This window comes from Methanomassiliicoccales archaeon (assembly GCA_038740345.1).
In the GTDB taxonomy this organism is placed as follows: Archaea; Thermoplasmatota; Thermoplasmata; order Methanomassiliicoccales; family UBA472; genus JAJRAN01.
In genome coordinates this window covers 1-82845 of the sequence record JAVYMA010000006.1, presented here as the reverse complement: position 1 = coordinate 82845, position 82845 = coordinate 1, and the positions used below count along the sequence as shown (strand labels likewise).

General features: G+C 50.7%; 89 protein-coding genes and 1 tRNA gene. 48 read left to right on the top strand and 42 right to left on the bottom strand.

Annotated features, from left to right (window positions below; translation table 11 throughout):
- Nucleotides 1-1838, bottom strand: a 1838-nt coding sequence (locus QW520_03475; protein MEM0448866.1) for a DEAD/DEAH box helicase, incomplete at its 3' end; no start/stop codon positions are given.
- Nucleotides 1839-2044: 206 nt separating this feature from the next.
- Between QW520_03475 and acsB the strand changes: the two genes are divergently transcribed.
- Genes acsB through acsC form a run of 3 tightly spaced genes read left to right on the top strand, consistent with a single transcriptional unit; the run spans nt 2045 to nt 6596 of the window.
- A complete protein-coding gene (acsB, locus tag QW520_03470) occupies nt 2045-4288 on the top strand; it encodes an acetyl-CoA decarbonylase/synthase complex subunit alpha/beta (protein MEM0448865.1) in 2244 nt (747 codons plus the stop codon).
- On the top strand, nt 4285-5271 hold the full coding sequence (gene cdhD / locus QW520_03465; protein MEM0448864.1) for a CO dehydrogenase/acetyl-CoA synthase subunit delta: 987 nt from the start codon (nt 4285-4287) through the stop codon (nt 5269-5271). Before acsB ends, cdhD begins: the two co-directional genes overlap by 4 nt.
- Nucleotides 5268-6596, top strand: a complete 1329-nt coding sequence (gene acsC, locus QW520_03460) for an acetyl-CoA decarbonylase/synthase complex subunit gamma (protein ID MEM0448863.1) — start codon at nt 5268-5270, stop codon at nt 6594-6596. The genes cdhD and acsC overlap by 4 nt, the downstream gene beginning before the upstream one ends.
- A gap of 113 nt (nt 6597-6709) precedes the next feature.
- On the opposite strand, the gene QW520_03455 is transcribed toward acsC, so the two are convergent.
- The 4 genes from QW520_03455 to QW520_03440 form a co-directional block, all read right to left on the bottom strand.
- Nucleotides 6710-7483: an AAA family ATPase gene (locus QW520_03455; protein MEM0448862.1), complete on the bottom strand. Its 774-nt coding sequence runs from the start codon at nt 7481-7483 to the stop codon at nt 6710-6712.
- Entirely contained in the window at nt 7480-8532 is a 1053-nt protein-coding gene (locus QW520_03450; GenBank protein ID MEM0448861.1) for a hypothetical protein, read from the bottom strand. Before QW520_03450 ends, QW520_03455 begins: the two co-directional genes overlap by 4 nt.
- Nucleotides 8533-8601: 69 nt before the next feature.
- Nucleotides 8602-8736, bottom strand: coding sequence for a hypothetical protein (locus QW520_03445; protein ID MEM0448860.1), 135 nt, complete (start codon nt 8734-8736; stop codon nt 8602-8604).
- Between the two features lie 219 nt (nt 8737-8955).
- The gene (locus tag QW520_03440; GenBank protein MEM0448859.1) at nt 8956-10812 is read right to left on the bottom strand and encodes an ASKHA domain-containing protein; all 1857 of its coding nucleotides are present in this window, start codon (nt 10810-10812) and stop codon (nt 8956-8958) included.
- Nucleotides 10813-10936: 124 nt separating this feature from the next.
- Between QW520_03440 and QW520_03435 the strand changes: the two genes are divergently transcribed.
- Nucleotides 10937-11866: a cation diffusion facilitator family transporter gene (locus QW520_03435; GenBank protein ID MEM0448858.1), complete on the top strand. Its 930-nt coding sequence runs from the start codon at nt 10937-10939 to the stop codon at nt 11864-11866.
- 696 nt (nt 11867-12562) lie between these two features.
- Here the strand turns inward: QW520_03435 and QW520_03430 are convergent.
- Nucleotides 12563-13015: a DUF3795 domain-containing protein gene (locus QW520_03430; protein ID MEM0448857.1), complete on the bottom strand. Its 453-nt coding sequence runs from the start codon at nt 13013-13015 to the stop codon at nt 12563-12565.
- 161 nt (nt 13016-13176) lie between these two features.
- On the opposite strand from QW520_03430, the gene QW520_03425 reads away from it, so the two are divergent.
- Complete coding sequence (locus QW520_03425; GenBank protein MEM0448856.1) at nt 13177-13647, top strand: hypothetical protein; 471 nt, start codon at nt 13177-13179, stop codon at nt 13645-13647.
- On the opposite strand, the gene purH is transcribed toward QW520_03425, so the two are convergent.
- On the bottom strand, nt 13641-15242 hold the full coding sequence (gene purH / locus QW520_03420) for a bifunctional phosphoribosylaminoimidazolecarboxamide formyltransferase/IMP cyclohydrolase (protein ID MEM0448855.1): 1602 nt from the start codon (nt 15240-15242) through the stop codon (nt 13641-13643). The genes QW520_03425 and purH overlap by 7 nt on opposite strands.
- 115 nt (nt 15243-15357) lie before the next feature.
- Between purH and QW520_03415 the strand changes: the two genes are divergently transcribed.
- Nucleotides 15358-16161 (top strand): dihydropteroate synthase, encoded by an 804-nt coding sequence (locus QW520_03415; protein ID MEM0448854.1) that lies wholly within the window; start codon nt 15358-15360, stop codon nt 16159-16161.
- Between the two features lie 315 nt (nt 16162-16476).
- Nucleotides 16477-17142 carry a VIT1/CCC1 transporter family protein gene (locus QW520_03410; protein MEM0448853.1) on the top strand — a complete coding sequence of 222 codons (666 nt, stop codon included), beginning with the start codon at nt 16477-16479 and terminating at the stop codon, nt 17140-17142.
- 329 nt (nt 17143-17471) lie between these two features.
- On the opposite strand, the gene QW520_03405 is transcribed toward QW520_03410, so the two are convergent.
- From QW520_03405 to QW520_03355, 11 genes are all read right to left on the bottom strand, one after another.
- Nucleotides 17472-18116 (bottom strand): iron-sulfur cluster assembly scaffold protein, encoded by a 645-nt coding sequence (locus QW520_03405; GenBank protein ID MEM0448852.1) that lies wholly within the window; start codon nt 18114-18116, stop codon nt 17472-17474.
- Nucleotides 18113-19285 carry a cysteine desulfurase family protein gene (locus QW520_03400; GenBank protein ID MEM0448851.1) on the bottom strand — a complete coding sequence of 391 codons (1173 nt, stop codon included), beginning with the start codon at nt 19283-19285 and terminating at the stop codon, nt 18113-18115. Before QW520_03400 ends, QW520_03405 begins: the two co-directional genes overlap by 4 nt.
- Before the next feature lie 10 nt (nt 19286-19295).
- Nucleotides 19296-19715 (bottom strand): DsrE/DsrF/DrsH-like family protein, encoded by a 420-nt coding sequence (locus tag QW520_03395; protein ID MEM0448850.1) that lies wholly within the window; start codon nt 19713-19715, stop codon nt 19296-19298.
- A gap of 4 nt (nt 19716-19719) precedes the next feature.
- Nucleotides 19720-19944 carry a sulfurtransferase TusA family protein gene (locus QW520_03390; protein ID MEM0448849.1) on the bottom strand — a complete coding sequence of 75 codons (225 nt, stop codon included), beginning with the start codon at nt 19942-19944 and terminating at the stop codon, nt 19720-19722.
- Between the two features lie 89 nt (nt 19945-20033).
- The gene (locus QW520_03385) at nt 20034-21167 is read right to left on the bottom strand and encodes a hypothetical protein (protein ID MEM0448848.1); all 1134 of its coding nucleotides are present in this window, start codon (nt 21165-21167) and stop codon (nt 20034-20036) included.
- A 59-nt stretch (nt 21168-21226) separates the two neighbouring features.
- A complete protein-coding gene (locus QW520_03380; protein MEM0448847.1) occupies nt 21227-22369 on the bottom strand; it encodes a hypothetical protein in 1143 nt (380 codons plus the stop codon).
- 143 nt (nt 22370-22512) lie between these two features.
- Nucleotides 22513-23424, bottom strand: coding sequence for a methylenetetrahydrofolate reductase (locus QW520_03375; GenBank protein MEM0448846.1), 912 nt, complete (start codon nt 23422-23424; stop codon nt 22513-22515).
- Nucleotides 23421-24125, bottom strand: a complete 705-nt coding sequence (locus QW520_03370; GenBank protein ID MEM0448845.1) for a methylenetetrahydrofolate reductase C-terminal domain-containing protein — start codon at nt 24123-24125, stop codon at nt 23421-23423. Before QW520_03370 ends, QW520_03375 begins: the two co-directional genes overlap by 4 nt.
- Nucleotides 24122-24523: a hydrogenase iron-sulfur subunit gene (locus tag QW520_03365; protein ID MEM0448844.1), complete on the bottom strand. Its 402-nt coding sequence runs from the start codon at nt 24521-24523 to the stop codon at nt 24122-24124. The genes QW520_03370 and QW520_03365 overlap by 4 nt, the downstream gene beginning before the upstream one ends.
- Complete coding sequence (locus QW520_03360) at nt 24520-26106, bottom strand: 4Fe-4S binding protein (GenBank protein ID MEM0448843.1); 1587 nt, start codon at nt 26104-26106, stop codon at nt 24520-24522. Before QW520_03360 ends, QW520_03365 begins: the two co-directional genes overlap by 4 nt.
- Nucleotides 26103-27209, bottom strand: a complete 1107-nt coding sequence (locus QW520_03355; GenBank protein ID MEM0448842.1) for an FAD-dependent oxidoreductase — start codon at nt 27207-27209, stop codon at nt 26103-26105. The genes QW520_03360 and QW520_03355 overlap by 4 nt, the downstream gene beginning before the upstream one ends.
- Before the next feature lie 122 nt (nt 27210-27331).
- Here QW520_03355 and QW520_03350 point away from each other — a divergent pair, with 122 nt between their 5' ends.
- Nucleotides 27332-28168, top strand: a complete 837-nt coding sequence (locus tag QW520_03350; protein ID MEM0448841.1) for a polysaccharide deacetylase family protein — start codon at nt 27332-27334, stop codon at nt 28166-28168.
- A gap of 372 nt (nt 28169-28540) precedes the next feature.
- Here the strand turns inward: QW520_03350 and QW520_03345 are convergent, their stop codons facing one another.
- Entirely contained in the window at nt 28541-30214 is a 1674-nt protein-coding gene (locus QW520_03345; protein MEM0448840.1) for a formate--tetrahydrofolate ligase, read from the bottom strand.
- A gap of 193 nt (nt 30215-30407) precedes the next feature.
- Here QW520_03345 and QW520_03340 point away from each other — a divergent pair, with 193 nt between their 5' ends.
- The 9 genes from QW520_03340 (at nt 30408) to QW520_03300 (ending at nt 38994) form a co-directional block, all read left to right on the top strand.
- Nucleotides 30408-31310 carry a tetrahydrofolate dehydrogenase/cyclohydrolase catalytic domain-containing protein gene (locus tag QW520_03340; GenBank protein MEM0448839.1) on the top strand — a complete coding sequence of 301 codons (903 nt, stop codon included), beginning with the start codon at nt 30408-30410 and terminating at the stop codon, nt 31308-31310.
- 98 nt (nt 31311-31408) lie between these two features.
- Nucleotides 31409-32122: an ABC transporter ATP-binding protein gene (locus tag QW520_03335; GenBank protein MEM0448838.1), complete on the top strand. Its 714-nt coding sequence runs from the start codon at nt 31409-31411 to the stop codon at nt 32120-32122.
- Nucleotides 32119-32541: an ABC transporter permease gene (locus tag QW520_03330; GenBank protein ID MEM0448837.1), complete on the top strand. Its 423-nt coding sequence runs from the start codon at nt 32119-32121 to the stop codon at nt 32539-32541. The genes QW520_03335 and QW520_03330 overlap by 4 nt, the downstream gene beginning before the upstream one ends.
- Before the next feature lie 111 nt (nt 32542-32652).
- The gene (locus tag QW520_03325) at nt 32653-33408 is read left to right on the top strand and encodes an ABC transporter permease (protein MEM0448836.1); all 756 of its coding nucleotides are present in this window, start codon (nt 32653-32655) and stop codon (nt 33406-33408) included.
- A gap of 97 nt (nt 33409-33505) precedes the next feature.
- Nucleotides 33506-34177 (top strand): RNA 2'-phosphotransferase, encoded by a 672-nt coding sequence (locus QW520_03320; GenBank protein ID MEM0448835.1) that lies wholly within the window; start codon nt 33506-33508, stop codon nt 34175-34177.
- A 78-nt stretch (nt 34178-34255) separates the two neighbouring features.
- Nucleotides 34256-35134, top strand: a complete 879-nt coding sequence (locus tag QW520_03315) for a DUF2797 domain-containing protein (protein ID MEM0448834.1) — start codon at nt 34256-34258, stop codon at nt 35132-35134.
- 39 nt (nt 35135-35173) lie between these two features.
- The gene (locus QW520_03310; protein ID MEM0448833.1) at nt 35174-36121 is read left to right on the top strand and encodes a DUF1743 domain-containing protein; all 948 of its coding nucleotides are present in this window, start codon (nt 35174-35176) and stop codon (nt 36119-36121) included.
- Nucleotides 36122-36255: 134 nt separating this feature from the next.
- On the top strand, nt 36256-37038 hold the full coding sequence (gene uppS, locus QW520_03305; GenBank protein MEM0448832.1) for a polyprenyl diphosphate synthase: 783 nt from the start codon (nt 36256-36258) through the stop codon (nt 37036-37038).
- A gap of 231 nt (nt 37039-37269) precedes the next feature.
- The gene (locus QW520_03300; protein MEM0448831.1) at nt 37270-38994 is read left to right on the top strand and encodes a TIGR04190 family B12-binding domain/radical SAM domain protein; all 1725 of its coding nucleotides are present in this window, start codon (nt 37270-37272) and stop codon (nt 38992-38994) included.
- Between the two features lie 168 nt (nt 38995-39162).
- Here QW520_03300 and QW520_03295 read toward each other — a convergent pair whose 3' ends face one another.
- Complete coding sequence (locus QW520_03295; GenBank protein MEM0448830.1) at nt 39163-39315, bottom strand: thioredoxin family protein; 153 nt, start codon at nt 39313-39315, stop codon at nt 39163-39165.
- Between the two features lie 266 nt (nt 39316-39581).
- On the opposite strand from QW520_03295, the gene QW520_03290 reads away from it, so the two are divergent.
- Nucleotides 39582-39860 carry a hypothetical protein gene (locus QW520_03290; GenBank protein MEM0448829.1) on the top strand — a complete coding sequence of 93 codons (279 nt, stop codon included), beginning with the start codon at nt 39582-39584 and terminating at the stop codon, nt 39858-39860.
- Between the two features lie 65 nt (nt 39861-39925).
- On the opposite strand, the gene proC is transcribed toward QW520_03290, so the two are convergent.
- Complete coding sequence (gene proC / locus QW520_03285) at nt 39926-40732, bottom strand: pyrroline-5-carboxylate reductase (GenBank protein ID MEM0448828.1); 807 nt, start codon at nt 40730-40732, stop codon at nt 39926-39928.
- A 223-nt stretch (nt 40733-40955) separates the two neighbouring features.
- Nucleotides 40956-41477 carry a type 1 glutamine amidotransferase domain-containing protein gene (locus tag QW520_03280; GenBank protein ID MEM0448827.1) on the bottom strand — a complete coding sequence of 174 codons (522 nt, stop codon included), beginning with the start codon at nt 41475-41477 and terminating at the stop codon, nt 40956-40958.
- A 248-nt stretch (nt 41478-41725) separates the two neighbouring features.
- On the opposite strand from QW520_03280, the gene QW520_03275 reads away from it, so the two are divergent.
- The 14 genes from QW520_03275 (at nt 41726) to QW520_03210 (ending at nt 54067) form a co-directional block, all read left to right on the top strand.
- A complete protein-coding gene (locus QW520_03275) occupies nt 41726-42085 on the top strand; it encodes an NADH-quinone oxidoreductase subunit A (protein ID MEM0448826.1) in 360 nt (119 codons plus the stop codon).
- The gene (gene nuoB / locus QW520_03270; GenBank protein ID MEM0448825.1) at nt 42076-42639 is read left to right on the top strand and encodes an NADH-quinone oxidoreductase subunit NuoB; all 564 of its coding nucleotides are present in this window, start codon (nt 42076-42078) and stop codon (nt 42637-42639) included. Before QW520_03275 ends, nuoB begins: the two co-directional genes overlap by 10 nt.
- A 9-nt stretch (nt 42640-42648) precedes the next feature.
- Nucleotides 42649-43134 carry an NADH-quinone oxidoreductase subunit C gene (locus QW520_03265; protein MEM0448824.1) on the top strand — a complete coding sequence of 162 codons (486 nt, stop codon included), beginning with the start codon at nt 42649-42651 and terminating at the stop codon, nt 43132-43134.
- Between the two features lies 1 nt (nt 43135).
- Nucleotides 43136-44221 carry an NADH-quinone oxidoreductase subunit D gene (locus tag QW520_03260; protein ID MEM0448823.1) on the top strand — a complete coding sequence of 362 codons (1086 nt, stop codon included), beginning with the start codon at nt 43136-43138 and terminating at the stop codon, nt 44219-44221.
- Between the two features lie 5 nt (nt 44222-44226).
- Nucleotides 44227-45312: an NADH-quinone oxidoreductase subunit NuoH gene (nuoH, locus tag QW520_03255; protein MEM0448822.1), complete on the top strand. Its 1086-nt coding sequence runs from the start codon at nt 44227-44229 to the stop codon at nt 45310-45312.
- A complete protein-coding gene (locus QW520_03250) occupies nt 45312-46049 on the top strand; it encodes a 4Fe-4S binding protein (protein ID MEM0448821.1) in 738 nt (245 codons plus the stop codon). Before nuoH ends, QW520_03250 begins: the two co-directional genes overlap by 1 nt.
- Nucleotides 46049-46324: an NADH-quinone oxidoreductase subunit J gene (locus tag QW520_03245; GenBank protein ID MEM0448820.1), complete on the top strand. Its 276-nt coding sequence runs from the start codon at nt 46049-46051 to the stop codon at nt 46322-46324. The genes QW520_03250 and QW520_03245 overlap by 1 nt, the downstream gene beginning before the upstream one ends.
- The gene (locus QW520_03240) at nt 46314-46550 is read left to right on the top strand and encodes an NADH-quinone oxidoreductase subunit J (protein MEM0448819.1); all 237 of its coding nucleotides are present in this window, start codon (nt 46314-46316) and stop codon (nt 46548-46550) included. Before QW520_03245 ends, QW520_03240 begins: the two co-directional genes overlap by 11 nt.
- Nucleotides 46547-46849 (top strand): NADH-quinone oxidoreductase subunit NuoK, encoded by a 303-nt coding sequence (gene nuoK / locus QW520_03235; GenBank protein MEM0448818.1) that lies wholly within the window; start codon nt 46547-46549, stop codon nt 46847-46849. Before QW520_03240 ends, nuoK begins: the two co-directional genes overlap by 4 nt.
- Nucleotide 46850: 1 nt before the next feature.
- Nucleotides 46851-48854: a proton-conducting transporter membrane subunit gene (locus QW520_03230; GenBank protein ID MEM0448817.1), complete on the top strand. Its 2004-nt coding sequence runs from the start codon at nt 46851-46853 to the stop codon at nt 48852-48854.
- A gap of 4 nt (nt 48855-48858) precedes the next feature.
- Nucleotides 48859-50379 carry a NuoM family protein gene (locus tag QW520_03225; GenBank protein MEM0448816.1) on the top strand — a complete coding sequence of 507 codons (1521 nt, stop codon included), beginning with the start codon at nt 48859-48861 and terminating at the stop codon, nt 50377-50379.
- A gap of 5 nt (nt 50380-50384) precedes the next feature.
- Nucleotides 50385-51902 carry an NADH-quinone oxidoreductase subunit N gene (locus QW520_03220; protein ID MEM0448815.1) on the top strand — a complete coding sequence of 506 codons (1518 nt, stop codon included), beginning with the start codon at nt 50385-50387 and terminating at the stop codon, nt 51900-51902.
- A gap of 112 nt (nt 51903-52014) precedes the next feature.
- On the top strand, nt 52015-52974 hold the full coding sequence (locus QW520_03215; protein ID MEM0448814.1) for a polyprenyl synthetase family protein: 960 nt from the start codon (nt 52015-52017) through the stop codon (nt 52972-52974).
- A gap of 7 nt (nt 52975-52981) precedes the next feature.
- Nucleotides 52982-54067 carry an NAD(P)/FAD-dependent oxidoreductase gene (locus tag QW520_03210; GenBank protein MEM0448813.1) on the top strand — a complete coding sequence of 362 codons (1086 nt, stop codon included), beginning with the start codon at nt 52982-52984 and terminating at the stop codon, nt 54065-54067.
- Here QW520_03210 and QW520_03205 read toward each other — a convergent pair.
- Nucleotides 54053-54541: a nucleic acid-binding protein gene (locus QW520_03205; protein MEM0448812.1), complete on the bottom strand. Its 489-nt coding sequence runs from the start codon at nt 54539-54541 to the stop codon at nt 54053-54055. The genes QW520_03210 and QW520_03205 overlap by 15 nt on opposite strands.
- A gap of 113 nt (nt 54542-54654) precedes the next feature.
- On the opposite strand from QW520_03205, the gene QW520_03200 reads away from it, so the two are divergent.
- The 3 genes from QW520_03200 (at nt 54655) to QW520_03190 (ending at nt 56115) form a co-directional block, all read left to right on the top strand.
- A complete protein-coding gene (locus tag QW520_03200; protein MEM0448811.1) occupies nt 54655-55278 on the top strand; it encodes a methyltransferase in 624 nt (207 codons plus the stop codon).
- A gap of 56 nt (nt 55279-55334) precedes the next feature.
- Nucleotides 55335-55478, top strand: coding sequence for a hypothetical protein (locus tag QW520_03195; GenBank protein ID MEM0448810.1), 144 nt, complete (start codon nt 55335-55337; stop codon nt 55476-55478).
- Nucleotides 55479-55836: 358 nt separating this feature from the next.
- Nucleotides 55837-56115, top strand: coding sequence for a hypothetical protein (locus tag QW520_03190; protein MEM0448809.1), 279 nt, complete (start codon nt 55837-55839; stop codon nt 56113-56115).
- Here the strand turns inward: QW520_03190 and QW520_03185 are convergent.
- The 5 genes from QW520_03185 to QW520_03165 form a co-directional block, all read right to left on the bottom strand.
- On the bottom strand, nt 56097-56744 hold the full coding sequence (locus QW520_03185) for a 7-cyano-7-deazaguanine synthase (GenBank protein MEM0448808.1): 648 nt from the start codon (nt 56742-56744) through the stop codon (nt 56097-56099). The two genes, QW520_03190 and QW520_03185, sit on opposite strands and share 19 nt — an antisense overlap.
- A 62-nt stretch (nt 56745-56806) precedes the next feature.
- A complete protein-coding gene (locus QW520_03180) occupies nt 56807-56989 on the bottom strand; it encodes a hypothetical protein (GenBank protein MEM0448807.1) in 183 nt (60 codons plus the stop codon).
- A 78-nt stretch (nt 56990-57067) separates the two neighbouring features.
- Nucleotides 57068-57628, bottom strand: coding sequence for an exosome complex RNA-binding protein Csl4 (locus QW520_03175; protein ID MEM0448806.1), 561 nt, complete (start codon nt 57626-57628; stop codon nt 57068-57070).
- Nucleotides 57629-57633: 5 nt separating this feature from the next.
- Nucleotides 57634-58233, bottom strand: a complete 600-nt coding sequence (locus QW520_03170) for an METTL5 family protein (GenBank protein ID MEM0448805.1) — start codon at nt 58231-58233, stop codon at nt 57634-57636.
- Nucleotides 58234-58600: 367 nt separating this feature from the next.
- Nucleotides 58601-59221, bottom strand: a complete 621-nt coding sequence (locus tag QW520_03165; GenBank protein ID MEM0448804.1) for a CBS domain-containing protein — start codon at nt 59219-59221, stop codon at nt 58601-58603.
- Nucleotides 59222-59636: 415 nt separating this feature from the next.
- Here QW520_03165 and QW520_03160 point away from each other — a divergent pair, with 415 nt between their 5' ends.
- From QW520_03160 to QW520_03150, 3 genes are read left to right on the top strand one after another with little or no spacing between them, the layout of a single operon-like run.
- A complete protein-coding gene (locus QW520_03160; protein ID MEM0448803.1) occupies nt 59637-60881 on the top strand; it encodes a hypothetical protein in 1245 nt (414 codons plus the stop codon).
- Entirely contained in the window at nt 60882-62420 is a 1539-nt protein-coding gene (locus QW520_03155; protein ID MEM0448802.1) for a glutamate synthase-related protein, read from the top strand.
- Nucleotides 62420-63262 (top strand): hypothetical protein, encoded by an 843-nt coding sequence (locus tag QW520_03150; GenBank protein ID MEM0448801.1) that lies wholly within the window; start codon nt 62420-62422, stop codon nt 63260-63262. Before QW520_03155 ends, QW520_03150 begins: the two co-directional genes overlap by 1 nt.
- On the opposite strand, the gene QW520_03145 is transcribed toward QW520_03150, so the two are convergent.
- Together QW520_03145 and QW520_03140 are read right to left on the bottom strand one after the other, a co-directional pair.
- A complete protein-coding gene (locus QW520_03145; GenBank protein ID MEM0448800.1) occupies nt 63263-63688 on the bottom strand; it encodes an Lrp/AsnC family transcriptional regulator in 426 nt (141 codons plus the stop codon). It abuts the gene before it with no gap.
- A gap of 142 nt (nt 63689-63830) precedes the next feature.
- Complete coding sequence (locus QW520_03140; GenBank protein MEM0448799.1) at nt 63831-64457, bottom strand: hypothetical protein; 627 nt, start codon at nt 64455-64457, stop codon at nt 63831-63833.
- A 297-nt stretch (nt 64458-64754) separates the two neighbouring features.
- Between QW520_03140 and trmY the strand changes: the two genes are divergently transcribed.
- Complete coding sequence (trmY, locus tag QW520_03135) at nt 64755-65309, top strand: tRNA (pseudouridine(54)-N(1))-methyltransferase TrmY (GenBank protein MEM0448798.1); 555 nt, start codon at nt 64755-64757, stop codon at nt 65307-65309.
- Between the two features lie 44 nt (nt 65310-65353).
- Nucleotides 65354-65884 (top strand): hypothetical protein, encoded by a 531-nt coding sequence (locus tag QW520_03130; protein MEM0448797.1) that lies wholly within the window; start codon nt 65354-65356, stop codon nt 65882-65884.
- Between the two features lie 501 nt (nt 65885-66385).
- Here the strand turns inward: QW520_03130 and QW520_03125 are convergent.
- The 6 genes from QW520_03125 to QW520_03100 form a co-directional block, all read right to left on the bottom strand.
- Complete coding sequence (locus tag QW520_03125) at nt 66386-67501, bottom strand: aminopeptidase (GenBank protein ID MEM0448796.1); 1116 nt, start codon at nt 67499-67501, stop codon at nt 66386-66388.
- A gap of 456 nt (nt 67502-67957) precedes the next feature.
- Nucleotides 67958-68030: transfer RNA gene (locus QW520_03120), tRNA-Val, on the bottom strand.
- A gap of 222 nt (nt 68031-68252) precedes the next feature.
- On the bottom strand, nt 68253-69002 hold the full coding sequence (locus QW520_03115; protein MEM0448795.1) for an RAD55 family ATPase: 750 nt from the start codon (nt 69000-69002) through the stop codon (nt 68253-68255).
- A 46-nt stretch (nt 69003-69048) separates the two neighbouring features.
- Nucleotides 69049-70578 (bottom strand): ATPase domain-containing protein, encoded by a 1530-nt coding sequence (locus QW520_03110; protein ID MEM0448794.1) that lies wholly within the window; start codon nt 70576-70578, stop codon nt 69049-69051.
- An 8-nt stretch (nt 70579-70586) separates the two neighbouring features.
- Nucleotides 70587-71300: an ATPase domain-containing protein gene (locus QW520_03105; GenBank protein MEM0448793.1), complete on the bottom strand. Its 714-nt coding sequence runs from the start codon at nt 71298-71300 to the stop codon at nt 70587-70589.
- Nucleotides 71301-71405: 105 nt separating this feature from the next.
- Nucleotides 71406-72110 (bottom strand): anaerobic ribonucleoside-triphosphate reductase activating protein, encoded by a 705-nt coding sequence (locus QW520_03100; protein MEM0448792.1) that lies wholly within the window; start codon nt 72108-72110, stop codon nt 71406-71408.
- Nucleotides 72111-72549: 439 nt separating this feature from the next.
- On the opposite strand from QW520_03100, the gene QW520_03095 reads away from it, so the two are divergent.
- Together QW520_03095 and QW520_03090 are read left to right on the top strand one after the other, a co-directional pair.
- A complete protein-coding gene (locus QW520_03095) occupies nt 72550-73014 on the top strand; it encodes a hydrogenase iron-sulfur subunit (GenBank protein MEM0448791.1) in 465 nt (154 codons plus the stop codon).
- On the top strand, nt 72998-74134 hold the full coding sequence (locus tag QW520_03090; protein MEM0448790.1) for a (Fe-S)-binding protein: 1137 nt from the start codon (nt 72998-73000) through the stop codon (nt 74132-74134). The genes QW520_03095 and QW520_03090 overlap by 17 nt, the downstream gene beginning before the upstream one ends.
- Nucleotides 74135-74257: 123 nt before the next feature.
- Here the strand turns inward: QW520_03090 and QW520_03085 are convergent, their stop codons facing one another.
- Nucleotides 74258-74440, bottom strand: a complete 183-nt coding sequence (locus tag QW520_03085; protein MEM0448789.1) for a hypothetical protein — start codon at nt 74438-74440, stop codon at nt 74258-74260.
- A 212-nt stretch (nt 74441-74652) separates the two neighbouring features.
- On the opposite strand from QW520_03085, the gene QW520_03080 reads away from it, so the two are divergent.
- A complete protein-coding gene (locus QW520_03080) occupies nt 74653-75135 on the top strand; it encodes a 4Fe-4S dicluster domain-containing protein (protein ID MEM0448788.1) in 483 nt (160 codons plus the stop codon).
- 2 nt (nt 75136-75137) lie between these two features.
- Nucleotides 75138-75965, top strand: coding sequence for a CoB--CoM heterodisulfide reductase iron-sulfur subunit B family protein (locus tag QW520_03075; GenBank protein ID MEM0448787.1), 828 nt, complete (start codon nt 75138-75140; stop codon nt 75963-75965).
- On the opposite strand, the gene nadC is transcribed toward QW520_03075, so the two are convergent.
- From nadC to QW520_03060, 3 genes are read right to left on the bottom strand one after another with little or no spacing between them, the layout of a single operon-like run.
- Nucleotides 75966-76808, bottom strand: coding sequence for a carboxylating nicotinate-nucleotide diphosphorylase (gene nadC / locus QW520_03070; protein MEM0448786.1), 843 nt, complete (start codon nt 76806-76808; stop codon nt 75966-75968).
- Between the two features lie 58 nt (nt 76809-76866).
- Nucleotides 76867-78159: an MBL fold metallo-hydrolase gene (locus tag QW520_03065; protein ID MEM0448785.1), complete on the bottom strand. Its 1293-nt coding sequence runs from the start codon at nt 78157-78159 to the stop codon at nt 76867-76869.
- 21 nt (nt 78160-78180) lie between these two features.
- A complete protein-coding gene (locus tag QW520_03060) occupies nt 78181-78600 on the bottom strand; it encodes a secondary thiamine-phosphate synthase enzyme YjbQ (protein ID MEM0448784.1) in 420 nt (139 codons plus the stop codon).
- 235 nt (nt 78601-78835) lie between these two features.
- On the opposite strand from QW520_03060, the gene QW520_03055 reads away from it, so the two are divergent.
- The 4 genes from QW520_03055 (at nt 78836) to pcn (ending at nt 81762) form a co-directional block, all read left to right on the top strand.
- Nucleotides 78836-79198, top strand: coding sequence for a helix-turn-helix transcriptional regulator (locus QW520_03055; GenBank protein MEM0448783.1), 363 nt, complete (start codon nt 78836-78838; stop codon nt 79196-79198).
- Nucleotides 79199-79605: 407 nt separating this feature from the next.
- Nucleotides 79606-80571 (top strand): hypothetical protein, encoded by a 966-nt coding sequence (locus QW520_03050; protein ID MEM0448782.1) that lies wholly within the window; start codon nt 79606-79608, stop codon nt 80569-80571.
- Nucleotides 80572-80643: 72 nt separating this feature from the next.
- Nucleotides 80644-80958 carry a transcription factor S gene (locus tag QW520_03045; GenBank protein ID MEM0448781.1) on the top strand — a complete coding sequence of 105 codons (315 nt, stop codon included), beginning with the start codon at nt 80644-80646 and terminating at the stop codon, nt 80956-80958.
- Between the two features lie 66 nt (nt 80959-81024).
- The gene (pcn, locus tag QW520_03040; GenBank protein ID MEM0448780.1) at nt 81025-81762 is read left to right on the top strand and encodes a proliferating cell nuclear antigen (pcna); all 738 of its coding nucleotides are present in this window, start codon (nt 81025-81027) and stop codon (nt 81760-81762) included.
- A 2-nt stretch (nt 81763-81764) separates the two neighbouring features.
- On the opposite strand, the gene QW520_03035 is transcribed toward pcn, so the two are convergent.
- Both QW520_03035 and QW520_03030 read right to left on the bottom strand, forming a co-directional pair.
- A complete protein-coding gene (locus tag QW520_03035; GenBank protein ID MEM0448779.1) occupies nt 81765-82541 on the bottom strand; it encodes an HD domain-containing protein in 777 nt (258 codons plus the stop codon).
- Between the two features lie 64 nt (nt 82542-82605).
- Nucleotides 82606-82845 (bottom strand): hypothetical protein (locus tag QW520_03030; GenBank protein MEM0448778.1); only part of this gene is annotated, 240 nt, incomplete at its 5' end.

Sequence of the window (82845 nt, the reverse complement as noted above, 5' to 3'; positions counted from 1 at the left end):
ATACTCGGTTTATCCTCCTCCCTTCCAGTCCACCCTGTCTCGCCAGAATACCCTCCATGCTTAAGAGAAATCAGATAAGTCTCCCCTGGCACTAATCGATAAGAATCGATTTTGGTCCATTCATCTTCAACGTAATCCCATCGCCATGCAACGGCTCCCGATTCAAGGAATTCTCTTAATTTATTTATTGGTATAGTGCAAATCGAATCCGATTTGACCCCAATCAATTCTTTAGGCGGTCCGTCTTCATCATTAAAATCCCACCAGAATACCTGAACATCTTTGTCCTCTGTGTTTCTTACAAATCTGCTTACATCAATATCCCTACCGTTTAGGTCCGGTGTAGTATCAAAAAGTTCATAAATGTCCTTTTTTCGAATGATGTGGTTAGGCTTATAAGAATCAACGGCCTTTAAATTAAACAAAGATTTAGGTGAAGCATCGGTCAGAGTTTTCAGAACTTCCCTCGCTTTATCTAAAGCGACGGAATCATATGGAAGAAAGGCTCCACTCTTTAAATCCGATGTATCAACATCAATCCACCTGAATAGAGAATCTATACATTCTCCATTTCTGTTTAGTCTCCCGAGTCTTTGTACAATGCTAGTCCAGGGGGCCAGTTCTGTAATTAACGCATCGCTGCTTAAATCCACCCCGGCCTCAACTACTTGCGTAGAAACTATAATCCACCCAACGCCATCGTTCACACATGAGGTGTGAAATCCTTCAGCGTGATTAGGTTGAGATGTCAACTGCTGAACCCGACTCAATTTCAAATCTTTGTCTTTATTTATAAAACGTGAATGAAGTAAAACAAGCTCGGGAATATATTTTGGACGATTTTCTTCAATGACTTTTCTTTTTTTCTTTGACTTGGTTTCACTGGTTTTTTCTAAACCATAAATCTTGCTTAACTCAGCATATAATGACTGAGCCCTTTCCACTGTATTTACAATAACTAAAATCCTTGGCGATGGGTTACCGTTATTTCGCAATAATTGATATGTATGATCTATTTCCCTACTTAGATTGGTAATGTAGGCTTCATTATCCTTTTTCTTGGCGGATTTAAGTTGCAGTGATATCGCTTCTACTGTTTTTTTCGCTTCAAATCTCTTTTTTACCTCATCAATTATATCCTCATCTCTTAGCGTAAAGATTTTGTCTGGCGATGGTGGTAAAGGACGATCAGGACTTACCAGCCAATCAGGCTCTACCGTGGCACTCATCCAAACTGTATCACAGCTTCCAATAGTTCCAATCTTGGACCTCAGCCCATCCAATTGAATTGAGGTGACCAGACCATCTCCCATCAATTGGACTTCGTCGAGAACCCAAAGACAATCGTTATTAAGAATGCCGAAGTCAATCGGCCACCTAGTCCTCTTAATCCCATACCCTCGATTTAAAGCACGAGAGAGAAGCATATCTTGTGTTCCAATTATTATTGCATCCTCATCATGGAAAGATTCCCATAAACCATAATCCTCTCCACCCATTAGCACGTTTACTCTTATTCTATTACTAGGACCGTTCTCACATTGATAAAGCCCAAGAGAAGTGAGCACTGAAATACATTCATCCCTTACCTGCTGGACGAGCACTCGCATCGGAAGACAATAAATCAACCTAGAAGGTGTTGCACTTCGTATGTCTTCAGAGGCAAAGCGTCTCCTATAAATCCAAGCCAAAAGGATCGCTAGTGTCTTTCCAGCTCCAGTAGGAAGACAGATCACTTCTGGAAATCCTGTTTCTGCAATTCTTTTCTGGTAAGGGAAAGGTTTGAAGGTCTTTGATTTGTGTTTTATAGCCCTTTCAAAAAATTCTTCGAATTCCAATCTCTCCCACCTTTTCACTAACTAAATCTGAATTTTTAGTTTTTATTTATTGCTAATAACTCTGAGAAAATAATAATGTTACTTGATATGATAATAATATTAATCATACAAAATAAAAATTAGAATTGATGTGATTCGCTACATCTAACCTATGCCAAGCCAAATCACGCAAGTTTTTATAAATGCATATTCTTCGAAGGCCGTCAATGGCTGAGGAGACAGATAAGGAACATGCAGAATCATACATAGCTAGGAAGGACCTAGCAAACAGTCATAAATTGATATGCTCTAATGAAAGCTTAGAAGCTGAGGAGCGGATATCCAGGGAGAAGATCTTCCGCATGGCCGTGGCGGGCGCACAGGCTATCTTATCCATAGCAGAAAGAAGGTTAGAAAGTGCGTTGAAAGAGCACGGGGATGATTTTAGAATAGAGTTCCCGGATACCGCCTACCATCTACCCTCCATACTCGCGTGGGAGGGTGAGGAAGTAAGCAAGCTAGGACAGCTATCCACAGTTCTAACACACGCCCGAACGCTGATAAAACAGGGAACGAGTTACGAAGCTGCCCTCAGCGCGGGCGAAGCTACCATGATAGCAGCCGAGATTATAGAGGCACTAAAGTATTCATCGGTTGAAGGTCAAAGAGCGCCTCTTGAATCGCAAGGCTTCATTCCTGATAGAACGTTACGAGAGCTTGGCGTGGCCCTGGTAGACGATACAATACCTGGGTGCGCTGTCATTATGGGCAGCTCCAGAGAGTCAAAGAAGTTGGCAAAGCTGGTGCGCGAGCTGCAATCGAAGGGGATACTCATACTCGCCACTAAAGAGATCATCCATCAGCTTCAGGATGAGGCAGTGAAGATAGGCCCAGAGGTGCGTCTCTTCCCTCTGGGAGATCTTACCCAAGCGGTTCATGCCATCAATTTCGCCATCAGAGTGGCCTTGACCTTCGGGAACGTACAGAGCGGCGATAGAGAGAGGTTGGCAGCTTACCTGCAGATGCGCCCTAAGGTCTTTGTGATCCATCTAGGACGCTTTGATGATCTAACAGCTGCGATATGCTTCGCCGCTCTTTTTAACGGATGGCCGATAATCACGGACCAGGATATCGAACCTATACCAGATCGCCTGATCCCCCGGACTGACTACGATAGGATAGTGCAGACAGGCGTCGAGCTTCGTGGGATGAAGGTCAAAGCGGGCCTGCTAGACATACCTGTGGCATATGGCTCTTCCTTCGAGGGTGAGATCGTTCGTCGCCCGGACACCTATGTAGAAGCAGGAGGAGCGTCCAGGACTCCGGCATTCGAATTGCTCCGAGCTCGGCTTGAGGATGAAGTGGTTGACGGACGAATAACTCTTATGGGAAAGGACGTGGACGAGTTGCCAGAGGGGAGCTCTATCCCTCTCGCGATATTGGTAGACGTTTATGGAAAAAGGATGGAGGAGGATTTCGAGCCTGTTCTGGAAAGAAGGATACATCAATTCATAAACTATGCTGAGGGGGCATGGCACACCGGCCAGAGGGATGCCATTTGGGTAAGGCTTTCCAAGAGCGCGGTGAAGCGTGGTCTTAGGTTGAAGCATTTCGGCGATATACTGGTGGCCAAGATCAAGGCGGAGTTCGCCAACATCGTCTCTAGGGTCCAGGTCACGATCGTCACTGATGAGGCCGAGGTTCAAAGCTTGTTGCCAATGGCGAAAGAGAGGTACAAGTCAAGGGATGAACGTTTGGGAGGGCTCACGGACGAGGCGGTGCAGGAGTTCTACAGCTGCTCCCTATGTCAGAGCTTTGCCCCGGATCACGTTTGCATAATTACCCCAGAGCGTCTGGGTCTTTGCGGCGCCCTCAACTGGCTGGATGCGAAGGCGGCCAAGGAGATAGCCCCCCGAGGGCCGAATCAGCCTGTCCCGAAAGGCGAGGTCATCGACCCTGTCAAAGGCCAGTGGAGCGGGGTGAATGAGATGATATGCCAGCTTTCGCATGGACGCCTGCAAAGGTTCAATGCCTACACCATCATGGAGGATCCCATGACCGCCTGCGGCTGCTTCGAGGTCATCGTGGCTATGACCGCGGATGCCCAGGCCGTGATCCTAGTGGACCGTGATTTCACAGGCATGACGCCTATAGGGATGAAATTCTCCACCCTCGCCGGTCATATAGGTGGGGGCAGACAGACTCCGGGCTTCATCGGCATAGGGCGAAAATACATACTATCGAAAAAGTTCATAGCCGCGGACGGTGGTCTGCTGCGCGTGGCGTGGATGCCGAAGGGCTTGAAGGAACGCCTGAAAGAGGGAATTATGCAAAGGGCTAAAGAGCTAGGTGAGCCTGACCTTTTGGAGAAGATCGCAGATGAGACCATAACCGACAGCGCCTCCGGCCTGGCCGAGTGGATGGCGAAAGTCAGGCATCCCGCCCTTAAGATGTCTCCGCTGCTGTCTTGAATGCTTCAGGTTCAGAGGATGGTGATGAAGTGGTAGATGTGCCGTTGCCCAAAGAGAAGTGGTCGGGTAAGATAGGAGTGGTGGTCCTAGGCGCCACACCTGAGGAGGGGGGAACGCGTTCAGCTAGCCTTCGCATAGGCGGGTCCACGGGCATGCCTTTCCTTTCCTATGAAGGGGTCAGCCCCAATAGGCCCCTCATTGCGGGGGAGGTTCTCGATGTGCCTTCCGACCTGCCAGAGCAAGTACGCCAGGAATTCGGAGCCTGCGTGGAGGATCCTGCAGAATGGGCGAGATGCTGGGTCGAGGAGCATGATGCGGACCTCATCTGCCTCAAGCTACTTTCCACGAACCCAGACGAAGGCGATACTAGTCCAGAGGAGGCGGCTCGCACCGTCCAAAGGGTATTGGCGGCGGTTAAGGTCCCATTGATCGTCTATGGCTGCGGAAACGAGGAAAAGGATGCCAAGGTCATGCAGGCAGTGAGCAGTGCCGCTCCGAAGGAGAGACTCCTTTTAGGGCATGCGGAGGAAGCGGCCTATAAGAGCATCGCTGCCGCCGCTATGGCTAACGATCACGCTATCATCTCCTTCGCCAACCTTGATGTGAACTTGAGCAAGCAGATCAACATCTTATTGACTGATTTCGGGGTCCGTAAGGACCGCATAGTCCTCGATCCATTGTTCGCCGCATTGGGGATGGGGCTGGAATATTCCTATTCAGTCATGGAACGCATCCGTTTGGCAGCTTTGATGAGCGATGCCATGCTGCAGGTGCCCATGGTCTGTGATACCACTTCCGCCTGGAAGGCCAAGGAGGCCAGCGAGGAGATAGAGGGTCACGAAGGGCTGGAGGAGAGGGCGGTATGGTGGGAGGTGGCAACGGCTCTCGCCGCGCTCATAGCGGGAGGTGATATGCTCATCATGCGCTCGCCCCGCTCCGCGGCCATAGTAAGGAGAGCGATCGACGAGCTTAGGGGGTCATGAGCATGCCGACAGCCATCGAAATCTTCAAGCACCTTCCCAAGAAGAACTGCGGCAAGTGCCACTACCCCACATGCCTGGCGTTTGCCATGCAGTTAGCCAACTCCAAGGCCAAGCTGGAGGATTGTCCTTTCATCTCGGAGAAATCCAGGGAGGAGCTGGCTGCGTCCTCCGCTCCTCCGATTAGATTGGTAAAGTTTGGGTCCGGTTCAAAGATCGTGGAGATAGGAGATGAGACGGAGCTATACCGCCATGAGAGGAAGTTCGTGCACCCAACCGCAATGGCTGTTAAGGTGTCGGATGAGTTGTCGAAAGAGGACATATTGGAACGCGCGAAATGGATCGCTTCATTCCGTTATGAACGCGTTGGCCAGTCCCTTAGCTTCGAAGCGCTAGCGATAAGCAATGACTCGAGAGACATGCACAAGTTCTCCCAGGCTGTGGAGCTCGTCGCCTCGGCTATGGACATGCCACTGATTCTGATCGCGGATTCTCCAGATTGTATGCGCGCTGCAGCGGCCAAAGTGGCTTCCCACAGGCCCTTGCTTTACGGCGCATCTGAACAGAACTTGAAAGAGATGGCTTCCCTGGCCAAGGAGATCTCCTGCCCTCTGGTGCTCAAGGCCAGGGGGTTAGGAGCGATGGCCGAGCTGGTGTGGCAAGCTAGGTCGCTAGGTGTTGAGGACCTGGTCATGGACCTTCGGACTGAAGGCTTGAAGGAACAGCTGGAGCTGAGCCACGCCGCGCGCAAGCATGCTGTGAGGAGGACCTTCCGCGGTCTAGGATATCCCATGCTGATAGAGGCAGGCCAGGGAGAGGGGGCTGTGCTGAGAGGAATGCTGGCCATATTGAAATACGGCAGCATAGTGATATTCGACGATCTGAGCGACGCTCAAGCCCTGACCCTCATGGTGCTGAGGCAGAACATCTTCACCGATCCTCAGGTCCCCATACAAGTCAAGCCTGGCCTGTACGCGGTGAACGGCGCTGATGAGAGCTCTCCCATCCTCTTCACCACCAATTTCTCGCTCACCTATTTCACCGTTCTGGCCGACATCGAGAAATCGAGAGTGCCGGCCTGGCTACTGGTGGTGGAGGCGGAAGGGCTCAGCGTACTCACCGCCTACTCCGCCGGAAAGCTGACACCTGAATCCGTGGCCAAGGCGCTGGAATCCTCAGGCGCCAAAGAAAAGAGCAAAACTGACATCCTTGTGATGCCGGGTATGATATCACGCATGAGTGGGAAGTTGCAAGAGCTTACAGGGATGAGGGTTATAGTGGGACCGAAGGAATCCTCAGGCATACCTAAGTTTCTGAAATCTTTGTAACAAGATATGCGATCACTTTGTGAGATGAGGGCGGATCAATCATTTCGAGCCCTAGGGATGTCCAATCTGATCCGCGATCCAATCATGCTCCTGTAAGTTTCTGGCAATAGATCCTAATGGCCGATGTTGATGAAACGCAGGACGGAGTCGAGCATCGATCGCACGGCATGGAAAGCAGGGTCCGAGCCACTGAGATCCCACACGGACTTGCCCTCTAGCGATATGTCATAAATTTGCTGAGAGAAAGGTATCATGAACGTGGCATCCGTGCTTACCCTCTGTACAGTCTCTTCCACCGAGGAATGTATCTGGCCCCTGATTCCGTTGATCGCTAGCGCTATACTCTTTACCTCCAGCTCCATTTCCTTAGCCAAGCCTAGGAGCCTTGAAGCCGTCCTCACGCCGATGGTTGTAGCGTCGCTTACCAGCAATAAGAGATCCATGTGCGAAGTGGTCCGTCTAGAGAGGTGCTCCATGCCCGCCTCATTGTCTATCACCACGTATTCATAGGAATCCATGGCGTTATCCAGCAGGGTGCGCAGCATGTTGTTTATGTAGCAATAGCAGCCCCTTCCCTCTGGCCTTCCCATGGATAATAGATCGAATCCTTTTCCCTCTACCATTGCCAGGCGCATCTGTTGTCCTAAATATTCCTGCTTGCTCACTCCTGTAGGCAAAGAGTCAATTTGGCGCATGAAATCCTCGCGCAGCTGACCCAAGGTGCGCTCCACCCTGACGCCAAGCATCTCTCCCAGGTTGGAGTTAGGGTCGGCGTCCACGGCCATCACTATCCTCCCCGTTCGCTCATGCAGCGCCCTTATAATCAAAGCCGCCAAGGTGGTCTTGCCCACTCCCCCCTTTCCGGCCACGGCGATACGATAGCTCATTCTCCACCCAATCCGTATTTAGTACGAATCATCTCTGAAGTGTCCACCAGCATGTGCAGGGCGCGCTCCGCCAACCCCTCGTTCAGGGACCCCAAGCCACATTGAGGAGTAAGTAGAGAGCGCTGTAATATGAGTTCCAAGGGAATCCCCTTGGCCACGAGCGCGCCCATCTCCCTCTCCAGCCTTTCCAGCAATCGGACTGGCGTTTCTGAGTTCAGATGCTCCTCATCGTTAGGAACTATGCCCCAAGCGAGGGCGCCACCTCTCTCAAGAAATCGGCTCATCTCCTCCGGATACAGTGATACGGTGAATCCGTAGCTATAGGCATCAAAGGACAGCACATCAATGCCAGTCGACAGCACCATAGGCCAATCGGTGTTGCCACAGCAGTGCACTCCTTTGATGCTCTTCACCCCCTCGAACACCTCGTCTATCCATTTGATTACGCTCTCCTTGGAAATGGCGGCGAAGGGCGTGCCTATGAGGGAGAGCGAGGGCTCGTCCATGAACATCAAGGTGGTAGGGAATTTGGAGCGCAGAAGGTACTCCTGCTCCCTCATCATCATGTTGAGGTTCTTGCGCACTATCTCCGCATAGGCCTCATCATAGATCACGCTCTTGCCCTCCTGATCCACGATCTGCAGGCCTAGGGAGATAGGGCCGGTCACTTGACCTTTGAGCACCAAGGTGGTGGAGGGGAGCTCCCATTCCTCCAGCAATTCGTAGAGGCCATGGAATGAGGTTCGAGGGTGATCGAAATAATGGTAATCCTCACCTAGAACAGCCTCGTAGAATCTTTCTGGGTCGTAAGAGCGCAGATCCACCGTGAGGCGCTTGGCCTTAGCATCTATTCGAATGCCAGGAAGATGCGTGGAATACTGAGCGTACATGTTCTCCTCGAATCCCATGGAGGGCAGCTGAGGCCAGAAGGGTATGCGCTTGAGATGCCGCATCATCAAGTCCACGGCCTGCCTCGGTCGGAGATGGGGCAGGGAGCCGATGCAGGCTGGCAGGCAGTTCCAGTCCATGGCCTTGACTATCATCTGCATGAGAATAAAGCTTTCTTGAAAAAAATCGGGCATCAACCCTAGGTCATGACCATCTCAGAGAATTACGCTCTAAGGCGCGAAGAAGAGCTCAAATTGCAGTGGTTCTGCAAGGCTATGCTCCTCTAGAACGTCCTCGTGAAATAGGTCGAATATGTCCTGCAGAGGTATCGACAGGCACACCTCGGCAAGGTACTGATAGTCCACTTTGAGACAAGGCTATATGATTCTATTCGAGGCATGAGGTAAATAATCGATCGATTTGGCGTAGCTTCCCTTCATATGATCCTTTTATCATGCATCGATTTAGTAGCAATGACGCTATTCCTCTCACCTGCATGACCTCACCAATTCGCCTCGCAATGTGATGCATACTAAAAGGCCAAGATTATAAAACGTTCATGAGTCGAATCTCATGTATGACTCTCAATGGCGAGACTTCTTCGCTTCCATTTGCATCCTTTTCTTAACGCTGGGGAATCTTTCCAAATCCGTATGAGGAAGGAAAGAGGCGGAAGAGAACTCATCGAAGAACTTCTGCATGGTGCTAAGCTCCAAATAGGTCATGTCCTGATGCACCCTCAATGCCTGCGCCCTTCTCTCCTTGGATAGGAGGGTCTCCACCGCTCCCGCCAATGCAGCATTGCCGATGAAGGAGAAGCGCTCCCTGGGAAGGTCAGGCAGCAAACCAATGGTGATGGCGTTCTCGAGGTCCAGGTAATTGCCGAAGCCCCCCGCGACGTAAACCTTTTCCAAATCCTCAAAACTCTTATTCACCGAGGATAACAGGACGCTGCAGCCGGCGTAGATAGCCGCCTTGGTCCGTATGATATTAGCTAAGTCTGAGTCGGATATGACTATCTCCCTGCTCCCGTGATCGGATTGCTGCAGCACGTAAACGTTCCCCTCGTCCATCCTCCTCGTCCTCTTTTCGTCCACGTACTGAATCCTTCCCTTTCTGTCCACAAGGCCGCGCAGCAGCATCTGTGCCACGAGATCGATCAACCCTGAGCCGCATATCCCTAACGCCTTCGTCCCACCGATGACTTCAAAACTTACTTCCAGGCTAGGAGAGATGGAGACTTTCTCGATCGCGCCTTCAATAGCTCTCATGCCCGCCGCCACCTCTCCACCCTCAAAGGCGGGACCGGCCGAAGTGGAGCAGGCCACGAGGAACTCCCGGTCGCCCACTACTACCTCTCCATTCGTTCCCACGTCTATCAAAAGAGAAAGTTCGTCCCTCTCGTGCATACCGGAGCTGAGCACATCCGCGACCACGTCTCCCCCGACGAAGCTAGCCCTACCTGGCACGAAGTAGATTGGCGCCTCAGGCTTGACCTTGAGATCTAAGTCCTTGCCGCGGAACATGGGAGGGATGTTCGTGACGGGCACATACGGCTCACGGCGGATATTACTAGGGTCTAATCCCAGGAAGAGGTGGACCATGGTGGTGTTGCCGGCAACGGATAGGGCAGATATGTCTGCGCTCCCCAAGGACCTTGAGGCCTCCTCCAGCAGACCGTTCACCGTCTCGATTATGAGATCTTGCAGCTCTGGCAAACCTCCTTCCTCGGCGTAAGCGATGCGCGATATCACATCGTCGCCTGCTCTTGACTGCCGATTTCTATCTGCGACCGTGATCAGGGATTCGCCCGTGGCTAGGTCCAAGAGGCTGAGTACCACAGTCGTGGTGCCGATGTCCAAAGCCCCGCCGATGCTCCTCTCCTTACCCCCTTCCACCGCCACCACCCATCCTCCAACATCCTCAGAAGCGGTCAGCACTTGGATTTCATCATGCTCTCGCAAAATCTTAGGAAGGCGCTGGAGAACTGAGAGGGGAAAATCGAGGAACTGGCTTCTCCCCAGTGCTCGCGCCAGCCTCTCCAGGTCAGCTAGGCTTTCCCATAGCGTGGGAGGAACCAACTTGACCGAATGAGCCTCAACTAACGGCGATAATGAACCCAAGGAGTGCGCCTCATAGTTGACTAAAATCCTGTGGCCTCTTCCCCTTGTTTCCTCTGGAATGAAGACCACTACATCCGACACTACATGGCTCTGGCAGGCTAAAACCTGGCTGTTTCCTTCCTGATTCTTGCTTAACGTTTTTTCTTGCAGGAGTGCCTTTTCCGCATCCACCTGCACCCTGCACTTCTTGCATGTGCCCCTGCCACCGCAGGACGAACTTATCTCTATGCCCGCCGAGGCTGCTGCCTCCAGAATAGTGGTGCCTCTGTCCACCTCAATCTCCTTACCTTCGGGCTCGAACCTTATCTTGAATTTCATCCTCGACTGTGATGAGGCTGTCAATACTTAATCGTCTTGTCCATGCTCGATTATGCATTACAATCTAGAGATGTCTTTTAGTCAAGTGCAAATTTCATTTAATGCTAGAAGAAATGCGCTCTTGATGGATTGGCATGAGAGTCATGCGCACTCCCTTAATCGCGGTGGGACCAAAGCCTTGGCCATGGCCTTGACAGTGACACTATCCTTCGCCATACTGGAAGTGGTGGGGGGATGGCTAAGCGGTTCTCTTGCCCTTATGAGCGATTCAGGCCACATGTTCACTGATTCGTTGGCCTTAGCGCTGTCGCTTTGGGCCGCCCGACTAGCCCTCAGGCCAAGCGATGAGAGAAGGACCTATGGCTTGCTGAGGGCAGAGATATTGATGGCTTTGGTGAATGGTGTCCTGCTTGCAGGAGTCTCACTTTTCATTCTCTACGAGTCTTATCTTCGCCTCCAGGAACCTCCAAAAATTGAAAGCGGACTAATGCTAGCAGTCGCTATCGTAGGAGCCATGGCTAATATCGTGAGCGTCTTTATTCTAAGGAGTAGTGCGCACCACAACCTGAATGTGAAGGCGGCCTTAATGCATGTACTGGGGGACCTTATGTCCTCAGTAGGGGTCATAATCGCGGCACTGCTGATATTCTTTTACGGATTGTATGTCGCCGATCCATTGTTTTCCATTGCTATAGCCTTGATCATACTCTATGGGTCATATCGCATCATCTCGCAAAGCGTCTATATCCTGTTGGAGTTCGTTCCCAAAAGCATTGACCTGATAGAAGTTAAGGAAAAGCTTTTGCAGGTTAAAGGGGTCTTAGGCGTGCATGATCTCCATGCTTGGACCATAGCTTCGGGAGTCTATGCCCTGAGTGCTCACATCCAGGTCGAGGATCAACCATTATCCGCCGTCTCCAATATCATGAAGGAATGCGAACGCGTTCTAAAAGAGAGATTCAATATTTCGCATACCACCTTGCAGCTCGAGTCTGTGTCCTGTGGCGATCAGGTTTGCTTCTTCAACAAGGCTTATGATGAAACTGGTGAGTGAAAATGTAATTACAAGTACTTACAATACCAAATGCAATTCCAGTAGCCTATTTTATCTCATCTTTTTATTAGTTCGATTGGTGAAGCAGGCAAGAAGCCCGCTAATGCCGCCTACGGCCCATCGCTCTCTTCCCGCAGGCAACCCGAGCAGATAAACCATTTAGAGACTGACGGGCCGTAAATTTACTTTTTAACAATGTAAAGAAAGGGAATTGCAATTAAAATAATAATTATTCATATATTATTGCTCGAAGTCTTTTTGGAATCTAATTATTTCAATATAATCAAAAAAAGCCTTTGTTCATTCTCGCCAACTTCATTTGGTTCTGCCCTTAGAGTTATGTTTCGATTGAATGATTCCAATCAATAAGCTGGGGATGCGTTAGACTTACCCCTATTTTGAGTTTTATTTGACATGCTTCATGTTTGGGAGAACCTTTGTTCAGGGAACCTCTCTGAAACCTCACATCTGAGAAATTGCTCCCTACAACCATAGCACCCTACCTTTAGAATATGTATCAATATCTACTCGTGGCCTTGAGAACACGAAAGTTCCACCTGACGTTCGTTTCTTTCTAACCAAGCAAAGGAGTCAACGCTGTTTCGCTACAAAAAAAGGATTATTCATAATGGTAGTTAAATCGGTATTAAAACAATATGCCATCGCTATTTCATCCTCTCGGTTTCCTTTTGTACTTCAACGACACCTCCTTCGCATCATCCAATAATTGAACCCTCTGCTCACTCGCTCCTCTTGCTCTTCTGCCCACGTCTCCTTCCCAACATCTTGATAACGGAAGGCGTCTATGATCAAGAAAGGATATGATTTGGCCACCTCGTTCCATTTGTCACAAGGATGATCTTCGCATTCCATGCACACGAAAAGCCCTCTCTCCCTGGCGCATGCCCTCACTTTGCATTCTGAAAAGCCACCACCATCCCTGCATGTGCATTTCATATCCGCTAATTCATTCAGAACGCGCAGGAAAATATCGTGACTCGCCCTCAGCTCCTCCGATTTCCGATTCAAGCGCCCGTATCCTTCATCCTCCATCATGTTCAAGAGTTCTCTGGCCTTGAGAGGTAGAAGTGAGTTCTCTACGCATAATCGACAATAGAGGCCACAATAGGCTATGTTATCATCTGACATGCGAATGGATACGAAATGTAAAATTAAGTCATTTATGCTGCATCCATGTAATTCGCTTTGTTGTAATTACTGTATATTTTTCCAATTAGTTTCGTATATATCGAACTTATGAAATCGATGATACTACGCCCGAAAGGCGCTAGACATCGAAGGTGGATGGGATGGAAGGAAGCGTTAAGGCTCAGACATGTTCGTACGATATCGGCTTGCGTGACGGTGAAAACGAAGAGCTCACGTTCTTCGAGGACGCATCATCCAGGAGCTCCGAATCTGAAGTCTCTGCCATGAGAACCTTGTATGAGTATTGCGCATCTGTAGCGCGGGTGAAATTCGGTCGGGGAAAAGGCGTCAAGTCTTTCCAGGTTATTTTCCCAGGAGTTTCCTCTAGACCTACGTTACAGATGAATTCTGACGGGTGCCTGAAGCTGCTATTCGGCAATCTTCGAGATGACGAGACGAGCTACATCTGCCGTGACGCTTTGGCCAAGAGGCTGAGACAGACCTCATTGGCTGATTCGATACCTCAGGCCCTGCGATCTCAAACAGTTAGTATCGATTCAGGGAAATGGGCGGTGGAGTCGCAGAACCTCATCCAGGCCTTGGAGTACATGCGCTCCAAAGGCCCTCAATGACGGAATATGCGCACGCCGGTGAAAACCATGGCCATGCCGTGCTCGTCCGCAGCCTGGATGACCTCATTGTCTCGTATCGAACCTCCAGGCTGGATGACCGCAGTGACTCCTGCTTTGGCAGCCTCGTCTATTCCATCGCGGAAGGGGAAGAAGGCGTCTGAGGCCATGACCGAACCGCGTGCATTCTCCTTAGCTTTATGAGCTGCTATCATGCTCGAGTCTACCCTGGACATCTGGCCGGCGCCTATCCCTACCACGCGTTCCCCCTTGGCCAGTATGATGGCATTGGACCACACGTGCTTGCACACCTTCCAGGCGAAGAGCATCCCCTTCATTTCATCATCCGTGGGGGAGCGCTTGGTGACCACTTTCAGCGCTCTAGGATCAAGGGGCACGTCATCATAGGTCTGAACCAACAATCCTCCTTTGACCTTTCTCATCTTATATTCTGGATATTCTTCATGGATAATGGGCTGTCCTGTGCGCAATAGACGCACGTTCTTCTTTTTCTTTAATATCGACAGAGCTTCAATCGAATAGTCGGGAGCGATCACGCAATCCACGAAATGCGAGGAGATCTGCTCTGCCGTGGCCACGTCCACCTCGCGATTCAAGCCTATTACACAGCCGAAAGCAGCTACGGGATCTACGTTATAGGCGGTGACGAACGCGTCATTTAGCGTATCTGAGGAGGCCACACCGCAAGGGTTGGTGTGTTTTATCACCACAGCGGTGGGCCTATCCGGGAATTCCCTTAACAGCTCCAACGCGGCCTCCAGATCAAGGATGTTGTTATAAGATATCTCCTTTCCATGCAGCTTCTCGCATCTCCCCACAGTGACCCCTTTTGATAGGGGATCGATATAGAAGGCCGCCTTCTGCTGCGGATTCTCCCCGTATCTAAGGTCATAAGCCTTCTCCACACCCAACACAAAGTTGGCAGGGAACAGGTCTGTTGGATACACGCTCGTTAGATATCTATAGATCATGGCATCATAGACCGCTGTAGTCCTGAAAGCTTCCATAGCCAAGGCCCTAAGTGTATCTTTGCTCAGCTCACCGTTTCTGCTTCGCATCTCCTCTAAGATGGATGCATATCTCAACGGATCGGTCACGACCGCCACGGCATCATGGTTCTTGGCCGCCGCCCTGATCAACGATGGCCCTCCTATGTCGATGTTCTCGATTATCTCATCCAAGGAAGAGCCCTTGAGTACCGTTTCCTTGAATGGATATAGGTTCACCACCACCATGTCTATCTTTTTGATGCCAGAGGAGCGCAACTGCTCCATATGCTCGCTGGAATCTCTCCTAGCCAATATGCCCGCGTGCACTTTTGGATGCAGGGTCTTCACCCTACCATCAAGCATCTCGGGCCATCCCGTCAGCTGCGAGATGCTGGTTACTCGTATACCATTTCTCTCCAATAATGCAGCAGTCCCGCCTGTGGAAAGGATCTCTACGCCAAACTCGATCAGGCCGTTAGCGAACTCAACCAGACCCTCTTTGTCGGAGACGCTCATCAAAGCTCTCTCGATTCGAACCAGCCCAAAGCCCCCCTGATTGATGAGCATACAGTAGAAGTATGCCATCATGATATCGTTTCTAAGGACATAAACTTGACCTTGCAGCGTTTTTCTGATTGGATTGACATTTTTTCTTTAGATTCGGCAATGGGGGCCTAGACCCAAGCAGAAAAATGTTAAATGGATGAGCGCGCTTGATTCGCTCGATTTCATGTATATAATCTCGGAAAGAATCAACGGTCTCTTCAGCTCTGTTTCCAGGGCCATAGATCGACGTGACGCCAAATGGATACAAGAGCATGCTCTAAAACAAGTGCAGTGCGGGGCCCAGGCTCTGGATATCAACACCGGTCCTGGTCGGGAGGATGGGCCGGCGGCGATGGAGTGGTTGGTTCGCACGGTCCAAGAGGTCACAGAGGTTCCATTATGCATCGATTCCCCCGGCATCAAGACATTGACTGCGGGAGTGAAAGCGGCCAAGAACAAGATCATAATCAATTCCACTACCGCCGAAAAGGCTAAGATGGAGAAGCTTTTCCCTCTGGCCAGGGAGCACGATGCGGACATCATCTGCCTGTGCATGGATGAGAAAGGGGTGCCTAATTCCACTGAGGCCAGGTTGGAAATGGCCATGCTCATGGTCACCACCGCCATGGAATATGAGATAACGCCTGACCGCCTCTTCCTTGACCCTTTGGTCATGCCCACCAAGGCGGCTCAGGATCAAGTTCCAAGAGTGATAGAGGCAATACGCATGTTCCAATCCCTCAACGAGCCCCCGGTGAGAACTGTGGTCGGTCTGAGCAATGTGTCGAACGGTGCGAAGCACAGGCCCTTACTCAACAGGACTTATTTAGCCATGCTCATGGGGGCTGGCCTTTCCGCAGCCATATTGGATCCAGAGGACAAGGAGCTAATGGCCACTATCAAGGCGGCTCAGATACTGCTCAATCAAAAGCTATATGCGGATGATTTCCTTAGGGCATAAGTGTCAGAATACTTCTGCTGATGAAAGGGTGTTGCTCTGACGATATCGACGGGTAACATCCCTATCCTGCTTCCATTCAAACTTAGATTTTTAAGCCTCGAGAATTGTGATATAGAATGCTCGACTCAATTTTATCTAGTCCTCCTATCATTAAGTATGGGTATGAGGGGATTCCATGTTAATTTGACAAAGGAAGAAACAGATGGAAATAATGGAGACAAGAAACGTCTTTAAATGCACGCTAAGGTAGCTGAGCTGAGTTAACAAGCTGTTCCATCAGTAGAGAATAATAGGACGCAAGACCTAGATGTAAGCGTGAAGCTCGAGACCATCCTGCCTGAACAGTACCTTTACCCTTCGGAGAGGCTATCCGAGATACTCTTCGGCCTGGTCATGATGTTGACAGTCACCAGCGTAAGCAGCATAGGGATGAAGGAGGGTGATGGTTCTACTCATTTCTTACTCCTGGCCGCGCTGGGCACAAATACCGCATGGGGAATAGTGGACGCCGCCATCTACATCATAACCAACGTCTTCGAAAGAGGCCGGATGTCGCGCATGGCCAGCGAGATAACTGATCTTAAAAAGCGAGAAGCGATCGCTCAGATCGAGGATGAGTTGGAAGGCACTGTAGTGAGCGTCCTGGACCCCAAGGACAAGAGAAAGATCGCCACCATGGTCTACAACGCCGTATACCTTGCCCGCCCTCCACCTGTGCGCATTCTGCGCGAAGATGTGGTGGGGGCCTTCTGGGTCTTTTTGCTGGTCTTCGTGAGCGTGCTGCCTCCCGCCCTTCCCTTCCTTCTCTGGTCCGAGGTTATCACCGCCACATTGGCTTCGCACACCATCGCCATATTCATGCTCTTCGTCGTGGGGTTCTGGTACGGGAGCTATATTGAGGCCGATAGGTTGCGCTTCGCTCTGGGAATGACCTCTCTAGGCCTTCTCATCGTTATCGTCACCGTCCTTTTAGGAGGTTGAGAGGGGATAGTAATCAAAAAGAAGTGGTTGGGTAACAAGATTTTTGCTCATCAGAAGGACGAGAGACATTTCACGTTAGCAGTCCTGCACATTTATCCCAACAAGGTCAGGTGTACAGGAATGTGCAGAAGACCGCAGGCTGATGATTCAATTTAAAGAAAGCATACGCAAATCAGAGCTGATTGGATGAAGACCTATGCACCATGACCTTTCGCGTTGTAAGCGACGAACTTTATATCACCTAATGACACGGATCCAGCCAAGCCAGGACCAGCTCTAGACCAAGCTTAGAGCGGACTTCGACCTTCTGATGATGGATGGGGATCAGCCTAAGCCTGAGCCTCTTTGAAGTGCAGCTCCACCTTCTTCACGTCCCATAAGGTCTCGATGCGCTCCTTGATCTCGTCGCGGATATTTGCCGCGAATATGTGATTCTCGGGCAGATCCACCCATATGCTGACCGTTCCTTCTTCTATTTTGACATCCGTTATGAGGTTGCCGCGAACGATGTCCAGTCCTGTCAAGGGATTCATCACGCTCTTCAACCGTCTCTTGATCTCATCTACCGTGGTAGGCTTCTTCTCCTTCACCAGTCCGTGCCTCTCCTCGTAATTGGTTATGGCTTCCCGTAGCCCCTCCACCGCCAGCACGGAGCAGTGCGCCTTTATCTTGGGCAGACCGCCTAGAGCCTCGGAGGCATCCTTCCAGGTAATCTTCTTCGCCTCCTCGATGGTCTTTCCCTTCGCCAGCTCCGTTATAATCGAGCCGGTGGCGATGTTGCTGGCGCATCCGTACGACTCGAACTTGATGTCCGTAATCCTATGGTCTGCCTCGTTCACCTTCAGGTACACGGCCACCATGTCCCCGCAGGCCGGGCTGCCTACGATGGCCTTACCATCCGCGTCCTCGATCTTGCCTACGTTCTTAGGGTTCTTGAAATGCTCCAGCACCTTCTCTCCATACGGGAATCTCATGCGCTCCCCTCCTTCCTCAATGGGCTGATCTCTCGCAGCCTCGCCACTATTTCCTTCATAGCCTCCACCACCTTATCGGCCTGCTCCATGGTGTTATAGCGGCCAAGGGAATAGCGGATGGAACCGTGCGCCCTTTCATGGTCCCCGCCTATACCCATTATCACGTGGCTGGCTTCCAATGAGCGGGAGAAGCAGGCCGAGCCCGTTGAGACCTCGATTCCTTTCATGTCCAAATGCAGTGTTATGGACTCGCCCTCCACGAAATGGAAGGTGATGTTGGCATTCTGCGGCACCCTCTTCTCCCTATGGCCGTTCAAGGTGGTGGAAGGCACCTCTGACAGCAAGCGGTCTATCAGCCTATCGCGAATGACTCTCAACCTCTCATTCTCCTCCTGGGTGACCAGTTCTGCCGCTCGGGCGAAGCCCACGGCCCCAGGGATGTTCTCCAACCCTGCACGTAGATTATTCTCCTGGAAACCCCCATCCATCCATTTGCCCAAAGGCGTGCCCTTGCGCACGTACAGCGCTCCTATGCCTTTGGGCCCGTGAATGGTATGCGCTGAGAAAGTCATGAGGTCCACGGGCAGCTTGGACAGGTCATGAGGTAAGCGTCTGAAGGTGTGAGTGGCATCAGTGTGGAAGAGCGTACCCTTCTCATGACATATGCTGCCTATGGTCTTTATATCTTGGACCGTGCCGATCTCCTGATTAGAATGCTGCACCGAGACCAATATCGTCTCACTGGTGATGGCCTTCTCCAACTCGTTCATATCCACCAGGCCATGGCCATCCACAGGTAGGTAGGTCACCTTCAACCCTTGCCTCTCCAAGGCGCGGGCACTGTTGAGCACGGGGAAATCCTCGATCTTGGTGGTCACGAGGTGCTTTCCCTTCTTTCCCGCCAAGGACAAGGCGATGCCCTTCAGCGCCAGGTTGGACGATTCCGTGTCCCCTGAGGTGAGAACGATCTCCTCGGGGAAAGCATTAATCTGTTTGGCCAGCCTTTGCCTAGCATCCTCCAATGCCTCTTTGGCCTCTATTCCCATGGAATGACCGAACTCAGAGGTGGCCACGGCATAGGAGTCGAAGAAGTACGGCCGCATGGCCTCCAGCACTCTCTCATCCATCCTGGTGGAGGCAGCATTGTCCATGTAGATTATCTCGGGCATGATAGGCACCTCAGATGAACAAGGTGATCTCGGACTTCCTGGCCTCCTCGACGTATGTGCCCACGGCCCCGAAGTCGTCAATCCACTCCAGCCGCAAGTCCTCTTTCTTGATGCCCATGATCTCCATGGTCATCTCGCAGGCGATTATCTTGCCGCCCAGCTCCTTGAAGTCCTTCATCAGCTTCTCCATGCTGGCCACATTCGCTTTCCTCATCTTCGACCTTACCATCGCCTTGCCGAGGCCGAGCATGTTCATTTTCGATAGTTTCCCCTTTTCCAAACCATCCTTCTTCAATCTCTGCAATCCCCAAAAGGTGAAATAAAGGGATGCCTCCATCCCCATGGAGAGAGCGCCATTCCCGATGATGAGCGCGCTCATTACCTTGTCCATATCCCCGCTGTGCACAATTATCGTGGCCTTACCAGGCAATTCATCACCTCTTCCTTATGCGTATGGTCCAGACGTTCCCTTGCTCTTTGATCTCCAGCAGCTCATCCCCCGAGGCCTCCACGGCCATGGGTATCTCCTTTTTGGACGCGGGATGAGTCCCCACCACCTGGATGATATCGCCTTTTGCCGCCTTTCTCAGCGCCTTCCTCACTTCCACCAGGGGGACAGGACATGTCTGACCTTTGCAATCTATATCAATCTGCGCCATTCACTGAGCACCTATTGGATGGGTAGTTTAGCGTGCTTTGCTTATTTATCTTTCCAGTGAAGGTAAGTAGGGAGAAGAAGGGTCTGACTTTATTCCATATATTTTAGGGCATCGTGATCGAGTAGGAATTTGATCCGAGGTCCTATGACGTAGACGGGCCATCGGCCGAAAAAATTGTGCTCGAAGACGTCGAACAAGTGAGCTGAGTAAAAGGCAGTCTTGAGATCGCTCATTCTCTCAGTTGAGAGGGGCGCATGCCCCCTGTCAACAGGATTCATTCTCTCCAGTGGCATCAGCACCTTTTGGCGCACTATGCTTTGTCTTTGCTCCAGGAATTTCTGGGCCGTGCTATGGCTAGCGACCGTCTGGAACTGACGCATTATTAGCAGTTGGATCGAGAGCATGACGATGATGCCGAACAGGGCTTCGCCTTGCCTTGCCGTCAGCCCTTGGTAGACCAGCTTGAGGGAGATGCCAGTGAAAAGGATGGCACCTATAGCAAGTAAACCTACCACGGCGGCCATCAAGCTCAGGCTGGAAAGGAAGAGGAAAGAGGCTAGCCTGCCTGAGGATCGCATCTTGGCCATCGTCGCCTTCAAATCCTTGGCCCTTCGTAGTACCCCTCTCTCTAATGGCCTTAGCCAGAGAATGAGGCCGAAGTAACCCAATATGATAACGATCTGGAATATCACCACTGCAGCCGACTCCATGGCATAGGCCCCTGCGATGATTACATAATATAAGGCAAAAGCCAGGCCAGTCCCGAAAAGGAGGAAGAAGGCATGGGCCAGGGGATAGAGCCCTCCCAAAAGCAACACTGCGGCCACCTCGACGGCCAGTCTCTTCTTGCACTTGAGAAGATATGAGACGGGGCGCTTCACCTCACCCCTAAGCTTGGGGATCTCCATCCTCTCCTTCCTCCTGCTAGTAGGTAAAAAGAGAATCAGGAAGTTGAAGGAATAAAGCAGGAAAGCGCATACCAGCCAGAGAAGCAAACCCTCCTCTGTGAGCATGATGATCAATACACCTATGAACCAAAACAGGGCGACGAGTCCCCATCCGGCTTTTGCAATAGGCTGTGAGGCTTTCAACTTGTGTAGACGAGCTTGGTCTCTCTCTACCTCTCCTTTCACCAAATCCTCAAAGCTCTCCGTGCCCTCCATGGCTTCGCCCTCCCTCTCTTCAAATTCCTTCCCTCCCTCCAGAATGTCTTTATCCTTCAACGTCCACCACCTCGGCGAAGCCCAAAGTAAAAAGAATATGGAAGTAGGAGACGAAATCATCAAATAACCCTCCCAGGAGCTCCACCGACACCTTCGGCCCGAGTAACGGCATCAAGGACTTGCTTGCTCATCAAGAACCTCATGTCCGGTGCTATCAGGTATACGGGGGCCAGGCCGAACAAGTCATGCTTCACGAACTCGAAGATGACGATGCGGCGATAATCTGAAAGGATACTCTTCAACTTCGCCTGGTCAATCTTGCCTGCGTCATGGCGCTGCCTGACTTCATCCAAGGGCGCCAACACATCCTCCTCTAGCCTCCTCACTCTGCTAGCCGCCACGCCTTCCCCTAAATAAATGCTCATCACTGAGAGGAGGAAGCGCCAGATGAAATACATCATCAAGAAGAAAAGGACCAGCGCTAAAGAATTGGAATAGTTGTTCGAGGCGAGGAAATTCCAGACGCTGCTCCTGGTGGCACCAGGCAATAGGAAACCAAGCACCACGACGATGCCACTGACCACCACCAAAAAGACCGCTGCTAAATACGCGATCACCAAGACCACCCTCCCCCGCTGCGGAGAAACAGTTAATCTGCCCTTCCAGTTCTCAGGCATGCGGAACGTGCCGTGAGCATAGGGGCGATAGATGAGAAGCAAGAATCGCAAGAGTATGATTGCGGCGCCCTGCACGATGATGATCAACGACAGTTGCAGAGGCAACGCTCTTTCCATCAACCCGAAATAAAATGCACCAACGATGTTGACACTGAAGAGTAATGTGACAGAGAAGAGCGAGAGGGTGTTCCCATATAGGAAAGCATCTAACCAAACCTCTGTTATGAGCGTTTTGCGTCCTTTAGCTATGGCCTTCGCTGCCCCCTTTAAATCTTTTTTACCGCGGTATCTCTCCTGCCTAAGGAATCCAGCCTCTTTCTTACTCGTCGGGAGAAAGAGGATAAGCCAGGCCAGGGAAACAAGCAGGTAGGAACAGAACACCCAGAGCATGAAACCGTTGGGGAGAAGGATAATGAGAACCAAGGAAACCGAGAATAGGAGGAACGACAGCCACCATCCCACCCCTCTCCACTTTCTAGTCCTTCTGATGCTGCCCAGTACTGCTCTCTCTCGCTCCAGTCTCCTGCTTATCTCCTCTCTGAGAACCTCCAATTCATGAACTGGCCACCCTCCCTCCTCTTCCAAGAAGCTCTACTCCCCTCGATAAATTCGCTATATTATCTCAGTTGCACGATTTACAGGTCATAGAAGTATAACTAAACTCGCTAAGAAAATTCACATCCTAATTTTCGGCTATGGCGCAAATGCTAGTTGCATTCGCGCAAGGATTAGGAAATTGAGGATAGACCGGCTCGCCGCACGATTTCTGGCACCTTCTCCTCCCACGCTGGCGCCATTATGTGCACGCCTCTTATCCCTTCGATGTCCCTAAGATGCTGTATCTGCTCCACGCACATTTGAATGCCTTCTTCCTTGGGATCGCTGGCCCTTCTTAGACGATCTATTATCGAATCGGGCACGCACATGCCTGATACTTTATTCTTCATGTACAGGGCGGTCTTGTGCGATTTGAGCGGCATGACTCCCGCCAGGATATGCACCTTCTGGTGCAGGCCTTTCTCCCGCACCAATGACATCCAGCGCTCGAAGCGCTGCATATCGTAGATACTCTGGGTCTGGATGAAGTCAGCTCCTGCCTTGATTTTCTTCGCCAGCCTGATCACGCGATATTCAAAGGGGTCGGCGAAAGGATTGGCTGCAGCACCTAGAAACAGCTTAGGGGCGACCTCCAGCTCGTCTCCGCTCCAGAGCTTGCCCTCATCCCGCATCCGTCGCAGAACCATAAGCAGCTGGATCGAGTCCAGATCGTATACATTCTTGGCCTCCTTCATGCTGCCGAAGGTCTGGTGGTCACCGCTCAAGCACAATATGTTGCGCACGCCAAGGGCGCTCGCTCCCAGGACGTCGCCCTGCAAGGCGATGCGGTTGCGATCGCGGCAGGTCATCTGCACCACAGGCTCTAGGCCATCCTGCAGCAGCACCACGGCGCAAGCTATGGACGACATGCGCGACATGGCCGTCTGGTTATCGGTGAGGTTGAAGGCATCGGCGCATCCCTTCATTTGCCTGGCATGCGTCCTTATCCTCTCTGCACTGGCCGATCTTGGAGGGCCTATCTCCGCCGTCACCGCGAATCTTCCTGACTCCAATGCTTGCTCCAGGTTGCTGCCTGACCTCAAGGCCTCTCCCCCTTCATCTTCCTTTGCTCCTCGCTGATGACCGCTGTTGGGATCACCGTCCTGCGCGGCCCCCCATCCCTGGCTGTCAACCAGCTCTTGGGAGGTATGGGCTCCTCGAGCAGGTCCGACCTGCCCATTGCCTCCAGGCTGCGCACGATCTGATCCCAGGCGCACGGCACTTCAGGAGAGATCTCGCACCTGCCATTCTGGGAGCCCCCGCAAGGACCATTTAGCAGGCTCTTGGCACAACGGGCGATGGGACATATGCCACCGGTTAGGTGGAGGAGACAATCACCGCAACCGCCGCATTTCTCCACGAAGACTCCAGGCATATCAGGCGCGCCCATGTGACTGGTGTTCAAACCTGGCAACACCCTGATCCTAGGATAGAGCACCTGCACGGTTTGCGCCCCAACCCCACAGGCCAGGGAGAGCACGGCATCTTTGCCTTTTACCAATGGCCCCATGGCCTCCACCCACTCTCGCTCGCACTGCCTCTCCACCGTGATCTCTTCCACCTTCCAGGGGTGATTAGCAAGGCTGGCACGAAGGCGCAAGGCCTCGGCCAGGATGGATACTTCCTTCTCTCCCCCCGCATGGCACACCGCCACACAGGAACGGCATCCCGCGACAAGGATGCGCTCATGGCCCGAAAGCATCCTGAAGATCTCTTCCAGAGGCTTCTGCTCCCCTACGATCATCCTCTTACCCCCAACGGGCTCTCCCCTATCTCCTTAGCTCGTTCGAGCATGAGTTCGGCCACCTCCTTCGCTTTCCACGATTGGTCCGAGGAGAGATGGAACATCTCTAGCCTCTCTTTCCCCAAGCCCACTTGCTCAAGGATGCGCTTGGCCTGTTCCACCCTCTTGGCTGCTTCTATGTTGCCATATAAATGATGGCAATTGCCCTCCAGGCATCCCGCCACGAAAACTGCGTCCGCTCCTTCTCGGAAAGCCCTAAGGATGTGCATCACGTCCAGCCTCCCTAAACATGGCAATGAGATGAGAGCGACCTCCGTGGGCAACTCTAGCTTGCGTTCTCCTGCCAGACGAAAAGCTGATGCGCCGCCGTGCTCGCACACGAAGCCTATTATCCTCATCCTAAGCACCTCAAGAGCGCCCTGGTTTGGGCGTATATCTGCTCTTCAGTGTCCATATGCATCGCTATGGCGCGGCTGGGACAGAGAGGTGCGCAGGCTCCGCAACCCTGGCATAACTCTGGAATGACTTCGGCCTTGCCTCCCTCCCCTATGCGCGGAGCGGAATAAGGGCAGATGCGCACACAGCTCAGGCAGGCCGAGCATTTTTCCTTGTCAACCTGCGCCAGCGCCCCCTCGCGCCGGGCATTCCCTTTAAGCAGCTCCGCCGCTCGCGCTGCGGCTGCAGCCGCCTCTCTCTCCAGGTCTTCGAATAACATATTGCCTAGGCGGTATCGACACGCCAATATCCCAGCCCTGACCGTCTCACCTGGTCTGAGCCTAGAATCCATCCGTAGGATGTCACCCTTGTCATCCAGGGGAAGTTTGAATATCCTAGCGAGTTCTTCCGCCTCCGCATTGGTGATGCTGTCCCTGAGCACCAAATCTGCCTTCAAGCGGATTGGCCCTAATAGCGAATCCTGGAAGCTAATCTCATATGGCCCCGAGCCCTGCCAATGCACCTCCCCTTGAAGTCTATAGAACGTAACCCCCAGGCATTGGGCCTGGCGCTGCAACGCCTCCATCTTTCCCATCGCCCTTAATTCCCTTCCTAAGAGCGAGATGCTCAGGTTCGACGCGTTCGCCTTGGCCTTCAGGGCGAATAGCGTGGCGCGCGGAGAGATGCAGGAACAATCCGTGCCGGAACTCCTGCCTCCGGGCAAGACCACGATCGAAATGTGATTAGAATTCGCCATCCTACTCTCCTGAACTGGTCTCCCCTCTAGGTCCCTGAGCTCCAAGCAAGGTTCTGGAGCTAGGATGATAGCCCCGTAGCGGGCTCGGGAAATGCCTTCCGCGCTTTCCATCTCCAGCTCAAAATCTCCTGGTACACCCTCACAGCGGATGACTCTCTTGCCCCACAGTACTTTAACCTTAGCTTCCAACTCTTTTAATGTGCTATGACCTCTTTTCATCTCCTTCTCATCAGCAAAGATATAGGAGGGGGGGGTGCTGATCTGATTCTTCGGGACGATCACTTCCACTTCCAAGCCTTGAGCTACCAGTTCTCGCGAAGCCAAGGTGGCGGTAAGACCACTCCCTATGACGGCCACCCTGCGCAAAGTTCTTCCCTCTAGGAAAGTGGGCGGCGGATTCCAGGCCCTCATCTTTTCCACCGCGGCGGCCATCATGGCCTTGGCCTTTCTTAACGCCGCCTCCGGCGGATGGATGTAGGCAGCCAATTCCCTAACGTTCGCAATTTCGAGACCGTATGGACTCAAGCCTGATCCTTCCATCAGCTTGGCGAATTCTGCTCTAAATCCTGAATCGTGACAACCAACCAACACCACTCTGTTAGCCTTGGAGTTTTTCAGTAAAGCACGCGCCTGCTCCCTGCCCTCGCTCTTGCACAATCGAGGGATGAGAAAGGCAGCAGCGACTCCCTTTAGCCCTGCCGCATATTCAACCAGCTCTTGCACCTGGAAGGGGGGTCGCTCTCCTCCTGCCCATGAGCACACCATAACATATACACACTCATCGCTCATGAGCGACCCTCCAGAAGAGCTATTGCCCTGCTAGCCGCGGCTGCTCCATCCTCCGCGCTGGCCACGATATCCTTGGGGCCCGCGCAGGAACCCGCGACGAAAACACCAGCTCTGCTCGAGCACCACCTGTCGTATGTGCTCGTGGAGATGAAACCGAACGCATCAAGTTCAATCCCCAACGCTGCGCTCAATTTTCTTGCGTTCGTTACTGGCCGAAGCCCCGTAGCAAGGACCACCAGATCAAAAGAACGCTCTTCGACGATACTCTCATCCTCTCGGACGAAGCGGACCAATGGCCTACCGTCCTCGCCCCTAAGGATCTCCGAAGGCCTCGATCTTATGAGTTCCACATTCTCCTGAAGGGAAGCCCATAGCCTGATGTTCTCCCTAGGGTCCTGCAGCCTGAGGTCCATATAAAAGAAGGTTACACTGCAAGCGGGAACCCTGGTTTTGACGGCTTGTGCCAGCTTGAAAGAGGATTTACAGCAATAGCTAGAACAGTAGGAGGCGCGCAGTCTGTCATCCCGCGAACCTACGCATTGGACGAAGGCCAGGCTGCTGGGCTCCTTTGCGGTGGATGGAACAAGGATCCTGCCTGAGCTTGCCAATCCCTTCTCCATCTCTAAAGAGGTGATGACATCCGCTACTTCACCATATCCCAGCCTCCTGTCCGATTGGGGATGGAAAGGAATAGCTCCGACGGAGCATATGACTGCCCCCACTTTGAGCTCTAACAACTGGGATGACTTGGTAAGGCGGAGAATGAAATCCCCTGGCCTTCCCTCGAGCGCCATAACCTCCGCATCCTTAATTATCTCCACCCCAGGCGAGTCTCTGACCAGTTTTATCTTGTCCCTTGCCAGGCACACATCGCATCGCACGCATCGCTCCACGCCCTTACAGCTCAGCTGCGCGCAGAGCCCGCCCAATTCATGCTCCTTCTCGATTATGATGGAGGGTACTCCCCTCTCCCCGAGGCTCAGTGCAGCGCACAAGCCAGCTATTCCAGATCCTATAATAGCCACTCTTCGAACATTTTCAGTTGTACTATCCTGAAGCGGTTTGATCTCACACTCTTTGGAGGTTTGCTCATCCAGGCTCATCACCGGCGACTCTATTGCGAGACTCGATTCTTTATATATAGCTTCTCAGCCTTCAACCATTCCTACAGAAACCGCTCACCGCTGGACAAAAGATTATTGACCTTTCCTTCGATTAGAGTATCATGAGGGTAGCGGCCTTCACCTTGGATGTGGACAGGGACGTGAACCTCCCTGCACCAGGCAAGAAGGAGGCGTGCTCCAAATGCCCCGAGAGAGATAGGTTAGAGGCGAGATTCTCCTCCTCGGCCAAAGGCCTTTGTCTGGCCGTGGACTTGCTTTCAGAGTTGGGCATAAGGGCCACCTTCTTCCTGGAAGGCGAGACCCTTATCCACTTGGCCAGAGAGATGGATGTAAGGAAACTGCTCTCCCGCCATGAAGTGGCATGTCATGGGGTGTGCCATGAAGATATAACTGGTGAATCCACAGGTCTACCGCTCACAGGCTGGGAAATCTCAGAAATGCTGGACCGCTCCAAGGAGATTGTTAAAGAAGTATTCTCCCTCGAGCCTCAAGGCTTCCGTGCTCCATACCAACATATCGACCAAAGGACGCTCTATCTACTTCATAAGAAAGGTTTCGCTTATGATTCCTCTTTCACCAGGCCTATCGATGATGAGGGGAGCATCAGACCTTTTAAGGTGGCGGGGGAGCTGCTGGAGATACCTCTTGCGAGCGCCATGGACTTGGCCGGGAGAAAGATTGTCTCATATCTCTGGCCCATGCACGAAGGGAGAAGGGCACCGGAGGACTACCGCCGCTTGGCGGCCTCAGTACACCATGGCGTATTGGTCCTAGCCACCCATAGCTGGCATTTGGTAGAAACTTATAATCGCGGTATATTGGATGAAGCCTCGACAAAGGCTAACCTCCACAACCTGCGCCGAGTCCTACAGGGAGTGAGGGAGGAGGGCATGGAGTTCTTGACTATGCAGGAGATAGCCGAGGCCTGGAAAAGATGAAGAAATGGTAAGCTCGATTTAAGAATTGAGATGCATCTTAGCGCCCTTTCAGGGATGCAAGTAAGGCGAGGAGGGATTTTTAGAAGATTAGGCAGTGGAATTTCGTGCTGCCAAACAACGGTCGCAGAGAATCTCAAGCTCAGATAAAATATAGAATTGGATTCTGGGCGACAAGCGTTCAAAAATCAATGAGGACTTAAACGCTTCATTTAAAATATGCATTAACACCTCAATCTAGTTTAACGAGAGAGGACACGTTTCCTTGCAGCTTGAGCGAATTCCTATATTGACGTTTTTCGTCGCAGCTTTCGAAAGAGATGAGGAGAAAAAAGGCCAGGCCTAGAGCGTACATTGCCTTTTATTCAATCATGCTTAATTCAGACCCACGATCCTGCCGTCGTCGAACACATCCATGTCCAAAGCGTTAGGCCTGGCAGGCAGACCCGGTATCAACATGATGTCCCCGCAAATGGCCACCACGAAGCCTGCCCCGGCGGATACCTGCACCTCCTTCACAGTCAGAGTCCAGCCCATGGGAGCGCCTTTGATCTTGGGGTCGTCGGTAACTGAATGCTGGGTCTTAGCTATGCACACCGGCAGCCCTCCGTAGCCGTTCTTCTCTATCCATTCCAGGTCTTTCTCAGCCTCAGCGTGGAATTTGATCTCCCCCGCGCCATACATCTCCCTGGCCACCGTCTCGATCTTCTTGCGGATGGGCATGTTCAAGTCGTACAAGAATTTGAAGGAGTTCTGATCCTTCTCGATGGCCTCCAATACTTGATGGGCCAATTGCACGCCGCCCTCTCCGCCCTGATCGAAGACGAAAGAGACGGCAGAGCGCACACCAAGACGACGGCAATGCTGCATCACCAGCTCCACTTCCTCTACCGTATCGGTCTGGAAATGATTGATGGCCACCACCACTGGAACGCCATACTTGCGCACGTTGAGCACATGCCTCTCTAGATTGGCCAGGCCTCTTTCCAGGGCCTCTAGGTTCTTGACCTCACATTTCTCCAAGGGGCATCCTCCATGCATCTTGAGAGCCCTAATCGAGGCTACTAGCACCGCGCAGTCCGGCCTCAGACCACCCACGCGGCAGACTATGTTAAAGAATTTTTCTGCACCTAGATCAGTCCCGAAACCTGCCTCTGTGACCACGTAATCCGCCAATTTGAGGGCGTATTTGGTGGCTAACAACGAATTATTGCCATGCGCGATGTTGGCGAAGGGGAAGCCATGTATGAACATGGGCTCACCTTCCAGTGTCTGGACGATGTTGGGCTTGATAGCCTCGCGCAAAAGCAGAGCCATAGCCCCTATGCATCCCAGTTGCTTGGCATACACCGGTTTCTTATCATAGGTATAGGCCACGATCATGCGCCCCAGCCGCTCCTTGAGGTCTTGCATAGATGTGGACAAGGCCAAGATGGCGCTTATCTCAGAAGCAGCGGTAATAATGAAACCTGATTCATGCGGCACGCCTCCTTCCCCTCTTCCCCCCAAACCCACGATTATCTGCCTCAGCTCCCGGCAGTTCATGTCTATGGCCTTCTTCCAGATGATGCGGGTAGGATCGATATTCAGCTCATTCTTGCGGTTAACATGGTTCTCGATTATGGCTGATAACAGATTATGGGCCGCCCCCACCGCATGGATGTCACCTGTGAAGTGAAGGTCTATCTCCCACATGGGATATACTTGTGACCTGCCTCCTCCCGTGGCTCCGCCTTTGGTTCCGAATACCGGGCCTAAGGAAGGCTGGCGCAAGGCGCCGATAACCCGGCGGTTCAATTTCCCCAAACCCTGAACAAGGCCTATGGTGGTTACGGTCTTGCCTTCCCCCGCGGGAGTAGGGGTGACGGCCGTGGTGACGATGAGCTTTCCATTGGGCCTATCCTCAAAGCGGCGCAGAACTTCCAAGGGTATCTTGGCGGCATATTTCCCGTAGCGCTGCAGATCATCCGGGGATAGGCCTATCTTGCTGGCCACTTCCTCGATAGGCAGACACTTGGCGGCCTGAGCGATCTCGATGTTTGTCTTCACGGAGGCACCTCAACAAAGGTCAAAGCGGATAACGGTATCAGACGACCCTATAAATATCAATTCTAAAGCAGCCTTTGGAGAGATATGCTAGAGGAATGATTAGTTGCTATGCATTGAGGTACACAGGTATCACCGATAGAGAACCAATAAAGTAATAGCTCCTCATTCATCTTTATACTCAAGAGGAGATGGGATGCCTGCACAGGTTATCGATTGCGGCAGGATAGCGGCACAGATTAAGGCAGAGCTGAAGGAGAGAGTTATGCGACTTCACTTGTCAGGGAATACGCCGGGCTTAGGCGTGGTGCTGGTGGGTGAGGATCCAGCCTCCAAGGTATACGTGAGCATGAAGACCAAGGAATGCCGGGAATTGGGCATAAACAGCAAACAGCTGAATCTCCCTGAGACGGTGTCCGAGGAAGAGTTGCTGCGAAATCTGGATTACCTGCAGGCCGATCCTAAGATCCATGGCGTCCTGGTGCAGATGCCACTACCGCGCCATATCGCCGAGGCCAAGGTCATGGAGCGCATCGAGCCGGATAAGGATGTTGACGGTTTCAACCCCATAAACGTGGGCAAGATGCTGCTGGGGTCTCCAGGCATGCTCCCCTGTACCCCACAAGGCATAAAGGAGCTTTTGCTGCGCAGCGGCAACTCGCCTGAAGGGAAGCATGTGGTGATTGTGGGGCGCAGCAACATTGTGGGCAAGCCCATGGCCGCGATGCTCATGCAGAAGGGGGTCGGGGCCAACGCTACCGTTACCGTGTGCCATTCCGCCACCAAGGACCTCTCTTATTTCACCAGACAGGCCGATGTGCTCATAGTGGCCATGGGAAGGCCCAAGGCCATAGGGGCAGATATGGTCAAGGAGGGGGCAGTGGTGGTGGACGTGGGGATGAATCGAGTGGATGACCCTAAGTCCGAGAAAGGATATCGTCTGGTGGGGGATGTGGATTTCGAAGCGGTCAGCAAGAAGGCCAAGGCCATAACTCCTGTGCCTGGAGGCGTTGGTCTGTTGACCCGGGCCATGCTCATGGTCAATACCGTGCGCGCGGCCGAGATGGCGGTAGAAAAGGCCAAGGGACGAAGACGTTAAGCGTGGAACGCAGCTTGATGAAAAGCATAATTTTATGAAGCGCCACCGTGTCTACCCGCCGCATCAGGGTTCCTGAGAACCTTCGAAGAGGCGATCGCATGGTTGCTGTTGAGGTCGTCAATCTAAGAAAGAAATACGGTGAGCTTGAGGCGCTCAAAGGCATAAGCTTCAGCGTTAACGAGGGGGAGGTGTTCGGCCTTATCGGGCCTAACGGGGCAGGTAAAACCACGGCCCTAAGGGTATTGGCGACCTTATTGGAAGTAACCTCGGGCGAGGTGCGCATCTGCGGCTATGATTTAGTTAAGCAGGCGGATGAGGTGCGCAAGATAATTTCTTATCTCCCCGAGGATGCGGGAGCATACAAGAACATGAAGGGCATCGAATACCTTCGCTTCATATGCGATTTCTTTGGCGATAAGGACAAGCAGCAGATGCTGCAGAGAGGAATAGAGATCGCCCGCTTGGGGGAAAGGTTGAACGATCGCATAGATACATATTCCAAAGGCATGCAGCGCAGGCTGCTGGTAGCTAGAGCGCTGATGATAAAGCCCAAATTAGCCATCCTGGACGAGCTCACGTCAGGGTTGGATGTCATAAATGCTCAGACCATTCGCCGCACTGTTAAAGAAGCGGCCAGGCAAGGCACGACCGTGCTGCTGTCTTCGCACAACATGCTCGAGGTGGAGCTCATGTGCGACCGCATAGCGTTGATTGATGATGGCAGGATAGTAGCCACGGGTACGCCTTCCGAGCTGAAGGCCAATTATGCCGCCGATAATATCGAGGATGTGTTCGTGAAGGTGGTGGGATGAGCAGCCTGTGGAATATAATCAAGAAAGAGGTCAAGGAGCTTTTAACTCCTGCGACACTGGTCCCCATCATAATCTTTGCCGTCATATTCGGCATGCTGGGGAATGCCTTCGGTGGGGCTACGGAGGAGATATCCAAGCCTCCCAAGATCGCCATCATAGACCGTGACGGGTCTTATATTTCCCAGGCTGTGTACTCCGACTTCGCATCGAGGTCAGAAGTCATATACAACGGCACCGATGTGGAGGAGGCAGTAGCGCAGTTGCAAGCCCAGAATGGCGTGGCCCTTTTTGTCATCCAACCCGATTTTGCTAGAAATATAAGCGAGAATAAATCGGGTGTGATTAAGATCTATTGGATCATGAAGGGCGCAGGAATAATGGATACCATGACCTCAGCTTCGGCAGATGTCCTCCTGTAGACCGTCACCCGCGACCTATCCAGGGCCCTGATAGACTCGCGCCTCACAGACAACTCCAACGTTATCCTGAATCCGATAAACGCGACGCATAGCACGGTCTTCAAGGGAAAGATGATGGAGGGCGTGAGCCCAGCCCAGATAAGCACAGTGATGAGCGGGCAAGGGCTCATCGTCCCGTTGATCGTGGTCATGGTGATAATTTACGCCGGCAGCATGGTGGTCACGTCCATGGGCAATGAGAAGGAGAACAAGACCTTGGAGACCCTGCTCACCCTGCCTGTAAGGAGGACCTACATAGTCTTCGGCAAGCTCGCCGGCGCGGCCATCGTAGGTCTGGTGCTGGCAGGTATCTACATGATGGGCTTAGGATATTACATGACCTCCTTGACCATGGGATCATCCTTGGATTTGAGCTCGTACGGCATCTACCTGGACTTGGTGGACTATCTGCTAGTGGGCATATCCCTCTTCCTAGCGCTCCTTTCCGCTCTAGCCTTGTGCATGATATTAGGGATATTCACCAAGAACTACAAGGCTGCTCAATCCATGACCCTTCCCATCACCATGCTAGCGCTCATCCCCATGTTCATACTGATGTTCAGCGATTTCGACACCCTTCCCCTGGTAGCGAAGATACTGGTCTTCGCCATTCCCTTTTCTCAACCTATAATCGCCATCAATTCCCTCATGTTTGGGGAGGTGGGAATAGTGTTGCTGGGCATAGCATATGAGGTGATATTCGCCTTAGCCGCCATGTTCGTGGCCGTATCTCTCTTCAAGAAGGATATCCTTCTCACTGGCCGAGTCAAACGACCACAAACCAAGGGCCAAAGGAGCAGGAGCATTTGGACCATGAGGAGGAGATGAAGCAAAGGCCGCATCCCAGTCCCGACGCTGCTGTATGTGATACCCGGCCTACCGCAGGACGGCAAACATTTAAAACGAACAGGCTATTTCACCGCGAATGTTGCGTGAATGCGCTGAGCATGGATATTTCCGCGGCGACCTATGCCCTGTATGTGGCGAAGCTGGAAGATTCCTGATGAATGATCAGGAATTGGAGCAGATAGGCCGAACCATGGCTGGGGCCTTGAGACATTTCCCAGAGAAGTTCGGGCTGACCATGGATTCTCAAGGATTCGTCAGTCTGAGGGACTTCATCGCCGCGCTGAAGAGGCAGAGAGAGCGCTACCACTGGGTAAGACCTCATCACATCATTGCTATAGTCGAGACTGACCCTAAGGGAAGGTACCAGATCAGCAACGACATGATCCGCGCCACCTACGGCCACTCCCTTCCCCTGGAACTGAATCTGCCTACCGATAACATCCCCGATTTGCTCTACTATCCCACCACCCCAGAAGAGGCGGATATCCTTCTAGAAACTGGGCTCAAGCCTTCGGACCGCAAGCTGGTGCATCTTTCCAGAACCTATAACGATGCACTCAATGCGGGATTGGTGAGGACCGATAGCCCGGTGATCCTTGAGATAGACTCCAAGAAGGCCGTCCAAGACGGTATAGTCATTCAGAGGGCAGGAAGGACAGTCTTCTTGACTCAAGAGGTCCCTCCTAACTACATTAGGAGGGCGGAGAGGCCTGAGGAACAGACAGAAGAAATAATAGAGCGGGATTGAGGCTTTTAACCAAGACTCCTTTGAGGATTCGATGCCCCTTCCGATAGATTGAATATCACCCAAGTTGAAGAAGGACCGATGTTCGTCCGTGGCGATCGCCTGCTCAAAGGAGGTTTTGAGTGTTGGCACTCCTTGCACGCCCTGGCATACTATTGGGAAGGGTTCAGGCCGAGGCTTGCCGTGTATGATGTGGAGACAGAATCGATGCAGGATCTGGAACTGGTAAAGGAGCTCTCTCGGTTTGAGATGAGCGTGGAGGAGGAGCGCTTCTGCATTGGGCGCTTCCAAGAAGGAAGATATGTGCCCTGCCCTGACCGTGCCAGGTTAGATGGTCCATTTGCTCAATGCAGGTCCTGCGCCAGCACATGGATACCAATACAAGAATGCATATTCGAGCCTAAGTGTGCCGGTGATATGTGCGACTCCCCCCTCTGCCGCAAGGAGCATGTAGTCTATGCCACCTTTTTCGGCGATGTGGTCAAGATAGGTATGACCGCAGGCTCCAGGCTAGTGGAGAGGTCGATAGAGCAAGGGGCTGATGCCGTGGCCAAGCTGGTAAGGTTACCCAATCGAATGGAGGCGAGGAAGGCAGAGAAGCATATCTCAGCCCTGTTGGGATTGCCGCAGAGGGTTAGGGCAGAGACAATGGCCAATGAGGTCCTAAAGAGTCCTCGTCCCTATGAGCTGCGAGCGAAGCATCAAGAGATATTGTCCCGCCTAGATGGGATTTATGCGCTGCTGGAGGACTCTCTTATCCTTCTCGATGGCTATCCTGGATTGGAGGAGCTGAGGGAGGTGGAGTGCGCTCCAGCAAAGGTCCCTCCCACTGGCCCTCACTCGGGCCGCCTCATCTGCATTAAAGGTCGATATTTATTTTACGAATCGCGGGAGAAGGAGACGCTCATGCTCCCCCTAGCTGATGTCTCCTCAAGACACCTGGAGCTGGGCCACAATTAATAAGACTCGATATCTCAATCTGGGCGGGTCGGGATCTCCATGAGCCAAATCCTTAGACCTGAGGATGTCAGCCTGAAGTTCGGTAAGCTCTTCTGCCGCGGGATATACACCATGGTCGACGAAGAAGCAGGTATAGCCAGAATCGTAGAAGAGTGTTCCGCCAAAGGCCCTGTGGAATGGGATTTCATGAATCGCAAGAGAGCGGGCGGGGCCATAACTGACATCCGCCTTGACGGCACCACGTTGATAATGGACGCCGTTATCGGGGAGAGGGAGGTGCGCTTCGGACCGGCTTCCAAGGACCTCGGAGGGCAAGGGCTGAAAGGAGTGACTGTGGAAGGGGAAGTAGTGAAGACCACGTGGGTGGGACTTGCAGGAGCCAGCGTAGGCATCGGCGCGTGCCTTCCTCAAGCACCGGGGGTGATTGAGACGTTGTACCCCGAGGATGCGAAAGTAGGTGGGGCGAACAAGATTGAGGTCACCATCTCCACCCCTAAGATGATAAGGGCCATATTCGCCGTGGATGACACAGACACCAAGGAGAAGGGAGCCTCTTGGGTGTTGATGCTGAAGGCTGCCCGAGAGGCACCTGTGGGACATATGCTGGAGCACCGCATCGTGCAACTCAACCCCAACGTCAAAGAAAAGACCACTCAATGCGTGGCAGTGGGTGTTTCGTTCGCGGTCAGGGAGAGAGATTTCGAAATCCTTAGAGAGCATTTCATCACTTATTTGAAAAAGGGCACACTCTCAGAGAATACGGTTCTCGCGGTCATGAAAGGGCTGCGCGTCCCCCAAGTGGTGGAGGAATATGGATTGAGGGCTAAGCGTGAAGTCCTAACCCTGCATGACGCTCATCGCGCGGCGAGAGAGGGTGGAGTGGAACTGGTAGAAATAACTGGGCCGAGAGGGGCCATAGGGGCGGTCGCTGGTATCGGATGCCACGATATGGGCGTTAGGGCCGCGGGGCTACCTGAGGACCTTTAAGGCACCCAACGCCTGATGCACGATCTAGCCCATTCATCCTCCAAAATGCAGGGCAGCAGGAAAAATAGATATCAGGGGCCGAGATTGATGAGGATGAACGTAAAGGATTAAGATGCATTTGGGGGGCTTACACCATGAAGAATGAGATTACTAGGGTGATCGCCAACACTGCCTATCAGACCTATGAGAAGCGATTGCTCAAGGAGGTCCAGGAAGCCCCCATACCCAAGCACATCGCCATAATCATGGATGGAAATCGCCGCTTCGCTCGCGAGTTCGGCCTGCGCCCCGAAGAGGGACACGCTAAAGGCAAGGATAAGCTGGAAGAGGTCATGGAGTGGTGCTTGGAGTTGGGTATCAAGATCCTCACTGTCTATGCCTTCAGCACCGAGAACCTGAAGCGGGAGAAGGAGGAAGTGGATTATCTGATGCGCATGTTCGAGGAGAATTTCTACAAGCTAGGCGATGATGAGCGCATCCATAAGCACGGGATCAAGCTTACCGTGCTGGGACAGAGAGAGCTCCTTCCCCCTAAGGTGCAAGAGGCCATACGGTATGCCGAGGGCAAGACCGCGGGCTATAGCAATTACTTCTACAACATCGCCATCGCATATGGCAGTCGCCAGGAGATCATCAACGCCGTGAAGCGCATCGCCCAGGACGTCAAGGAGGGAAAATTGTCCCTGGACGATATAAGTGAGGACACTGTCTCCAAATATCTATATACGGCGGATTTCCCCGACCCTGATCTCATGTTGCGCACCTCGGGGGAGGAGCGCGTTTCCAATTTCCTTCTTTGGCAGATGGCATATTCCGAGCTGTACTTCACGGATGTATACTGGCCGGGCTTCAGGCATGTGGACTTCTTAAGGGCTATCCGCTCCTATCAGCTGAGGCAGCGCCGCTTTGGCAAGTGACTCTTGACTTGTTACTCAGTAGCTCCTTTTGGCATTCCGGTGCTTACTTCTATCCGCATTTCGAAGCTTGGCCCCTCTTTCCTATTGCTGTGCAGGTACAGGCAAACTCCGTAAGATAAGCGTACTGAGATGAGGATAGATGAATATCTATGAAAAGAAGAGACTAAGCAGAGTTAGGCATGATTATAATAATGCAACCTCCCTTTCCGCTCGTTCCTGAGGTGAGCTAACGTGGCGGAACAGGACCTTGTGCTTGTGCATGCGCCGAGTGTGTACGATTTCCGAAAGGAATTCCTGTTCTATGGGCCCGTCTCGGACTTGGTCCCGTCAACACCGGTGTTCGAGATGTATCCTTTCGGCTTCATGACCATCGCCGCACACCTTCACCGTCTGGGATATAAGGTACGCATAGTGAACCTAGCCAGCATGATGTTGAACGATCCTGATCTGGACGTGGAAGCCTTCCTGGGACGGATCAAGTCCAAGGTATTTGGCCTCGACCTGCATTGGCTTCCGCACGCTCATGGAGCGCTGGCTATAGCTGAGATCATAAGGCGCCTGCACCCTGGCTCTAAAATCCTCTTCGGTGGATATTCGAGCACCTATTATCATCAGGAATTGATACTATATCCCCAGGTGGATCTAATACTAAAGGGTGATTCCACCGAGGCGCCAGTGGCAGAATTGCTGGAAGCTCTTGAAGAAGGCGATGAGCTCAATAAGGTAAGAAATCTCACGTGGAAGGATGAGAGGGGTGTGCATTCTAACCCTATTAGCTACGTTCCTGAAGATTTGGATTATCTGGATATAGACTATGGATGGATGATCCGATCAGTCATTAGGCACCGCGACCTCGAAGGCCACAAACCGTTCAAGGACTGGGACCGTTATCCCCTGACCGCTGCCTTCACCGTGCGAGGTTGTGCGCAGAAGTGTCTGGTTTGCGGTGGCTGTAATGCGGCCATGCGAGGTTTCCTATGCCGACAGCGACCGGCATTTCGTTCGCCCGAGCAGGTGGCCCAGGACATAAAGCATATAGAGGACTACCTCAAAGCGCCTACGTTCGTCGTAGGAGATGTCAGGGCTGGAGGGATGAAGTATGCCGAAAAGTTCTTCTCTGAAGTCAAGAAGTTGCGGATTGAAAATCCAGTGGTGTTGGAATTATTCACGCCTGCGGATAAATGGTTCTTCGAGAGAGCGTCATCCTCCTTCCAACGCTACTCGATAGAGTTCTCGCCGGATTCGCACGATGAAAGGGTTCGTTACGCCTTGGGCAGGAGATTCGACACCCCATCCCTGGAGAAGAGCGTGCAGCTGGCCTTGGAGAACGGATGCGAGCGCTTCGATATTTTCTTCATGATCGGCTTGCCCCAGCAGAATAGGGACAGTGCCTTGGATTCTGCGCGTTATGCGAAACGATTGCACGAGATCACCTCCCACGATATGCGGCTCTTGGTCTTCGAATCCCCTCTCGCCCCCTTCTTAGATCCTGGCAGCTACGCCTTCGAACATCCTGATGAGGTGGGATACAGACTCTTCGCGCGCACCCTGGAAGAGCATCGCATGCGCTTGGCCTCGCCCTCATGGAAGCACGTGCTATCCTACGAGACGGTGTGGATGACGAGAGATGAGATCGTGGAGACTTCCTATGACGCCGCAGACGCCCTGAACCTCGCCCGTCATGAGTGCGGCCTCATCGATAAGGAGGAGTTAAAATGCCGCATGGAGCGCACGGACCAAGCACGCCAGATGATGCGAGATATCGATCGGGCATTATCATCTGGCGACGAAAGTTTTAGAGCTAAGATGCTAGAGGAGCTGCGCGAAAGAGGGAGGGAGCTGATGGAGTCCACCATCTGCCGCAAGAGAGATCTAGAATGGCAGAGCCCTGGCATAGTGAGGAGCGTTCCTAGGGCTGTGATGGGTTTGATCAAAGAGAAGAAAAGGAAGAGGTAGCTGGTATTCTTCGCCAGCGCTACTTTTACCTCCGCTGACGTTGTTTTCCTCGCTCAGCCTTCCCTTTATCTCTTCCACGCTTGGCATCCTCCCTGCCACCTCAAGTACACCATGTGTGAATGGCGCAGGCTGGGCCATCACCCTATGCTCCCGCACGAGGATGGTATCTTAGATCTTGATCACCTCGGCATCCACACCAGACTCTTCTACGGCGGTGTGGGCGGCGACTTCCATCAGCCTACACTTAGCGCAGCCCAAAGGGAAAATTTTCACTTTGCTCGGCAGTGGTGAGATTTCGATCCACAGCCTAATCTTAGGCATCGATTTAGGTCATTGAATTAGCGATATTTCGCGAGGTGATAATCGTAACGAAAAGGGAATAAGTCCTGAGATGAAAATGGAATGAGAGCGAAGATGAATGGAAAGGCCTTCTTGATTTTGTCTTTCAGCATTCTGATGGCGGCTGTGACATTCGTATTATTGATCCTCTCCTAAGAGCACGGTTCGAATCTTGCGCTAATCGGTTCGGAACTTGAGCCACAAAGAAGATGGCACTCCGGGTGAGATACTCAATGGAGGTGAAACAAATGACCTCTAAAGTGATGAAAATGGCCATCCTAGGAACGGTGGCGCTGGCCGCCTTCTCCCTGCTCGCCCTTCCAGCATTGGCCGCTGGTGCGGGTCTGGGTGACTGTGATCAGACAAAACAGAAGGATATGCTGCAGGACGGTTCCTGTGGAGATTGCTCAGGTGACAGAGACTCGACAAGGCTTAACATAAGAGACAGAGATCGTGATGGCAGCTGCGAGGGCTCTATGTACTCCTTCGCCTACTGCCATTGCAGGCAGGTGGAAAAGCAGGGTTGAATTTCTATTCTCACTCTGCGCATGCCTGCTCAAACCCCTTTCAGCCGACTCTTTTCCTCAGCCCTCTAACCTTTTTCTCCTAACTCCAAGCTCCGTCTGGCCGCCGCCTCCACTGCGTCGATGAAAGCCCCTCTGACCCCCGCTTCCTCCAACACCCGCAAGCCTTCAATGGTGGTGCCTGCAGGCGAAGCCACCATATCCTTGGCTGCTCCGGGATGGATATTGGTTTCGAGTATGGTCTTGGCGGCCCCTAGAACGGTTTGGGCTGCGAGCTTTACAGCCACATCCCTAGGAAGCCCGGCCAGGACACCTCCGTCAGCCATGGCTTCGATGACCAGATAAATGAAAGCGGGACCGCTGCCTGATAGTCCCGTGACCGCATCGAGAAGCTTCTCCTCCACTGAAAAGGCTATGCCTACGGATTGGAGTATGCGCAGCACAATTTCCCTATCCTCAGCCTTGGAGTGCTTGCCTTGGGAGAAGGCCGATGCGGAAGCACCTACCATGCAGGGCTGATTAGGCATTACTCTGACCACTCTAACCCCCGCGTTGAGGCGGGATTCGATATAGCCTAAACGGATTCCAGCTGCTATGCTTATGACAAGATGCTCGGGGGTAAGATAGGGCTTAAGCTCCTCCAACACTGTTGGCATCTGCTGCGGCTTGACCGCCAGGATGAGCACCTGCGTAAAGCGCGCGACCTCGACATTGTCATCTGTCACCCTAACCCCAAGGCTCCTGGCGATGTATTCCCTACGTTCCTTTATGACCTCTCCTGCCAATATTTCCTCTTTAGAGCTTACTCCTGCGGAGATTATTCCCTTCATCAGAGCCTCTGCCATGTTTCCTGCGCCAATGAACCCTACCCTCATGAGTGTCCGCCTGCCAGGAACTCCCTGGCAAGGTGAGCTATCTCAAAGAGGGTATTTAAAAAAATGGAATGCGTCTTTTAGGCAGTGTCGAGATAGTGGAGCTGTAAATGTGAAAAATGCTGGACATCATCTCTTTATTCTTATTAGCTCTGGTTATAAAATCTAATGGCCCTTAGACTGCACTTTAGCAGTCCTTCTCTCACCACCTTCTGGCCTATTAAAGTCATCGCAGAGCCGTGAGTACGGCCCTCATGAAGTCAGGAAGATCCTTGGGATAGCGAGAGGTTATAAGATTGTCATCGACCACCACTGGTTCGTCCTTAAAGCGCGCCCCCGCGTTCATCACATCGTCCTTGATGGACATGAAGCAGGTCACCTTCTTCCCTTTCAAGACGTTCGCAGAAATGAGCACCGAGGGTCCATGGCATATGGCAGCCACTATCTTTCCTTCTCTAAACATACGACGTACCAACTCATTCACCGCGGCGTGGCGACGCAACCGATCTGGAGCAAAGCCTCCCGGGATTATGATAGCATCAAGATCATCCGCGCTGACTTCCTCTACATTTCTGTCTATCTGCACTTCATAACCATGCTTGCTTAGGTATGATTGTTTTCTCTTTGGGCCCAGTACGATGACCTCATGACCCTCCTCTTTCAAGCGATAAAAAGGATACCAAAGCTCAACATCCTCATAATCGTCCTCGGCTAGAATAGCCACGCGCTTCACATGCTCCATATTCATCTTGATAGAAAGGAAGTCAAAGTGTGATAACTATTTTATCATGAGAGATTCGCTGTGCCCGTTGCTTCGGGCGTCAGGATATGAAACGCCGTTAAATCTGGAGCCGTATTTTTTAGAGTTTTGCTTTAGATCTTTGATCTTGATTAATATCATGAAAAACCGTGAAGAGTTGATGAAATTGTCTTGCTTTTAAGACCAGCCAGCACATTGATTAAAGGTTTAAATATTGCTACAATATTGCCCCTCTAATGCTCCTAGATGATTACTTTCCGGTGGCCGTCTTTGCGCTGATAGCCATCTTGTTCCCTGCGCTCGCTTTCTGGGTCTCCAGGTTCTTCCGACCGAACCGCTATCTGCCCCAGAAACGTATGACATACGAGTGCGGTGAGCAACCTATCGGTCATGGACAAATTCAGTTCCATGTACAGTTCTATCTGTATGCTATTATTTTCGTGATTTTTGATATCGTGACCGTTTTCCTCATGATTTGGGCCTTGGCGTTCTCTGAGCTATCGGATGCGTCTCGCTGGTACATGGTCATATTCCTCGGGACCCTCTTGGTTGGGGTCACTTATGCACTGAAAAAGGAGAAGATACTATGGATTTGAGGTTAGCTCCCCATGCGGTCGCGATGACCTCAGCTGAATTCATGGCCTGGTCGACGGATTTGATGGAGCAGTTGATGAGGTACACCGGAGTCAAGAAGGCCGTGGATAAGATCACCGCTCCCATCTGGAGCTGGGCCATAAGGAATGCTACCGTGCCGCTGCACTTCGGCATTGCCTGCTGCGCCCTGGAGATGGCCGCCGCTTCAGGGCCGCGCTTCGATGCTGAGAGGCTGGGCATGATATATCGTTCCTCTCCGCGACAATGCGAAGTGCTTTTAGTCAATGGATGGATAACAGCCAAGCTCAGACCGGACCTGAGGAGGTTGTATGAGCAAATGGCCGAGCCCAGATGGGTAGTGGCCATGGGAGAGTGCGCCATATCAGGAGGTCCATGGTACGACTCCCATAATACAGTCCAAGGTGTTGACACCTTCATACCCGTTGATGTTTACATACCTGGCTGCCCTCCCAGGCCAGAAGCTATGATAGACGGTTTCATGAAATTGCACAAGCTGATCAACAAACAGATGAGGGGTACCTTCCTGGAAGGCTGAGGTGCTAAAATGAGGCAAAGGAGCGGATTGGCCCCAGGGGGCAAGACCGGAGAGATACTTGCACAGGAGATCTCGCAGAGATTTCCTCAAGGCGTAACTATCACCAAAGCCACGCGCAACCGTCTGTATGCGCAGGTAGATAAGGATGTGATCCTTAAACTGGCTACTTTTATGAAGGAAAATCAGGACTTCGAGCATGTTACCTGCGTCACGGGTGTGGATTGGCTGGCAGAGAACAAGATGCAGGTGGTTTACCACATAACCTCATACGCCAACAACGTCACGGCGGAATTGGTGGTTGACCTACCGCGGGATAAGCCTGAGATCGACTCTATCTCTTCCCTCTGGGGAGGCGCTAATTGGCATGAGCGTGAGACCTGGGACATGTTCGGCATTGTCTTCAAAGGCCATCCCAAGTTAGAGCGATTATTAAATCCCGAGGGCACCCAGGTCTTCCCATTCAGAAAGGATTTCGTTTCAGGAAGGAGGGTCTGAGATGGCCGAGATGTGGCTGAACATGGGTCCGCAGCACCCTATGACTCATGGGTTATGGAACCTTAGGGTCAAGGTAGATGGGGAGACCATGACCGAGGCTGAGCCAGTTATAGGGTACCTGCATCGAGGATGGGAAAAGCTCACCGAGAATAGGAGGTTCCCACAGATCATTCCCATGGCGGACAGACTCTGTTATGGTGCTTCCATGAGCTGGAGCCATCTTTATTGCCTAACCATGGAGAATCTCTTAGAGGTCGAGGTTCCAGAGCGCGCTAAATGGATACGCACCATCGTCTTGGAGGCGCAAAGGATAGGAAGCCACTTGATGTGGCTCGCGGCGTTGGGCACAGACCTTGGTTCTTACACTGTCTTTCTCTACGCCGTGAGAGAGAGGGAGCTATTCCTGGACCTCATGCAGAATCTTTGTGGCGCCAGAATGACGTATAATTATCCCCGCATCGGCGGCGTTCGCAACGACGTCCCCGCTAACTTTGAGCGCGATTTCACGCGGGTCCTCAACCACTTCGAGAAGCGCATTTGCGACCTCGAGGCTCTATGCGACCAGAGCACCGTGTTCCGCATGAGGATGGAGGACGTGGGATACTTAGATCCAGAAAAGGCCAAGAACCTAGGGGTCACGGGGCCAAACCTAAGGGGTAGCGGTGTGGATTATGATGTTCGCCGCGACGACCCCTATGAGATGTATGACCAGATTGAGTGGAACGTCTGCGTGGAGAAGGGATGCGATGCTTACGCGCGCTATCGTGTAAGGATGGATGAGATGCGCGAATCCTGCAATATCATCCGCCAATGCATAAAGAAAATGCCCAAAGGACCCATACGCGTCAAGCCTCCACGCTATGCTCCTAAAGGAAAGACAGCATGGGCCCATGTGGAGGATCCGCGTGGAGAAGGGTTCATGTACGTGATTGGCAACGGTGATGACCGACCTTATCGACTAAAAGTCAGGAGCCCCATCTTCGTGACCGTTTCAGCAGCGCCGGCGATGCTAATCGGATATAAGATCGCGGATGTGCCCGCCATTATGGGCTCGGTGGACATGTGCCTCGGGGAGACGGATAGGTGATTTGAATGGAAGCCAATGGCCTATATGAGTTCGTGTATGGTATTGCCCTGTGGCTGATGCAGGTTTTGGCCTGGCCCTTCAACAACCTCCTCGGATGGCATGGGTTCGCAGGGTGGCTGGTCTCTCCCGGAGTGGTGCATTTCTTGACCACGCTGCTGGCGGCGTTGATAGTCTTCATCGTAGGCTTCCTTATCTCCATCACCTTTATCTGGCAAGAAAGGAAGATGCTAGGGAGGTTGATGGATAGGAGGGGGACGCAAGTCGGTGTTTTGGGTCTTTTCCAGAATTTTGCTGATGGACTAAAGACTTTCATCAAGGAACACATCATCCCTGAGGAAGTGGATAAACAACTTTTCGACCTCGCTCCTGTTTTGTTAATAGCTATCTCCTGCCTTATGATCGGACTCATACCTCTCGGACCGGCTTTCTACATGGCCAATCTGCCTGCGGGACTGCTTCTGGTGTTTGCGGTATTCTCTTTAGCGCCATTCGCGATATTGATTGCAGGATGGGCTTCGAATAACAAATATACTGTAATTGGAGGTATGAGGGCGGCTGCCCAGCTAATAGCGTATGAAGTGCCGATTTTGCTGTCAGTGGCCTCGGTGGTGGTGCTAGCAGGGAGCCTTAACTTCTTCGATATAGTATCTGCTCAGCAGGCCACGATGTGGTATGTCATCCCCCTCTTCATCGGTTTCCTGGTCTTTTTCATATCCGCAATCGCAGAGGTAGAAAGGATACCTTTTGACCTTCCTGAAGCCGAAGCGGAGTTAGTCGAGGGATGGATGACGGAATATGGTGGCTTCCGTTGGGGCCTAATCATGTTGTCAGAGTATGTGAGAGGATTCGCCGCCAGCGGACTTATAGTCCTTCTATTCCTCGGAGGCTGGTCCGGTCCTAGCTTCCTATGGTCTGAGATTTGGACTGTTCTCAAGATGTTCCTGGTTTTCGGCCTGTTCATATGGATTCGAGGCGCACTTATGCGTATTACCACCAAGCAGATCCTGAGCATTGGTTGGACCAAACTCATGCCTCTGGCGCTGATTAACCTGGGCATTGCTATTGCCTTGAAGATAGGGGGTTGGTTCTGATGGCCGAGCCCAAGGCAACGAAGAAGAGACTAAAGCCAGTGGGGTTGTTGCTGCGACCCATGGCTGTGGTGGCGCGTGAGACTATCCGCACTACCATCAATAAGCCGAATACCATTCAGTATCCTTGGGAGCGCCTAATCATACCTGATGGATACCGCGGACGACCTGGCTTGGTTCTAGACAAGTGCATCGGATGCCATATGTGCGAGAAAATCTGCCCCACCACCTGCATTGAGATGGTGGAAATTGAGCTTCCAGGAAAGGGAAAGGTGGAAAGGCCGCAGGTCAATCTGGGCCGATGTATGATGTGTGGCTATTGCGCCGAGGTGTGCCCCAAGAACGCCATGCTTGTCACTCCTGAGTATGAATTGGCCGAGTATTCTCGCCAGGACCTTATTTACGATCCTTTCCGATTACAGTACGAGGATAGGCCAGGTCTTCATGTGGATGTGATCGAGGCCACTCCTTCCATGGTCAAGCAAGGTTTGTATGGGGTGGATAAGAAGACGGGCAAAGAAATCCGGGACTATCCCGAGGTCAATGATGCCAAATGCATAGGTTGCTCCAAGTGCGAGAAGGTGTGCCCCGCAGAAGCGGTGCAAATGTATGAGAAGGGCAAGACTGACAAGGGCAAGCCCATCAAGAGGCCGAAGTTTGACATTGAAAAGTGCGTGGGCTGCGAGCAATGCTTGGAGAATTGCCCCAAGGACGCTATCTCCATGAAGGAGGTGAGGTGATGACCGTAGATTGGGAACTGTTATTCTTCTTCATATTCGCTGGCTATACCATAGGATCGGCATTGTTAGTGGTCTTCGCCAAAGAAATCGTGAGGAACGTTACTTGGTTAGTCTTCACCTTCATCGGTGTAGCGATCCTCTTCATTTTCCTTGGAGCGGAATATATCGCTATCATTCAGATTTTAGTATACGTCGGTGCTGTTTGCGTATTGATATTGTTCGGAGTGATGCTTACCAAGCGTCGCTTGACAGGAGGTGGCCAGTGTGAATTCTGAACGCATCAGAACGGCTTCGGCCATTGTCTCTGTCACCGCGCTTACCTTTGTGATATTGGGCAGCTTGCTTACCATGAGTTGGGAAGGCGAGCCGATCCAGTTCACTAGTCAGAATCTGGGAGAAGCACTCTTCAGCTCCTATGGTCCTACTCTTATCATATTGGGGGTTCTCATGTTCGCGGCCATGTTGGGTGGTGTTTATATCGGCCAGGAGGAGAGGGAATGATCCCCCAAGAGTATTTCATGGTGGTGGCAGCGTTCCTCTTTGCCATCGGTGCTTTCGGGGTACTGACAAGAAAGAATGCCATCGTGGTGCTGATGTGCATCGAGCTTATGCTGAATGCCGCTAATATCAACTTCGTAACCCTTGCGGTCTATAATCAAGATATATCGGGTCAGGTTTTCGCGCTCTTCTCCATAGCCATAGCCGCAGCGGAGGCGGCCATTGGTTTGGCCATATTCCTGAACCTGCAGAAGACGCACGACACGATCGATCTGACTGAAATCCGAGCGCTGAGGTGGTAAGATGGCCTTCGTCGATTATACTTGGCTCATACCTCTGTTGCCGATAATTGGATTGCTTCTCGCCGCGGCCTTGGGAAAGAGGACCCCTGAGGGAGGCGGATACTTCGTAGTGGGAGCGGTTGCCGCTGCATGTGCCGTGGCCCTTCTCGTGGCCTATGAATTCTTCACTGGTGATGGCACGCCTGTGTATGCCTCTCGTGTGTGGATCGACCTAGGCACTATAGGCAGCACTCACTATCAATTCGAGTTCGGTTATTATGTCGACTACTTGACTGCACTGATGCTGATAATAGTAAGCATACTGTGCACATTGATCGTGATATATTCTCTCGGCTACATGCATGAGGAAGGGGAGAGGAAGAGACGGTATTACGTGGAAATTGCCTTGTTCATCACCGGCATGTTGGGCATGGTGATATCTTCCAACTACCTCACGGCCTTCATATTCTGGGAGATAATGGGCCTATGCTCCTATCTACTCATAGGGTTCTGGTATTACAAGCCTTCAGCGGCCCGAGCTGCCAAGAAAGCTTTCCTGGTCACCAGGATAGGAGACATCTCCTTCATGCTGGGCATAGTGGCATTATTCGGAGCTTATGGAACGCTGAATTTTCATGATCTTTTCAACCCCAGCTTCTTCGAGCATCATGAGATTGACAAGGGCCTATTGACCTTTGCCATGCTCTGCCTATTTGGCGCAGCGGTAGGGAAGAGCGCCCAGTTCCCCCTGCACGATTGGTTGCCTGATGCCATGGAAGGCCCGACTACGGTCTCAGCCTTGATTCATGCGGCTACCATGGTGAAGGCGGGTGTGTTTTTAGTAGCAAGGTCCTTCCCCCTCATGGTCCACACCGGTGACGTGTTCATTGTGGTCGCCGTAATTGGTGGCTTCACCGCCTTCTTTGCCGCCACACAGGCCTTGAACAACTTTAACATCAAGAGAGTTCTAGCCTATTCTACCCTCTCTCAATTGGGATACATGTTCCTAGCTTTAGGATGCGGCGGCTATGTCATTGCCAATGCCGGCGTGGACGAGCATTTGCTGGAGATGGGTAACACGGGTTACATGGCAGGCATCTTCCACCTCATGAATCATGCCTTCTTCAAGGCACTTCTCTTCCTTGGTGCCGGAGCGGTAATACATGCGGTGCACACAGAGGATATGAGAAAGATGGGGGGCTTGTCAAAGAAGCTTAAGATCACTTCCTTGGTCATGCTCATCGGTGCATTAGCCATATCCGGCATACCTCCCTTCAGCGGCTTCTGGTCCAAGGATCTGGTCCTAGAATCCACCATCATCGCCGCGGAGGTCAATCCATGGTTTTGGATATTATTCATCGGAGGCAGCATCACCGCCTTCATGACCGCTTTCTATATGTTCCGTCTGTGGTTCATGACCTTCAAGGGTGAGGAAGGCGAAAGCACCCATCACGCCCATGAGGCTCCACCAGTCATGATAGGACCGTTGCTGGTGCTCGCAGTGGCAGCCATTATCTCTGGTCTGTTCCTGCTCTTCCCAGGCGGAGGTCTGCCCTCAGTTATATTCACCGTCTCCCCCGAAGGGCATGCCATAGCTGGTGAAGATCTCGGCCTCGGATGGGTGGAGAAGCTCTTCACCGCCTGGCCTACATATTTGTCTTTAGCCTTAGCGGTATTAGGAATAGGAATCGCCTATCTAGCCTATGGCAAGAGAACACTCAGCCTCGCCTGGTTCAACTCCAGAGAGAATAAGAAAGTGTATGATTTACTACAGCGCCGCTATTATTTCCCGGAGATGTACGACGCCTTCGGAGAGAAGGTGATCTATGGCCTTGCACTGGTGATAGACTTCTTCGATCGTAAGGTGATTGACGGGGTGGTGAATTTCTTCGCCTGGTTAGCCGTTCAGGGCTCTCAGGGGTTAAGAAGAATCCAAACTGGAGTGGTACAGACTTATGTGGCCGTGGTGATAGCAGCGGTCTCTGTGCTACTGGTGATACTATACCTTATCGCAGGAGTGAGGTGATCTCATGAGCGAACTTTACGACATATTAAGCGGAATCAACGTCCTGACATTGTTGCTACTTGTTCCTCTCCTGGGGAGCGTGATCACCTTCCTATCTGGGAAAGGCCTTAAAGCTGCTCGCATTGTGCCTATCATATTCTCAGGCGTAACTTTAATCCTGGCCACATTGGTCTTGCTAGGATTCAATTTCGGAATGACGGGAATGAACGTCTTCCAATACGAAGAGCAGTACAATTGGATACAGAGCATTGGCATAACCTATCATCTCGGAGTCGATGGCATAGGCGTTCCTATGGTCTGGCTGACATCTTTGCTGTGCTTCCTGGCCATTTTATTCTCCTGGGATGTCAGCAACCGCACTAAGGAATACATGGGATTGATGCTAGTTCTAGAGGTAGGAGTGCTAGGTGTTTTCATGGCCCTCGACTACTTCCTCTTCTACATATTCTGGGAAGTGGTGCTCATCCCCATGTTCTTCCTCATAGCCATATGGGGAGGGCCGAGGAGAGAATATGCGGCCATAAAGTTCTTCATATACACCCATATAGCTTCGCTCGTCATGCTGTTGGCCATCTTCGCCATGTACTTCGTGGCGGGGGGGACCAGCTTTGATATGATCTTCATTCAGCAGGCAGGGGCAAGCTTCGGGCTTGACTTCCAGGTGATGGTATTCCTGGCCCTATTCTTCGGGTTTGGGGTCAAGATGCCCATTGTTCCCTTCCACACTTGGCTGCCGGATGCGCACGTAGAGGCGCCCACGGCAGGATCGGTGCTACTAGCAGGGCTACTGTTGAAGATGGGGTCATATGGTCTAGTGCGTGTGGCCATACCCACCTTGCCTCAAGGAGCTCAGGAGCTGCAGTGGCTGTTGATATTCATAGCAGTGTTATCGATACTCTACGGGGCATTCGCTTCTCTAGCCCAGAGAGACCTGAAGAAGATGGTTGCCTTCTCTTCCATAAGCCACATGGGAATGGTGCTTTTAGGATTCGCCACCTTCTCCGCGGTCGGCATAGCTGCAGGAGTGTTCCAGATGTTCGCCCATGGTCTTATCACGGCTGTCCTGTTCATGGTCTGCGGGGTGGTGCAGCATATCGCGGGTACGAGAGAGATACCCAAGTTAGGAGGGTTGGCACAGAAGATGCCTTGGTACGCCACTTTCGTGATGATCGGATTCATGGCTTCGCTGGGATTGCCAGGCCTAGTGGGGTTTGCGGCAGAGATGCCCATCTTCTTCTCCTACGCTAATCTAGGGGGCGAATTCAACTGGTTGATAGTGCTCCCCATAGCTTCTGTGGCTATCACGGCGGCTTATTATATCTGGGCCATGCAAAGGGTGCTATTCGGCCCCCTGACGGACAAGATAGATACACACCATTTGCACGATGTATCTTGGTATGAGGCGGCACCCTTGGCAGCGTTATGCGCCTTAATAATATTCTTTGGCCTGCAGCCTGGTTTCATATATGATTTCATAAGACCAGTGGCGGAGGCTCTTTCCGCCCTTTTGCCTTTAGGAGGCTGAGCTAGATGGCAGACTATACTGCAATACTACCCCTGGTAGCGCTGGCCGGTTTGGGGCTACTCGCTCCGGCGGTCCGCATATTGAGCAAGAGCGACAAGATTACAGCCATCTGGGCTTTGGCTGGTATCCTCATATCTGGCTTTTTCGTAGTGCAGTTCTACCTGAACCACGCGCCTGGAACGGCCATTGGTTATATCGGAGTAGTAGAGCTCAACTACTTCTCGGCTCTTTTCATGCTGCTGTTCCTTTCAGTGGCAGGCTACGTCGTACTAGCCTCACTACGCTTCGTGGACGGGGAGAAGCATACCGGAGAGTATTACGCATTAATAATGCTGGCAACGACGGGCATGATGATAGTGGCCATGTCCTTGGATCTGATAACGCTTTTTGTAGGCATTGAGCTCACCAGCTTATCATCTTACGCCCTGGTAGCATTCAGGAAGCAGAGCAAGCGGGGGGCCGAAGCTGCAACAAAGTATTTCATATTCGGGGCCGTGGCCTCAGGAATCTCTCTGTTCGGCATATCCCTGCTATATGGCATAAGCACACAATTCCTGTACCTTTTGACCCCAGGCACCAGCCCACTGACCTTTGAGAACATCGGAATTGCAGTTGCCGCCGCTGTGGGCACACCAGCCCAAGGGATGCTCTTCTTAGCTACCATCATGATTCTGGCTGGCTTCGGCTTCAAGATCGCCCTCGTGCCCTTCCACATGTGGGCACCAGACGTATATGAAGGCGCTCCTACCACCATCACGGCGATGCTGGCTGCTGGCAGCAAGAAGATGGGGTTCGTGGCCCTTTTCAAGGTGTTCCTGCTAGGACTCATCGCCACCAAGTCAGATTGGAGCCTTCTTATAGGCCTGATAGCCATCATAACCATGACCTTGGGGAATGTCATCGCCGTGAGCCAGACCAATATAAAGAGAATGCTGGCCTACTCATCTATCGCGCAAGCCGGGTATGTGCTCATCGCCTTGCCGATTGCTACGGTTAACGATCCCAACACTGCCGCTTACGGGCTGGGGGCAGGCATATTCCACATGCTAACCCACGCTTTCATGAAAGGTGGGGCTTTCATAATCGTGGCTACACTCAGCATGGCGGCTCTAGGTGAGAGCATCGCCGACTATAAAGGATTGGCCAAGAGGGCTCCGTTGATGGCCTTCGCCCTCATGCTCATGCTGTTCTCCCTTGCAGGGATCCCGCCACTGGCTGGTTTCGCCTCAAAGTTCGTTCTGTTCTCCAGCGCCATCGATGCCTGGCAGTTATCAGACGCTAACAATTGGATGATATGGTTGGCTATCGCAGGCATACTCAACTCCGCCCTATCACTCTACTATTATGCGAGAGTGGTTAAGTACATGTACGTGGAGAAAGGGCCCGACACCAAGCTCAAGATCTCCAAAGTTATGGCAGCGGCAGTGGGAATATGCTTCGTGGCGGTAGTGCTAATCGGCATATATCCCGACCCTTTCATCCAGGTCTGTCTCGATGCGGCCCATGCTTTCTTGGGTCTGTGAGCCTGGAGGAAACTTTTTCCCACCCTTCTATTTAAGAACGGATAGCTGGCCATTTATGGTAAAGGCTTTGCCAAGAATTAAGTAGCGCTGTTTGATTAGGTTGGTGATATCTTTGAGCTGGGACGCCCCAATTCGAAAGGAGATGGACCTCGTAGAGGAGGAGATACGCAGAGCGGTGGCTTCAGAGCAGGAACTGCTCACAGACATCTGCATGCATGTGATAGGGGCAGGGGGAAAGCGCATACGGCCAGGCTTAGCCATACTCTCCTACAAGGCAGTGGGAGGCGTCGATCCTAAGAAGATTGTGGGCATCGCTGCGGCCTTCGAGCTTATACATTCGGCTACCCTCATTCACGATGACATTAATGATCATGGAGAGACCCGAAGAGGCAGGATCGCTGCCTACAAAAAATTCGGAGTACAAAAGTCATTGATCGCTGGAGACTTCCTCTTCGTGCGCTCATTTCGACTCGGTGGGCAGTGGAGCCAGAAGGTCGTGGAGGCCATATCGGATGCCTGCACTGCTACTGCAGAAAGCGAGATTCTTCAGGATTCCTACGAAAATGATCCTAGCACTCCGTTAGAGACGTATTATAAAATAATCTCAGGAAAGACCGCCATGCCTATGTGGGCTGCCTCCCGTGTTGGAGCTATCTTGGGTGAGGGGACGGAAGACCAGGTAGAGGCCATGGGTAACTATGGGCTTGCCGTGGGCATGGCATTCCAGATTGTAGATGATATACTGGATGTGATTGGTGACGAAAGAGTATTGGGAAAGCCGCATGGTGCTGATTTCTATGATGGAAAGCCTACCTTACCACTTATGGAGGCTATGAAAGACGAGGAATTGGGTCAGCAGATAGTGGAGCTCTTCGTCAAAAAGAACAAGACACAAAAAGATGTGGAGAGAGCGCTGGAAATGGTCAAGAAGACTAAAGGGGTAGAGAGAGCTAGGAAAGCAGCAAGGGATTTTGCCGACCGAGCGCTTTGCTACCTGGACAATCTTGACGGCTCTCCCTACCGAAAGAGCATGTCGGAGCTGGTTGAGGCCGTCCTGGATAGAGAGGCCTAGTGATAGGATGCTGCCGAGCAAAGTCGAGGTCTTGGTGATAGGAGCAGGTCCGGCGGGAAGCACGGCTGCCGAGCACGCTGCACTGGCAGGCGCTGATGTACTATTATTAGACAAACGGCTGGTGATAGGGGAGCCAGTGCGTTGCGGGGAATTCATGCCGCATACGGATGAGATAAGAAGGATTTTTCCCCAAGCAGAGAACGTAGAGGATTTGCTGGCAATGCCTTCGTATCTGCATTCGCTAGAGACGGAAAGCATACGCATCTACTCGCCTAAGATGCGCTCTTATGAGATACCTTTTCATGGATACACCACTGACCGAGACCGCTTTGATCAATACCTCTGCCAGAAAGCTCGCAAAGCCGGAGCCAAGGTGTTGACGGGAGTGAGATGTTTTGGCGTGAAGGGAGACGTAGTTCATACAAACATGGGAGAGGTTCGAGCTAAGGTGATTATAGGAGCAGACGGTCCTCTGTCAGTGGTAGCCAAGTCCTTGGGAATGGAGCGCTCCTGGGACCTTTGCCCCGCAGCCTCTACTTTCGCCCAAGGCGATTTCGACCCTGTGCCAGAGATGTTCTTCGGGAATGTGGCTCCAGGTGGATATGCTTGGATTATCCCTAAGAAAGGCGGTGCCAATGTAGGGTTGGGGTATTCGAAGCGTTATGCCAAAGGAAACTTGAGCTATTATTGGAGTGAGTTCCTAAGACAAAGGCCAATGAAAATAGGAAGGCTTCACGGAAAAACAGTGCCGATGTCTGGGCCGATAAGCCAGACAGTAAAGGGGAACGCGCTTGTGGTGGGCGATGCAGCGGGTCAGGTGATGGCTGTCAATGGAGGGGGCATCCCCATAGCATTGATCTGCGGCAGGATAGCTGGCAAGGTGGCAGCGGCAAATGTGAAGGGAAAGATGGAGTTGATGGAGTATGAGAAAGAGTGGAGAAGGCAGGTAGGTGGCCCTTTGAAAACCGCTCTTAGAACGAAGCGCCTAGCTATGCTCATGTTCGGCTCATCCTGGAGATTAGAACAGTCCATGCGATTTCTAGGGTGCAAGGGCATGGGAAGGGCTATTCGCTGCCAGTCAGTCCCTTTTTGACAGACTTGATCGTATCCTGGAGCCGCAGATGGGACATTCTGAGCATGGATTTTCGAAGATCTTCCCACAACCTAAACAACGCCATCTCCACCTTCTGATGTTCTTAATTCCCTTCAGCCCGACGGGGCGATAGGGGATGCCTAGATATGCTGCTAGGTTCTGTAAGGAATAGTCGTCGGTGAGGAGGATGGCCTCAAGGTCAATAGCCAAGGCAAGTACTTCCACGTCGGTAGGTGAAAGTCGGCTGATGTCCCCCGTGCGCGAGGCTGCATCTTTGACCTTCTGCTTGCTGGAGACGCTGGGCTCTGATACTTCCAATAAATCACCCCAAAGCTCAGCCCTGCGGTCTCCATATCTCTCTAGCTCACGAATTACGCCAGGTGTAGTATGCACTTTTGTTTCGTAGGGCAGGTCCTGCATGGAAAATAATGCAGAAGTGTCGAGCACTAATCTCTCTTTATTTTCCACATCCATCTACAGCTTCAAAAGCCTGCATACATATATTGTGTTGCTTACAACTTGATACTTCTAACGATTTGCAGACGATTCCGCTTGGCTTTTATATGCGAAAGATAAGCCGCAGAATCATGGAAGATGCGATGGCGCATTATGGCCAATGGGCAGCTGTAGCCCTATTCGCCCTGGCATATGTGATATTCATCGCCTTCATACCATTTTATAAAAAAGTGGAGAACAGGCCCGCCAGTGTTTATGTCGCTTTCGTTGTGGCTTTCGCTTTCGAGATGTTTGGCATTCCGTTGAGCATGTACATCGTGGCTTGGTCCATAGGATACAGTCTTCCAGAAGGTATTCTTTGGGGCCATACCTTGGTGAAAGTGTTAGGTCAGCTGGGGACTTTCATTGGTTTCATACTTGGTGTGATCGGTGGCGCATTGGTCATCCTGGGATGGAAAGAGATATATGCTGAATATTGGGGAAAGAAGGAAGGAGAAAGAGGATTGGTGACTAAAGGCGTGTACCGCTTCATCCGCCATCCTCAGTATACTGGTTTCTTACTAATCACAATGGGAATGCTGATAGAATGGGCTACCATACCCTTGCTCGTGCTTTGGCCCATCCTAGCCTATATGTATTACAAACTGGCAAAAAAGGAAGAAGAGTGGATGGAAAAGGAGTTCGGTGAAGCGTATCGTCGCTATCGCTCCTTAACTCCTATGTTCATTCCCATTCCCTTTCATAAAAATGAGTGAGGTTTTAAAGCGATTTAAAGCGACAAAGAAACTCTATTCAAAAGAAATTAACCATATTGGAAATCATCAAGCGCGAGATGCCCTTGAAGAAATTCATTGATGGAAAGAAAAAGAGCGGAATAAAAATCAGGCTGAGTCTGAGCTTGGCCGAGACCGCTCTGGATGCCAGGAGATTAAGTACGTGTGACAACATGAGATAATTCGTGATTTGACCTTCAATCGTCGCTGTTTCCTATCTTTGTAATACTAGTAGAGACGAACAGATTCACCATGATGAAGCTTAATTTTCGTGCGATACCCCTGCATACCAGATGTGAATGTCTCGTTTCCTTTCAACATCTACAATATTGGACGCTTTGATGATGGGTGCTTTAGCTGCGATTGATTCACGTTGAAATATTCTTTCATTCTACTGCTTAAGAGATTAGTGACATACGATGCATGTTATCTTATCTGCTCAAAATTCAGCTTGGATAATGCCGAACTTAACTATCCTTTCACCAAACGAATTCAACTGGATGTTAAAGGCTAAATATATTAAATCGGTTGCACCACAAAATGCATCGTATAAAAGTGGATCAAGACGTGCTTGACTATATCAGGAGCACGAAGAAAGATTATAGAGTATCCACGGATTGCTCTGGTCCAGTAATATTACCCACGGATTTGAAACCTCCAAAGGATTCGGATTTGCGCATCAGGGTGGGAGAGAACACACTATACATCTCCATCGTTCAAGCTAGATACATCGATAGGGTATCTATGGACATGATGTATGATCCCAGCCGAAAACTAGGTTGCTATCTTTATGACGAATCTTATGATGGTGATGAATGAGAATGCGAGATCTCTTGAGCTAAATCCGCAGATCTCTTAGCCAATTGTATTATGTCCACCCTCTCCTCCTGAGCCGCTAGATCTTGTAGCTTGCACATCGTAACAGGGTGCTTCGGCACCATCCTGCATATCGATGGCTTCTTGACTGAGATCTCGTAGGTGCCGATTTGCTTGGCCATATTTTCGATCTCTATCTTATCTAGACCGATCAGCGGACGAAGAATAGGAAATCCTAGCCCAAAAGACTCTGCTCTTAAATTATAAAGAGTTTGGGATGCGACTTGCCCCAAGGACTCGCCTGTTACTACTGATTCGGCCCCTAGCTTGAGAGCCAGGTTCTTGGCCACATGAAGCATTGTGCGCTTGCACAATACACATATGTATGGTTTCTCACAGGCTAAGCTTAAACTCTCCAAAGAGGTATAGTGAGGAGCGACGAATAAAGGCATTTTTCTTCCACATACGATCTCCAGGCGCTCTCTGATCTGCATCACCTTTTCCAGCTCAGTCTCATCAGAGTAAGGCCGAGTGTCCATGTGCAACAGAACGACTTCCGCTCCCTGCTTTGCCATAGACCAGGCTGCCACTGGAGAATCAATTCCACCTGACAGGAGGCATACTGTTCTCAACGTAGACCGTCCCAGCCTGTTGAAGGATGTAAGATTAAAGCATTATTGGCGGAGCATAGGCTTTAATTATTAAACCTAAAGCTATCTGTCATCATCCCTGAACCTGGATAGGGAAGATAGTCTTCCTCTTCTTCCTCGGATTCAATGATGATATTGAAAAGCATGTTAACAATCTCGCGCATCTGTTTAAGTTCACTCTTCAGCTCGGCGATTTCTTTGGAAAGGTCCTCGTTGCTCTTTACCATCTTCCCGCCTCTTGTCAATTTCCCTTTTGCGATATAGATTTTCTCATGCCATTTCCATTAATAGCGAAGATTGAAGCTTTAAAACTCAACGTCTCCATAATCGTCCGCGATCTTACGGGTCTCTATGCGTTCGCAATTCACGCAATATAAGCCTTTATCCTTGCGGATCAGCGGTGCCCGGCATCTCCTACACAGAGCTTTCACTACTCCTAGGTGCGGCCCTGCTGTCGTTAGCTGAACAGAAGGCTTGACCTGGATGACTTTGGCCCTTATGATATCACTAGGGCGAATTTCCTTGCTAGCATCCTGAACGTAATCCGAGGATAGCTTGGAGATGTGAATGGTTGCAGAGGTCTCTCCCGCTATCTCCCTCTCTCTTCCCTCTATCGCCACAACATCGCAAATGACCATGCAGTTGCGTACATCTGTTACACTGCAGAATACCGTGTCACCTGGCTTGAGTTCTGCGACGGGATTGAAAGGCTTAACCCTGGCCACCTTTTCCTTATTATCCAATTCCAGTTCTCCTGCTATAGAGGCATATACTTTTCCTTCCTCCTCATAAGTGCCCTCTGCAGGAAGATATTCCTCCGCCTCCGCCACCTCCTCTCCAGGTAGAACAGATCTTTTAGCCATCATTTTATTCACCGCGTCTGGATGCGGAGCAACAACACACTGACATCCTTCCTTTCTCTCTTATGGAACGCGAAGGTATGAGGGATTCCTAATTTATACCTTTTTAGTATCCTAACCTCTGCCCCAGCCGACTGAATCATCCTTAAAAGGAATTCCTGGGTAATAGCATTATGCAATGAATATGCGACTTGCGCCACCTCCATAGCCTTATCGAGGAATGGTCGGTCAGCATGACGGTTCTGCGCGCCAAAGGGAGGGTTCATTACTACTGTATCAGTGTTTCCTTGGAAATTCTGAATATCTGACAGAATTAGCTCCACATTCACTCCCATCTTTTGCACGTTCAGTTTGGCCAATTCTAGGGCAGATGGATCCCTTTCCACCCCTTTCACGGATCTGGCCCCCAACAAGGCGGCGGCTATGGCTAGCATCCCTGTACCGCAGCCTAAATCGATCACGTTTTTATCGTAAATATCTCCTAAGGAGTAAGCAGTGAAGAGCATGTCCGCAGCAATGATAGCTGGCGTGTGGTACTGCTCTGAGGTAGGATTAGGTGCCTGGAAAGGCTGCACCGCTTCCAGCAGTATTTCCAGCTCCTTTTTCTTCATTTTTTGCCTCTTCTCCGAGATTTTCAATATCAGCTCATATGAAAAACTCTTCTAATATCTGATGCTTAGAACATTGCGATGAGAGGCGTGCACTGAGCTGCTTAGGGTACTTTTTTGGTGTCACATAAAATGTTATAGGCTGCGTTTTAGGTATTAGAAGTCAACAGCCATAGAAGAAGGCCAATCTGACGAATACTTGTGCTGACGTGAAAAAATTTCACTCGTTCCGATGCCGCCGAGGCAAGGAGGATGCTTCTAGCCAAGCAGGTCCCTAATTATTAAAGAAAATAAATTATATTATTTTTCATTTCTTTTACCTCATCGTAGCTTCCTGCAGCTTATTCTAGATTGCACTGATTCGCGGCTTTTATTGATTAATGCCAAGGTTAAGGAAATCGGCGCTAGTTAGTATGCCTACAATCTGACCTTTCTTGGAGACTAAGACCGCTTCCTCTCTTTGCAGATGGACCGATGCAAGTTCTATTGGTGTTTCCTCGGATAGGATGGGGAATGGATCGGTCATCACTTCCTCCACCTTAGTTTGCATGACCGCATCATAGGTCTTGCGATTGTTCCTAGTCTCCTCGATGGTATAGTCACGTATGCGATCGTCAGTGATACCTCCCACCACCTTGTCCCCGTCCATGACCGGCAACTGTGTGAATCGTCCCCTCATCATCTTATCCACGCATTCCGCCAGGGTCTGATCCGGCCTAACAGTTATCACTCCCCTCGTAGCCAAATCGCCTACGGTCAGCTGTGCCCCCATCTTCATCCCTTCAATTTTTCGCCGCCGCAGGGCCTCCTCGAAAGCAGCCAATATCTTTCGCACATTGCTATAAGAGGGATCTATGGAACCTCTTTCAATCTTGGCTATCAGAGATTGGCTTACTCCTGCCAAAGCAGCGAGTTCTCTCTGGGAAAGGTTTAGCCGCTTTCGCATCTGCCTTATCTTGTCCAGATCCGGCAGTTGAGGGATTAAGGTCATCCTCTGAGTCGTCAAGGGATTCGCCTAAGTTAAAATGACGGTAGCACATTAAAAAGAATTGCTAAGTCATGGAGAGGGTGGAGCATATAAATTTTTGATTAATAGCCTATGATAGATTGCCTTTCGAGGATATGATATTGAATAAAGCGCAAAGACAAAAGCATAAAAGCGAAAGCTGACTTCTAATACCTGTCTAATTAATCGTTGAATGTATACGAATTGTAATAATTCTCATACGATATGCATAATAAATTTACGATTTTAGAAAAAAAATATCTAAAAAGGAATCAAATGGATAGAAATGCTTATTAGGTGGATGATAGGATTGGCCTCAGTCTTGGCGACTTTGCAACCCGTAGCGGGATTGAGCTAAACGTGGCTCCTCCTCCAAGCAGTAACAAGATAATAGGAAGTCATGAAGGATATGTTGGAACCTGAAAACATTGCAAACATCCCTTCGCATATCGATGCTGAGCTCCTTGACAGTGTTGATGTCGAAAGATTTGGGGCATCCCGACCTCCAGGATTATCATACCAAATGGGTGGTTGTGGTATTGCTGGTTGCATCGACCTCACGGGGGGACGTATCTCTGGAGGAGTGATTGCCCGCATGTTGGAGACCATGGGGGAAAGGGAAAATGGTCTAGGAGCGGGATATGCCTGCTATGGCCTATTTCCAGAACACCGCGACGATTATTGCATGCAGTTCTTCTTCGATCATGAGACGGCCAAAGCAGAAGTGGAAGAGCTGTTGAAGGGCCTAGGGACTATCACCAAGGATGAGAAGGTCTTCACTCAAAGGGTGAAAAGCATGAAACCTCCTTTTCCCTTGGTATGGCGCTATTTCTTCCGCCCCAATAACAAATTGGAATGGAGAGGTAGGTCTGATCTCTCCAACGACGATTTCATTGTGCAGTTAGTGATGCACATAAATTCGGAGCTGGAAGGCGCCTTATGCGTGTCCAGCGGTAAGGATATGGCCGTGTTCAAAGGTAATGGATACTCATACGAGATATCCAAATTCTACGATTTGGATAGATATTCTGGCCAGATGTGGATATCCCATTCAAGGTTCCCGACCAATTCGCCTGCTTGGTGGGGTGGTGCACATCCCTTGAGCATTTTGGATTGGGCAGTATGCCACAACGGGGAGATCACTTCCTATGGAGTGAACCGCAAATTCGTGGAAATGGCTGGTTATCGCTGCTCGGTGCTCACCGATACGGAGGTTGTGACCTATATCTGGGATCTCTTGGTGCGCAAGCACCGTCTCCCTATAACCGCTGCCGCTTTCGCCATGGCCCCGTGGTATCACGATGATATCAATCGTTTGGATGCAGAGAGTGCTCGCCTCGCTAGATGGCTGAGGATAACATATAAGGAGGCGCTTCTGAACGGGCCTTTCTCCATCATTGTGGGCAAAAGACAACCAGAGGTCACAATGATCACCTTGGCAGATCGTAAGAAACTTAGACCGCTGCTCTGCGGCCTCTCCCCAGATAGAAAAGTTGCTTATGCAGCCAGCGAGGAATGCGCCGTTCGTGTTGTTTCACCAAATGCTGAGACTTGGACACCAAATGCAGGCAGTCCTATGGTCGCGATGGCAGGAAGAGGGGTTTTGCGGACTGGAAATGAACTCCCCTTTCAAGGAGGGGTATAAATGGCTCAAACCGAGGCAGTAAAACGAAGGATGGAATTGGAAGCGCCAGAGCGTTTTATGCCAGTAATAGATGCCTCCTTGTGCAAGCGGTGCAGGAAATGCGTGAATGAGTGTTCCTACCGCGCACTCGACTTTGTGGATGGAAACGTGAGACCTGCAGGGGGTTGCGTGGCTTGTGGACGTTGCATCAACGTTTGTCCTGCACACTGCATTGAGATACGTCAAATACCATCTCAGTTCCCTCCTCACGCCAATTTCAACGAGAGGGTCAGGAGGGCTATCATGTCACAGGCCTCCACGGGAGGGGTGCTTCTTACCTCGTGTGGCACGGACATAGCTTATCCAGTCATGTTCGATGAGATGGTGTTGGATGCGGCACAGGTAACGAACCCCGCCATAGATCCTTTGAGAGAGGTGGTAGAGACCAGGACCTATGTGGGAGGAAGAAAAGGTAGGTTGAGGGTAAACGAAAAAGGCCCCCCTTACTTAGACGAGGACCCAGGACCCATCATCGCCATGGATATGCCCATAATGATCGGCCATATCTCTCTAGGCTCAGTCTCCTACAACGCCCAAAAAGCCCTTTTCATGGCTGCCAAAGAATTGAATATCCTCGCCGGCTCGGGGGAAGGTGGACTTCACCGAGACTTCCTGCCTTATGCTAAGAATGTGGTTAGTGAAATAGCCTCGGGACGTTTTGGCGTTACCGGTGATTATTTAAAGAGCACTGCCGCGGTCGAGATCAAGATCGGACAGGGAGCAAAACCTGGCCATGGAGGGCATCTTCCCGGAGAGAAGGTCAGTGCCATGATCTCCCAGACAAGGATGATTCCTTTGGGAACAGACGCCATCTCTCCATATCCACATCATGACATCTATTCCATCGAGGATCTTCAGCAGTTGATCTCAGTGGTCAAGGAATCAGTGGAATATAAAGTTCCAGTGGGGGTTAAAATCGCAGCTGTCCACAACGTGGGAGCGATCGCCTCCGGAATCGTGAGGGCAGGAGCGGACTTCATCACTATCGATGGCTTCCGAGGAGGTACTGGCTCCACTCCTCGCATAATACGTGACCATGTCGGGCTGCCCATCGAGGTAGCCATCTCCGTTGTGGACCAACGCCTCACCAAAGAGGGGCTGCGCAATAGAGTGACAGTCTTTGCGGGCGGGAGCATCCGTTCTTCAGCAGATATGATTAAGGCCATTGCCCTTGGGGCCGATGCCGTGATGGTATGCACAGCGGCCCTGGTGGCCATGGGCTGCCGTGTCTGTCAACAATGCCATCGTGGGATGTGCTCCTGGGGGATCGCCACACAGAGAGAAGAGCTGGCCTCTAGATTAAATCCAGAAGTGGCTTCTGCACGTGTGGTTAGGCTATTCCGCTCCTGGAATGAGGAATTGAAGGAGATTTTGGGCGCGATGGGAATCGATTCGGTTGAGAGCTTGGTGGGGAATCGCGATAGATTGCGCTACTTCGGTCCTAATTCTAAAATAGCGGAGATAATGGGAGTTAAGCATGTAGGGGAGGGTTGGGGCTGATGGATGCGGATGCCTGGGATAGTATAACTCAGGGAAAGAGATTGGAGGTCAAGCCTGTTGTGGAGCGATTGGATGACAAGGTAATCATTCACGCTGATGCTAAGGACGATGCCGGAAAGCTGATGCATTATAAGACGCTCAATGAATTGATACGCCGGGAGATCGAGGCGGGCACCAAGCATATAATACTACAAGGAGTGATGGGACAGCGCTACATCGCCTCTACGGTCAAGAACAAAGATCTGTATATCGAGATTCATGGAACGCCTGGTAACAATCTCGGTGCCTTCTTGGACGGGGCGACTATAGAAGTATTCGGTAATGCGCAGGACATGACTGGCAATACGATGAATTCAGGCCGCATTATAATTCATGGCAATGCTTGGGACGTCACTGGTTTAGCAGCAAGAGGCGGGTCCATATTGATCAAGGGCCATACAGGATACCGTGTGGGCATACATATGAAAGAGTATCAGGGGATTCGACCTTGTATCGTAATAGGCGAGACCGCCAAGGATTACCTGGGAGAATATATGGCGGGAGGGGTGATAGTGGTCCTCAATTTTAGTGGTAAAGCCCACTCCCCTGTAGGCCAACAGATAGGCGCTGGCATCCATGGGGGCAAGATCTTCGTACGAGGGCGAGTAGAGGAGCATCAATTGGGGCCTGGAGCAAATTTAAGCTCTCTTAAGGAAGATGATATACCTGAGCTATTCTCATATATAGAACAGTTTGAGAAGGCATTCCACCTCGACGCCCCCAAGGATTGGGAGGAATACGTGAAGATAACGCCTACTTCCTCCAGACCATTTCACGGCCATTACGATCCCACTCCTATTTGATCATAGACCGGGGAAGCGCATCACGCTGTCGAGCACCAAGCGCAGGTCTAAATCCTTCAGCCCGAGAGGAATCAGTTCATGCTCGATGATCTCTTGCAGCGAGTTGCCATCAGAGGCGCGAAGGCGGATCATGATGCGCCTATGACCGCTTATCTGCAGCACCTCTAGCACACCAGGGATCTCCGAGAGATGATGCAATTCATTGACGCTAGCATCATCATCGAGGTTGGCGAAGATGATGGCATCGACCCCCATGCCTATTCGACCATAATCTACCAAGGTGACATATCCCATTATGATATTCTCGCGTTCAAGTCTAGAAATACGATCGCGAATCGTGGAAGGCGAACGGTGAAGACGCTGTGCCATCTCATTATGGGTCATTTTTCCTTCTGTCATTAACAACTTCAATATTTTTTTATTCATTTCATCGACGTTCATCCTTGACCGCTCTTGCATAATTTTGAATGCTATATCATTTTGTCGTATTCTCAACCAGAAATAAAAAGGCCTAGCGTATGCTCAAACAAATGAGAAGGAAGATCATAACCGTGACCTCATCCTGTTACTAGAGGATCTGGATACTTATTGTCTTTTTCAGGAAGGCGCAACCCTCACAAGGAATGTTGACCACACATTTCTCCCCACTAGAAAGTTTTCTTAGGGCACAGATTATAGCTTTGTCGAGAGGCCTGAAGGGATTAGAACGACCGTTGGCTTTCAGAAGTGCTGATTCTGACTCTGAGAGCTCCGAAGAGCAACCGCAACTACTTTCTACGAATTTAGAACATCTCGCTGCCTCATTTGGCGTGCAGAAATCGCATCTGGTTCCTACGAGGGACATGGGGCCGAAAAGATTAGCCAGTGGATCGAAGATGTATATGGAGTGCTCTTTGCCCAAGGAGATGTAGACCGCATGCGGATGACTTGGAACGATGTATTCCATGCGCGTCCCCCTCACCTTTTCTTCCCTGGCCACCTCCCAGAATTCGCGCAAGTGATTGTTCAACTGGTAAACCAGCTGATGATAATTCAGTTTCATAGCTTCTGCCAAGGACTGCTTCGTTACAGGGCCTTCCAATCCCTTTCGATACAGAGCTTTTAATATCTCTTTCCTAAGGGGATGGTTGACGATGTTGGAATAGGTCTCGGGATCTATGCAGCCTATCTCGATCACGCAGCCCTTGTTGGCCATGATTGATTGATGTAAAACTCTAATATTTAAGCATGTCATGAATTCTCTCTCACCTTCATCATGAGGGAACCGAGGTAATCACTAAACATAATCTGTTAAATTTTAATTTTAATTAATTAAAAAAACTAATTATTATTCTGATTGTAGAAAAATGATATCTCTTCATTTCTCTTCGCTCATGATTGTATGAATCTGTTCTATTCTCATTTTGCTTTAGGAAGATTAGGCATAGGTAGGCAGGATTCGACCAGCCGTAGGGATTAAAGAGTCAAAGTGTGAATAGTCCGACGATGCTCCATGAGAGAATTTGTACTCTATTCCCGCACTGGAAGGACTGATGGTAGATTTACCAGCCTATATCAAGGGGGAAGGTTGGATGTGGTTTTCCAATGCCTTCTCATGTCCCTCTACATCTCTTACGCGCTGCGACATGACGTTATATTCCATGCTATTCTCAACGGCCCCCCTGACCCGCCTAAGGAGTTGGTAGTGGAAGGATCGAGGCTTAAGAACGCACCCCCCGACGAAAGGTCATGGGAGGTGTTATTGCGAGGTGTACTTTCAGGCAAGCAGCATCCAGGGGTGGAGGTGCGTCGCAATAGCCTTCAATCACTGATAAGGGATAGAGAAGACGTTTTCGTGCTAGAGAAAGATGGTGAGGACATAAGGCAGGTCGAGTTAGGCCATGCCCCAATGTTCGTCATCGGGGATCAGATAGGCCTACCAAAGAAGGAAGAGGAATATGTCTTAAGGTATGGAAAAAGAGTGTCTTTAGGCCATAGGGAATATACGGCCGCGCAATGTGTTTGCATAATCAACTACATCTTAGATTTAAGAGAGGTTGGATTGTGATTCCTTCTCATTTCAATCCTGATGCATAATCTGGAGGTGATATCGTGGTTAGGCCGAGGAGGACTTTGATAATCGAATGCATTCCGCAGAATGAGGGCAAGGATGAGGGGTTGTTGCTGTACCATTTCTTGCGTATGCGCATGCCCCGCAGCGTCGATTATAAGGTGATGAGGGGCAAGAATGATCTTATGTCTTTTCTTGAGAAGGAGGGGAAGAGATATAGCCTCGTTCATTTCTCCTCTCATGGCCATAAAGAAGGCTATTTCTCACTTGCTAGGGGTTTCATGATACCTGAGGAATTTCCCCCAGGATGCTTCAAAGGCTCAGAAGTGACCTTCTCCTCCTGTGAGGTCGGCCGGGCGGGATTCATGGACGAACTGCAAACTCGCACGCAAATGAGTGTCGCCGTGGCGCCACTGAACAAAATCGAATACATCGATGCCGCCGCTTTCTTCGTGAATTACTATTATTTCCGATGCCACAAGCGCTACTCAGCCCGCAGTTCATATGCCAAAGCTATGAGTAGTCTTAAACAAAGTATCAAAGGAGGTTTTCGCTTCTTCGAGTGGCGCTGAGACTAATTAAATCGCATTTTCTTGCGTTCCGTTTGTTAACATTTTTCCTCCTCGCCCTCAATCATTACACAATGGTGAAAAATAGGCTAACTTTGACAATGTAAAAAAATCTGTCGAGGGATTGGAAACTCGCGATTCGAGACCTACCTTGAAGATTGCTGTCTTTACAGCTCTGACCTGAAACTGCATCTCAGTTAAATGCCGAAAAACAATTGAACGTTGGGAAGGGGCTGAATATTTACATTTCAAACATTAACCAACTACAATATTAGCCCTGATACGTGGGCGCAAATAGAATAAAAGATCTAGCTCAAGCTAGAACTGCTCATAACCGCTCTGACCGTATGCCTTGGACACCCGCCTCATTTGCGCCTCTTTCGGCTCCAGGTGAGAAGCATCACTGTGAGCCCCATAGCCATGAAAAAGAAAGCTATCAGATAGCCTTGAACAGTGGAGTCCATGGTAGGAAATCACTCTTCGATTTAAATTTGATGCGTTTCTTCATTTAAGAGCTTCCGGATTCAAGCATTTTAGCTCTTCGAGCACGAAAACGCCATCCTTCCTCACCAAAACATCATCGAAATACAACTCCCCCCCACCCCATTCTTTTGTTTGTATCAAAACCAAATCCCAATGGACGGCGGAGCGGTTTCCGTTGAAGGCTTCATCATAGGAATTTCCAGGGGTCAGATGGATGGAGCCGGCAATCTTCTCATCAAAAAGGGTGTCGAGCATAGGTCGGGTGATGTAAGGATTCAAGCCGATAGCGAACTCGCCGATGTAGCGAGCGCCCTCATCGGTGTCCAACACCGCATTCATAGAAGCGGTATCTGACGACCTAGCCTCCACTATCTTGCCTTCCTTGAAAGTGAACTCGACGTTTTCATACACTTTGCCCAGATACACAGAACGGGTGTTATAGCGAATAGTGCCGTTGACGGAGTCTTTGATGGGTGCCGTGTAAACCTCTCCATCGGGAATGTTCCTTTCCCCATCGCATTTAATCACGGGTATGCCTTTTATAGAGAAGCGCAGATCCGTGCCCTGGCCCACCAGCCTAACTTCATCAGTTTTTGACATGAGCTCTATCAAAGAGTCCATGGCTTTGGACATCTTATCATAGTCCAGGGTACAGGTATCGAAGAAGAAATCCTCAAAAGCCTCGGTGGACATTTGAGCCAGCTGTGCCATGGAAGGAGTGGGCCATCGGGTCACCACCCATTTTGTCTTAGGTACGCGATATTGTGTGTGTACAGGTTCCTGCCAATGTTTTAGAAATAGTTGCATTTTCTCCTTGGGGATGTCAGAATTCTCGGTGATGTTGGCCGCTCCCCTCATGCCGATATATGCCTGGGCTTTCTTCATCTTGAAAAGCTCCACCTCTCCAAGGAGCTTGAGATCCTCCTCCCTACCGCCCATTATCAGTTGCCTAATCAGGCGTGGAGACTTCTGAGAGACCAAAGGAATGCCGCCCGCGGCCCGTGTCCTTTTCACCATAGTCTCCAGCATCTCCACGGGTATATCGAAAGCCTCGATGTAGACCACCTCATCCCTCATCAGCTTTACTGAATGATTGATAAGGGTATCAGCAAATCTCACAAATCTCGGATCTTGCATACTTGCGCCATGCCTCGATAAGCCTTAATTCTTACCCTATTAAGCTGCGATGCAAGGCTCTCTTTGTCTACTATTTTTAGACCAGTGTAAATCTGCAGAAGCCCCGCCTTGATGATGCAGTTGATGTCAGAGCCACGTGGAATAGTGAGTGAACAGATTGTTGGAAGATTAATTAATATGACAATTCCAATCTTATCATTATAGCGATGACCAAAACCGTATTCTACCTCTTCGCGTCTGCTTACTCGAATGCAGACATCTATATTGAAGGAGGGCAAAAAGAAATATAAGAACGGCCCTCACCGAGTTAAACAAATTCATTTTATGAGATGAAGGAGGATGCGGACAAGGTTGCACTATTATTGCCTCTGCAAAAATAAGTCTGCATTTTTCTAAAGCCAAAGGAGCTTATTCCGAATTGATTTTAAAAAGCCATTATCTGGATAATATTATAAGTGGGCTCAGCCGGATTCGAACCGGCGACCTTCTGCGTGTGAGGCAAACGTCATAACCGCTAGACCATGAGCCCTGATGGTAGCGTGAAAAACGAGCATGTGATATTAATCTTTAATGGTAAGCTCGGATTTGATGGTAGGAGCAGTTGCCCTCAAGATTTGATATGCTCTTCTAAAACTTAGTGGAGAGTGAAAGTGACTATAAAGGATCTTATCTTATCCTTCGGTCACATGGCTCATCATAAGTAAGGCTCATGGCCTTCAGGCCCTCATAAAAAGTGAGTTTTTCCCTTTTCCTACTCGGTGATGACTTGTGTGGCTTTGAAAGTTCCCTCACTAAAGAGGAGAGAGAAATAGCCAGTCTTATGATTGGTGGAGCGCATCTTCACGGCTCGAATTCTCCTCTGAATGTCCGTCTCCCCCAGCTCATGGAGCTTGAGAGAAATAACCCCATCCGCCAAGTATCCCTCGTCGTATTTATTCTGGAACATCTGCTCCGGGGCTGTCTCGGATATCAGGAAGGAGGTTATGCCCAAGTTCCGTAGCCATTCGAACAAATAGAACAGCTCCGTGCGTCGATTTTCACCTAGCTGCGCTGCCATCTCCAATACGTCTAGGGAGTCGACGACTAAGATGTCATAGCCCAAGGAGTGCTTGAGGGACTCCGCATACATCTTGAAAACCTGAAGCCAAGTTCCCTTGGCGCTGAGCTGGGTTAGCGACTTCCTTATCAGCCCGAGGTCAAGGATGTGTACATACTCCTTGGCCTCCTCTTTATCCATGCCCATGGTATGCATTTGCTGTAGTAGGTTCTCCCTAGATTGCTCTAGGGTCATATACACGCTCTTTATCCTATTATTCAGGGCGTTATGGTAGATGATGCTGTAGCAAAGCGAGGACTTCATGGTCCCCGGAGTGCCAGTTATCAGCACCACCTGTCCCTTTGGTATGCCTCCCTGCAGCACCTCGTCAAAGTTCTGAATAAAGGTGCGAATGCGCTCGATGGGCAGGTTTTCCTCCTCCGCTCTCCTCTCATATACCCACAAAAGATAATATCCTTTTCTATCGGCGGTGCAGAATTTTGATTACCAGCTAATTGCCGCGATCTACCAGGGGAAGGGAGAACTTGAATTCTTTTCCGGTGTGATAGAAAGCATAGTAGCGAGTGTCGTTTTGCAACCCTCGCATCTTGACGCAGCGGAGCCATCGATGCACCTTGGCATCCTCGAATTCCTTCAACAACATCTCAATCACCCCATCAGCCAGATAGGTTTCTCCCTGGGCTGAGCATTCTAGCGCGTTCAGGGGCTTTTCTGCTATCACCATAACCGTGATGCCCAATGACTTGAACCAGTCGAATAGGTCCATCATATTGGTGCGGTCGAATTCAAACTGGGCCATGCTCTTGAACGACTCCAATGAGTCGAGGACGAAGAGATCGAACGGCATTTCCTGATAAACATTCTTGACATAGCGCATGAGTATCTCACGCCAATCTCCCTTCTCTCCTACCATAGCCTTTCTAAGATCCACCATATCCACCACAATCATCCTGTCCTGAACAGGGGCGCGGGGCATGCCCATGCGTTCCATTTGACGTATTAAAGATTCCCGTTTCTGCTCCAATGAGAAGTACATTCCCCTTCTACCGTCCTTCAGGGCGGCATTGTACATGATATAATAGGTTAGGGTGGATTTCATGCTGCCAGGTCCTCCACTTACAATTACCACATGCCCTAACGGTATGCCTCCACCCAATATCTGATCAAGCCTCTGGTCGTGTGTCGAAAATACCTTCATGTCGAGGTCGTTTGGGGAGCACTTCCCCCTTTCCACTTCCTGGGCTATTTGGCATATGGCTTTCTGCACTAAAATGGGGTCAGCACTCGATTCTCGTTCTGCCAGAATCTTAGTCTGGAATTCCTTTTCACCTTCCTCCTCCCCTACACCGACTGAGAGGCTAGAGGCGGCGTTGATCAGTCCCTGCAGTGTTCTCAGCCTCTCCATCCTCTCCTCGATCTCTCGATCCAGCATCTCCCTCTGTAGCCGGCGTTCCTCCGTGATTTTCGCCCAATAGCTTTCGCTCATCTCCTTTAGGCGCCTAGCTTCTTGGATTAGGCCTGCATGCTCCTGGCCTGCAAGATGTGACGTTAATTCCTCAATGCGCCGCGACATTTCCTCCAAGGCCGTCTCCTTCTCTTTCAGCAAGCGCTCTCGCTCGCGCACCACGGCATCCTCTTGCTCGAAGCGTCTTAGCGCCTCCTCCAATGCTTTGGTGTCATTCTCAAGCTGTTCTACGGATGCCAGGATCGCCTTTTCCCTCTCCTCCAATTCTTTGGCCTTGTTCTCCAGCGCCTTCTCCCACTCCTCCAAATTCCGACGTTTGAGTTGATTCTCGGGGGATTCCGGATAGGAGATCGAAGATGGGTAGTCCTTAGTTGAGCGCTCGACCGTCTGCTTCAGCGGTTGCTCTAGCGAAGTCACGCTGGCGATTGCTCGAGGTAGCTCCGGTGCCTGGGGATATGAGGCATCTTTTTGCAATGGTTCGCCACACCGAAAGCATTGGGTGTCCTTTGGCCTAACACCCGAACCGCAGCGAGGACATTCGAAGCGCTTTGCCATCTAAATCCTCACTCTGAGATTACTTTTGTCACCTGGAACTTTCCATTGCTAAACAATAGGGAATAATAAGAGGGGTCATGATTCGTCTCTCGCATTTTCACGCATCTAATTCGCCTCTGCGTCTCTACATCCCTCACCACCTGCATTTTCAAGGTGATTATCCCATCTGACAGATATCCTTCGTCAAATCGGCCATCCAGCAAGCGCTCCCCCGAGGCTTCTGATATGAGAAAGATGGTAGCTTCAAGGTCTCTCATCCATTCGAAGAGGTAGAAGAGATCAGTACGTCTATTGGCGATTTCCGCCATCGTCTCCAGGACATCCAGCGAGTCGATGGCCAAGATGTCGAACTTGAGGTTTTCTTTTAGGTTGGAGAGATACCCTTTGAAGACCTGCATCCATGAGCCTCCAGTCGATACCTCCCGCAGCTTCTTACGTATAATGCTGAGATCCAGCACATGCAGGCGATCCTTGACCTTGTCCGTCCTCATGCCCATCTTTTCCATTTGACGCAGCAGGGATTCTCGGGACTGCTCTAAGGTCACATACACCGCAGTCATACCGTTGTCTAGCACATTATGATACATGAGATAATATGTTATCGAGGACTTCATGGTCCCCGGCGTACCCGCTACCAATACTATATGGTTGCCCGGTATCCCACCTTCAAGAATCCGGTCGAAGCCCTCAATATAGGTCTTCAATCTCTTATCAACGTTCAAATCCAATCCTCCAATAAAGCCAGTCGGCAATACGCTTTGCGCGGAGAAAAAAATCAATGGCTGCCTACAAAAAGATATTGTCCTGAGTGCTCAATACGATAATCTTCAGGGTCCGCCTCGTATCACGATCTTCCGAACATAGGGTTTGCAGCGCTCAACTATCAGCTTGACTTGGGAATCGTCCAACGGCTTTAGGATACGAAGGTTGGGATCTATGGTATTGCGCGGCACGAAGTGCTGCAGCACATACTTTTTAGCGGTTCCGATATAAGCGGCCATGGCCTCATAGTCCTCCGGTTTTAAAAGAAGCGGTACCATGGTAGTGCGAAATTCGTAATCCACACCTGACTCCATTATAATGTCCACGGAGCGTTTTAATTTCGAAACATCCACCTTTACGTCTACTAGATGCTCATAGCGAGAGTCTAAGGGCGCCTTTATATCCATGGCTACGAAATCCAACAGGCCCGCCTGGATCAAATCCTGTAGCAAATCTGGATTCGAGCCGTTGGTGTCCAACTTGACGCCCAACCCGAGAGATCTCAAGGTGCGAATCAACTCAGTCAGGTCTTTGTGTATGGTTGGCTCCCCTCCCGTGACTACGACGCCATCCAAGAAATCCAGGTTCTCGCGAATGAATTCCTTCACCAATTCCAGAGGGACCTCCTCTAGCTTCTCTGGCTCCAGCACTAATTCCCTATTATGACAAAAAGGACAGCGGAAGTTGCAACCTGGAAGATATAACACAGCGGCGACTCGACCATCCCAATCGAGTAGGGAGGTGCGGTTGAAACCCGCAATTTTTAGCATCCTCAACTGCTAACATCTGCTTCCCTATAACCATAACTGCCGATTTTGCGCTTCTCTCCGATTGGGAAGATGCTACCTCGAGCATTTTGTATTCATTGCCATTTAATAGACCTTAATGAAAATTAGAAGCCTGCAAGGCAACAAGGAGATGAGCATTGCCAAGTCGAGGGTTAAAGAAAGTCAAGGGGTAAAGATAGTCATCCTTCCTTAGAACTACATTGGTTGTGCATTTGAGATGCTCATTGATACCATTGGGAATAAAGAGTAGATGTAGAGCATATGTTCGATTATAACCATTTCATAACACTGCTTAGGATGTAAAAGAAGAAGAGAGGTGGACGATTATTTCTGTGACTGATTATTGACGCTAAGCGATTGAGCTTTCAAGCGAACTTTTTTCAAGCGGTGAGACTGTCGGTGGTCCAGCAGGGGCGGATGAATGGAGAATTCACCTTTACCATCTCACAACTTCCAAGACAGGGAGGGTTCTTGGAATCCTAAGGTGGTGGCATTCTGCTGCAATTGGTGCGCCTATGCAGGAGCGGATTTAGCCGGAATGACGAGGAGACAATGCTCCACAAACGTGAGGATTGTGCGAGTGATGTGCTCCGGACGTGTTTCGCCTGGAATGATCCTGCGAGCCTTAATCTCAGGTGCGGATGGAGTCATGGTGCTGGGCTGCCATCCAGGTGACTGTCATTATCGAGGAGGTAATTTTCATGCCCAGAATAGAGTGACCATGGTCAAAGAGCTTTTAGCTCTGGCAGGAATCGAACCGTCGAGAGTGCTGCTACGCTGGGTTTCTGCCTCGGAAGGAGATCTCTTTGTTCAAACTGTCAACGATTTCGTGGCGAATTTACATCGATTAGGACCTTTGGGAGGGAGCGATGGATCTGCTGTCTAAACTGGAACAGAATGGTGCGAGAAAATGTGTGGCATGTGGTCGATGCACCTTCGCTTGTCCTGCATCGCAGATAGGGGGGGAGTTCTCTCCCCGCGGATTAGTAGAGAGGATGATATTGGAAGATAAGATTCCACCCGAGAAAGAGATTTGGCTCTGCATGACGTGCAAACAGTGCACACAAATATGCCAGTTCGGCGTGTCCTTCCATGAGTTGGTAAGAGAGGTTCGACCGACGCTTCTTACATCTCTACCCCCTGAAGAGAATCACGGTGGCATCCCTCGGGTCCTGGAAAGGCTTTCAGCTGTGCGCAAAATTAGGCCAAGCAGGCAGCGATGGATAACGTCCGGCATAGATATCGACCAAAGCTCAGATACCCTTTTTTATGTCGGATGCACACCGTACTTCGATGTCATATTCCGCTACCTTCGCCAGGACCTCTTGGAGATGCCTCGTTCCGCGATTAGATTGCTGAACGCCTGCGGTATCGCACCCCGAGTACTGATGCATGAGAGGTGCTGTGGCCATGACTCCTATTGGCTAGGGGATGTGGAAACCTTCCAGAGGCTGGCCTTTCTTAATGTCGAGGCCTTGGAAAGATCAGGAGTGAGGGAGATCTTGACTTTCTGCCCTGAGTGTATGATAACTTGGAAGCAACTTTATCCCAAGATGGTCGGGAAGCTGAGTTTTGATGTGAGATCTGTCACTGAGGTGGTGGCAAAGGCAATTGAAGAAGGAATTCTCAGACTTGAGCGCAACGAGGAGGTGTACACTTTTCAGGACCCTTGCCGACTGGGTAGGCATTCAGGCGTGTATGAACCTCCCCGCCAGCTTATCCGCAGCATCGGAAGGCTGGTGGAGATGCCTCGTTCCAGGGAGATGGCCGCTTGTTGCGGCAACTCGTCCTTTGTGAATTGCAATGCGATGACTAGACAGTGGCAGTTGCAGAGGGGTAAGGAAGCGCTGGCTTCAGGGGCGGATAGGCTCCTTACAGCTTGTCCTAAATGCCTTATTCATCTGACCTGTGGTCTCGCTGAGGGATGGGTGTCGATGGAGAGAAGAAGTATAAGGATAGACGATCTCTATGTTATTGCTGCTTCCAGATTAAGCAAGAAGGCTTAATCCACGCTTTTTAGAGTCAAGATTTCAATCAAACCGGCATATGGGAATGGATAGGATAACGCTAAAAAGAAATTTGCAGCATAGGAAGGGGTTTCGACCATCCTCAGAATTCAAGTAGACCCGCTAATCCTCCTCTTCCAGCTTTATCATCTGTTTCTTGGCCTTGATATGGCCTCCTGGGCCTCCGCGCTCATCGATCGCTTTCTGCAAGCATTCCTCCTTTTCGCATATGAAGGCGGCAAAAGCGAACTGCTTTGCCTGCTGGCCGCAGAATTGGCATTTCTCCGTCTCTATCCAATCTGTCATGCTCGACTGATGATATCATCTGTGATATGATATTTGTGGGAGAAACTTTTCGTAAGTTTCGGGCTGAGAGTTCATAACTAATCCAAAACTGGGAGTGAAAATCATCACGCAGAATCTTCGCCGAATATGATCCTTCAGGTTTAGCGTTCTTGTATCAATAAGCAGGAAATTGACATGCAAAATGACATAAGCCCCAGACAAGATGAAAGGTCGTGAAAAAGTCTTCATATGATACAGCTTTAGAAAGGGAATTACATGATTCATTATCTCACATAAACTTACGTAAGTGCCATCAATGTGGCCATTGCACGGGTGTATGCCCTTCCGCACGGTATGGTGGCATTAGACCACGGGAGATCATGGAACGGGCTTCCAAAGGGACCATGGACCTTAGGTTAGAGCAAGATATCTGGAAATGCCTGATGTGCAACTCCTGCTCAGAGCGTTGTCAGGTCGGTGCTGACCCCGCACATGTAATCACTTTACTGCGGAACGCAGCTGCCATTCGTGGCAATAGGCCTCCACATTTTGAGGAGGAAATGAAGCTATTTGTAAAGACCGGGATGTCCTTTCCTCGGACGGGGTTGACTAAAAAGCTGAGAAGCGAGTTCTCTCTACCCGAGCTGGAGGTGGATGAGAAGGTGATGGAAGAACTCAAGATCCTTCTCTCTTTAAGCAGATTAGGGAGGTTCTGATTTTGCCTTCCTACTTTCTATATGCTGGATGCCTTATATCCTCAAGACTTCCCTTCCTCGAGGCATCCTCAAGGTTCGTCCTTGATCGAATGGGAATCGATTATCTATCTTTTCCCAGAGCTACCTGCTGCGTAGAGCCAATTGGCCTACGCTCACTCGGTTATGATGCTTGGCTGATGTTTGTTGGCAGGATGCTCTCAATCGCCTCGACTGAAAGGAGGGATGTCATCTCCCTGTGCAACGGATGCTTCCTTTCATTCAAGGAGGCAATCCATCACCTAGAGCGAAAAGACGTCAGAGAGAGGATAAATAGAAATTTGGCGCAAATCGGACTGGAGTATCGGGGAGGGGTAGAAGTGAAGCATATCGCAGAGGTCTTAAAGGACCAGGGGGAGTCTGCTATCAATGCTTTGGTCAAAAGGCCTCTGAAGGAGTTGAGACTCGCTTGCCATCCCGGATGCCATTTGGTACGGCCTAGTAAATTGCTGCGTGTAGAGTCCTACTTTTCTCCTATGCTCCTAGGTAAATTCGCTGAGTGGATTGGAGCTCAAGTGGTCTATAATGAGCTTTGGCCTCGCTGTTGTGGAGGTGGCCTAGCTGGAATAGAGGATCGTATCTCTGAAGCCATTTTACGCGAGAATACAGAGCTTTTCAAGGCTTCAGGGGCCAACTGCATATTAACGCCTTGCCCCTTCTGCTTCCTGCAATTTGACCTGCGGCAGAAGCAGGGAATCCCTGTTCTTTTTCTGCCCGAAATGATCGCACTGGCCTTCGGGGCCTCAGCTGAGCAGATAGGGTTGAGGTATCATCGCACCAAGCTGGATTTCTAATCAGGCCTGCTGTTGTTGCGGCGGCTTGACCGAGGTTACCTCAAGATTGAAATGCATAGCCCTAGCTGAATGCGTTATCCACCCCAATGAAAGTATGTCAGCGTGCTTAGCATAGTGCGGCGCGGTCTCAGGGGATAGGCCTCCGGACACCTCCACCAAGGCCTTCTCGTTGAGCCTTTTCACGGCCAAATAAGCCACTTCTACCTGTTCAGGGCGCATATTATCCAGCATGATTATGTCTGCCCCTGCTTTGGCCGCTTCCACCGCCTGCTCTACCGTCTCTACCTCTACCTCCACTTTCTTGCTAAAGGATACGCTCTTGGACTTGGAGATGGCCTGAGTTATGGAACCGACCACACGCAGATGGTTGTCCTTTATGAGTATGGCATCATCTAAACGGAAGCGATGCGGATCCCCTCCGCCCATGGCCACAGCCTTCTTCTCATAATAACGGAAACCGGGTGTGGTCTTCCTGGTCGCAGCTATCTTTATGTGGGGATTGTATTTGCGACATTCCCGCAAAATGTTGTTCGTAGCTGTGGCCACGCCGCTCATCCTCATCAGGAAATTGAGCGCAAGGCGCTCTGCCAGCAGGATTTTCTTTAGCGGCCCCTCCACCACCAACACGTCCTCACCCTTGGCCACCCTCTCCCCATCCCGCGCCATGGGGAAGGTATTCACCCCAACTTCCCTGAAGACCTCGATGGCCTCTTCCAGGCCTGCCAGGAGGCAATCCTCATTGGCCTTGATGCGGGCAGAACCAATCTCATCCCCGATAAGGGTCTCGCTGGTAATGTCCCCGAACCCTATATCTTCCTCGAGGTACTCGCTGATCCTGCTCATTAGGTTGAAAATAAGGTACGGTGAATATAAACATACTCATCCTCAGGAGGGGTGGAAGTTAGATCTCGATCACTTGGTCTGTCTTGGGGAGGATGACGTTGAACTCCTTCTCCAGCTCCTTGGCTAGGAGTTGGGGCTGGTCCGAGTGCATCAATATCACGTTCTCTGGCTCGCATCCACGAATGAACCTTAAGAGCTGCTCATGATCGGCGTGCGCGGAGAGGTCGAACTGTTCCACCTGGCACTTGACCTTTATCCTCCTTGTCTCGACTGGCCCTAATATCTCCTCAGGGCTCCGGTTGCGCGACTCTTCTGTCAGGACCTCTATCTCGCCGGTTTCCTTCAGTAGCCTACCATTCGACTCAGGAACCTGATATCCAGTCATGAGGACGGCAGTTTTGGTATCGTTCTGGAAAGCCTCTATATACTCTAGCACTGGCCCGCCGTCCAGCATGCCTCCGGTGGTGACTATGACGTCCGCATCCTTCTTGACCTTCCTTCGATCGGATGAGACACGAACGGCGCGGAAGCGGTTGAACGCTTTCTTGAAATCTTTGACGTTCAGATGAGCTGCGGCATCAAGGTAGATGCGATTGACATGCTTGCCCATCCCATCTACCCACATGTTAAGCTTCAGGTCCTTGAGGAGGAGCATGACCTCTTGCGTACGGCCTACGGCAAAGCAGGGTATGATAGCCTTCCCACCATTATCCACTACTTCTTTGACCTTCTCGATGAAACGGTGCTCTTCCTTGAGTCGTGAATTGAGATGGTTGCGACCTGCATAGGTTGCCTCAATGAATAGGTTGTCGCACTTAACTGGATTTGCTCCCTTGACGAGGCGTGTAGATATGGTATGGAGATCTCCCGTGAACAAGGATGTCCTGACCCCATTAATCTCGAACATAGCTGCACCTGGGATGTGCCCAGCCCGGTGTAGTTTAACCTCGAACCCTCCCCAATCCAGGGATTGACCGAAGTCCTCAAGGATAAACCTGGACATGGCTAAACGGATGTCCTCAGGCTCGAAAGGACGCCTATACCCTTCCATATCAGCGATCTTTATGGTGTCCTGCCAGAGTAGCTGGGCTACCTCTTGGGAGGTGTTGGTCGAGAGTATTCTAGTCTCTGGATTCTCCCGGCATAGCCAAGGGATCATACCGCAATGATCGAGGTGGCTATGGGTTAAGAGGACATGATCTATATGGTGAGGAGGAGGTAATGGTGGCGTTGGCGCTTCCTTGGGCCGCAACTTCAGCCCATATTCTATTAGGGCGCTGGCTCCTCCTTCCTCGATGTATGCCCCTATCTTTCCAACCTCTTCTGCCCCTCCAAGGAATCTGAATCTCATCTCAATCCGTCCCGAACAATTCTATTCGCCTACTATCTGAATGACCACTTTTCTTTCTCTCCCATTAGTATCCAGTTCCATGAGCACCACCTGCTGCCAAGTCCCCAGGTCCAATTTTCCTTCCTGAAACGGCAGGGTGACAGAGGGACCTAGGAACGAGGCTCGGAGATGGGAGTGGCCATTCCTATCATTCCAAGTTTTGTGATGCTCATAATCTATCTCCTTAGGGAGTATGCGCTGAAGAGCATCCTTCATATCCTTCTCCAGGCCAGGTTCATGCTCCATGGTGAAAATGGCGGCTGTAGAGTGCATGACGAAGGCGCAGGCCAGACCTTCTTTCAAACCCGATGCCTGCACAGCGTTTTTGATCTCTCCCGTGATGTCTTTAATGTCTCCCTCATGCTGGGTGCGCAGATGCAAGATCTTACGGAAGACTGCCATGCTATTCTAGTTGGCTAATTTACAACATCTATATGCCATTATCGGTGCGGGGAGCATTATAGTGATATATGGCCCTTCGGAAAGTGTTTTATATCGAGCGAGAGTGCCAACGATATGCCAGAGAGGTTTGGAATGGAGGAGTGGAAATTAACAGAATTGTTCGGAGCCTCTCCCTTTTAGTGAGAAAAGTTTTAATTAATTAATTGTTAAATCAAATAACCAGAATCAAATGCCCGTGAATGAATACGCGCTTGGAAGATTTTCTAGAGGAGGAGTCCGTTCAGATCCAGAAAAGGTGTGGCTCCAATCGAGTTACAGAGTAATGCTGATCAAAGAAGGGATAGAGAAAGCAGGAAGCATTAACAAACTAGGTAGGGAGCTGGGGTATCGCTCCCGCGTGCATCCTGGGTGGTCCATAAGACAAATATTGTTGGGATACCAACCTTTCCCCTTGGAGAGGTTGAAGAAGCTGGCTCAGTTCCTAGGCACTCCTATGTCGGAGATAATGGAACACCAAGCAAGGCCAGGGTCTGTTACCGTGGAGAGCACTCGCGACGCCTTGATACAGCATGGCTTATTTTGTTATTTCCCTCGTTGACTTCGGCCAGGGGTATTTTCCATGTAGAGTTTTCTGCCAAACTCATCCTAATTTCCATCTTGGATAATATCGATTTCCTCCCAATGGAATCAAGTTGCCACTTCAATATCAGTCTAAAAAAATAAAATGAAAGTTTTCATGCGCATGCGGAGATTCTACCAGCATAAGCGTGTCCCGCGATATGCCATTAGCTTAAGGTAAAGGTCGCCCTCGTTATACACTTCCAAGTCGGGGCCGACAAGTAGATCTATTCGATGAAGAAAGGAAAGGCCAGGAATAGCGCTCACGTTAAAACGGATATGGCGTATGAACATTTCTTGGCATGAGGCTGCCTCCCAGCTAAAGGGAAAGTCATTTATATTGACTGATTCATAATCACTTTGTCGGACAGTCGTCCGACTGAAGGGATGGGGTTGCGATTCGGCAGGAGCAAGAAGGAAGAGCGGACAACTTATTCCCTGCTTAGGAGCGGTGTCTATCGTCTCCATGATGTGGAGGACGAGGAGATCGAGAGGATCCGCGGGGCTAAGGTAGCATATAGCTTCTGGAGTGCAGCAAAGTACACCTTCATATTGACTGTGCTTTTATGGTGGCTGCCTGTTTTTGGGCAAATGATTGCTGGATATGTAGGAGGAAGAAGAGCCGGCACCCCCGGAAGAGCCATCGTAGCAGCTCTCATGCCTCTTGTTTTCATCTTCGTCATCTCCTATGCATTCGATTCTGGACTAATCCCAAGCCAGATAGATGGCATCGTCATAGATCCTGAAGCTTTGATTAATGGTGCAGGCCAGAACATACCCTTCGTAGGGCCATATCTGGCCTTCGCTACCATGTATATCAAATCCTGGATGGGAGCAGTGCAGTCAATCACCTTACTCAAGGTGGATAATTACATCGTGACCATCGCCTTCGCCTACATTGGCGGAATAATCGCCGACCAGACAAGAAGAGAGATGGAGTTCATAGCCATGCACAGCGGTCATGAGACCAACATAGTCGTGGGGCGAGAGGCACCGTTGGACCAAGCTCCCCCCAGAGCTAGAACTCTCAGATACACTTCTCCCTCTCGCCGTGTGGAGCAGGTCCCTAGCTTTGAAGACCTTAGCCCTTTGGAGGGCAGCGCCTCTTTCGAGGATGAGGCGGAGGTTCCAGTCCGAATCAGCAAAAAACGAATTGGTAATGATGGTCGATTAGAGAAGAAAGATGTCAAGAAGAACATCAGGCTTATGAAAAAGGCTCAACAAGAGGTAGAGCGAAAAGCCAAACCCGCATCCAAGGGTCATATGAGTGGTTTGGTGGAAAGAGCGAGTAAAAAGTCTCCGAAGGTGAAATCTGCGGAGCAGGAATCTCCCGGTGGATGGGAGTACATTTAAGGCTAACAACACGGGCTCCGAGCTCGAAGGTATTAAATATGACCATTTTTTACTCGGCCTAGGCGCTTTACGATGAAATACTGTCCCTCATGCAGATCATTGATGATACCCGATAGGAAAAGTGATAAGTTCGTGTGCAAGAAGTGCAATTGCAAAGCGGACATGGAAAAAGATATTTGTAAGACTGTCAAGGTCTCAGAAGTGCGTCAGAAGGAGATGGCCGTAATCGATGGAAACGCGCCTACCCTCCCTAAGACCGCAGTCGAATGCCCCAAATGCGGTCATAACGAGGCCTATTGGGTGCTTAGGCAGACGCGCGCCGCCGATGAGCCTGAGACCAAGATATATCGTTGTGTGAAGTGCTCCTCCTCTTGGCGCGAATATTAGGTCCAGAGTTTACGGTTCAGATAATATTTATTAAACCCGTAGCGATTATCCAACGAAGGGGATTCTTTGTTTCAAGCCAAGGTTAAATCTGAGACGCTCAAGGGCATCGTCGATGTGGTCTCTACCCTAGTGGACGAAGCTAAGTTCAAAGTAGATGCCAAAGGTGTAGCCCTTAAAGCCGTAGATCCTGCTCATGTGGCAATGGTTGATTTGAAGATCGAAAAAAGCGCCTTCGACGAATATGCCGCCAATGATACGGAGCTCGGCATAGACTTGGACAAGATCAAAGAGGTTTTGCGGCTGTCCCGTAGTGGAGATGTGATCACGCTAGAGCAAGACGAAGATAAGAATAGATTGGTGATTAATGTTGGTAATGTGACGAGGCGCATGAATCTGGTCGATACCACGGGTATGTCTGATCCTAAGGTTCCGAACCTCAGCCTTCCCGCCAAAGTGGCAGTGGCGGCAGAAGAGCTGCAGAAAGGCATCAAGGCCGCGGAGAGCATATCCGACCATATCGCCTTGATGGCAAAGTCTGACGGCTTTGAAATGGTCTCTGAGGGGGATACTGATTCGGTTTCATTGAAGCTCTCAAAGGATCAATTGGTCTCGTTGGAATGCAAGGAAAGCGTAAGGTCTCTTTTCCCATTGGATTACTTCTCCAATATGGTCAGGGCCATCCCCGCGGGAACGATTGTGACCATGAGTTTGGGGAATGATTACCCCGTCAAGCTGGAGTTTGCTATAGCTGATGGAAAGGGCACTGTAAATTATCTATTGGCTCCACGAATAGAATCGGATTGAGGTCATATCCTCAATTCCTCTATTATCCTCTTCTCTTCCTTGGGGACTTGCACCACTATTGTAATCTTATCACGAATTGACGTTTTAGCGATTTTGTCTCTCAATAGCTCATCGATTTGGAATATACCGGCGGAATTGTTCATGCATATCTCCACCTTTATCGGTCTCTCCTCCCCTTTGGTGATCCTCACCTTGTCTATGGCCAGGGCGGATACTGAGTGGATGTTCACGCTTCCCGTTTTGAATGGTATACGAGCCCTGCCCTTCTCCATATCCAAGGCATCGGCAACTCGCACTACACTGGCCTCTAGGGTTAGGGGTTCGAGGTCGCTGCGATGCGTAATCATGGCGTGCAGTACCTCTACCAAAATAGCAGTCATGTCCGGCTCCTCATATATGCCAGCTAAAATCCGTCGCACCACACCGGGCGCCAGAGCGACGGAGAACTCTTCATGGTTATCACGGTGCACCGCGTGACCTATATCATGCAGGGCCGAGGCGAGAAGCACGACCACTTCTGCGTCCTCATTCTTCATGGCATAGCTCTTGACTATGTCTGGTACTTCCCCAGCATCAATGAGGAGACGAAGCATCTTCAGGGCTGAACGGGCCACTATGCGTACATGCATCGGGCCATGATCGTTATAGCCTAAACGATCTATGGCTGTGACGTTACTCGCCCTCCAGTAGGTCCTGAGCTCCGCATCATTGTTGATGCGCTCAAGAATCTGGGAGAGCTTCGCATTGCCATGCAGAGGCACCTCTAAAGCAATCACCATAATCACATGCAGCCCTGAACGACCATAAAAGGCCATCGTCGGGAGAGTAAGGACTAGAAATCATTCAATCCAATCTTCTCCAATAACCCACTAATATCATTAACATGAAGAGAGCTAAGATCAGGCCTAACAGATGAGACGTCAAACCACCATCAGCAATGCCTATGGCCGTATCCCGTGGACTTGCTTCATGGACCTCAGAAGAGGTCCGATCAATTTCCCCTGGTAAAGTTCCCCTATCTCGCAGACGGTCGGAACCCGCTGACGTATCATTCTCATCTGGTCCATTTTGGCAAATTTTATC

Coding starts and splice junctions, on each gene's coding strand:
- QW520_03325 (MEM0448836.1), top strand. CDS start 32,653: ATGATGGAGGGCGTGAGCCCAGCCCAGATAAGCACAGTGATGAGCGGG.
- QW520_03310 (MEM0448833.1), top strand. CDS start 35,174: ATGAGCCAAATCCTTAGACCTGAGGATGTCAGCCTGAAGTTCGGTAAG.
- QW520_03455 (MEM0448862.1), bottom strand. CDS start 7,483: ATGAGCTATCGTATCGCCGTGGCCGGAAAGGGGGGAGTGGGCAAGACC.
- nuoK (MEM0448818.1), top strand. CDS start 46,547: ATGATCCCCCAAGAGTATTTCATGGTGGTGGCAGCGTTCCTCTTTGCC.
- QW520_03150 (MEM0448801.1), top strand. CDS start 62,420: ATGGATGCGGATGCCTGGGATAGTATAACTCAGGGAAAGAGATTGGAG.
- QW520_03175 (MEM0448806.1), bottom strand. CDS start 57,628: ATGATGGCTAAAAGATCTGTTCTACCTGGAGAGGAGGTGGCGGAGGCG.
- QW520_03340 (MEM0448839.1), top strand. CDS start 30,408: ATGCCTGCACAGGTTATCGATTGCGGCAGGATAGCGGCACAGATTAAG.
- QW520_03260 (MEM0448823.1), top strand. CDS start 43,136: ATGGCCGAGATGTGGCTGAACATGGGTCCGCAGCACCCTATGACTCAT.
- uppS (MEM0448832.1), top strand. CDS start 36,256: ATGAAGAATGAGATTACTAGGGTGATCGCCAACACTGCCTATCAGACC.
- QW520_03155 (MEM0448802.1), top strand. CDS start 60,882: ATGGCTCAAACCGAGGCAGTAAAACGAAGGATGGAATTGGAAGCGCCA.
- QW520_03060 (MEM0448784.1), bottom strand. CDS start 78,600: ATGGCAGTCTTCCGTAAGATCTTGCATCTGCGCACCCAGCATGAGGGA.
- QW520_03160 (MEM0448803.1), top strand. CDS start 59,637: ATGAAGGATATGTTGGAACCTGAAAACATTGCAAACATCCCTTCGCAT.
- acsB (MEM0448865.1), top strand. CDS start 2,045: ATGGCTGAGGAGACAGATAAGGAACATGCAGAATCATACATAGCTAGG.
- QW520_03280 (MEM0448827.1), bottom strand. CDS start 41,477: ATGAATATGGAGCATGTGAAGCGCGTGGCTATTCTAGCCGAGGACGAT.
- QW520_03295 (MEM0448830.1), bottom strand. CDS start 39,315: ATGCCTAAGATTAGGCTGTGGATCGAAATCTCACCACTGCCGAGCAAA.
- QW520_03035 (MEM0448779.1), bottom strand. CDS start 82,541: ATGGTGATTGCTTTAGAGGTGCCTCTGCATGGCAATGCGAAGCTCTCC.
- QW520_03370 (MEM0448845.1), bottom strand. CDS start 24,125: ATGATCGTAGGGGAGCAGAAGCCTCTGGAAGAGATCTTCAGGATGCTT.
- QW520_03400 (MEM0448851.1), bottom strand. CDS start 19,285: ATGCCCGAGATAATCTACATGGACAATGCTGCCTCCACCAGGATGGAT.
- purH (MEM0448855.1), bottom strand. CDS start 15,242: ATGATGGCATACTTCTACTGTATGCTCATCAATCAGGGGGGCTTTGGG.
- QW520_03100 (MEM0448792.1), bottom strand. CDS start 72,110: ATGCTAAAAATTGCGGGTTTCAACCGCACCTCCCTACTCGATTGGGAT.
- QW520_03450 (MEM0448861.1), bottom strand. CDS start 8,532: ATGCAGATGATAGTCAAGGCCATGGACTGGAACTGCCTGCCAGCCTGC.
- nuoB (MEM0448825.1), top strand. CDS start 42,076: ATGGATTTGAGGTTAGCTCCCCATGCGGTCGCGATGACCTCAGCTGAA.
- QW520_03140 (MEM0448799.1), bottom strand. CDS start 64,457: ATGGCCAACAAGGGCTGCGTGATCGAGATAGGCTGCATAGATCCCGAG.
- QW520_03190 (MEM0448809.1), top strand. CDS start 55,837: ATGCATCGTATAAAAGTGGATCAAGACGTGCTTGACTATATCAGGAGC.
- nuoH (MEM0448822.1), top strand. CDS start 44,227: ATGGAAGCCAATGGCCTATATGAGTTCGTGTATGGTATTGCCCTGTGG.
- QW520_03435 (MEM0448858.1), top strand. CDS start 10,937: ATGGATTGGCATGAGAGTCATGCGCACTCCCTTAATCGCGGTGGGACC.
- QW520_03050 (MEM0448782.1), top strand. CDS start 79,606: ATGGGGTTGCGATTCGGCAGGAGCAAGAAGGAAGAGCGGACAACTTAT.
- QW520_03415 (MEM0448854.1), top strand. CDS start 15,358: ATGAGCGCGCTTGATTCGCTCGATTTCATGTATATAATCTCGGAAAGA.
- acsC (MEM0448863.1), top strand. CDS start 5,268: ATGAGCATGCCGACAGCCATCGAAATCTTCAAGCACCTTCCCAAGAAG.
- nadC (MEM0448786.1), bottom strand. CDS start 76,808: ATGAGCAGGATCAGCGAGTACCTCGAGGAAGATATAGGGTTCGGGGAC.
- QW520_03230 (MEM0448817.1), top strand. CDS start 46,851: ATGGCCTTCGTCGATTATACTTGGCTCATACCTCTGTTGCCGATAATT.
- QW520_03095 (MEM0448791.1), top strand. CDS start 72,550: ATGGAGAATTCACCTTTACCATCTCACAACTTCCAAGACAGGGAGGGT.
- QW520_03110 (MEM0448794.1), bottom strand. CDS start 70,578: ATGGCAAAGCGCTTCGAATGTCCTCGCTGCGGTTCGGGTGTTAGGCCA.
- QW520_03210 (MEM0448813.1), top strand. CDS start 52,982: ATGCTGCCGAGCAAAGTCGAGGTCTTGGTGATAGGAGCAGGTCCGGCG.
- QW520_03390 (MEM0448849.1), bottom strand. CDS start 19,944: ATGGCGCAGATTGATATAGATTGCAAAGGTCAGACATGTCCTGTCCCC.
- QW520_03275 (MEM0448826.1), top strand. CDS start 41,726: ATGCTCCTAGATGATTACTTTCCGGTGGCCGTCTTTGCGCTGATAGCC.
- QW520_03245 (MEM0448820.1), top strand. CDS start 46,049: ATGACCGTAGATTGGGAACTGTTATTCTTCTTCATATTCGCTGGCTAT.
- QW520_03350 (MEM0448841.1), top strand. CDS start 27,332: ATGAGGGTAGCGGCCTTCACCTTGGATGTGGACAGGGACGTGAACCTC.
- QW520_03250 (MEM0448821.1), top strand. CDS start 45,312: ATGGCCGAGCCCAAGGCAACGAAGAAGAGACTAAAGCCAGTGGGGTTG.
- QW520_03290 (MEM0448829.1), top strand. CDS start 39,582: ATGACCTCTAAAGTGATGAAAATGGCCATCCTAGGAACGGTGGCGCTG.
- QW520_03200 (MEM0448811.1), top strand. CDS start 54,655: ATGGAAGATGCGATGGCGCATTATGGCCAATGGGCAGCTGTAGCCCTA.
- QW520_03065 (MEM0448785.1), bottom strand. CDS start 78,159: ATGAGATTCAGATTCCTTGGAGGGGCAGAAGAGGTTGGAAAGATAGGG.
- QW520_03145 (MEM0448800.1), bottom strand. CDS start 63,688: ATGAATAAAAAAATATTGAAGTTGTTAATGACAGAAGGAAAAATGACC.
- QW520_03090 (MEM0448790.1), top strand. CDS start 72,998: ATGGATCTGCTGTCTAAACTGGAACAGAATGGTGCGAGAAAATGTGTG.
- QW520_03315 (MEM0448834.1), top strand. CDS start 34,256: ATGTTCGTCCGTGGCGATCGCCTGCTCAAAGGAGGTTTTGAGTGTTGG.
- QW520_03170 (MEM0448805.1), bottom strand. CDS start 58,233: ATGAAGAAAAAGGAGCTGGAAATACTGCTGGAAGCGGTGCAGCCTTTC.
- QW520_03045 (MEM0448781.1), top strand. CDS start 80,644: ATGAAATACTGTCCCTCATGCAGATCATTGATGATACCCGATAGGAAA.
- QW520_03330 (MEM0448837.1), top strand. CDS start 32,119: ATGAGCAGCCTGTGGAATATAATCAAGAAAGAGGTCAAGGAGCTTTTA.
- QW520_03425 (MEM0448856.1), top strand. CDS start 13,177: ATGGAAGGAAGCGTTAAGGCTCAGACATGTTCGTACGATATCGGCTTG.
- QW520_03165 (MEM0448804.1), bottom strand. CDS start 59,221: ATGACCTTAATCCCTCAACTGCCGGATCTGGACAAGATAAGGCAGATG.
- QW520_03220 (MEM0448815.1), top strand. CDS start 50,385: ATGGCAGACTATACTGCAATACTACCCCTGGTAGCGCTGGCCGGTTTG.
- QW520_03355 (MEM0448842.1), bottom strand. CDS start 27,209: ATGAGCCTGGATGAGCAAACCTCCAAAGAGTGTGAGATCAAACCGCTT.
- QW520_03085 (MEM0448789.1), bottom strand. CDS start 74,440: ATGACAGATTGGATAGAGACGGAGAAATGCCAATTCTGCGGCCAGCAG.
- QW520_03205 (MEM0448812.1), bottom strand. CDS start 54,541: ATGGATGTGGAAAATAAAGAGAGATTAGTGCTCGACACTTCTGCATTA.
- QW520_03225 (MEM0448816.1), top strand. CDS start 48,859: ATGAGCGAACTTTACGACATATTAAGCGGAATCAACGTCCTGACATTG.
- QW520_03335 (MEM0448838.1), top strand. CDS start 31,409: ATGGTTGCTGTTGAGGTCGTCAATCTAAGAAAGAAATACGGTGAGCTT.
- QW520_03430 (MEM0448857.1), bottom strand. CDS start 13,015: ATGTCAGATGATAACATAGCCTATTGTGGCCTCTATTGTCGATTATGC.
- QW520_03320 (MEM0448835.1), top strand. CDS start 33,506: ATGTTGCGTGAATGCGCTGAGCATGGATATTTCCGCGGCGACCTATGC.
- QW520_03360 (MEM0448843.1), bottom strand. CDS start 26,106: ATGAGCGATGAGTGTGTATATGTTATGGTGTGCTCATGGGCAGGAGGA.
- QW520_03125 (MEM0448796.1), bottom strand. CDS start 67,501: ATGCAAGATCCGAGATTTGTGAGATTTGCTGATACCCTTATCAATCAT.
- QW520_03180 (MEM0448807.1), bottom strand. CDS start 56,989: ATGGTAAAGAGCAACGAGGACCTTTCCAAAGAAATCGCCGAGCTGAAG.
- QW520_03365 (MEM0448844.1), bottom strand. CDS start 24,523: ATGAGGATAATAGGCTTCGTGTGCGAGCACGGCGGCGCATCAGCTTTT.
- QW520_03440 (MEM0448859.1), bottom strand. CDS start 10,812: ATGAAATTCAAGATAAGGTTCGAGCCCGAAGGTAAGGAGATTGAGGTG.
- QW520_03405 (MEM0448852.1), bottom strand. CDS start 18,116: ATGAGATTCCCGTATGGAGAGAAGGTGCTGGAGCATTTCAAGAACCCT.
- proC (MEM0448828.1), bottom strand. CDS start 40,732: ATGAGGGTAGGGTTCATTGGCGCAGGAAACATGGCAGAGGCTCTGATG.
- QW520_03265 (MEM0448824.1), top strand. CDS start 42,649: ATGAGGCAAAGGAGCGGATTGGCCCCAGGGGGCAAGACCGGAGAGATA.
- trmY (MEM0448798.1), top strand. CDS start 64,755: ATGAGAGAATTTGTACTCTATTCCCGCACTGGAAGGACTGATGGTAGA.